The sequence below is a fragment of the Myceligenerans cantabricum genome (genome assembly GCF_054777735.1).
Genome location: NZ_BAAHAJ010000001.1, coordinates 171,373 through 282,704, shown reverse-complemented (window position 1 = coordinate 282,704; position 111,332 = coordinate 171,373). Strand labels below are relative to the sequence as shown.

Below are 111,332 nucleotides of genomic sequence, written 5' to 3'. Positions count from 1 at the left end.
GTCCGAGGCCGAGGGCGAGAAGGCATGAGTGCGGCGAAGCCGTTCCTGGCACCGATCGTCGTGGCCGCGGTGGCGCTCGCGGGACTGACCAGCTGCCAGGACACCGCGTTCCGCGAGCAGATCGAGGGCAAGCTCGCCGAGAGCTCGCGGGAGGCGCTCGACGGGGCCGACCTCGGCGCGGCCGACGTCAGCTTCACCGGCCGGGACGCGACGGTCGAGGCGAGCACCACCACGGTGGCGGCAGCGGCCGGGACCGTGGTCGAGGACGTCGACGGCGTCCGGGCGGTCACCGCCGTCGGGCCGGACGGCACGGTGGACCTCGACGCCGTCGCCGCCGGAGAGACGGACGACGACGGCACCGACGACACCACCGGCGAGGAGGGCGCGGACGACGACGGCACTGCCGACGACGACGCCGCGGGAGACGACGCCTCCAGAGACGACACCGGGTCCGGGACCGAGGACGCGGACGCCGACGAGGCGGACGACTCCGCCGGGGACGAGGACTCGGACGACGCGTCGCAGGAATCCGGCGCGGACGGCGACTCCGGCGACGCGAAGGACGGCTCGGACGGTGACTCGGGCAAGGACGACTCCGGCAAGGACGACTCCGTCGGCGAGCCCACCGAGAAGGAGCGGGACGACGCCCAGGACGACCTGGTCGAGATCCCGAACATCACCTTCGTCACGGAAAGCGCGACGCTGACCAAGGAGGGCCGGAAGGTCGTGCGGCAGGCGGCCGAGGTGCTGGACGAGCACCCGGACGTGCAGGTCCGGATCGAGGGCCACACGGACTCCCGGGGTGCGGCGGACGAGAACCTGAGGCTGAGCAAGCACCGGGCGATCACGGTGCGCGACCGGCTGGTCGACCTCGGGGTCGACAAGGACCGGCTCTCCTTCAAGGGCTACGGCGAGTCCGACCCGCTGGTCGCCCCCAGGACGTTCGCTGACCTGGAGAAGAACCGCCGCGTGGAGTTCGTGGTCCTGGACTGACCGCGCATTCCAGCCGCCGGGCCGGGGCCGGTCGCGGCGGCGGGGTGCGCTGAGACAGGACGCTCAGCGCACCCCGCCGCCGTGACGGGCCCCGCCGCGGCGTCAGGCCCAGCGGCCCAGGCGCTCGTTCAGCATCGCCACCGCCACCGGCCCCGCCGTCGAGGTGCGCATCACGTGCGGGCCCAGGCGGGCCGGCACGGCCCCGGCCTCGACCAGGGCGTCCACCTCGGCACCGGAGATCCCGCCCTCGGGGCCGACGACGACGAGCAGCTCCGCCGACACCCCGGGCGGCCCGTCGCCCTCCCCGGGGATCCGCACCTCGCGCAGCGGTGTCGTGGCCTCCTCGTGGAGCACGACCACCGCGCCCCCGGCGCCGGTCACGTCCCGCACGCGCGCGGCGAGCTGCTTCGTGGTGACCGGCTCGCAGACCTCCGGGACCCGTGCCCGCCGTGCCTGCTTCGTCGCCGCCCGCACGATGGCCACCCACTTGGCCTGCGACTTCGCCGCGCGGCTCCCGCGCCACACCACGATCGACCGCTCCGCCTGCCACGGCACGACGACGTCGACGCCGGTCTCCGTGGCCGCCTCGATCGCCTGCTCGTCCCGGTCCCCCTTGGCGAGCGCCTGGACGAGCGTGACGACGGGCGCGGGCGACCCCTCGGCCACGATGCCGGCGACCCGCAGGTGCACGACGTCGCCGCCGCCGACCGACTCGACGACGCCCTCCAGCCGCAGGCCTGCCCCGTCGACGACGTCGATGCGCTCACCCGGCCCGCGACGCTGCACGACGCCGGCGTGACGCCCCTCCGCGCCGTCGAGCACGAACAGCGACCCGACCTCGTACTCGCCGAGCGTCACACCCTCGGCGAGGAAGACCGGGGCGCTCATCGTGCACTCACCGGGCTCAGCGCCCGGACAGCTTGTCGCGGAGGCGGGAGAAGACGCCCGGGTGCGCGGCGGCGAGCCGCGGGTCGGGGCGCTCCTCGCCGCGCAGCGCCGAGAGCTGCCGCAGCAGGTCGGTCTGCTGGTCGGTGAGGCCGGTCGGAACCTGGACCTCGATGTGCACGTTGAGGTCGCCGCGCCCGCTGGTGTGCAGGTGCCCCACGCCGAGGCTCTTGAGCGTGACGATCTGGCCCGGCTGGGTGCCCGGGCGGATGTGGATCTCCTGCGCGCCGTCGAGCGTGTCCAGCGACAGCGTCGTACCGAGGGCAGCCGCCGTCATCGGGACGGGGAGGGTGCAGTGCAGGTCGTCGCCGCGGCGCACGAACGTCTCGTGCGGCTTCTCGCGGATCTCGACGTACAGGTCGCCCGCCGGGCCGCCGCCCGGACCGGTCTCGCCCTGCGCCGACAGCTTGATCCGCGTCCCCGTGTCCACGCCCGCCGGGACGTTCACCGTCACGGTGCGCCGGGAGCGCACGCGGCCCTCGCCGGAGCAGTCCGGGCAGGGCTCCGGGATGACCGTGCCGAAGCCGCCGCACGCGGAGCACGGCGCGGTCGTCATGACCTGGCCCAGGAACGAGCGGGCGACGCGCTGCACGGAGCCGCGCCCGTGGCAGGCGTCGCACGTACGGGACGAGGTCCCGGGGCGCGCGCCGTCGCCGGAGCAGGTGGTGCACACCACGGCCGTGTCGACCTGGAGCTCGCGCTTCACCCCGAACGTGGCCTCGGCCAGGTCGATGTCGAGCCGCACCAGCGAGTCGTTGCCGCGGCGGGCGCGCGGCACCGGGCCGCTCGGCTGCCCGCCGCCGAAGAACGTCTCGAAGATGTCCTGGAAACCGAAGCCCTGGCCGAAGCCGCCGCCGGCGCCCCCGCCGGGGGAGCTCGGGTCCACGCCCATGTCGTACTGCTGGCGCTTCTCCGGGTTGGAGAGCACCTCGTAGGCGCGCGCGACGTCCTTGAACTCCTCCTCACCCTCTGCCCCGGCGACATCGGGGTGCAGGGTTCGGGCGAGCTTGCGGTACGCCTTCTTGATCTGCTCGGGCGAGGCGTCCCGCGGGACGCCGAGGATCTCGTAGTAGTCGGTCACAGGTCTCTCTTCGCTCGCTCTGGGTCTGAAGGCAACGCAAGTGCGCGACGGCCGTGATGCACCCGGCTTCTCGGGTGCATCTGGTCGTCGGGCGGGCAGTTCGGTGGCCGGGCGCTCACGTGGGCAGCACCCGGGAGAGGTAGCGGGCCACCGCACGGACGGCGGCGATGGTGCCCGGATAGTCCATGCGCGTCGGGCCGATGGAGCTGAGCAGCGCGACCGGGTCGCCGTCGGACCCGTAGCCGGTGCTCACCACGGACGCGCGCGTGAGCCCTGCCAGCCGGTTCTCGTGGCCGATGCTCACGGCGACGTTCTCGTCCGAGGTCATCTCGGTCAGCAGCCCCAGGAGCACCACCTGCTCCTCGAGCGCCTCCAGCAGCGGGCTCAGGCCGTGGTCGAACCCCATGCCCGCGCGGGCCAGGTTCGCCTGGCCGGCCACGACGAGCCGCTCCTCGTGCTCCTCGTCGAGCGCGCTGCTGACGACCTCGCCGATCGCGGCGACGAGCGGCCGGTGCTCCGGGGCGACGGCGTCGGCCACCTCCCCGAAGGCCACGTCCATCTGGGTGAGCCGGCGACCCGCCGCGGCAGCGTTGAGCCGCGCGCGCAGCTCGCCGAGCACGGCCTCGTCGACGTCGTCCGGCACGTCGAGGAAACGCTGCTCGACGCGACCGTTGTCGGTGATGACGACGACGAGCAGCCGGTTCTCCCCGGTGGGCACGAGTTCGAGGTGGCGCAGCCCGGAACGCCGCAGCGACGGGTACTGCACGACGGCGACCTGCCCGGTGAGCTGCGCGATGAGCCGGCCCGAACGCCCGATGACGTCGTCCAGGTCGACCGCCTCGGACAGGAACTTCTCGATGGCCCGCTTCTGCGGCTGGGTCAGCGGCCGGGCCTCGGCGAGCTGGTCCACGAACAGCCGGTAGCCCTTGTCGGTGGGGATGCGGCCCGCCGACGTGTGCGGCTGGGCGATCAGCCCGGCGTCCTCCAGGGCGGCCATGTCGTTGCGTACGGTGGCGGGCGAGACCCCGAGCCGGTGCCGCTCCGTGAGCATGCGGGAGCCCACGGGCTCCTGCGTCTGCACATAGTCCTCCACGATGGCACGCAGCACGTCGAGCCGGCGCACGTCGCTCATGAGTCACCTCCACCCAGCACTCTCGCTCGTCGAGTGCCAATCCTACGCGGGGTGACCGACATCGACGAAGCCCGCCGCGCAGAGCGGACTCCGGAGCGCGCCGCGTCCGCCCGGAGCGCGCCGCCAGGAGCAGGCGTCAGGCCGCACCGGCACGCGCGAGACGCCGCGCCAGCGCGGCCTCCGTGATCTTCGCCGCACGCGCCACGTGCCGCCGCGCGTTGCTGCTCGCACCCGTGGCGTTCGCGAAGGCGTGCACGTGACCGGTGGCCACCTGCACGGAGGTCGGCACGCCGGCCTCGCGCAGCCGCTCGGCGTACGCGAGCCCCTCGTCCCGCAGCACGTCGAAGCCCGCGACCACGACGTGCGCGGGCGCCACCCCGGACAGGTCCTCGGCGACCATCGGCGAGACGCGCGGGTCCTGAGCCTGGCCGGAGTCGGTCAGGTAGCGCTCCAGGTACCAGTCGACGCGCCGGGCGGCGAGGCCGTAGCCGTCGAACGTCGCGGCCGAGGGGTAGCGGGTGGTCGCGTCCGTGGCCGGGTAGAGCATCAGCTGGAAGTCCGGTGCGCCGGTGCGCGCGCCCCGGGGGCCGTCGTCGTGCCGCGTCACGTTCGAGACGACCGCCGCGGCGTTGCCGCCGGCGCTGTCGCCGCCGACGGCGACCGGGAGGTCCACGAGCCCGGGCCGCCACCGGCGCGAGTTGGCGCGCACCCAGCGGAAGGCGGCGATCGCGTCGTCGACGCCCTCGGGGAACGGGTGCTCGGGCGCGAGGCCGTAACGCACCGACACGACCACGAGGTTGGCGTTCAGCGCCAGGAAACGGCACACCGGGTCGGCGGTGGCCAGGCCGCCGACCACCCAGCCGCCGCCGTGGTACCAGACGAGCACGCCGCCGGGCGGGACGTCGGGGTCCGCCTGGTACACCCGCAGGGCGATGCGATGGCGGGGCCCGGGGATCGTGAAGTCCTCGACCCGGCCGACGGCGGGCCGGGCACCCATGACGCTGGCCTGACGTTTCACACGCGCGCGGGTCTGCCCGACGCCGTTGTCGGGCGTGGGCCGGAGCGCACCGAGGCGCTGCGCGAGCCGCACCTCGGGGTACAGGGTCTGGCCCTCCACGACGAGCGGCGCGCCCGTGATCCGGCGCAGCACGGTATCGGGCATGCGGCCGACGCCGAGCGCCGCGAGGTGCGCGGCACCCACCGCGAGTTTGACGAGCGAGCCTGCCATGTACAGAAGTTAACCGCCACGAGGCGGAACCGACGCGGCGAACGCGACGGCTCGCCCGGGAGACGTGTCGGCGCGCCTCGGCGGGGCGGGCCCTGTGACTCCCTACGATCGGCATCGTGCATCGAGACCGGTACGGAAGCGACGTTCTCAATCCCGAGTTCCCCGGCGCGCAGCGCGGGCGGCGCAAGCCCGAGACACGGCCCGTGGTCGCCGAGGCCGGGCTCGTCGTGGAGGACGTCGACACCGGGTGGGTCGGCGCCGTGGTGCGGGTCGAGAAGTCGGGCGGGATGCAGGTCGTCGTGCTGGAGGACCGGCGCGGGCGGACGCGGTCCTTCCCGCTCGGCCCGGGGTTCTGGGTCGAGGGACGACCGGTCGAGCTGACGGCGCCGGCAACGCGGCGGGCACCCCGGGCGCCGTCGCGCACGGCCTCCGGGTCCGTCGCAGTGCCCGGCTCCCCCGCGCGCGTGGCGCGGGGCTCGCGCATCTGGGTCGAGGGCAAGCACGACGCCGAGCTGGTGGAGCGCGTCTGGGGCGACGACCTGCGTGTCGAGGGCGTGGTGGTCGAGATGCTGGACGGCGTCGACAACCTGGCCGACCGGCTCGCGTCGTTCGGGCCCGACGAAGGTCGCCGGGTGGGCGTGCTCGTCGACCACCTCGTCCCCGGGTCGAAGGAACAGCGGCTCACCGACGAGGCGCTCCGCGGCGTCCGCCCGGGGACCGTGCTCGTGCTGGGGCATCCGTACGTCGACGTGTGGCAGGCGGTGCGGCCCGGGCGGGTCGGGCTGGAACGCTGGCCGGAGATCGACCGGGGCACCGAGTGGAAGCACGGCATCCTGCGGGCGCTGGGCTGGCCCTGCGAGTCGCAGGCGGACGTGGCGCGGGCCTGGCAGAAGATCCTCGGGACGGTGCGGGACTACCAGGACCTCGACCCTGCCCTGCTGGGCCGGGTCGAGGAGCTGATCGACTTCGTGACGGCCCCCGGGGCGGAGTGAGCGCGGACCGCCTGCACGGGGCGGAGCGTGCGGCACGGCACGCGCGAGCCGGAGTGCCCGGCAGGACGGCCTACGCGGGGCGAGCCCCCCGGGCAGGACGGCGCGGGGCATCATTACGGCAACGACACCGCGAAACTGGCGCCAAATGGCTCCGCAAGCCCTAGGCTGACCTTATGTCCGAGACGCCCCAGACTCCTGGCGCCGAGCCGAACCCCCAGCCGGGTTCGTCGCCGCAGCCGGAGCCCACTCCTCAGCCGAACTACAACGCCCAGCCCGACGCCGGCGCGCCCCAGCAGCCCGGCGGCCAGCAGCCCTACGCGGGCGCCCCGCAGCCCGGCCAGCAGCAGCCGCACCCGGGCCAGCCGGTCTACGGCCCGGTGCCGCTGCGCCCTGACGAGGAGCGCACCTGGGCGGTGCTGGCCCATGTCGGCGGCGTCATCCTGAGCTTCATCGCGCCGCTCGTCATCTGGCTCGTGTTCAAGGACCGCAGCCGCTTCGTCGACGCCGAGGCCAAGGAAGCCCTGAACTTCCAGATCACGCTGGTCATGTATGAGATCGCGGTCCTGATCATCTCGGCCGTGACGCTCGGGCTCGGCTCGATCCTTTACCTGGCGCTCATCGCAGCGCTCGTCTTCATGATCCTGGCCGCCGTCGAGACGTCGAAGGGGCGCCCGTACCGGTACCCGCTCAACGTCCGCCTGGTCAAGTAGTCCGGCGTTCCACCCTCGAGTGCACGGTATCGGCGGGGTCTGAGCAGTCAGACCCCGCCGATACCGTGCATCTTGCTTGTGACGACCCTTGCTCGTGACGGCCGGAGACCGGCGTCCGCCCCCCCCCCCGGGTCAGGCCATGACCGGGCCGCCGGCCAGGCGGCGGTAGGCGAACGACGTCGCGATGAGGGTCAGCGGGATCGTGATCAGCAGACCGAGGCCGCACAGGAGCGCGCCGACGATGTTGAGCCCGAGCAGGGCGAGCTCCAGCAGGAAGACGGACCCGAAGTTCCGGCCGACGAGCTTGAAGCTCGTGGTGAACGCCTCCCAGGCGCCCTGTCCCTTGTCGATCACGCCCTGGTAGGTGAAGACGGCGAAGACCGCCACCACCAGCAGGCCGACACCGCACAGCAGCAGGCCGACGAACTGTGCCAGCAGCAGGAGCAGCGCGGTCAGGACGACCATGCCCCAGCTCCGCAGCCGGAAGAGCTGGCCGAACGTCGGCTTCTCGCCCGAGACCTCGCGCAGCGCGGCGTTCGTCCCGAGGGCCTGGAGGATCCCGGTGACGACCGCACCGACCAGGCCGAGCAGCGACGAGAGGGCCGACACGTTCACACCGGCGCTCACCTCCGCCATGTTCGCCGGGTCCTGCGCCATCTCCTGGTAGCTGCTGATGTTGCCGGAGTTGAACAGCGCGTTCACCACGACCACCAGCAGCACGAACAAGATCCACAGCAGCGCGTTGCCCGTGAACCGGGACCACGCGAAGCCCAGCGCCTCACCCACGCGGAAGGTCCCCGCGGCAGCCGGGCCCGCGCCGCCGTACGCCGGGGGCGGTGCCCCGTGGGCACCCCCACCGGTGCCGCCGTAGGGCGGAGGCGCTCCGCCGCCGGGAGGGGGCGCGCCCGGAGGCGTCACGCCCGGCGGGGTCCCGGTCGGCGGTGGGCCACCGGACTCCCTCTCGGGCGGGTCGAAGGGGCCACGCGGTGTGTTCTCGCTCATGGGTCCGCCTCTCGCTCGATGCTGACGAGGTTGCGCGGGCAGACGGTGCCGTAGCGACACCGCCTGCCCGCGACCCCTTACGTCAGCAACTGTCACCCGCGTTTCCGCACCACGCGACCGGAATTCGCACCCTCTGGCACATTCTGGGCGCAAGTTCTGGTGGTGGGAGAGATGACCCTCCGTCACATGGCTGCCGGGGCCTGCTCCGCCTCGATCGGCTCGCCCTGCACGCGCCGGAACAGGTGCGCCCCGAAGATCACCGAGAACGGCGCGATCACCAGGAGTCCGAGACCGCACGTGCACGCCGCCGCGACCGTGTAGCCGACGACGACCAGGTACCCGAGCACGACGATCCCGAGGTTCGACGTCACGAGCCGGACGCTCGAGGAGATCGCCTGGATCGCGTTCATGTTCGCCGCCAGCACGAAGTACGGCGCGGCGACGAACAGCACGCTGACCACGATCTGGATGATCCCGCCGAGGAACGGGATCATGCCGATGATCTCGCTGACGACCCCCAGGACGACCGCGAGCAGCAGGATGCCTCCCCAGTTGCTCAGGGCGAAGAAGTCGCCGAACCCGATGCGCTGCTTCCTCGTGGAGGCCAGCGCGGCTGCGTAGAAGGTCATCCCCAGGACCTGCAGCACGATGCCGGACAGCACGCTGAGCGCGAGCGCCCCGGGCGACGTGCTCGCCTCGGTGAACCCGGCCTCCCACCGCTCGATCGCCGCCGGGTCACCACCCTGCGCCACCTCCGGCAGCTCGCTGAACGCCTGCGCGAACCAGGGGTTCATCACGCTGAAGACGATGCCGCCCACCACGGCGACCAGCAGCACCATCGCGATCCAGACGCCGGCGTTCCGGCCGAACGACCGCCATCCGAACGCGTGGGACCCGCCGATCGACGGCGGCGACCAGCCCCCCGACGGGCCCATCGGACCCGGCGGCATCGGCTGCTGGTACCCGTGCGGTGCGTACTGCCCGTACTGCGGCTGCCCGTACTGCGGCACGCCCGGCTGCGCGCTTCCCGGCTCCTGCCGGCCGTAGGGATCGCCCGGCTGCCCGCCGCCCGGCTGCCCGCCGCCGGGCTGCGGCGTCCCGTACGGATCCTGTGGTTCCTGTGCGGGCTGCTGCCCGTACGGGTCCTGGGGGTTCTGGCCGCCCGGACCCTGCACACCACCGTCGTTGCTCATCAATCCCTCTCCCGAACGCGATTGGTCGGCCTCAACCTAGCGGGGGTGGCCGACACTCCCAAGCACTTACCAGCGCCGTGACCGGATCGCGTCGAGGAATCGGCAGGATCGCGTCAGGCGGTCAGCTCGCGCACGACGGCGTCCGCGAGCAGCCGCCCGCGCAGGGTCAGTAGCGCGCGGGGTGCCGAGCCGCCGGCCCCGAGCGCCGCCTCGCCGTCGAGCAGCCCGCGGGCCACGAGACCGGCGACGGCACGCCGCCCCTCGGGCCGCAGCACGTCCAGGCCGAGGCCGCCGGCGAGCCGCACGCCGAGCATGACGCGCTCCAGGTAGGCCTCGCCCGCGCTCAGCAGCTCCCGGCCGGCACCCGGCGACCCGCCCGCCTCGAGCGCGGCCGCGTACCGCCGCGGGTGCTTCACGTTCCACCAGCGCACCCCGGCGGCGTCCTGCGCGGCCTCGTCGCCCGGCGCCGCCGCGACGTACGAGTGCGCCCCCGGCCCGATCCCCCACCAGTCGTGCCCGCGCCAGTAGGCGAGGTTGTGCCGGCAGGCGTCGGCGTCGGTCCGTGCCCAGTTCGACACCTCGTACCAGCGCAGCCCGTCCGCGGAGAGCAGCTCGTCCGCGAGCTCGTACTTGGCGGCCTGGTCGTCCTCGTCGGGCAGCGTGACCTGCCCGCGCCGCACCTGCGCCGCCATCTTCGTGCCCGGCTCCACCACGAGCGCGTACGCCGAGACGTGATCGACCCCGGTGGCGAGCACCGCCTCGAGCGACGCCCGCCAGTCCGCCGTCGTCTCCCCGGGCGTTCCATAGATGAGGTCCAGCGAGACGCGCAGACCCGCCTCCCGCGCCCACCGCACCACGTCGGGGATGCGCGCGGGGTCGTGGGTCCGCTCCAGCGTCGCCAGGACGCGCGGCACCGCGGACTGCATCCCGAACGACACCCGCGTGAACCCTGCCCGGGCCAGCCTTTCCAGGGACGACGGCGTCACGCTGTCCGGGTTCGCCTCGGTGGTGACCTCCGCGCCGGGTTCCAGCCCCCAGGCGTCCCGGACGCCGTCGAGCATCCGCGCGAGGTCGTCCGCGGACAGCATCGTGGGCGTCCCGCCCCCGAAGAACACGGTCGAGACGGGCCGCTCCGGCAGCCCGGCGTCCGCCAGCACCTTCGCGGCGAGGCTCACCTCGCGCAGCGCGGTGTCGGCGTACGCGACCTGGGACGCCCCGCCGCCGAGCTCGGCGGCGGTGTACGTGTTGAAGTCGCAGTAGCCGCACCGCACCGAGCAGAACGGGACGTGCAGGTAGACGCCGAACGGCCGCCCGGCGGCGGCCCCGGCACCGGCCCGCGCCGGGCGCACCCAGGCGGGCAGCGCGCCGTCGGCGGGCACGGGCACACCGTCGGGCAGGTCAGGCACGCCGGCGGCCCTCCGGCGCGTCCCCGGCCGGCGGGCACGGACGAGACGTGCGGGTCACTTCTTCTTGTCCTTGCCCGCCGACGGGTCGGACGAGAGCGCCGCGATGAAGGCGTCCTTCGGGACCTCGACGGACCCGATGTTCTTCATGCGCTTCTTGCCCTCCTTCTGCTTCTCCAGCAGCTTGCGCTTGCGGCTGATGTCACCGCCGTAGCACTTGGCGAGCACGTCCTTGCGCATCGCGCGCACCGTCTCGCGCGCGATGACCCGGGCGCCGATCGCGGCCTGGACCGGCACCTCGAACTGCTGCCTCGGGATGATCTCCTTGAGCTTCGCCGTCATGAGGACGCCGTAGTCGTAGGCCTTGTCACGGTGCACGATGGCACTGAACGCGTCCACCTGGTCGCCCTGCAGCAGGATGTCGACCTTGACGAGGTGGGCCGCCTGGTCGCCCGAGGTCTCGTAGTCGAGCGACGCGTAGCCGCGCGTACGGGACTTGAGCTGGTCGAAGAAGTCGAACACGATCTCGGCGAGCGGGAGCGTGTAGCGCAGCTCGACACGGTCCTCGGACAGGTAGTCCATGCCCTGCATCTGGCCGCGGCGCTCGGTGCACAGCCCCATGACGGTGCCGACGTACTCGCTCGGCGTGAGGACGGTCGCCTTCACCATCGGCTCGCGGACCTCACCGATCTTCCCCGTGGGGAACTCGGACGGGTTGGTCACCTTCACCTCCTCGCCGTCCTCCATCGTCACGTCGTAGATGACGTTCGGGGCCGTCGAGATGAGGTCGAGGTCGAACTCACGCTCCAGCCGCTCGCGCACGATCTCCAGGTGCAGCAGGCCGAGGAAGCCGACGCGGAACCCAAAGCCGAGCGCCACGGACGTCTCCGGCTCGTAGTTCAGGGCGGCGTCGTTGAGCTTGAGCTTGTCCAGGGCCTCGCGCAGCGCCGGGTAGTCCGACCCGTCGATCGGGTAGAGACCGGAGAACACCATGGGCTTCGGATCGTCGTACCCGGCGAGCGCCTGCCCGGCCGGCTTGTGCGCGTTCGTGACCGTGTCCCCGACCTTGGACTGCCGCACGTCCTTCACGCCCGTGATCAGGTAGCCCACCTCGCCGACGCCGAGCCCCTTGGTCGCGGTGGCGTCCGGCGAGTGCACGCCGATCTCCAGCAGCTCGTGCTGGGCGCGCGTCGACATCATCACGATGCGCTCGCGCGGGTTGAGGTCGCCGTCGATGACGCGCACGTAGGTGACGACGCCGCGATACGTGTCGTAGACCGAGTCGAAGATCATGGCGCGCGCGGGAGCCCCGGCGTCGCCTGTCGGGGAGGGGACCGTCGCGACGATGCGGTCCAGCAGCGCCTCGACCCCCGCACCGGTCTTCCCGCTGACCCTCAGCACGTCCTCCGGTTCGCCGCCCACGAGGTGCGCCAGCTCCTCCGCGTACTTCTCCGGCTGCGCGGCGGGCAGGTCGATCTTGTTCAGGACCGGGATGATCTCCAGCTCGTTCTCCATGGCCAGGTACAGGTTGGCCAGGGTCTGCGCCTCGATGCCCTGGGCGGCGTCGACCAGGAGCACGGCGCCCTCGCAGGCGGCGAGGCTGCGGGAGACCTCGTACGTGAAGTCGACGTGGCCCGGGGTGTCGATCATGTGCAGCGCGTGCGGCGTCTCCTTCCCGTCCTCGTCGACCACGGCCCACGGCATGCGGACCGCCTGCGACTTGATGGTGATGCCGCGCTCGCGCTCGATGTCCATCCGGTCCAGGTACTGCGCCCGCATGTCCCGCGGCTGCACCACCCCGGTGAGCTGCAGCATGCGGTCGGCGAGCGTGGACTTGCCGTGGTCGATGTGCGCGATGATGCAGAAGTTGCGGATCAGCTCGGGCGACGTGGCATTCGGCTGGATGCGCGCGACGGCGGGCTCGGTGGGGATCGGGGGCAAGGCGGGTTGCTCCTGGGCTGTCGTGGGCGGCGCGTCAAGGTCTGTCGACGACGGCGGGCGTGGCGGCCTGGGCGGTCACGTGCCGTCGGGTGCATTGTCCCACGGACGCCCGTGGACCTCCGGGGACCGTGTCGGTCACCGGCGCTACCTTGGCGCCATGACCACAGCCGGCATCCAGGACCCTCCGGGCCCGCACCCGGGCGGCCTCGACCATCTGACCCTGCTCGAGCCGCTGCAGAGCGCCTTCCACACGTCCATCGGCGACGTCGACCCGACCGCCCCCGTACCCGCCTGCGGCGACTGGACGGTCCGCGAGCTCGTCGAGCACCTCGCCCACATCCACCGCTGGGCCGCCGCGCAGGCCCGCCTCGAACGCGCGGCCCGGCCGGGCGACGCCCCCGAGCTGGCGCCGCACTACGCGGCCGGAGCCGCCGAGCTCCGGGAGACCTTCGCCGCCCTCCCCGCCGACGCGACGGCGCGCGTGCTCTCGCACCCGCAGCCGCTCGGCCCGGGTCCGGTGTCCTTCTGGCACCGGCGGCAGGTGCACGAGACCCTGGTCCACCTGCACGACCTGCGCGCGGCCGCCGCCGGGAGCGCACGGCTCGGCCTGGTCGCGGACGTCCCGCCCGAGGTCTGGGCCGACACCGTGGACGAGGTGGTCACCGTGTTCCTGCCGCGCCAGGTCGGGCTCGGCCGGATGCGGCCACCGACCCTCCGCGTCCTGCTCGAGGCCGACGACGCACCGGGCGCCCGGTCCTGGGTGCTCGGCTCCCCCGACCGGGACCGCGCGGAGGAGATCCGCCCCGACCTGACGGTGGGAGGCTCGGCCCAGGCGCTCGCCCTGCTGCTGTGGCGCCGGCTCACGCCGGAGGAGGCGGGTGTCACGGTGCGCGGGGAGCACCGGGACCTGGCCGCAGCGCTCGCGGAGCCGATCGTGCCGTGATCCACGGCCCGCTCATATAGCACCGGTATCGGGGTTCCGCCACCCAAGTGAAGATGAAATACTCGCAGGTAGGTGCCCATTTCCCCCGGATCCCGGCAAGATGGGCACGGCCCGGCGCCGTGTCGGGTTCAGCACCCGTCCCGACTGCCGGAGCGCCGACATGCCCCAACCCGTGAGGCTCGCAGAGCTGACCGATCTCACGCCCATCACCCAGACCACGACGGCCCGCGACCCCCACGCGGTGTACCGGGGTCTGCGGGACCGATGGGGCTCCGTCGCACCCGTCGACCTGGAGCCGGGAGTCCCGGCGTGGCTCGTGCTCGACCACGCCGACATCGTCCGCATCGCGCGGGACGACAAGCTCTTCTCCCGCCGCAGCGAGAACTGGAACGGCCACCGCCGCGGTCTGCTGGCCACCGGGTCGAGGCTGCCGCCGATGATCCCGGCCGCGGAGCGGTTCTCCTCCCACTTCCAGGACGGCGCCGAGCGGGCCCGGCTCCGCGCACCGATCGACGACGTCTTCAACGACCTCGACGAGCCGGCGCTCGGGGCGATGCTCCGGCGCACGTGCAACCAGCTCATCGACGAGTTCGCCGAGGACGGCAAGGCCGACGTCGTCGCCCAGTACAGCAGCGTGCTCCCGCTGCTGGCCGTCGGCCAGCTCTTCGGGTTCGACTTCCGGACGGGCCGCCGCGTCGCCCACCTGGCGCGCGAGGTGATGAGCCCGATGGGCAGCAACACCGACGTGCTCCCCGAGCTGGAGGGCATCCTGTCGGAGCACATCGGCTCCCGGTACGCGAAGCCCACCGGTGACCTCACCAGCAGGCTCGTCCAGCACGAGGCGTTCACCGACCCGATCGAGGTGGCGCACTCCCTGATCACCGTCCTCGCGGGAGCGAACGGGCCGCTGGAGTCCTGGGTGACCTCTACCCTGCTCAGCCTCCTCACCGACCAGCGGACGCCCGGCATGGTCGGCAGCGGGTACTTCGGCGTGGACCAGGCGATGGAGGAGACGCTGTGGCGCAGCTCGCCGAGCGCCAACCTGCCACCGCTGATCGCCACCCAGGACTTCGTGCTCGGCGACAAGTACGTGGAGCGCGGCGACGCCCTGGTCCTCGCCGTCAGCGCGGCGAGCCACGAGATCGCGCGGCAGAGCGAGGACGCCTGGGACCGCGCCGAGAACCGCAGCCAGCTCGCGTTCGGCAACGGCCCGCACCGCTGCCCGGCGCCCCGGCTCTCGCGGATCGTCACCCGGAACGCCGTGGACACGCTGCTCAAGCGCCTCGACGTGCGTCTCGCGATCGAGGTCGAGGAGATCGAGTGGTTCGCGTCCCCCTGGGAGCGCCGCCCGATGCGCCTCCCGGTCACGTTCACGCCGCCGATCGAGGTGCGCCGCCTGTGGAGCGATGCCGGGCTGCCCCACTCCCCGGCTCCCCTGCGCACCTGACGGCTCAGCCCTCCGGACGGCCGGACCGGGAGCCCGGGATGCCGAGTTCACCCGGTCCGGTACCGTCCCACGGGTGACTTTCTCATCAAGGAACCCCTACCCGGGCGACTACGAGGGCGACGTCCACCCGGTCTACAACCCCGAGCTCGACGGCGATCCGGACCCCGGCGAGGTCGTCTGGACCTGGGTCCCGTACGAGGAGGACCACACGCGGGGCAAGGACCGCCCCGTGCTCCTGGTCGGCGTGGACGGGCACTACCTCCTCGGTCTGCAGCTCACCAGCAAGGACCACGACCGGGACGCCCTGCAGGAGGTTCGCGCCGGCCGGATCTGGATGGACATCGGCACCGGCAACTGGGACCGCGAGGGCCGCGACTCCGAGGTCCGGATCAACCGCGTCGTGCGGATCGACCCGGACGACGTGCGCCGTGAGGGCGACATCCTCGCCGAGGACGTCTTCGACGAGGTCGTCAAGTACATGGACCGCGCGCTCGACCTCACCTGACCGGGCCCCGCGCGACAGGGTCCGGGTACTCTTCCCCGCGTGAGTGAGAACCGGTGGATGAGACTGCTCGGTGAGATCGCCCGGGGAGTCCTGCAGGCATTCCTGTCCGACGGCGACCGCGAGCGCCGGTCCGCCAAGCCCTCGGGGCCGAAGCCCGGTCCGCCGCCCGGGGGTGGCCGGGCCGCGGCGTGGTCGGCGGGCAGCGGCTCGTACCCGGGTGACTTCACCGGCACGGTGCGGCCCTCCTACTCCCCCGACCTGGACGGTGAGCCGGATCCGGGCGAGGTCGTGTGGACCTGGGTCCCGTACGAGGAGGATCACGGCCAGGGCAAGGACCGGCCGGTGCTGCTCGTCGGCCGGGACGGGAAGTGGCTCCTGGGGCTGCAGCTCACGAGCAAGGACCACGTGCAGGACGGTGTGCAGGACGGCCGGGGCGGCCGGCGGTACATGGATATCGGCACGGGCGCGTGGGACGGCCAGGGCCGCCCGAGCGAGGTGCGGCTCGACCGGGTCATCCGGGTCGACGCCGGTGCCGTGCGCCGTGAGGGCGCCGTGCTCGGCAGGACGCTCTTCGACAAGGTGACCGCGGAGCTCTGAGCGCGGGCCGCACGCCGGGCCGCCGCTCCGGCCGCCCTGCCGGGCCTCGGCAGCAGCCCGCCCGGCCGCGCTACGGCTGCACGGACACGACGACGAACGCCGCCAGCAGCACTAGGTGCACCACGCCCTGCAAGGTCTTGGCGTGCCCCTGCACGACGCTGAGGATCGCGACGACGACCGACACCGCGAAGAGCACGACCTGCGTCTCGTTGAGCCCGAGCCACAGCTCGCCCGGGAGCCAGACCATGGCGACGGCGATCACCGGGATGGTCAGGCCGATGGACGCCATGGCCGAGCCGTAGGCGAGGTTCAGGCTGGTCTGCATCCGGTCGCTGGCGGCGTTGCGGACGGCGGCGATCGACTCGGGCGCGAGCACGAGCAGCGCGATCACCACGCCGACCACCGTGTACGGCAGCCCGGCGGCCTCGACGGCGTGCTCGATCGTGGGCGACAGCAGCTTCGCCAGCCCGACCACGGCGACGAGGGACGCCACGAGCAGCGCGAGGCTGAGCAGGGTGTCGCGGTCGGACGGCAGGGCGGCGTGGTCGCCGTCCTCCTCGTCGAGGATGCCGGTGGCGCGTCCGTACTGGTCGGACGTGACCGGCAGGAAGAAGGACCGGTGCCGCACGGTCTGCGTGAAGACGAACGCCCCGTAGAGCACGAGCGACGCGACGGCGGCGAAGCCGAGCTGGAACGGTGTGTACTCGCCGCCGGGCGCGGACGACGTGTAGCTCGGCAGGATGAGGGTCACGGTCGCGAGGGCCACCACGGTGCCGAGGGCCGATCCCGCGCCGGACGCGTTGAAGCTCACGAGATGGTGCTTCGCTGCGCCGACCAGCATCGACAGGCCGACGATCCCGTTGAACGTGATCATCACGGCGGCGAACACGGTGTCGCGGGCGTAGGTGCTCGCGCCGTCGCCGCCGCTCGACATCAGCATGATGATCAGGCCGACCTCGATCACGGTCACCGCGACGGCGAGGATCAGCGAGCCGTACGGCTCGCCCACCCGGTGCGCCACGACCTCGGCGTGGTGCACGGCGGCGAGCACCGACCCCACGAGCGCGGCGGCGATCGCGACGAGCGCGACCACGTGTTCGTGGTACGCCCATGTCGCGGCGAGCAGCACCACCGAGACGATCGGGACCGCGACGGTCCATTGCCAGGGCCCTCGTGCGCTCGCGGTGGTCACGCGTCGATCCTAAGAGGTCGCCGGGGCGCACGAGGGCCCCGCGGCGCTCCTGGTGGAGTGACGTTCGCCGTGGGCTCAGCCCAGGTACGCCCGCACGACGGCCTCGTCCTCCAGGAGCTCTCCCGCCGGCCCGGACCGGACGACCTCGCCGCCCGCGAGCACGTGGCCGTGGTCCGCGGCGGCGAGCGCGCGGCGCGCGTTCTGCTCCACGAGCAGCACCGCCGTGCCCTCGTCGCGGATCTCGGCGATGACGCGGAACACCTCGTCGACGATCTTCGGCGCGAGCCCCATCGACGGCTCGTCGAGCAGCACGAGCCGCGGCTGCGCGACGAGCGCCCGCCCGATCGCGAGCATCTGCTGCTCGCCGCCGGACAGCGACCCGGCGGGCAGGTCGCGCCGCTGCGCCAGCACCCCGAACCGCTCGTACACCTCGCCGATCCGGCCGGGTCCGGCGTGCCACCCGGCGAGGCGCAGGTTCTCGTCGACGGTGAGCGTCGCGAGCACCTGCCGCCCTTCCGGCACCTGCACGAGCCCGGCCTTGACCAGCCGGTGCGCGGGCCAGCGCGTCACGTCGCGCCCGTCGTAGGTGACGGTACCGCCCGACGCGCGCACCACGCCCGAGATCGCGTTGATCACCGAGCTCTTGCCCGCGCCGTTCGCGCCGACCAGCGTGACGAGGCCGCCGTCGGGCACGTCGAGCGACAGCCCGCGCACCGCGTGCACGCGTCCGTACCGCACGTCCAGGTCCCGGACCGTGAGCATCAGTCCGCCTCCGTCCCGAGGTAGGCCGTCACGACGTCGGGGTGGTCGCGCACGTGCGCGGGCTCGCCGGCGGCGATGACGGCTCCGAAGTCCAGCACCGTGACCCGGTCGCAGGTGCGCATCACGAGGCCGACGTCGTGCTCGATGAGCAGGACCGTCAGCCCGCCGGCGGCGAGCGAGGTGATGAGGTCGCCGAGCGCGGCGGCCTCGACGCGGTTCATCCCGGCGGCGGGCTCGTCGAGGATCAGCAGGGCCGGGTCGGCGGCCAGTGCGCGCGCGACCTCGACGCGCCGCTGGTCGCCGTAGGACAGCTGCCCGGCGGCGAGGCCCGCCTTGTCCGCGATGCCGACGCGTTCCAGGCAGGCGGTCGCGTGCACGACGGCGGCGCGCTCGTCCCGCCGCGCCGACGGCAGCCAGACCAGCCGGCGCAGGGAGGTGCCCCGCGTGACCAGGTGCGCTCCGGCGAGCACGTTGTCCAGCACGGACAGCCGCCCGAACAGCTTGGCGTGCTGGAACGTCCGGGCCACGCCGGCGGCCGCGACGCGGTGCACAGGGGTGCGGGCAGGATCCGTGCCGAGCACCTCGACCGTGCCGCCCGACGGCGGGACCAGCCCGCTGAGGATGTTCACGCAGGTGGTCTTCCCCGCGCCGTTGGGCCCGATCAGCCCGACGACCTCCCCGGCCCGCAGCTCCAGGTCCACGCCCCGCAGGGCGTGCACGCCGCCGTAGTCCTTGGCGACGCCGGTCAGGCGGGCGACGGTGTCCCCGGCCGCGACCCGGGCACGACGCCGGTCCCGGTGGGCCGTCGCCGCCCGCGCGCCCGCACCGCCGTCGTCGGACAGGACACCCGCGGAACCGCGCGGGAGCGGGCGCGTGCCGCGGCCTGCGGGCACGAGGCCGGCCAGGCCTGCGGGCCGGAACAGGATGACCGCAAGCAGCAGCAGGCTCGCCAGGAACGGCCGGATCCAGCCGGCGTCGAGCCCGGCGGCCCGCTGGATCTCCGGGACCAGGGTGAGGAACGCACCGCCGAGCACCGGCCCGAACCACACCGTGGAGCCGCCGACCACCGCCATGACGAGACCGTCGATGGCCGCGGAGAAGTCGAACAGGCCGGGGTCGATGAAACGCATCGTGTACGCGACGAGCGCGCCGTGCGCGCCCGCGACCCCGCCTGCCGTGACGAACGCGCCCAGGCGGTGCGCGCCGACGTCGATGCCCGTCGCGCGGGCGGCGAGCTCGTCCTCGCGGATCGCGGCCAGCGCCCGCCCGTAGCGGCTCGGTCCCTGCCGCCAGAACAGGTACGCGACGACGGCAAGCAGCGCCCACGCGACGCCGGGGGTGACGAGCCTCGGCACGCTCATGCCCTGCGCGCCACCCGTCCACTCCGCGTTGACCAGCAGGATGCGCACCGCCTCGGCGAACCCGAGGGTCGCGATGGCGAGGAACACGCCGCGCAGCCGCATGGTCGGCAGGCCGAGCAACGCCGCGGCGGCCGCCCCGACGACGACCCCGGCCCCCAGGGCCACGGCGAGCGTGACGGCGTCACCGACGTCGGCGGGGTCGGGGGCCAGGACCGCCGAGGCGTAGGCGGCGAGCGCGGCGAAGCCGGCCTGACCGAGGCTGAGCTGCCCGGCCACGAGCACCGCGTAGAACGAGAACGCGAAGATGCCCGCCAGGGCGACGAAGACGAGGGTGGAGTCGGTGAGCATCAGACCTCCCGCAGGCGCCGGGAGCCGAAGATGCCCTGCGGGCGCAGGATCAGCAGCCCGAAGAGCAGCGCGAACGCGACCAGGTCGCGCCACGAGGACCCGATGTACTGGACGGCGAGCACCTCGGCGACCCCGAGCAGCAGCCCGCCCACGAGCGCGCCGGGCAGCGACCCCATGCCTCCCACGATGATCACCGCGAGCCCCTTGAGCTCGATGGCCGCCCCCATGCCGAGCTGCGCGCTGTTCACGTTCATCGCGAACAGCGCGCCGGCCACCGCGCCGAGGGCGGCGGAGATCGCGAACGTCGTCGCCGTGACCCGGTCCACGTCCACGCCGAGCACGCGGGCGGCGGTCGGGTTCTCCGCCACGGCCCGCATGGCGCGGCCGAGCCGCGACCGCGCGACGAGCCACGTGAGCGCGACCATGAGCACCACCGACACGACGAGGATCACCGCCTGCAGCACCGTGAACCGGGCGCCGAACAGCTCGAGCTGCGCGTCGGGGAACGTGCCGGCGGGGAATCGCCGGGTGTCGGGCCCGTAGCGCCACTGCAGCAGCGCGACGATCATGCCGCCGAGCGCGATCGACGAGATGAGCCCGGCGAAGTGGGCATCGGCACGCCCCTTGAGCGGGCGGAACGCGACGCGCTCCACGACCAGCCCGAGGACGCCGCCGACGACGGCGACCGCCGGCAGGGCCGCCCACCAGGGCAGCCCTGCCACCTCGACGAGCTCGATCCCGATGAACGCCGACGCCGCGAACACCGACGGGTGCGCGAGGTTCAGCCGGTCCAGGATCCCGAACACGAGCGTGAACCCGATCGCGAAGAGGGCATAGATCGACCCGATGAACAGGCCGTTGAGGAGCTGTTGCACGATATCGGCCGTCTCTGTCGCGGCTGCTCAGTCGAGGGCGACGAACTGGCCGTCGGACACGACCTGCACGACGGCCTCGTGCTCCGCGTCCCGGTCCTCGTTGATGGTGAGGGAACCGAGCACGGTGTCGAGCCCGTCGATGGTGCCGAGGCCCTCCTTGATCGACTCCGGGTCGCCCGAGCACTCGGCCCGCACGGCGGCGTCGACGGTCATGAGGCCGGTGTACGCCTGGGCGGCGAACTGGTCCGGGGCCTTGCCGTACTCCTCCTCGTAGGCGGCGAGGAACTCGGTGTTGAGGTCGTTCTGCGTCGACCCGGAGTTCCACGCGGCGCCGACGACGACGCCCTCGGCGGCCTCCCCGGCATCGGCCATGAGCTGCGGGTTGTTGAAGCCGTTGCCCCCGACGACCGGTACGGTCAGGCCCGTCTCGCGCGCCTGCGTGACGAGCGGGATGGCCGCCTCGATGAGCGCGGAGACGATGATCGCGTCCGGCTCCGCCTGCGCCGCCTCGGTGAGCAGCGGACGGAAGTCGGTGTCCGAGACCGAGAACGTCAGGGTCTTCGTGATCTCCACGCCCTCGTCCTCGAGCGCCTGGACGAACACGTCGTACCCCGACTCGGTGAACGCGTCGTCGTCGCTGTACATGACGACGACCTCCTGCACGTCCTCGGACTCCACGGCGGCCGCGACGGTCTGCGGGATGACCTGGCCCTCGGTGAGCGAGACGCGGTGGATGTAGTCGCCCTGCGCGGTGATGCCGTCCGCAGTGTTCGAGATCGCGACCACCGGGACGCCCTCCTCCTGGGCGACGGGCTGGGCCTGGAAGGCACCGTTGGACAGCGTGGGGCCGATGATCGCGGACACGCCGTCGTTCACGAACGACTCGAAGACGGTGATGCCCTGGCGCTCGTCGGTCTGGTCGTCCTCGATCGTGAGGTCGTAGGTGACACCGCCCTGCTCCTGGAGGTGCTGCGCGGCGAGCTCGAGGCCGTTGCTCTGCGACTCGCCGTAGCTCCCGGCGTCGCCCGTCAGGGAGAGCGCCGCGCCCACGGGGACCGGGTCGGCGATCGTGCAGTCGTCGCCCGACCCCTCGCCCTGCAGGCTGCCGCCGCCCCCTGAGCCGTCCGAGCCGCAGGCGCTCAGGCCGAGCAGCGCGGCCATCGCCAGGGACAGGGGTGCAGTACGTCGCATCAAGAGCCTCCGGACTTCTTCGTACGTCACTGACGATGCCGGTCCAGCATCGGACATTCCTGGCAGAAACCCTAGTGGCAGAAATGTCACATGCGCTGTGGTTTTGTCAGAGCACGAAGCCCGCGCGCGTCTGGTAATGTTGAGGGCTGCGTGTCCGCCCAGGTCGGCGGGCACCGCCGCAGTTCCTCTCCACGGGTTCCCCACCCCAGTCCCGGAGCTGCGGCCGCTCTCTACGACCTATCCGCTCGCCGTCCGGCGAACACACCAGGAAGTTCACCAGTGGCAAACATCAAGTCTGCGATCAAGCGCAACAAGACGAACGAGAAGGCCCGGCTGCGCAACCGCGCCGTCAAGTCGGAGCTCAAGACGCACGTGCGCAAGGTGCGCCAGGCCGTCGCCGCCGGCGACAAGGAGGCCGCCGTCACCGCGCTGCGCACCGCGTCGCGGAAGCTCGACAAGGCCGTCTCGAAGGGCGTCATCCACGAGAACCAGGCCGCGAACCGCAAGTCGGCCATCGCGAAGTCGGTCGAGGCGCTCTGATCGAGCCTCTGCGCTGATCGGTACCGAGAGGCGCCACCACCCGGACGGGTGGTGGCGCCTCTGGCTCGCGCGCTGCCTGTTCATCACGGACGCGCTGGGGCGGACTGTCGCCCGGCTCAGATCACGAGGGCGGCCTGGTGGTCCCGGGAGGGACGATCTCGCAGACGGTGCCCGCGGCGGGGAGGACGCCGTCGATCAGGGCGGCGTCCACCGCGGTGTCGATGCACGGGCCGCTGGTGCGGTAGGAGGTGTGGCCCACGCCCTCCCGGGTGAGCAGGACGGCGTCGTCCAGGCGCTCGGCCATGGCCTGTGCCCAGTGGTACGGAGACACGTTGTCGACGCGGCCGCCGACCACCAGGACCGGCGGAGCGCCGGTGCCGGTGAGCGGGTCCGTGAGACGGTCCTCGTTCCGGACCGGCCACAGGGCGCAGTCGAGCGCGCTGTAGGCGGCACGGCTTCCGAGACGCTCGCCGCGCCGGGCGATCTCACGCGCCGCCGCACGATGCTCCGCGAGGTCGGTCAGCGCCGGCCAGTCGACACAGCGGACCGCGGTATGGGGCTCCTGGAGCGTCGCGTACGGGGCGCCGAACGGTGCGACCGTGACCTTCGAGACCACGAAGTGGAGCAGCGTGCCGTCACCCTGCTGCGCGGCGAGCAGGCCCGCGGTGAGCGTGGGCCAGAGCGCCCGTGCGCCCGCGGCGGCCCGAACGGCCTCCAGCGCCATAGCACCGTCGAGGGTTCCGCCCGGCGTCAGCCCCTCGGCGGGCGGAACCTGCAGCGGCTCGTCCTCGAGCTGGGCGATCAAGGCGTCGAAGGCGGCCTCGGGATCGCCGTCGCCGAAGGGGCACGCCTCCACACCCTCGGCGCGACACGTCTCGAACCACACGTCGAGCGTCTGCTCGTTGGAGCGGGCGACGTCGTCGAGGAGCCGCAGCGGGTCGTCCTGCCACAGCTCGGTGTCGACGGGGCCGTCGATCACCATCTGGCGGACACGGTCCGGGAACATCGTGGCGTACATGGGACCGACCACCGTGCCGTAGGAGGCGCCGTAGAAGGTGATCTGCTCCTCGCCGAGCGCGGTGCGGACCTGGTCCAGGTCGCGGGCGACGTTGTCGGTGGACAGGCTCGCCAGGTACCGAGGGCTCTGGTGCGCCAGGCAGCCCGAGGTGAACCTGGCGGCGTCGGCGAGCAGCCGCTCGAACGGCTTGCCGCCCGGGCGGGACGGGTCGAGGTCGGCGGCCGCCGCCTCGGCGCGCTGCTCGTCGGTGAGGCAGCGGACGGCCCCCGACTCACCGACACCCCGCGGGTCCATGCCGACGACGTCGAAGCGGGCCACGACGTCGGGCGAGAACGGGCTGGCGTCGCTACCGGGGTCGATGGCGCCGACCGTCTCGGTGGCCGGTACGCCCGGGCCGCCCGGGTTGATGAACAGGCTGCCGATGCGGCGGTCCGGGTCGGTGGCGCGGTGGCGCGTGACGGCGAGCGAGATCTGCTCGCCGTGGGGCTCGGTGTACTCCAGCGGCACCTCGACCGTGGCGCAGTCCAGGCGGGGCCCGCACTCGCTCCAGTCGACAGGAGCGGGATCCGGCGCCGCCACGGACCGGCCGGGTTCGGGCGCGGCCGGTAGCGCCGCACCGGCTTGGCCCGCACACCCGGTCAGCGCGAGGGCGACGGCGGCCAGCACCGTGGCGGTCCGTCGGGACGCCGGCGGAAGGTTCTGTCGTGTTGCTCGAGGCATGGAAAAGACGCTATGCGCAGCACTGACGTGCCGCATCGGCCGATCGGTCCGGGTCTGACGACCAAAGTCGGAGTGCGCCGACCTATGCCGGGCGCTCCGGGTGATCGAGCCCGGCTTCCTGGACGAGCAGGGCCACCTGCACCCGGTTGTTGAGATCGAGCTTGGTGAGGATGGCCGACACGTGGGTCTTGACGGTGGTCAGGCCGAGGTGCTGCCGCGCCGCGATCTCGGCGTTGGAACGCCCCGTCCCGATCTCGACCGCGACGGCCCGCTCCCGCTCGGCGAGCAGGCCGAGGCGCCGGCGGGCGCCGGCACGGCGGGCGTCCTGCTCCGAGTCCGTGACCCGGGCGATGAGCCGGCGGGTCACGTCGGGCGAGAGCACGGGACGCCCCTCGGCCGCGTGGCGGATCGCGGCGACGAGCTCGTCGGGCGGGGTGTCCTTGAGGAGGAACCCCGCCGCTCCGGCCCGCAGGGCGCGCAGGACATGGGCGTCGGTGTCGAACGTCGTGAGGACCATGACCTGCGGGGCCGGCGACCGGCCCCGCAGCATCTCGGTCGCGGTGAGCCCGTCGGTGCCTGGCATCCGGATGTCCATCAGCACGACGTCCGGGTGGTGGCGCCGGGCCAGCTCCACCGCTTCCGCGCCGTCGCTCGCGTCGGCCACCACCCGGAGGTCGGGGGCACCGCTGAGCATCATCCTCAGGCCGAACCGGACGACCGGGTCGTCGTCGGCGACCAGCACGTCGATGGCCGACCGGTCGTCGGCCGGAAGACCATCGGCGGCCGTGGTGTCGGGAGTCATGGCTTCGGGAGTCATGGCTTCGGCGGGAGCGGCGGCGTCGGCGGGGGCGGCGGCGCCCCGTACGGCGGGCGGGGGATCAGTCACAGCGGCCACGGTAGACGCATGCGGACCCGCCAGCCGCCCGAGCCGCTCGGGCCGTGCTCGAGCCGTCCGTCGGCGAGCCGGGCGCGCTCCGCCAGCCCGCGCAGCCCTTCCCCCGCTTCGCCGGGCAGGGACGGCGGGGACGGCAGGGACGTCGGGGCCTCGTTGACCACCTCGGCGGTCACGTCGTCACCGGGAGAACCCGCGATCCGCACGACGACCGGCGCGCCCGGAGCGTGCTTGCGCGCGTTGGTCAGGCACTCCTGCACCAGACGGTAGAGCGTGCGGTCCTGGATCTCGGGCAGGTGCCGGTCACCGGCGGTCACCCCCGCCTCGTCCCGCAGCTCGACCGGCGTCCCCGCCTGGCGCGCCTCGTCGATCAGCTCCAGCACGTCCACGACGCCCGGCACCGGCAGCTCGCCGACGGGAGCCCGCAGCACCCCGATCACCTCGCGCAGGTCCTGCAGGGCACGGTGCGCGTTCTCGCGGACCACCTCGGCGGCGCGCGTCCTGTCGCCGGCGGGCGCGTCACGGGAGTAGGCCAGAGCGCCCGCGTGCACGCTGAGCAGGGACAGCCGGTGCCCGAGGACATCGTGCATCTCGCGCGCGAGGGCCGCACGGGTCTCGTGCTCGAAACGCTCGGCCCGCAGCCGAGCCTCGACCTCGGCCGCCGCCGCCCGCTCCCGCAAGGAGGCGACCAGCGCCCGGCGATGGCGCACGGACAGCCCCCACGCCACGACGGCGGCGTGCCCGAGACCGATGATGGTGAACACCGTGACCGGCGGGACCGTCGGCTCGGGCCACAGGAGCTGGTAGGTACCGAGCGCCGCCAGGCTGACCGCGCACACCCCCGCCGTGGCGCGGGTCGAACGATGTGCGGCCACGGTGAACAAGGCGACGATCGCCGCCCCGCCGATCGTCTCCGAGAACGAGCTCGACACGGCCAGGAGCACGCCGAGCACCACGGGGAACCGGCGACGCCACCACAGCGCGAGGCAGCCGAGCACCCCCACGACCCGGTCCACGGACAGGACCTCGGCAGGCAGCGGCTCCGCCTCGTTCGACTGGAGGATCACCGCGACCAGCCCCAGCGCGACGGCCACCCCGATCGACGCGCCGTCGGCCGCGCGGCCTCTCATCACGCTCCGGCCCGTCTGCCGCCCGGTGCTCCTCGATCCGCTCATCGTCCCGACCCTAGGCGGTGCCCGGGTGATTCGCGGAGCCTGGGGACGGTGGCGGCGCGGCACGCCGCTCCGGTGTGGCGACGCCCTTCGTCCCGTCCGCGCGGGCCCATGTGACCTGGACGATCACGCCGGTCGAGTGAAATACATTTTTACTACATTCTGCGTCAAACAGTAGAAAGTAGTTAAAATAGGGTCTCAGCTCGGAGTCTTACCAAAGGAGGTCACTCCGATGCCTCAGATCCATCGCACCGCGGCCGCCGTGATCTGTGCCGTAGCGGTCACGACCGCCATCGGACTGTCCGGCTGCGCCGGCCCCGCGACGACGACCGGCTCGGCCGGCTCGCAGAGCCCGACGATGTCGGGGAGCCCGACCTCGTCACAGAGCCCGGAAGCCACACCGAGCCCGTCGACGCCGGAACCGGTCACGACGGTCAAGAAGTTCGCGAAGAAGGAGGCGATCCCCTTCCAGAAGGTCACGACGAAGGACCCGAACCTCGACAAGGGAACGAAGAAGGTCACGACTCAGGGCGTCAAGGGGGTTCTCACCAAGATGATGCGCGTCACCTACGTCGACGGCGAGAGGACCGACCGGACGCTCGTCAAGAAGGTCGTCACCAGGAAGCCGGTCGATCAGGTCACGACGGTCGGAACCCGCACACCACCCCCGCCGCCACCACCTCCCGCGCCCGCCGAGCCCGAGCCGTCGAGCTGCGACCCGAACTACTCGGGCTGCGTACCGGTCGCCTCGGACGTCGACTGCGCGGGCGGGAGCGGCGACGGTCCCGCGTACGCCAGCGGTCCGGTCCGGGTGACCGGGGCGGACATCTACGGGCTGGACAGCGACGGGGACGGAGTGGGCTGCGAATGAGCCGCGGGCCGGTCCGGGAGCACCTCCCGGACCGGCCCGTGGGCCCTCGTCCTCGTCAGGACGTGACGGCGCTCTTGGCGGACGCGAGGCGTGTCGCCTCGGTGAACTCCTCGCGGATCGCCTCGGACGGCGCCGGGGTGACCAGGCTGACGACGAGCGCGACGAGCGCGCCCAGGACGAAGCCGGGGACGATCTCGTAGAGCGTGTCGGCCAGCGGGGACCTGCCCCAGGCGAAGGCGACCCCGGCGCCGACGACCATGCCCGCCAGCGCGCCCCAGCGGGTGAGGCGCCGCCAGTAGAGGCTCAGGATCACGATCGGGCCGAACGCCGCGCCGAAGCCGGCCCAGGCGAAGCCGACCAGGTCCAGGATGGTGTCCGTGCGGTCGAAGGCGATGAGCCCGGCGATCACCGCCACCAGCAGGACGCCGAGACGCCCGAGCATCACCTGGACGCGAGCGGTCATCTCCTTGCCCGCGATCTTGACGAGGTCCTCCACCAGGGCGGACGAGGAGACGATCAGCTGCGACGAGATCGTCGACATGATCGCCGCGAGGACCGCGGCCAGGACGAGGCCCGCGACCACCGGGTGGAACAGGACCTGCGACAGGTACAGGAACACCGTCTCCGGGTTCTCCAGCGTCGCACCGCGCACGTTGACGTAGGCGACGCCGATCAGGCCGGTGGCGATCGCGCCGATCGTGGTGACGATCATCCAGCTGATGCCGATGCGCCGGCCGGCGACGGCGTCCTGCGGGGAGCGGATCGCCATGAAGCGCACGATGATGTGCGGCTGGCCGAAGTAGCCCAGGCCCCACGCGGCGGCCGAGACGACTCCCGTCACGGACGCGCCGGCGAGGAACGACAGGTGGTCGACCGCGCCGCTGGTCTCCGCCGCGAGGATGCCCTCCTGGACCGGCTCCCAGCCCCCGAGGTCGAAGAAGGCGACGATCGGCACCGCCACGAGGGCGAGCAGCATCAGGCTCCCCTGCGCGACATCGGTCCAGGTGGCGCCGAGGAAACCACCGAACAGCGTGTAGGCGAGCGTCACCCCGCCGACGACCCAGATGCCGGTCGTGTAGTCGAACCCGAAGGAGCCCTCGAAGAAGGTCCCGCCGGCCACCAGCCCGGAGGAGACGTAGAAGGTGAAGAACACGAGGATGATGACGCCGGAGGCGACGCGCAGCAGGCGCGAGGTGTCGTGCAGGCGGTTCTCGAAGTAGCTGGGGATGGTGATCGAGTTGCGCGCCGTCTCCGTGTAGGCGCGCAGGCGGGGCGCGACGAACTTCCAGTTGAGCCAGGCGCCGATCGTCAGGCCGATCGCGATCCAGGACTCGACGAGCCCGCTCACGTAGATGGCGCCGGGCAGCCCCATCAGGAGCCAGCCGGACATGTCAGACGCGCCGGCGCTGAGCGCGGCGACGCCCGGGCTCAGCCGCCGGCCGCCCAGCATGTAGTCGTCGAGGTCGTCGGTGCGGCGGAAGGCTGCGTAGCCGATACCCAGCATCACAGCGAGGTACGCGACGATCGCGATCGTCTTCCAGACATCGGGGGACATGGAGTTGCTCCAGCTTCATTGCGGAATGTCTCTCGGGCGTGCTCGCCGCTCACGCCCGGCGTGCTGGGTCGCAGGTGCCGGACGGCAGGCGCGAGTCACTGTGAGAGATCATTCATGGTTCGCCGGTCCGAGTATTGTCCGGATCACCCGCGGCGAGCCTGGGTTATGGCCAAAACCGCCTTCTCGACCGCGTACACCGGGTCGCGGGTCGCGCCCTTGACGTCGGCGTCGGCCTGCGCGACGGCGGTGATCGCGGCGGCCAGACCCTCGGGCGTCCAGCGGCGCAGGTCCTTCTGGGCGCGGTCCACCTGCCAGGGCGCCATGCCGAGCTCACGGGCGGAGATCCCGCCCCCGCGCATGGCGGCGACCTTCGCGAGGTTCCGCAGGCGGACCGCCAGGGCGGCGACGACCGGCACCGGGTCGAGCCCGGTCGCCAGCGCGTGGCGCAGCAGCGAGACGGCGCCACCGGCGTCGCCGGCCACGGCGGCGTCGGCCACGCGGAAGCCGGTCGCCTCGACCCGGCCCCCGTAGTACCGGTCGACGGTCGCCTCCGTGATCGTGCCCGTCGTGTCCGCGATGAGCTGGGAGCAGGCGGACGCCAGCTCGCGCAGGTCGTTCCCGAGACCGTCGACGAGCGCCCGCACCGCGTCGGCGTCGGCCCGGCGCCGGGCAGCCTTGAACTCCCCCATGGCGAACGACGCCTTCTCCCCGTCCCGGGTGATCGGGTCGCAGGCCATGACCGGCGCTCCGGACTTGGTCATCGCGTCGAGCATCTTCTTGCCGCGCTGCCCGCCGCCGTGCACGACGACGACCGTGGTCTCCTCGTCCGGCCGCGCGACGTACGCGACAAGATCGCTCATCAGATCTTCCGTGCCGGACTCCGCGCTGCGCACGACGACGATCTTCTCCTCCCCGAACAGCGAGGGGCTGGCCGCCACGGTGAGCTGCCCCGCCGTGTAGGTGGCGCCCTCGAGCTCCACCTTGTCCACCTCCGGGTCGCGCTCGCGCGCGAGGCGGACGACGCCGTCGACGGCGCGCTCCGTCAGCAGCGGCTCGGCCCCGCGGACCAGGACGACCGGGGCGAGCGCGGGCTCGTCCCACGCACGGCCGGGTGTCTTGGCGGTCGAACGGGAACCGGTCCTGCGGCGGGTAGCTGGAGGCACGAGGCAAACTGTAGTTCGCGACACCGACATCGCCCCCTCGCTCCGCCGCGTCAGGTGAAGATGATCTGGCCGGCCGCGAGATCGTAGAGCTCGCCGACGGTGATGACGTCCTTCACCTGCTCGACGAAGTCCTCCCCGGCGAAGCCGAAGAGGTCCATCACCAGTTCCTTGGTCATGCGCCCGGTCCCGAGCCGGCGCCGTACGCGGCACAGGGACGTCGGTCCCGTTCGCACCGGAGCGGGGTCCGGCACGCCAGCGGGACCAACAGCCCTGTCCGAGGAGGCCATCCGGCCCTGTCGAGCACTCCGCCCGGGTGGTCTCCTGGGTGATGAGCGACCGCCTCACCCGCGGCGGCGCCGGAATCTTCGGATGCTTGCCGAAGGCTCGGATGGCAGTCGCAGAAGAGGAGACAGGACATGACCGTCGTCGACGCACGGGTCGAGCACATACTGGCAGCGGCCGGCAACGCTCCGAGCGTGTACAACACCCAGCCGTGGCAGGTCGAGGTCTCGGGCAGCAGCCTCTCGATCCGCGCCGACCGCTCACGCCAGCTGCAGCACTCCGACCCACGAGGCCGGGAGATGCTGATCAGCTGCGGGGCGTTCCTGTTCAACGCCCGGGCAGCCGCGCGCCGCGAATCGCTGGACGCTGCCGTGAGAGTGCTGCCCGACCCGGACGACGACCTGCTCCTGGCAGTCCTCGAGCTCGAGCCGGGCGGCCTGCCCAGCGCCGACGAGCTCGAGCTGTCCGTCGCGATCGGGCGGCGCGCGACCTCACGAGTCCCGTTCGACGACCAGCCGCTCTCCACGGACGTCCTGTCGGCCCTCCAGAAGGCCGCTCGCGAAGAGGGGGCGGAGGTGCGGCCGATCCAGCCCTCGGAGCCCGCACGCGAGGACGTGACCCGGCTCATGCGCCGGGCCGAGGCGCTCGCGGCGGAGGACCCTGTGGCCCGAGCCGAGGAGGCGGCCTGGACCGCCACGGATCCCGGCCGCGACGACGGCATCCCCCAGGACTTCCTCGGCCCCGGCAGCACGGACGGGCGGGCACCGGTACGGCGATTCCTCGCCCCGGCGGGCACCGCGGCCTTCGAGCAGCGATCGACGATGGCGATGCTCTCGACGCCCGGCGACGAGGCCCGTGACTGGATCGCGGCCGGCCAGGCGCTGGAGCACCTGCTGCTCGTCGCCGCGTCCTACTTCGTGCAGGCATCGTTCGCGACCACCGTCCTGGAGAACCCGACGACACGTCACGACCTGCGCCAGGCCCTGTCGCTCGACGCGGCACCGCAGATGCTCATGCGCCTGGGGTACGGCTCGACGCCGAGACACACTCCCCGTCGTCGCGACCACGAGGGCTGAACGACCGTCTTGTGGCGTCTCGCCAGGTGAGGTAGCCGCCGTCGAGGTTGACCACGTCGTACCCCAGCTGGGTGAGCAGCCGGGCCGCGGTGTGGCCGCGCTGGCCGACCTGGCAGTGCACGACGACCGGCATCGCGGCCGGGATCTCGACGTGGGCGCGGCCGCGGAGCTCGTCGAGCGGAATGTTCCGTGCCCGGCACCGCGTCCCGTCGGCGACCGTCTCGACCGTGCCGAGGGCGTGCTCGGCGGGGGTGCGCACGTCCACGAGGGTCGCTCCGCGGCGCACCAGGCCGTCGAGCTCGTGCCACTGGACGGAGCGGGTGTCGCCGGTGCGGAGGTTGTCAGCGACGTAGCCGAGCATGTTGACCGGGTCCTTGGCCGATCCGTAGGCGGGCGCGTAGGCGAGCTCGAGGTCCGCGAGCTCCGAGGCGGTCAGCCCGCCCGCGACGGCGGTGGCGAGCACGTCGATGCGTTTGTCGACGCCGTCGTGGCCCACCGCCTGGGCGCCGAGGATCAGGTCCGTGTCCGGGTCGACGAGCAGCTTGAGCGCCAACGGCCTCGCCCCCGGGTAGTAGCCGGCGTGCTGGCTCGGGTGCGTGTGGATGGCGCGGTAGGGCCGCCCCTCGGCCCTCAGCCGCTTCTCGTTGCGCCCCACGGACGCCGCCGTCAGGCCGAACACGCCGACCACGGAGGTCCCGACCGACGGACGCATGCCGGTCCGGCCGAGGATCACGTCCGCGACGTGCCGCCCGTGCCGGTTGGCGAGATTCGCCAACGGGATCAGCGTCGGTGGCTCGCCGGGCTCGTCGCTGCCGGTACCAGCGAGGGCGTCTCGCTTGGTCGCCGCGTCACCTACGGCGAAGACGTCGGGGACCGAGGTGCGCAGGTCCTGGTCCACGAGGATGCCGCCGTGCGGACCCAGGTCGGCGCCGACCAGAGCAGCGAGCTCCGTGTCGGGGCGTACGCCGACGGCGGCGACCACGACGTCCGCGGCGATCTCGTCGACGTCGGCACCCGCAGCGTCGGCCAGCATCGCTGTCGTCGGTGTGAGGGCGGTGACCTGGGTGGATGTCCGGACATCCACGCCGTGGGCCTCCAGCTCGTCACGCACCCGCACCGCCAGCTCCGGGTCCAGCGGCGCGATCACCTGGTCGGCCAGCTCGACGACCGTGACGTCGAGGCCGCGGCGAACGAGGTTCTCGGCCACCTCCAGACCGACGAGTCCACCACCGATGACGACGGCGCTGCGCGCGGGTGCGGCACCGTCGAGCGCGGCGACGAGACGGTCGGCGTCGGCGACGTCGCGCAGCACGAGCGCGCGCTCGATGCCCGGCACCGGCGGGACGACCGGACGGGCGCCGGGGCTCAGGACGAGGCGGTCGTACGATTCGACGCTGTCGTCGCCGGTCGCGAGATCGCGCACCGTCAGCTTGCGGGCTGCGGCATCGACGCCGGTCACCCGGTGCCGCACGCGCACGTCGAGGCGGAATCGCGACCACAGCGACTCGGGCGTCTGGAGCAGCAGCTTGTCACGGTCCTGGATCACTCCGCCCGCGTAGTACGGCAGTCCGCAGTTCGCGTAAGAGACGTGGTCGCCTGCCTCGAGGACGACGATCTCGGCGTCCTCCGCGAGACGGCGCAGCCGGGTGGCCGCGGACATGCCCGCAGCCACCCCTCCGACGATGACGATCTTCATGTGGCTCCTCCTCGGTTTGACGCCAACAATACCCCGGGGGGTATTGTTGCGTCGACCCGAGCGAAGGAGATGACCGTGTGTCGAGCTGTGACCTGCAAGACCTGTCGCAAGACGACGTGGGCCGGTTGCGGCCGGCACGTCGACCAGGTGATGGCGGGAGTGCCTCGCCGTGACCAGTGCCCTGGCCACACCGCGGAGCCCGCCAAGGGCTCGTTCCTGTCCCGCCTCTTCGGGCGCTGAGCGGAGGATCGAGCATGGAGCTCGACCCGAACGAGATGAAGGCGGTCTCGAACCGGCTCAAGCATGCCCAGGGGCAGCTCGCTGCCGTCGTGCGCACTCGAGAGAAGCTCTTCCTGTCCCTCGCGTAGCCCGAGGTCCAGCGGGTGTCCTGCGTCGACGGAACCGGTCGCCGTCGTCGCAGCGCAGCCCCCGCGTACGGGCTCGGGGCTCTGGGTCAGCACCCGCCGACCGCCACGGTGTCGTCACGGACCACGAGCGCGAACGTGCCGCACTCGTCGGTACGGAGCACGGCCGCGCCGACCCGCGAGTACAGGTCGAGTGCCGTGCCGGTCGGATGGCCGTACTCGTTGTCACCGCCCACGGAGACCACCGCCACGGCCGGGCTCAGCCGCTCGGCGAGCTCCCGTGACTGGACCCGGGACCCGTGGTGGGCGACCTTCACGACGTCGACGTCCGCGATCCCCCGCCGCCGCGTCTCGGCCAGCACCGCGTCCTGGCCGGCGTCCTCCAGGTCGCCGAGCAGCACGACGTCGAGCCCGCCGGCCCGCACGAGGAGCGTGACGCTGGCATCGTTCGCGCCGGCGCCCGCCACCTCCGCACGGAACGTCTCGGCACCGGAGGTCTCCACGCCGGACGTCCCGACGCCGGACGTCCCGACGCCGGAGGTACCGACGCGGGGCGTCCCCACGCCACTGTCTCCCGCCGGCCCGGGCACCGTCCCGGGGAGCCCGGCGAGCAGCACGTCCCAGGTTGCGTCCCCCGCCGTCCCGCGCTCACCCGTCACGGGACTCCGCACCGCGACCCCGGCCGACGCGAGCTCGCCCAGAGTCCGTGTCGCGCCGGCCGCGGGATCCGCGAGCGGGGAGACGAGCGCGGAGTCCACGTCGCGCCCGTCAAGCACCGCCGCGAGACCGCCCACGTGGTCGGCGTGGAAGTGGCTGAGCACCAGCAGATCCACCCGTGTGATGCCGAGCCTGTCGAGGCAGCGCCCCGCCGCGTCACCGTCGGGCCCGACGTCCACCACGATCGCCGACGACGGTCCCGTGCGGACCACCACCCCGTCGCCCTGGCCCACGTCGCACGCGACGACCACCCAGTCGGACGGCAGCGCGGCGCGTGCGACCACGCGCGGCACCGCGAGCGCCACCGCACCGATCGCGACGCACAGGATCACCGCCCCGGCCAGGAGCCGCGGCCCGCCGCGGGGCACGTCGCGGTGCAGGTCGTCACTGCGTGCGCGCCCTCGGGGTGCCGGCGCGCCACGCACGGCCCTACCCGCCCTGCGAGCCATCGACCGTGCCGACCGTCGCCAGTGGTCGGGCCACCCGTCCGGGTGCCAGGCCAGGACGAGGGCGAGCGCGGCCGCCGTCGCCCCGGCGAGCAGGGCGGCTCCTGCGGGACCGCCGGGCCACGGCACGACACCGCCCGGCACGGCCGCACCATGGAGTGCCACCTGCGCGATCCACCAGGTGGCGCCGCCGGCGGCCCAGGCGACGAGGTGTGCTGCCGCCGCCCACCAGGGCGCGAGGACGGTCGCGGCGAGGCCGAGCACCGTCGCGGGGACCAGCGCGGGTGCTGCCAGCAGGTTGGCGGGAACGGACACGAAGGACACCACCGGGTCCAGGAGGATGAGGACGGGACCGCACGCGGCCTGCGCGGCGAGCGGCACAGCCAGGGCGAAGGCGAACCCTCTCCCGCTCCACGGCGCGATCCGTGCCACGAGCGGCGGCACGAGGAGCACCAGACCGGCGGTCGCCGCGGCCGACAGGGCGAACCCGAACGAGCGCGACAGCCACGGGTCGGCCACGAGCAGCCCGATCACCGTCGCCGCGAGCGCCGGCACGGACTGCGCCGGCCGCCCGAGCAGGATCCCGGCCACGCCGAACCCTGCCATGACGGCGGCCCGCAGGACGCTCGGCTCCGGCCGCACCAGCGCGACGAACGCGGTCCCGGCGACGGCCAGGATCGCGACCCGCACCCAGCGGGGCGCGCCGATCGTCCCGGCGAGCCCGGTGAGCAGGGCGATCACGATCGCGAAGTGTCCGCCTGAGACGGCCGTGATGTGCGTGAGGCCGGTGACGCGCATGGCTTCGGTCAGCTCGTCGGACAACCGGGTGGTGTCGCCGATGGCAGCACCGGGCACGAGCCCGCGGGCCTGCGGCGCGAGGCCGTCGGTCACGGCCATGAGGGCGTCCCGGTGCCGGTCGAGGAGCCGGAGCGGGGCGGGCGGGGAGCGTTGCACCGTCATGACGTCAGCGGTCAGCCGCGCCGACTCCGGCGTCCCTGGTTCCGCAGGCCGCAGCCTGCCGCGGACCGAGACGGCCGCACCGTATCGCGGGGCGGCGCCGGCACGCCCGGCCGGCACGGGCGTCCATGTCACCATGACGCGAGCCCGGGTGCCCGTCGTGACTGCTCGTGAGGTCACCTCCCGGGCGTCGAGGAGGAAGCGGACCGGGCCGGCCGGCCGGCCGCCGCCCGCGACGGCCGTTCCCCCTCCCCACGGGACCGGCTTCGGTTGCGAGGCCACGGCGCCGGTGAGCTCGGCGGTGAAGCCGCCACGCGCGAGATCCTCGACCGGCGCCGCCCGCGCGGTCCGCACGGCGCCGGTCGCGACGACGGCGAGGGAGCAGGCGGTGGCGAGCGCGACGTGGGCGACGGCGCCCTGCACGACCCCGCGGCGTACCGCGCCCCGGCGGTCCGCCGGGGCGCGCAGCGCGGCCGACACGAGCGCTCCGCCCACCGTCACGGCAGCCAGCACCGTCACGGCAGCCAGGCACCAGCCCGCCGCCGCGAGAGCCGGCACGCCGACGTCTCCGGTAGCGGCCCACGCGGCCAGCCACGCGATCAGGGCGGCGGGAGCGAGGCGCAGGTCCACGCCCCTCATACGTGCACCTCCGGGCGGATCCCTTCCAGCACGGCCGGCCCGATGCCGGGGACGTCGTCGAGCTCGTCGACCGAGGCGAAGGGACCGTTGGCGGTGCGCCACTCGATGATCGCCCGGGCGAGTGCCGGCCCGATCCCGGACAGCGTCTCGAGCGCCGCGGGGTCCGCGGTGTTCACGTCCACCTCTCCGGTCCCGGGGGCGGCGCCGGCCGGGTCGCCGGGCTCGGGCACGCTCATCGCCGCGGGTTCCTCGGGTGTCTCTCCCGGTCGTGGTACGTGGATCTGCTCGCCGTCGCTGACGGGCCGTGCGAGGTTCACGCCGGACAGGTCGGCCTCGCTCGTCGGCCCGCCCGCTGCCTCGACCGCGTCGGCGATGCGCGCACCGCCCGGCAGCTCGACCAGGCCGGGTTTCCGCACGGCGCCCACGACGTGGGCGACGACGTCACCGCTCAGAGCGCTCGCCGACCCGGTCGCTCCGCCTCCGGCCCCTGCCGCGTCCGGGACCGGGACGCCCGCGCCTCCGCCGACCGCCGCCCGTTTTCCGCCGGGTCCGGCCCCGCCCGCCGCGCTCGTGCCGCTCTCCGGGCCGACGGCGGCGTCGCCGCCCTCCCCTGCGCCGAGCCCGCCGGCCCTGCCGTCCCCGGGCTCGCCGGCCGCGGTGATCGGGCGGACGCCACCCCCGCTCAGCGTGTCCCACCCGAGCGCGACCGCGCCGGCCACGCAGGCCAGCAGCAGGACGGCGACCAGGGCCACCAGCCCGGGCCGCGCCCCGAGGGCCCAGCGCCGCCCGGGGCCGTCGTCGTCCATCCCGACGGGGTGTCCGTGGGCGGCCGCGTACGCGGCGGCGACCCTGTGCGCGGACCGTCGCTGCCGGAGCCGGTCCACGAGGTCGTCGGCGGTATCGGGCACCGCCGGCACCACGTCCGTGTCTGTTCTCATGCGCCGACGCTAGGCAGGCACGAGGCTCTCGCGGACGCCGCCCGGCGCTGTCTGTGCACAAGTCCGGTGATCCACAGCCCTCGGTCGGTATCTCTTCCGCAGGGCCGCGGTGGGAGGGTCCACGTCGGGGAGGAGCCTCAGGAGTCCCTTCGGCTGGGCGAGCGACCCGCCGGCCGCGTCGACAGAATGACGGTGCGCGCACCGATGAGTACTGCGCCGCGTCGTCGTCAGCATCATCGAACCGGTGCCTGCCCGCCGGCACGACCCAGAGGAGACCGCACGATGCCCGAGAAGAAGACCTTCACCCTGGAAGCGCCCGGCGCCGTCCTCACCTACGACGTGCGCGAGCCGGCGACCCCGTCCGACGCTCCCCCGCTCGTCGTGATCGGCCTGCCGATGGGCGCCGGCGGCTTCGACAGCCTCGTGGACCACCTCGCCGACCGCACCGTGGTCACGTACGACCCTCGCGGCGTGGAGCGCAGCACCCGTGAGCCCGGCAGCGGCACGGAGGCGGCGGACCATACCGGCGACGTGCTCCGCGTGATCGAGGCGGTGGCAGGCGGCACGCCGGTCGATCTCCTGGGGTCCAGCGGTGGTGCCGTCATCGCGCTCGAGCTGGCCGCCGCCCACCCGGACCTGCTGCGTACCGTCGTGGCGCACGAGCCCCCGCTGCCGGTGCTCCTCCCGGACCGTGACGTCGTCGCCGCCGCCATGCAGGACATCCACGACACCTACCTGGCCAAGGGCTCGGGCCACGCGATGGCAGGGTTCATCGCCCTCGTCATGGAGAGCGGGGAGCTGACGCCCGAATATCTCGGACGTCCCGCACCCGACCCTGCCGCGTTCGATCTCCCGGCCGACGACGACGGCACCCGGGACGACGTGATGTTCTCGTCGAGCATGGTGTGGATGCCGCGCCACGAGCCCGACTGGGACGCGCTCGACCGGCCGGGCCCGCGCCTGGTCATCGGCGTCGGCGCGGACACCGGTGAGGAGATCACCGGGCGCACCTCCCGCAGCATCGCGCAGCGCCTCGGCCAGGAGGCGACCGTCTTCCCGGGCGGCCACAACGGCTTCATGGGCGGCGAGTACGGACAGCCGGCCGGCGATCCGCCCGGCTTCGCGGCAACCCTCCGGGAGGTCCTCGGCGCCTGAGCGCCGTTGCGGCCGGCGGTGACCAAGGCCGGCGGCGGCCGCCGTCAGTGCTCGTGGTCCCCGAGGTCGGCGACGACGACGGCGAGCGTCCCGGGGCCGACGTGAACCCCGATGACCGCGCTCATGTCCGAGATCTCCACCTCGACCCGGGTCCGGGTGCGCAGCCGTCCGGCCAGGGTGCGGGCCCGGTCCGGCGCGCCGAAGTGCTGCACTCCGACGACGGGCCGCGTGGCGCCCTCGACGGACTGGCCGGCCAGGTCGAGCAGCCGTTCCATCCCGGCCGCACGGGTGCGGACGCGCTGGGCGAGCTCGATCCGGCCGTCGCGCATCGTCAGGATCGGGCGCACGCCGAGCACGGTCCCCAGCGCCGCCACGGGGCCGGACAGCCGCCCGCCGCGACGCAGGTGCTCCAGGGTGTCGACCACGAACACCGAGGCCGAGGAGTCCGCCACCTCGCGCGCCCGCGCCGCGACGTGCGCGGCATCGCACCCGGCCGCGGCGCACTCCGCCGCGGCGCGCGCGGCGAACCCGAGACCGGGGCCGACGGTCCGGGAGTCGACGACCCGCACGGCGAGCGGCGACCGCGCCGCGGCCGCGCTCGCCGCACCGACCGTGCCGGACAGCTCGCCCGACAGGTGCAGGGAGACGATCGCGCGGGCGCCGTCGTCGGCGAGCTCACGGTAGGTCCGGGCGAAACGGTCCGGCGACGGCTGGGACGTGGTGACCTGGGTGTCGTCGTCGAGCATCCGGACGACATCCCCGGCGGTGACGTCGACACCCTCGTCGTAGGACTCCCGATCGGTCACCACGCGCAGCGGGACGACCCGCGGACCGGGCTCGGCCGTCCCCACCGGCAGGCACGACGTCGAGTCGGTGACGACCCGGACCGCCTGGCGCGGGCGCGCCCCCTGGCCGCGAGGGCGGGACGGACGTCCCCCGGTGCGCGTCTCGGGGTGTCGGCGAAAGAATGGCATGGCCGAGCGATTCTACCGGCCCGAGTCCCGGGCCCGGGATCGTGCGGGGCCCGGGAGACCGTCGGGCGCCCGCCCGCCCGCCCGGCCGGCCCACCGCGCACCGCGGGACCCGGTACGGTCACGCGAGCGCGGTCCCGGCCGGGGAGCCCCGGCCAGGACCGCGTCATCAGCCACCGGTCACAGCATCCCGCGGCGGGCCGCACCGGCGAGGTGCTGCGGCACCCGCACCGAGCGACCGTCCGGTGTGGTGACGGCGACCAGTACCGGCAGCGTCGCCTTCCACTGCGAGCGCCGCGACCGTGTCCGGGAGCGCGACATCTTCCGCTTCGGAACCGCCATCAGGCACGCCCCTCCGCCGTCGCGCCGCCGCCCGCGACACCGTCGCGGGCGGCGTCTCCCGCCGCGGCGCCTCCCGCCGTGCTCCGCGTCCCGTACCGCTGCCGGAACCGCTCCACGCGCCCGGCCGTGTCGACGACACGGGAGCTCCCCGTCCAGAACGGGTGGCTGGCACTGGAGACCTCGACGTCGACGAGCGGATACGTGCGACCGTCCTCCCACTCGATCGTCGTGCGCGGCCGGCCCGGGCCGGCCGCTGTCTGCCCGGCCAGCGTGGACCGCGTCAGGAACACGAAGCCCGCGCTCCGGTCACGGAACACCACCGGCCCGTACTCGGGGTGGATACCCTGCTTCATCGTCAGCCCTCTCCGTGGTCCTCGTCCTCGTCACCGTGACCTGCTTCGTCCTCATGACCGTCCTCGTGGTCGTGCTCGTCCTCGTCCTCGTCCTCGTGGTCGTGCTCGTGACCCTCGTGCGCGTCGTGCTCCTCGGCCTGGCCGAGCACGCCCGCGATCTCGTTCGGCGTCACGCCCAGGTCGGCCGACAGCCACACCTCCCCGGTCTGGACGTCCACCGCGTGGATCTCGTCGTGCTCCGGGTCGGTCACGTACACGGACCCGTCCAGCGCGAGGATCGCGGGGCGCGGGTCCTGCCACTCGATCGGCTCCTCCCAGGCGTCGATCACGTCGATCGAGTCGGTGACCGCGCCCGAGTCGGGGTCGATCACGTGCACGCTCCCGTCGGTCCCGAGCACGAGCGCCTCGCCGTCGTCCCCGCGCGCCAGCGACCGGAACGTGTACGACGACGGCAGGTCCACCAGCGTGAGGTCGCCCGACCGGGTGTCGATCAGCGAGACACGCTCGGGCCGCTCCAGCTCGGCGTCGGCGTCGACCTTGTAGTCGCCGAGCACCACCGGCGACGCCTCGGTCCCGGCCTGGTTCCCGATGCGACCGTAGGAGCCGGGCGCGTCGACCGTGGTGATCTCGCCGTCGCGCACCAGCAGCGCGCCGTTCTCGCAGCCGAGCACCACCGCCTCGTCGGCGGCGACGGCCTCACCGTGCACGCCGGGGCAGCCGTCGGCGGCGGCGATCTCCTTGCCGTCGGCGTCGAGCACACGGATGCCGTCGCGCTCGTCCTCGGTGCCCTCGGAGACGACGAGCGAGGCGTCGGACAGCTCGACCGCGACCCCGTGGTGCGGCGCGGGCAGGGTCTCCTCCCGGTCGGCGGCGCCCTCAGCCACCTCGTCCGAGTCGAGGACGGAGACCTGCCCGGTGCCGTCGTCGAACAGCGCCGTCCGTCCCTCGTGGACGACGACGTGGCCCGGCTCCTCGGCCGGGTAGGTCACGTCCAGGAGCGCCGGGTCCGACGTCCGGTAGTGCGCGTGCTCGCCGTGCGCCTCGGCCCACGTGCCCAGGTCCAGGACCTGGAAGCCGCCCGTGGTGGAGACCATGAGGTGCTGCTCGTCGCCGGCCGGGTTGAGCCGGTTGAAGCCGTCGAGCTCGATGTCGCCGACCTCCTCGAGCGTGAGCGCGTCGAGCACCTTGATGCCGCCGTCGTAGGTGACCGCGAGACGTGCGGTGCGCGACTGCGCCTCGGTCGCCTCGCGGCTCTCCGAGGGTGCGGCAGACGGTGTCGCCGCCTCCCCGGCCTGGGTCCCGGTCGAGGCGCACGCGCCCAGGAGCGCGAGCGGGAGCGTGGCGGCGAGTGCCGCGACGGACCTCCGGGAAGGGGTACGGGTCAGGGGGCTCATCGGGACTCCTTGAAATCGACGTGGCGGCGGGCGACCGGGTCGTACTTGCGCAGCACGAGCCGGTCCGGGTCGTTGCGCCGGTTCTTCCGGGTGACATAGGTGAAGCCGGTCCCCGCACTGGAGACCATGCGGATGACGGGGCGCAGGTCGGCGCGCTTCGTGGCCATCAGCCCTGCCTCGCCTTCCAGCGCGGGTTGCGCTTGTTGATCACGAACGTCCTGCCACGGCGGCGGACCACCTTCGCGCCGGGCTTGTCCTTCAGCGAGCGCAGTGAGGCGCGCACCTTCATGTCGGTTCTCCTTCGTCTTCTCGGTCGTTCACCAGCTGGACTTCGTGACTCCCGGGAGCTCGCCGCGGTGGGCCAGCTCGCGCACCCGGATGCGGGACAGCCCGAACTTGCGCAGGTATCCGCGCGGCCGGCCGTCGGCGGCGTCACGGTTGCGCAGGCGGGTGGCGCTGGCGTCGCGAGGCTGGCGGCGCAGCTCGGCCGCGGCCTCGGCCACCTCCTGGGCGGACGAGCGCGGGGACGCGATCACCCGCTTGAGCTCCGTGCGACGTCCGGCGTACCGCGCGACGACGGCGCGGCGCCGCGCGTCGGCGGCGATCTTCGACGTCTTGGCCATCAGACCTTCTCCCCCCGGGCGAGGATCCCCGCCACGACGACGTCGATCCCGCGCCGGTCGATCGTCTTGATGCCCTTCGCGCTCACGCGGAGCGTGACGTGCCGCCCGAGCGACGGCACCCAGTAGCGCTTCTTCTGGATGTTCGGGTTCCAGCGGCGCTTGCTGCGCCGGTGGGAGTGCGACACCGAGTTCCCGAACCCGGGCTTGGTGCCGAGCACCTGACAGACGGCTGACATGGCTTCCTCTCCTCGCGCGCCGGACGAGCCCGGCCGAGCAGCGGTCGAGCCATCCGGCCCGAGCGCTTCTGACAATCATTCTCAAACTCGGGGTACAGTACCCCCGTTGAGAACGGTTATCAAATGTGCGGCCGGCGACCGGCCCGCCGCACGCCCACCACAAGGAGGCCCGCATGCCCCGTCACCGCCCCGCCGACCAGCGCGTCCCGATCAGCGTGCTCGCGTCCGTCGATCCCGTCCTGCGCGACTCCGCGGTGCTCGGGCTCGTCGTCGACTCACCCGGGACGGTCGCCCTGCGGCACGACATCCTCGCCGGCGAGGGCATGATCCGGCGGGTGGTGGTCGACGCGTCCGGCGTCGTCGAACAGGTGCTCGTGCCGCTCGAGCACGCCTGCCTGTCGTGCGCGGTCCGGGAGGACGCGCTGCCGACGCTCGCGGCCCTGACCGAGGACGGGCGCTGGTCCGACGTCGTCCTGGCGCTCCCCGTGAGCGCCGAGTCGCTGCCGGTCACCCGCGCCCTCGCCGCCGAGACCACGCACGGAGGCCTGCTCGCCGGCGCCCGCATCGCGACGGCCGCGACCGTCGCCGACGTCGAGACGTTCGAGCACGACCTGCTGGCCGACGACCTCGTCGCCGCGCGCGGCATCGCCCTGACCCCCGACGACGAACGCTCCGTCGGTGAGGCCCTCGCCGCGCAGGTGGAGCACGCCGACCTGGTCGTCGTCGCCGGCGAGGCCACGGCCGCGCCCACCGGGTCCGGGCTCATGGACCGGATCCGCGCCGAGGACTCGGACCGTGTCGAGGGCGTGCACGGCGTGACGGCCGCCCAGCTGGCCGCGCGCCGGCACGACCCGGTCCGCGGCGAGCACCGGAGCAACCCGCTCGGCGCGCGCCGCACCACCCGGCCCGGCCGGACCGCGGGCGACCGGAGCTGGACCCTCGAGCTGCGCTCCGACCGCCCGTTCCACCCCGAGCGCCTGCTGGACCGCATCGAGGACCTCGGCGCGGGACGGATGCGCAGCCGGGGCGTCTTCCACGTGGTGGACCGTCCGCTGTCCGCCTGCCTGTGGGACGGTGCGGGCGGCCAGCTTTTCCTGGGCGACCTCGGCCCGTGGGACGAGGCGGCGGCGTCGGCCGCGCCGCACACGCGGATCGTCGTCGTCGGATCGGCCGACGACGAGCCGGACGCGGCCCAGGACGCCCGCCACGGCCTGGTCGACGCCTTCCACGACGCCCTGGCCCGCCCCGACGAGCTCGCGGACCACGGCCTCTCCTGGCTGGGCCGCGAAGACGTCCTCTCCCCCTGGCTGGGCTCCCGCTCCTGACCACCCCGCCGACCGACGACAACCGGCACACACCACCGACACCCGTGCCCCCCATGACGAGCCACCGCCCGACCGACCCCCCGCGTGATCGGTCCGTCGGTGAGTGATCGGCAGTTCAAAGTGCCGATCACTCACCGACGGACCGATCGCGCGACGCTTCCGGGCCGGGCTGCCGCCGCCCGCAGGCCGACCCGCGGGCGGCCGGCCGTTCCGGTGGGCCGGAGGGCGGGGGTGTGACAGCATATGGGCGCATGAGAATCATTCTGATGTGGGGCGGGTGGGCATGACCGTCCTCATGGTCGAGAGCTGGCTCCAGTCCACCGGCCTCGTGCTCCCTGCGCTCCTGGCCCGCCGCGGCCTCGACTACGTCCTCCTGACCCGTGACCCGTCGCTCTACACGCTGCCGGACGGCTCCCCGCACCCCGTCCTGGCGGGCGCCGCGGAGGTGGTGACCGTCGAGACCAACGACGACGCCGCCACGGTGGCCGCAGCCCGCGAGGTCGCCGCACGCCACGCCACCAGACCGGACACCACCGCACCAGACGCACCCGGCCAGGACGTGCCCCGCCAGGGAGTCGACGCCGTGCTCACGACGTGCGACTACTACCTGCCCACCGTGGCCGCCGTCGCCGGCGCGCTCGGGCTCCCGGGCGCGTCCGCCGACGCGATGCGCACGGCCACGCGCAAGCACCTCGTACGCCGTGCCCTCGCGGCAGCCGGCGTCCCCGACGTGCCGCACGCCGTCGCCGCCACCTGGGCCGATGCCCGCAAGGCCGCCGCCGACCTGGGATACCCGCTGGTCGTGAAGCCCGTCGACCTGAACTCCGGGACCGGGGTGCGGCGGGTCCACGACGAGGCGGAGCTCGCCGTCGCGTTCCAGGCGGCGACGGCGCCGGAGCGCAACTCCCGCGGGCAGCGCCTGGAGCGGCTCGCACTCGTCGAGCGCGTCCTCGAGGGCCCGGAGGTCAGCGTCGAGGCGATCACCCGGGACGGCGTCACCGAGGTCGTCGGGATCACCGCGAAGTCGGTGGCCGACGTCGGCGGAGCCTACATCGAGACCGGCCATCTCTTCCCCGCGCCTCTCGGCGACCACGCCCGCGACGCCGTCGGACGGCACGTCGCCGCCGTGCTCGACGCCGTGGGCTACACCCACGGCGTGAGCCACACCGAGGTGCGGCTCACCGCCGCCGGGCCGCGCGTGGTGGAGCTGAACCCGCGCCAGGGCGGCGGCTTCATCTTCGACCTGGTGGAGCTGGTGACCGGGCTGAACCCGCTGGACGCGGTGGTGGACCTCGCACTCGGTACCGCGCCCGTACCGCGCGGCCGCCCGCGCGCCGCGAGCGCCGCCGTCGCGTTCCTCCTGGCCGGGGCCGACGGCGAGCTGCGTGCCGCTCCGGACGCCGCGAGCCTGCACGGCGACCCGCGTGTCGTCGCCCACGGCCTCCCCGCCGCGGGCCCCGTCGTGCGGCCGGCGGACAACAACGACCGGCTGGGCCACGTCCTGACCGCCGACCCGCGCGGCGGTTCCGCGAAGCTCTGGGCGGACGAGATCGTCGGGTCCCTGCGCCTCGGCTGACCGCTCACCGTCCGCCGTCGACGGCCCCCGCCGAGCCGCTGCGCTCAGCGGTGGGCGTCGGCCGGGTCGAGCACGTCGGCCGCGGGCAGGCCGGCGGGTTCCGGCTCGGCGGCCGGAGGCGGGACCGCGAGGACGGCGATCGCGGTCGTGATCGGGATGGCCAGGACCAGGCCGATCGAGCCGACCAGCGTGCGGACCACCTCCTCGGCGATCTCGCCCGAGGTCAGCGCCAGCACCGGGGACTGGTCCACCAGCGACACCATCATGAGCAGCGGCAGCGCCGCGCCCACGTAGGCGAACGCGATCGTGTAGACGGTGGAGGCGATGTGGTCGCGCCCGATCCGCATCGCGCGGGCGAACAGGACGCCGCGCGACGCGCCGGGCGCGACCTCGCGCAGCTCCCACACGGCCGACGCCTGGGTGATCGTCACGTCGTTGAGCACGCCCATCCCGGCGAGCACGAGCCCGCACAGCGCGACGCCGCGCAGGTCCGTCAGCGGCGCTTCCGACAGGAGGAACTGGGCGTCGTGGTCGGCGGCGCCGAGGTATGTCGCGCCCGCCGCCCACACCCCGATCCCCGCGGTCAGCGCCAGCCCGACGAGGGTCCCGAGCAGCGCCGCCGACGTCCGCGCGCTGAAGCCGTGGGCCAGGTACAGCGTCACGAACATCACCAGCGACGCCGTCACCAGCGCCACCCCCAGCGCGGCCTCGCCCGTGAGCAGCGCGGGCATGGTGAAGCCGAGGAGCACGACGAACGCGATCCCGAGCCCGGCGAGCGCCGCCAGCCCGCGCCACCGGGCCACTGCCAGCACGACCAGGGCGTACGCGGCGGCCAGCCAGCCGACGGGCACCTTGCGCTGGTGGTCCTTGAAGACCAGCGGGTCGGGGGCCATCGGCGAGACCGTCGAGATGTCGACGGCCACGATCCGGTCGCCCGCGGACAGGGGCACCGACGGCCCCGGCGAGGCCATGGTGGTCTCCGTGCCGTCCGCGAGGCGGACCCGGACGCTCTGACCGCCGGCCGGTGCGTCGAGCACGGCCGCGTCGAGGGTTGTCGCCCCCTCGACGACGGCGGGCACCCGGTCGGGGACCGACCCGCCGTCGGGCCACAGGAGGAGCATCCCGGCGAGCGTGGCGAGCAGCGCCGGGATCAGCGCCGCGGCGAGGAGCCCCCGGGTGCGGGCCGACGACGGCGCGACCGGGCCGCCGTGCGAGTGGGACGTGGGATCCAGTGCGGGCTGCGCCATGGCGGCATGCTGACACGTCCCGCGCCCCCTGGCACGCAGGCGGCCCGGCCGGGCGACGGGCGATCCGGCCGGGCCGGGCTCAGGCCGGGACGATGTTGACCAGCTTCGGAGCGCGGACGATGACCTTGCGCACGCCGGCGCCGTCCAGGAAGCGGACCACGTTCGGCTCCGCCAGCGCCGCGGCCTCGAGGTCCGCCTCGGAGACGTCCGGGGCCACCTCCATCTTGGCGCGGACCTTGCCCTTGACCTGGACCACGCAGGTCACGGTCTCGGCCACCAGGTACGCCTCGTCCGCCTCCGGGAACGGCTCGTGCGCCAGGGACGCGGTGTGCCCCAGCCGCTCCCACAGCTCCTCGGCGATGTGCGGCGCGACCGGCGCCGTCATCAGGACCAGCGGCTCGATCGCGGCACGCGGCACCCGGTCCAGCCCGGTCAGGTGGTTGTTCAGCGTGATCAGCTTCGCGATCGCCGTGTTGGGGCGCATCGCCTCCATCTCGGTGCGCACGTCCGCGACGGCGCGGTGCAGCACGCGCAGGGTGGCGTCGTCGGGGGCGTCGTCGGACACCGTGACCTCGCCGGTCTCCTCCGAGATCACGTTGCGCCACAGCCGCTGCAGGAACCGCTGCGAGCCGACGACGTCACGCGTCTGCCACGGCCGCGACTGGTCCAGCGGGCCCATCGACATCTCGTACAGGCGGAACGTGTCCGCGCCGTAGGCCTCGTACATGTCGTCCGGCGAGACGACGTTCTTCAGCGACTTGCCGATCTTGCCGTACTCCCGCCTCACGGGCTGCCCCTGCCAGGTGAACCCGGACTGCTCGTCGCCCTCGACCTCCTCGGCGGGCACGTACGCGCCGCGCGAGTCGGTGTAGGCGTACGCCTGGATGTAGCCCTGGTTGAACAGCCTCCCGAACGGCTCCAGCGACGACACGTGGCCCAGGTCGAACAGCACCTTGTGCCAGAACCGCGCGTACAACAGGTGCAGCACGGCGTGCTCCACGCCGCCCACGTACAGGTCGACGCCGCCCGCCGGGCCCGACGTCGCGTTGTGCCGCGGCCCCAGCCAGTACTTCTCCAGCGTGGGGTCGACGGCGTGCTCGGTGTCGGCCGGGTCCAGGTAGCGCAGGTAGTACCAGCACGAGCCCGCCCAGTTCGGCATGGTGTTCGTGTCACGCCGGTACCGCCGCGGGCCGTCGCCCAGGTCCAGGGTCACGTGCACCCAGTCCTCGTTGCGGCCCAGCGGCGCCTCCGGCTCGGAGTGCACGTCGTCGGGCTCGAAGGTGCGCGGCGCGTAGTCGGGCACGTCCGGCAGGTCGACGGGCAGCTGGGCGTCCGGGACGGCGACCGGCCGGTCGTCCTCGTCCCACACGACGGGGAACGGCTCGCCCCAGTACCGCTGCCGGGAGAACAGCCAGTCGTTCAGCCGGTACGTGGTGGTCCCCTGCCCGACGCCGTTCTCGCCCAGCCAGGCGATGATCCTGGCCTTGGCCTCCTCGACGCCCAGGCCGTCCAGGCTCACGGAGGAGCTGGAGGAGTTGATCGCCCGGCCGGGACCCGTGTAGGCGGAGTCGATGTCCTCGGGCAGGCCGCCCTCGGGCTCGACCGTGTAGATCACCGGCAGGTCGTAGGCGCGGGCGAACTCGAAGTCGCGCTCGTCACCGCCGGGGACCGCCATGATCGCGCCGGTGCCGTAGCCCATCAGGACGTAGTCCGCCGTGAAGACGGGGATCGTCGTCCCGGTCACCGGGTTGATCGCCAGGTGGCCGGTGAACACGCCCGTCTTCTTGCCGGCGTCGGCCTGGCGCTCGACGGCGCTCTTGCCCGACGCCTCCTTGCGGTACGCGGCCACCGCCTCCACGGGGCTGACGTTCCCGCCCGTCCAGCTGCTCTTCGTGCCGTCCGGCCAGTCGGCCGGGACCTCGTCCAGCAGGGGGTGCTCGGGGGCGACCACCATGAACGTCGCGCCGAACAGCGTGTCCGGGCGGGTGGTGAAGACCTCGACCTCACCGCCGGCGCCGGCGGCGTCGGAGTCCGAGGTGCCGACGACGTCGAACCGCACGCGCGCGCCGTGCGAGCGGCCGATCCAGTTGCGCTGCATCGCCTTGACCTTGTCCGGCCAGTCGATCAGCTCCAGGTCGTCCGTCAGGCGGTCCGCGTACGCGGTGATGCGCATCTTCCACTGGCGCAGGTTCTTGGTGAACACCGGCAGGTTGCCCCGCTCGGACCTGCCCTCCGAGGTGACCTCCTCGTTCGCCAGGACGGTACCCAGGCCCGGGCACCAGTTCACCGGCGAGGAGTCGACGTAGGCCAGGCGCTGGGCGTCGACGACGTCGCGCCGCTCGGCCTCGCTCAGCCCGGCCCAGACGGCACCGCCGGCGTTGTCGCCGTCGTACCCGGGCACCGGGCGGGTGCCGGCGGCCAGCTCGGCGCGCAGCTCGGGGATGCGCCGCGCCCGGCCCGTGCCGGTGCCGCCCGGGGCGGGCTCGGCCTCGGCGTCGTACCAGGAGTCGAAGATCTGCAGGAAGATCCACTGCGTCCAGCGCACGTACCCGGGGTCGATCGTGGCGAAGGAGCGGCGCTGGTCGTGCGCCAGCCCGGCGCGGCGCAGCTGTCGCCGGTAGGTGACCATGTTCCGCTCGGTGACCAGGCGCGGGTGCTCGCCCGTCTGGACGGCGAACTGCTCGGCCGGCAGGCCGAACGCGTCGAAGCCCATCGTGTGCAGCACGTTGTCGCCGCACATGCGCCGGAACCGGCCGGCCACGTCGGTGGCGATGAAGCCCAGCGGGTGACCCACGTGCAGACCGGCTCCCGACGGGTACGGGAACATGTCCATGATGAAGTAGGGGCTGCCTGCGGCGGTGCCCTCCGGCCCTCCGAGCGCGCCGTCCGGGTTCGCGGCGTGGAACGTGCCGCGCTCCTCCCACCGGTCCTGCCAGCGCAGCTCGATCTCCTGCGCGAGGGCCGGGGTGTACCGGAATCGGGGCCCTTCGGGCGTGCTTGTGGTGGGGTCAGCGTCGGGGGTCGTCACCTGCGGGATTCTACCGACCGGCCGGGGCGTGGAAGGGATCGTGTCGGTCATGGGTCGCTGCTCCGTCTGCGTGATCGGGTTCCGGGCACGAAAAAGCCCCCATGCTCCGAGGAGCAGCAGGGGCGGCCGCACCGGGTGTGCCCGATCGAGGGGCTGAGCCGGTACGGCTACGCAAGCAGCGAGCGGATGGACCTCATCGCTCCATCATGCCACGGACGCTCCGCGGCCAGGCACCCGCGGCCAGGCACCTCGCGCGGACACCGCGGGACGTCAGAAGGAGCGCACCAGGTCCTCGCCCACGGCGAGGAGCAGCCAGCCCACCGCGACGACGTAGCCGATGACCAGGATGATCGTGCGGTTGCCGACGAGAGCGTCCCGCAGGCCGTCCGCCACCGGCAGGTCGCCGGTCTGCACGCCGCGCACGACCTGGTACCACAGCAGCGGCCACATGACCGTCCACACGACCATGCAGTACGGGCACAGCGCCACGATCGAGTAGAAGCTCGTGTACATCAGGAAGAAGACGAGGGCCTGCCCCAGCACGGTCCCGGCCAGCAGCGACGTCCAGTACCACCGCGGCAGCCGCGCACCGGTCAGCAGGAAGACGCCGGTGGTGATCACCACGGGGAAGGCTGCGACACCGAGGTAGGGGTTCGGGAAGCCGAGCAGCGCGCCCTGCCAGGAGTCCATCGCCGCGCTGCAGGTGACGAAGAGGTTGAGCGTGCACGACGCCGCGCGGTCCGGCTCGACGAACGCCAGGTACTTCTCCCAGGCCAGCCCGAACGACGCGGCGAACCCGACGGCACCGAGCACGACCAGGAGCAGTGCCACGGTCCGATCGCCGAGCGGCCTCGGCCGCAGTGCGACCACGATGTCGTCGTCGGAGACCTCGCTGCTGCTGCTGTCCGACGACGCGACGGTCGCCCCGCTCTGCTCGCTCACGTCCGCAACATACCGCCGAACCCTGGGGCCCCGCTGAGAATCAGGCGTGCTCGACCCAGACGCGGGAAGCCACCAGGAGACCGAGGTCGGCCGACGTGCCGCCGGCGTCGTCGGCCGCCTCCGTGACAGGCGTCCACTCCACGTGGAGGGTTCCCGCGAACTCCCGGCGCGCCGCCACCGCCACGCGGGCGTCGAGGCCGAGCCCGATCTCGTCGAGGTACCGCAGCGCCTGCGGGTCGGCGTCGGAGATCCGTACGACGACGCCGGACTCCCCCGCCCGCATGTCGGACATCGGCACCGCCTGAGGCCGTACCACGGTGCCGTCGGCGGCGGGGATCGGGTCGCCGTGCGGGTCGCGCCCCGGGCGCCCGAGGCGCACGTCGAGCCGCTCGACCAGGAGGTCGCTGACGGCGTGCTCGAGGACCTCGGCCTCGTCGTGCACCTCGTCCCAGCCGTATCCCAGCTCGTTGACCAGGAACGTCTCCAGCAGCCGGTGGCGCCGCACCATCTGCAGCGCGAGCCGGCGCCCGGAGTCGGTCAGCTCGACCGCGCCGTACGGCGCGTGGTCGAGCAGACCCTGGTCCCGCAGCCGCCGGACGGTCTCGGACACCGTCGACGCCCCGACGCCGAGCCGGTCGGCGAGCTGCTTGGACGTGACCTTCTTCGCCGACCACTCCTGCGCCGACCACACCGCCTTGAGGTAGTCCTGCGCCACGGGCGTCAGCTCGGCGGGCACGGTCGGCGGGGAGGACGAGTTCACACGTCCGAGCCTATCGGGGGCTCAGCGCGGCTCACCGGGGCGTGCCGGTTCCGTGCCCGGGAGCGGCCACGCCGGGGGCATGGGCTCCCACTCGCCCACGACGACCGACTGGTCGGTGTCGACGGTGATCTCCCGGAGCTGCGTGAACGACCGCGAGACGGTGTCGAACCGCAGCACCGTCATCGCCGTCGGGTACTGCAGCGGTCCCACCGACAGCTTCCCGAGGCTGGCACCGCCCGTCGTGCTGTTCACGTACCGCAGGCCGTAGCCGATCGCGTCCGGTCCGATGCGCTTGTGCATGTGCCCGCTGAGCTGGAACGGGACGCAGCCGGACCGCAGCCCGGCGTCGCCGACGGCCGGCGTGTGCACCAGGAGGAGGTCGATCCTGTCGCCGTCGTCGCGCGCCGCGCAGGCCACGTCGCGCAGGCGCTCGCCCGCCTCGGCGGGCGTCTCCTCGCGCACGGCGGTGCTCCCGCCGCCGATGCGGGTCTCCAGCGGGTCCCGGTCGCCGAGGATGCGCAGCCCGGCCGCCTCGACGACGCTCCCGTCGAGCACCGTCTCGCCCTGCGAGCGCTCGGCGCGGGACGTGAGCACCGAGTCGTGGTTCCCGTCGGCGACGACGAGCGGCACGTCGTCGGGGACCGCCGTCGCGAACGAGTCGACACAGACGTTCTCGACGTCGGTCCCGTTGATCGTCGTGTCTCCCGCGTTGAGCACGAGGCCCGCCCCGGACCGTGCCACGGCGGTGCGCAGCAGCGGCGTCATGCCCGTGTTGCAGTGCAGGTCGGCGACGAGCAGGACGGTGAGCGTGTCCGGCGGCGGCTCCGGGGTGGCACCCGGCGCCGGCTCGGCCGCGCCGTCGGACCCGCCAGAACCCACGTCGGGTCCGCCGGCCGCACCGCCGGAGTCGGTGTCGCCCCCGGTGGCGGGCGCCGTCCGGGCGATCTCGCGGGCGTCGGCCTCGTCCCACGCCACCTCGAGGTGCTCCCGGGCGGTCTGGTAGTAGCCCGAGTTGTTCTGGTAGAGCCCGGCGAGCTGCCCGGAGTACGTGTCGATGACGCGGGCGAGGCGGCCGGTGAGCCGGGCCCCCTCGAGCGCGGTGCCCGCGAACACCGTCGAGGCCTGGGTGGGCTCGGCGGGCCGGCGCGTGGCGACGCTCCCGGTGGACGTCACCCACACCAGGACCACGAGGCCCGCCGCACCCACGATCCGCCAGGTGTGCGGCGCCAGGCTGGCGACGAGCTCGCCGCGGCGCCGGGCCCCGAGAGCGACCCGGACGGCCATGAAGACGAGCAGGACCAGCACGAACGCACCGGCGGCCCGGAGCGCCGCGTCCTCGATCAGCGCCCGGGACGCGGTGTCGATCGTCTGCTCCGGCGAGTCGAAGAACTGCAGGTAGGAGTCGAGGTCGCCACTCATCGCGGCGAGCGTGCGGGGCGCGTCGACGGCGGTCAGGTCGGCGGGGATCTCCTGCACGGTGACGGACACGCCGAGGCCGAGCGGCAGCGGGGAGGACGACACGATGCGTCCCAGCGGGCCGAGGTCGATCACCAGGTCCGAGTCGCTCGTGACCTCGTACAGCGCCTGGTGCGGGCCGAGGCTCAGCTCGGCACGTGCCGTCACCGCGCCGAACCCGGCACAGACGAGCAGCGCGGCGAGGGCGGCGAGCGTCCACCGTGCCCAGCGCGGTGGCGGATGTTCCTGATCGTGCATCGCCCTCAACCCTATGCCGAACCAGCACCCCCTCCGCACCGCACCACCCCGGCACCGGGCAGAGGCTGTGCGACCTGGTCAGCCCGTACGGCGTTCCTTCGCCGCGTCGACGCTCCTCCGGAGCGCCTCCATGAGGTCGATGACCTTGCCGCCCTCCCCTTCCGCGGCGGCCTCGCCGAACGTCGCCTCGGCGTCGACGACGTCGCCCTGCTCGATCTTCGCGTCGATGAGGGCACGCAGCTGGGCCTGGTAGTCGTCGGTGTAGTCGTCGGGGGCGAAGTCGGACTCGAAGCTGGTCACGAGCTGGGCCGACATGGCCAGCTCCTGGTCCGTGACGGCAGCCGGCTCGTCGAGGGAGCCGAACGACGGCTCGCGGACCTCGTCGGCCCACAGCAGGGTCTGCAGGACGAGCACCTCGTCCCGCACACGCAGCGCGGCGAGCCGGGTGCGCTGCCGCAGCGCGAACTTCACGATCGCCGTCCGCTCGGTCTCCTCGAGCGTGCGGCGCAGCAGCACGTAGGCCTTCGTGGACGTGGAGTCCGGCTCCAGGTAGTAGGTCTTGTCGAGCATGATCGGGTCGATCTGGTCGCTCGGCACGAACTCGACGACGCCGATCTCCCGGTTCTTCTCGGCCGGCAGGGTCGCCAGGTCGTCACGGGTGATGACGACCTTGCGCTCGCCGTCCTCGTAGGCGCGGTCGATGTGCTCGTACGGCACGACCTCGCCGTCCAGCTCGCAGACGCGGCGGTAGCGGATGCGCCCGCCGTCGGCGTCGTGCACCTGGTGCAGGGGCACGTCGTGCCCCTCGGTCGCGCTGTACAGCTTGACCGGGACGTTGACCAGACCGAACGTGACCGCGCCCTTCCAGATCGCACGCATACACCGATGGTGCGCCTGTCCGGGCGCGCACGCCAGGCAACGCCGCGGTTCCGCGGCTCAGAGCCCCCGGGAGTCCAGGTGTGCCGCGAGCTCCGCGTTGGTCGGCTCGACCAGGTGGGAGCCGTCCGGGAAGACGATGACCGGGATGGTCTTGCGTCCGCAGATGTCCTCGGCCTCGCAGGCGCGCCCGGGATCGCACTCGAGATCGACGTAGTCGAAGTCGACCCGGCGGATGTCGAGCACGGCCTTGGACCGGCGGCAGTCACGGCACCATTTCGCCCCGTACATCGTGAGGCGGTCCGGCCGGCGGTGCGCGATGTCCGCGACAAGAACGGAGAGGCGTTCTGACAAGTTCACGGGCGACGAGCCTAGACCCCGGACAGCCACCACGAGGTAAAGGTCAGGCAACGATCACGGTGTGTCGAGATGTGAATCTCGTCGCAGGTGCGGACCATGAGGACATGGCCCTGTCTTCCGGGATGGACGCGCCCTCCGGCGACACCACCGTCACCGTCGACGGGCGCCGCCTGCGCCTGTCCAACCTGGACAAGGTGCTGTACCCGGTCACGGGCACCACGAAGGGCGAGGTGGTGCAGTACCTCGCCCGCCTCGCGCCCGCCATGCTCCCGCACGTCACGCGCCGCCCGGCGACCCGCAAGCGCTGGCCCGACGGCATCGACGGCCAGACGTTCTTCCAGAAGAACTCCGCCCCGGGCACGCCGTCCTGGGTGGCACGCCACGCGATCCGGCACAAGAACTCCGTCAACGACTACGTGCTGGTGGACGACGTCGCCACCCTCGTCTGGCTCGGGCAGACCGCCACCCTGGAGATCCACACCCCGCAGTGGCGCGTCGGCCGCACCGGCACCGCGCTGCCCCCGGACCGCCTCGTCCTCGACCTGGACCCCGGCCCCGGCGCAGGGCTCGCCGAGTGCGCCCAGGTCGCCCGCTGGGCACGCGAGATCCTCACCGGGATGGGCCTCGACCCGCTCCCGGTGACCAGCGGCTCCCAGGGCATCCACCTGTACGCCGCCCTCGACCGGTGGGGGCTGCCCGACGACGGCGCCCGGGCGGGCGCGACCAGGCCGCCGACGTCCGACGACGTCGCCGCCGTGGCCCGGGAGCTCGCCCGGCACCTCGAGGCCGAGCACCCCGACCTCGTGGTCAGCGACATGAAGAAGTCCCTGCGCACCGGAAAGGTCCTGGTCGACTGGTCGCAGAACAACGGCGCCAAGACCACCGTCGCGCCCTACTCCCCGCGCGGCCGCGAGCACCCCTGGGCCGCCGCACCCCGCACCTGGGCAGAGCTCGACGACCCCGGCCTGCGGCAGCTCGACATCCACGAGGTGGCCGCACGCGTGACCGCGGACGGCGACCTGCTCGCGCCGCTGCTGCGCGGCCACCAGGCGATGCTCGAACCGACGGCGGAGCGCATGGCCGCCTGGGGGCGCCTCGCGGAGTACCGCGCGAAGCGGGACCGGGGCCGGACGCCGGAGCCGTTCGGCGACGCGGGCCCGCGGCCGGGGCCGCCGTCGTACGTGATCCAGCAGCACCACGCCTCCCGCCTGCACTGGGACTTCCGGCTGGAGCACGACGGCGTGCTGGTCTCCTGGGCGTTGCCGCGTGGCGAGCCGACCGACCCGGGCCGCAACCACCTGGCCGTGCAGACCGAGGACCACCCGCTGGACTACGGGACGTTCGAGGGCACGATCCCGCGCGGCGAGTACGGCGCGGGCGACGTCACGGTCTGGGACTCCGGGACGTACGACCTGGAGAAGTGGCGCGACGACGAGGTGATCGCCGTGCTGCGCAGCGAGCGCCGCGGCATCCGGCGGCTGGCTCTGATCCGCACGGGCGGCCGCGGGTCGGGCGACGCCAACCAGTGGCTGATCCACCGCACGAAGGCCCAGCCGGCCGGGGCTTGCGTCCCCGACCCCGCCGACGAGGCCCGCACGGGCGACCCGGAGGCCGGCGCCGCCACCCGGCCCGCCGCGCACGAGCAGGCCACGCCCCTGAGCCTGCGCCCCATGCTCGCCACCACGGCCGGCGCACGCGAGCTGCCCGGCCTCGGTCCGGGCGACTGGGCCTTCGAGATGAAGTGGGACGGGTTCCGCGTGCTCGCGCACGTCCTGGCCCCGGACGACGTCCGGCTGGTCAGCCGCGCCGGGCTCGACATGACCGCGACCTTCCCGGAGCTGCGGGCGCTCGCGGACGCCGTGCCGGCGGAGCACCTGCCCGTGGTGCTGGACGGCGAGATCGTCGCCGTCGACGCCGACGGGCGTCCGAGCTTCCGCCGGTTGCAGCAGCGCGCCAACCTCGACAAGGTGCGGGACGTCGAACGGGCGCGGCGCCGGGTCGGGGTCGAGGTGTTCCTGTTCGACGTGCTGCGGGTGGCCGGCCGGGACCTGACGGACGAGCCGTGGTCGGCACGGCGGGCGAAGCTGGAGCGGATCGTGGCGGCGGGACCGCTGGTCCACGTGCCGCCGGTGCTGGACGTCGGCGGTGCCGTCGCACTGAGCACGTCACGCGACCTGCGGCTGGAGGGCGTGGTCGCGAAGCGCCGCGCGTCTCGGTACGCGCCGGGCCGGCGGTCGCGCGAGTGGCGCAAGGTGAAGCACGTCGAGTCGCAGGAGGTGGTGGTGGTCGGCTGGCGCCCGATGCATGCGGACACCCGCCGGCCGGACCCGCGCACCGTGGGCGCGCTACTGCTCGCCGTCCCGGAATCCCTGCCCGGCGGTCCTGCCCGCCTCCGCTTCGCGGGCCGGGTGGGCACGGGCTTCACCGAGAGGGAGCGACGCGAGATCGCCCGGCGGCTCGGCGAGATCGGCACCGCGGCCCCCGCGGTCGCGGACGTGCCGCGCCCGGACGCGCTCACCGCCCGCTGGTGCGAACCGGTCCTGGTGGGCGAGGTCGACCACGCGGGCCGGACCGAGGACGGCCGTCTGCGCCATCCCGTCTGGCGCGGCTGGCGCCCCGACCGCAGCCCGGACGACATCTCCGGCTGACCCGGACGGCTCAGCCGGCCGCGACCTTGCCGTGCCGCCAGTAGCCCACGAAGTCCACGTGGGCCCGGGGCATCCCGCGCTCGTTCACCAGGTGCCGACGAGTGCCCGTGGCCAGCGCCGACTCCCCGACCGCGAACGCGTAGCCGACACCGTCCGGCAGCGCGGCCGCGCGCACGGCCGCCAGCGCGGCCGCGCCCGGGACGGCGTCGTGGTGGGCGGGCGCGCCCGTCGTCGTCCCCGGGAGCTCGTCGCGCACCACCCACCGCACCTCGAGACCCGGCGGGACGCGGAAGTCCTGCCGGTCGGCGGCGGTGGGCACCTCCACGACCGCGAGGCCGCGCGTGCCCGCCGGGAGCGACTGGCAGACGCCGGCGACGGCCGGCAGGCCGGACTCCTCGGCGACGAGCAGGACCCAGTCGTGGTCGTGCCGGGGGTTGTAGCCGACGCCCTGGTCCAGGATCCCGACGCGGTCGCCCGTGCGGCACGCGGTGGCGAACGCCGCGCCGGGGCCGGTGCTGCCGTCGTCGGCCCCGTGGACCACGAAGTCGACGTCGATCTCGTCGAGGTCTTCCCGCCGGGCACGGACCGTGTAGCTCCGCACGTGCGGCCGCCGCGACCGGGGTGTGACGAGATACTGCGCGTACCACCAGCTCGACGACGCGGTCGGCAGCTTCAGGTTGTCCTGTCCGGGTCGCGGCAGGAACAGCCGGAACCACTGGTCGTAGCCCTGCGACGTGAGCCGGCCGACCCCCTCGCCGCCCAGCGTCACGCGCATCAGGTGCGGAGAGACCCGCTTGGTCGTGATGACGTCCGCCATGACGACCTCGGGGTCGACAGCCCGTCGTCCGTTGTAACCAGCCATGGAAGCAAGGTTAGGCGAACCTAAGTCCGTTGAACAACCCCCGGCGCGGCGAGACGCCCGGAGCAGGCCGGGCTCAGCCGATCTCGGCCTCGCTGCGCAGGATGCAGAACTCGTTCCCCTCCGGGTCTGCCATGACCACCCATCCCGTCCCGGGCCCGTCGATGCCCCGGTGGTCCTCGACCTTCGTCGCGCCGAGCCGCAGCAGGCGGTTGTACTCGGCGTTCCGCTCACCCGTCTTGGGCCGCAGGTCGAAGTGGAGCCGGTTCTTGACCGTCTTCCCCTCGGGCACCTTGATGAACACCACGGGCAGACGCTTCCCCTTCGGGTCCTCGATGTAGCACTCCTCGTGGTCCGGCTCGTTGGGGTCGTCCGCGTCCTCGACGTAGCCGAGCACCTCCTTCCACCACTCGGACAGGGGGTAGGGGTCACGGCAGTCGACGGAGACATGGGAGATGAAGGCAACCATGGCCTGACTCTCCCATCGATCTGCCCGGGCCGTGAAAATGGCGGCACGCACACGGCTGCGGGCCCGAGCGATGAGTTTCGGCGCGCGGCTCCGTCGGTAGGGGTGTACTCACGAAGCAGCCACCGACTCCCAGGAGCAGAACGATGTCCATCAAGCAGATCTACGTGAACCTTCCCGTCGCCGACGTCCCGGCCAGCACCGCCTTCTACGAAGCCCTCGGATTCACGAAGAACCCGGACTTCAGCGACGAGACCACCAGCTGCATGATCATCGGCGAGAACATCTTCGCCATGATCGCGACCACGGAGAAGCTCCAGGGCTTCACCAAGAACAAGATCGCCACCGACGGCGTCCGCGTCATCAACGCGATCGGCGCCGAGTCGCGCGAGGAGGTCGACCGCGTCGCCGGCGCCGCCCTGGCCGCCGGCGGCACCGAGCCGAACGACGCCCAGGACTACGGCTGGATGTACAACCGCGCGTTCACCGACCTCGACGGCCACCACTGGGAGGTCGCCTACATGGACGAGGCAGCCATGGCCGAGGCCTTCGCGAACGAGTCCGCCGGGGCCTGAGCGGCGCCTCAGCGCCGCGGCGACGGCCAGGGAGCCAGGTCCGGAAGGGGGACGTCCGCGCCACCACGTGTCGCGCGGACCTCACCCGCCGGCACCCGGCCGGCGAGCCAGGCGACGACGTCGACCGGGGAGCCCGAGACGACGGTCTCCGACGGCGACGGCACGGAGGACGAAGACCTGGGCTCGTCACGGCCCTCGTCGCCACCGGACAGCGCCACACCCTCCGGGAGCCGCATCCCCAGGAAGTCCCGCAGGTGGGCCCGGAGCTCCGCGTCCCACGTGTCGAGGCCGAGGCCCACGCGCGCATCGACCGCATGGATGCGCGCCTCGCGCCACCAGGCCAGCAGGCAGCCCGCCACCGGCCCCTCGCGGTACGACGTCGGAGCCTCCCACAGCGGCGAACCCGGCTCCGGCCACGCGGCCACCAGTCGCTCCCGGGCGGCGGCCAGCGCGGCGACGTGCTCCGCGACCGTACGGGTGGACCTCGCCTCGATGTCGGCGTTGCGCCCCTCGGGCCCGCCGTCGTACGGCGGGATGCGCTCGCCGCGGGCCGCGTACTCGGCCTGCCGGGCGAGCGCCTGAGCCACGCCGTCCACGTGCGCGAGGACGTGGCCGCGGGTCCAGTCGGGCAGCTCGGACGGCTCGGCGAGGGCGCCGTCAGGCAGGGACCGAACGGCGTCGACCAGCGCGTCGAGCGCGGCGAACGAGTCCGCGCGGGCGTACTCGATCAGGGTGGCGCCGGGCAGGGTGGCTGTCGTCATGGGTACTCCTGTGTCGTGGTGCTGGGCGGATCGGTGGAGCCGGTCGAGGCGGGCCGTGGTGCCGGCGGGGCAGGACGCTGCCGTCGGGAGGAGCGGCGTCACGGCCAGAGCAGGCCCGTCGACCAGCCGTCCTCGGTCTCGCGGTACAGGAGGCGGGTGTGGGCACCGCCGCCGTCGGGCGCCTGCCAGAACTCGACCTCCGTCGGCGCCACGACGTAGGACGTCCAGGACGGTGCCACGAGCGACGGGTCCGCGGTGACGGTGCGCAGCGCGTCCGCGAACGCTGCGCCGTACTCCGCGAGCGAGCCCAGCGGCTCGCTCTGCCGGTTCACCAGGCCCGCGGCCCGCGACGGCGCAGGCCGGGCGAGGTAGTCGGCACGGCTCACCTCCGGCTCGGCCGCGGTGGCGGTACCCGTCACCCTGACCTGGCGACCGAGCGCCGGCCACAGGAACGTCATCGCCGCGTGCGGGTTCGCCTCCAGGTCCCGGCCCTTCGGCCCCGACGACTGCGAGGCGAACCACCAGCCGCCGTCCGTCACGTCCTTGAGGATCACGGTGCGCGCGTGGACGCTCCCGGCGGCGTCGGCGGTCGACAGGACGACGGCGTGCGGGGCGAGGACACCCGCGGCGACCACCTCGTCGAGCCACGTCACGAACAGCGCGTGCGGCGTGGCGGGCACCGCGTCGGGGTCGAGCTCCGGCAGCCCCTGGCGAGGGAACGTGGTCAGGGCCCGGAGGCGCTCGCGAAGGGTCATGCGATCGCTCCTGGGTGTCCTGGGTCTCGGGGGACGACCGGCGCTGCGACGGGGGCCGGCGCGGCCAGCAGCGTGACGAACCCTCGCACCGCCGCACTCATCGCCTCGGGGTCCTCGGTCGCGCGGGCGAGCACGTACCCGCCCTGGACGATCGCGACCGCGGCGTGCGCGCGGTCCCGGGCGGCGGGGCCGGGCAGGCCCAGCTCGGCGAAGGCGGCGGTGACCTCGTCGAGGAGGTCCGTGAAGTAGCGGCCGACGACGGCGTGCAGGTCGCCGTCGTCCATCACCGCCTGATCGCTGGTGAGCCGGCCGACCTTGCACCCGGCGAGGGCGTCGCGCGGCCGGACCAGGTAGGCGCTGATCCGGTCGAGGACGGGACCCTCGGCGCCCAGCTCGGCCCGGGCCTGCTCGACGGCGTCCGCCGTGGTGGCGGCGAGGGCCGCCTGCGAGAGGTCGTGCTTGGTGGGGAAGTGGTGGTAGAAGCTGCCCTGCCCGACGCCGCTCGCGGACATCACCTGCCGCGGGCTGGTCGCCGCGACCCCCTGGCGCGCGAACAGCTCCTGGGCGGCGGCGACGAGCCGGGATCGCGCGGATCCCGGGGGCGACGTTCGAGCAGGCACGCCCTGACCATACCTACCTCCAGGTATGGAAGCAACGGTCCGGGACTCGCACCGTCCCCGCCGGCGTCTCAGAGGAGCGTCAGGACGCCCAGCACGCCGACCGCCAGACCGAGCGCCAGCGACACCGCGATCAGCACCGCGTGCACGGCGAGGAACCTGGTGGGGCGGCCGGCGTCGTCGCGGGAGCGGGGGTCCGCAGCGATGCGCTGCCAGAACCGGGGCCAGATGAGCAGGTTCCACAGCGCGGTGAGGACGAGGACGACGGACCAGGCGACAGGAAGGTTCACGCAGGCAAGTATCGCCCCGCGCCCCGGCCGGCCGCGGCCGCCGGCCCGGCCCGGCACGTCCTGTCGTCCCTGTCGGTGTCCCCGGGTAGTGTCGCGGCCATGGCTCTCACCGTGCGCCGCGTCACCTACGGAGACCAGGCCGAGTACCAGCGCCTCGGTTCCGAGGCGTTCGGCGGCGGGCCGCGCCCGGTCCCGCCCCGCCAGGACTGGGAGTCGTCGGCGAACCGCGAGTGGGGCGTGTTCGACGACGGCGGTCTCGCCTCCCGGCTGCGTGTGTACGGGTTCACCTCGTGGTTCCACGGCGGGCGCGTCCCGACCGCCGGGATCGCGGGCGTCGCCGTCGAGCCAGAGCGTCGCGGCCATGGGCTCGTCGGCGCGATGTTCGACGCCGTCCTCGAGGAGGCCCACGAGCGCGGCGACGCGATCTCCACGCTGTTCCCGAGCGCGCCCGGCATCTACCGCCGGCTCGGCTACGAGGTGATCGGCTCCTTCGACGACGTCGACGTCCCGCTGGACCGGGTCGCGCGCACGCCCCCGCCGTCAGGCGTGCTGACGCGGCGCGCCACCACCGCGGACGTCGAGGCGATCACCGCCGTGCACGCCGCGTGGGCCGCCGGGCAGAACGGCCCGATCACCCGCGCCGAGGAACCGTTCTGGACTCCCCCGCAGAAGTACGTCGACGACTACACGGGCATCACGCTCGCCGTGGAGGACGGCGCCGTCGCCGGCTTCGCGAGCTGGACCCGCGGCGCGGGCGACAGGCCCGGGAGCACCGTGATGGAGGTCGACGACCTGATCGCGCTGACACCGGACGCGGCACGGGCCCTGTGGCGCACGCTCGGCACCTTCTCGACGGTGGTCGGGACGGCCCGGGTGGCGACGTCCGGGAGCGGGGCGAGCCTCGACCCGGCGTGGCTCGTGCTGCCGGACCTGAACGTGCGGCGGGTCACGGAGCACCCGTACATGCTCCGGGTCCTGGACGTGGAGCGGGCGCTGGAGGGGGCCTGGCTCGCGCCGGTGGCCGGCCCGGTGCCGTTCGCGGTGACCGACCCCCCGGCAGGCGCGGCCCGGCACGGCGCGCGGGCGAGCCTGTCGGGCGCATGGACCATCGAGGTCTCCGCCGGTGCGGCCCACCTCGAGCGGGACCGGGCCGACGTGGCCGGCGCGCACCACGACCGTCCGGTGCTCACGGCGAACGGGCTGGCGCTCCTGTACGCGGGGGCGCAGTCGGCGCGCAACCTGCGCCTCGCGGGCCACCTGGACGGCCCGGAGACCTGGGACACGGCCCTGACGGCGATGTTCGCCGGGCGCCAGGTCCACGTACGAGACTACTTCTGACGCGCATGTCCGCCCGCACCTTCCGGCTCATCACCACCTGGCACGTGCCCGCACCGGCGGACCGCGTGTGGGAGGTCCTCGCCGACCCGGCATTCAGCTGGCCGGACTGGTGGCCGGGTCTCCGGGCGGAGGCGACCGGCGTCATCGCCGGGCCCGACGGTTTCGGCGGCTCCGGTTCGTGGGTTCGCCTGCGCGTGCGGAGCCCGATCGGCGGCGCGCTGCACTTCCGGCTGGACATGGTGTCGGTCCGCCCGCCCGGCCCCGGCCGGCCCGGGCGCGCGAGGCTACGGGTGCAGGGCGGCCTGCGTGGCGGGGCGTCGGTGCTGGTGTCGCCGCAGCCGGGCGGGCACTCCAGGGTTCGGCTCACCTGGGTGGTCACCCCGGCGAACGGCTGGCCGGCACTGGTCGCGCGGACCGTCCCGGCCCTGTGCGAGTGGGCGCACGCCCGGGTGATGCGCTCAGGAGAACGCGGCCTGGTCCGGCACGTGGGCGGCGTCGTGAGCGATGTCACCGGTTGATCCCTGTGACCTGCGCCACCAACTTTGTTCCAGTCTTCACAAGCGTCCTATCGTGGGGTGCGTGAATCTCCCGCGCACCCATGAGAAGCCCCTCGCGACCGACGTCGACGTCGCGCTCATCGGCGGCGGCATCATGAGCGCCACGCTCGGCGCTCTGCTGTCCGTCCTGGAGCCGAGCTGGCGGGTCGGCATCTACGAGCGGCTCGAAGACGTCGCCCAGGAATCGTCGAACCCGTGGAACAACGCGGGCACCGGCCACGCCGCACTCTGCGAGCTGAACTACACGCCGGAGCGCAAGGACGGCTCGATCGACATCTCCAAGGCCGTCAAGATCAACGAGCAGTTCCAGACCTCGCGCGAGTTCTGGAACCACCTGCTCACGGCCGGGCTGATGGAGGGGACGGACTTCATCAACGTCACGCCCCACATGACGTTCGTGCGTGGCGAGAAGAACGTCGACTACCTCCGGCGCCGCTGGGAGACCCTCCGCGAGCACCCGCTCTTCGAGGACCTGGAGTTCTCCGACGACCCGGCCGTCATCGCGGAGTGGGCCCCGCTGCTGACGCGCGACCGCGACGCGGACGAGCCGATCGCCGCCACGCGCGCCGCGGCCGGGACGGACGTCGACTTCGGCGCCCTCACCCGCAAGCTGATCGGCCTGGCGACGGACCGCAGCGCCGACCTGCACACGAACCATGAGGTCACCGGCCTGAAGAAGCAGCGCGACGGCCGCTGGCGCATCGCGCTGCGGGACCGTGGCTGGAACGCCGGGACCCGCAGCCGGACGGTGACGGCGCGCTTCGTGTTCGTCGGCGCGGGTGGGGGCGCGCTGCCGCTGCTGCAGGCGGCCGGCATCAAGGAGGTCCGCGGCTACGGCGGCTTCCCGATCTCGGGCGAGTTCCTGCGCAGCGCCCGTCCCGGCGTCGTCGGCGAGCACGACGCCAAGGTGTACGGCAAGGCCGAGGTCGGCGCGCCGCCGATGTCCGTGCCGCATCTCGACACCCGTGTGGTGGACGGCAAGAGCTACCTGATGTTCGGCCCGTACGCCGGGTTCTCCCCCAAGTACCTCAAGAGGGGCAAGTACCTGGGGCTGATCACCAGCCTGCGGGCGCACAACCTGTTCTCGATGCTGGGCGCCGGCCTGAAGAACCTCGACCTGACGCGGTACCTCGTGAGCCAGGTCGCCGCCGCGCCGGAGACGAAGTTCCACGAGCTGCAGAAGTTCATGCCCGCCGCGAAGCCCGGCGACTGGGAGACGATCACCGCCGGGCAGCGCGTCCAGGTCATCAAGTGGGTCAAGGGCAAGGGCGGCGTGCTGGAGTTCGGCACCGAGGTCATCGCCGCCGAGGACGGCTCGATCGCCGGCCTGCTCGGCGCCTCGCCGGGCGCGTCCACCGCGGTCGCCGCGATGCTCGGCGTCCTCGAGCGCTGCTTCGCCGACCGCTACGAGGACTGGAAACCGCAGCTCGCGACGATGATGCCCTCCCTGGGCGGCACCGCCGCCCCGATCGCGGACGACGCCGCCGCGCTCACGCACACGGAACGAATCCCCACCCGCTAACCCCACCCCTGCCGCCCCTCCCCCTCCCCCTCCCCCTCTCCCACCCCCTCCCCTCCCCTCCCCTCCCGACCGACCGACCGCTGCCAGGTAGGGGTGAGTGCTCGGGTAGGGGCCAGGGGACGGCCCCCTGGCCCCTACCCGAGCACTCGCCCCTACCTCGTGGGGCCACTCACCCCTACGTCGTGGGGCGGAGGGTCGGTGATGTGGTGCGGATGCGGGCCAGCAGTCGGGCAGGGTCGGCGAGGTCTTTCCATGTGACGCGGAGGATGGTCCAGCCGGCCTCGACGAGGGCGTCGTGCCGCTCCTTCTCGGCCATGAGGATCGCGGTCGGGTCACCGAACGCTCCCGAGTACTTGATCGCGCCGTCGAACTCGAGGCCGACCTTGAGATCAGGCCACCCCACGTCGACCCATCGCGGGCCCGCCCAGGTGTCGACCCGGATCGCGACCTCAGGAACGGGCAAGCCTTGCTCCACCAGGATCCAGCGCAGGCGAGACTCACCCAGGGACTCCACACGGCCGTCGCAGACGCCGAGTATGGCGCGGGCTTGCCGGGACCCTCTCCGCCGGGTCTGCATGATCTCGTCCACACGACCACGATCCGCTCCGGCGCCGAGCAGCGAGTCGACGACGACGGCCGCCTGCTGTGGTTTCAGCCAGCACGCGCAGTCGACGATCGTCCGTTCCCTCGACGTCACCGACAAGCCACCCACCACCTCGCGGTCCCGTTCCGGGAGCCGCGGCCTGTGGCGGATCAACCAATCGCCCCGCCTGGTCGCCTCCGGATGGAGCTGAATGACGTGCACCTGCTTGTCGAGGCGCCAGGTCCATGCACCCCACAGCAGGGCCGCACTGGTGTGGCTGAACCAGAATGACGTGGTCAACCGTTGTTCCGTCGCGGCGATCCGTGTCATGACTTCGTGCTCGACGGCGATCGCCCCCGAGGCCTCCGCGGGAACCGTGGCCGCGACCACGCCGCGCCGTACACGCCGGAGCGATCCGGCGTCCAGCCGCTGGTCGATCTCGCTCCGGTTCGCACGCCGGCTGGGCAGGACGTCCGGAGGCCTGCGCGGCCGGACCTGAACCGGCTTGCGTCTGATGTCTTCGCTCACGATCAACGACCTTGCACCATCCCCCCACCCCCCGCCCTCCCGACAGCCCCCCTGTGGACAACGTCCCCCACCCCCCACCGCCACTCAGTCAGGTAGGGGTGAGTGTTCAGGTAGGGCGCAGGGCGCGCTCCCCCGGCCCCTACCTGAACACTCACCCCTACCCGACCGGTGGATGTAGCACCGTCGACGGAGTTCTCCGGCGGGCGTCGAGCGGTGCTCAGGCAGGCAGCCCCCGCTCCCCCGCCCGCACCGTGATGATGCCGGCGAGGATCAGCACTCCACCAGCAAGCTGCACCGGCGCCGGTTCCTGGCCCAGCAGCAGCCAGGCCGCCAGCACCGCGAACATCACCTCGGTCAGCCCGACGAACGACGCCAGCCGCGCGCCCAGCCTGCGGCTCGCCGCGATGCCGGCCGTATAGGCGACGGCGGCGGTGACGACACCCAGCGCGAGCACCGGGACCCACCACGGGATCGTGAAGCCCTGAAACCGCACGGACTCGGTCGCCATCCGCAGCGGCACGATCCCGGCGAGACCTGCGACCAGCAGGGACACGCCGCCCGCCAGCAGCCCGCCGGAGGCCAGGGCGACGGGCGGCAGCCCTGTGGGCCGCGCCGACATCAGGAAGTAGCCCGCCGCACCCACCATCGCGCCGAGCGCCCAGAGCACTCCGGGCACGCTGATGCCGCCGCCGCTCGCGAGGTCCAGCACGAGGACGAGACCGCCCAGCGCGACGACCCCGCCGACGCACGTGAGCAGACCGGGCCGCCGCCCGTGCCGCGCCCACATCCAGCCGACGACGGCGACGGGCGCCATGAACTCGATGAGCAGCGCCACGCCGACGTCCAGGTACGACACCGCGTAGAAGAACGTGAGCTGCGTGCCCGCGACTGCCACCAGACCGTAGACCAGGAGCGACCAGGCGTTCGCCCGCAGCAGGGACCACCGGCCACGCAGGGCCAGGACGGCCGGGAGCGCGAGCACCGCACCACCGATGAGCACGCGGACGGTGACGGCGGCGCCCGCCGTCCAGCCGGCGTCGAGCAGACCGCGGGCGAACGGGCCGGACAGGGAGAAGGTCGCCGCGGCGAGGAGGGCGAAGGCGATGCCGGCCGTCGCCCGCGCACCGGGGAGCGGGCCGGCCGGGTCCGACGACGCCGCCCCCGGGACCGTCGTCGGCCCGGCGGGCGGCGCACCCACGCCCAGGTCCGCACCGTCCGGGCCGACCGTCCCGGCCACGCCGTCGTCCGGGGCATCCGGGAGCACCGTGTCATGAGCCATATCCGTCATGACTCATGACCGTAGGGCCATGCGAGGTAATATGTCAACATGCTTTTCGAGCATGACACCGAACCGAACCTGCGGGCCGCCGTCGCCCTCGTGAACTCGGCCGAGCCGCCGCTCACCCTGGAGACCGTCACCGACCTGGACGCCTTCTACACGGCGCACGGCTACACGGTCCGGCACGACGGCGACGCGGCCGAGCTCGCCGGCGTCCAGGCGCTGCGCCCCCGCCTGCGCGCGCTCCTCACCGCGGACCGTGACACGGCCGCGGGCCTGGCCAACCGCGTGCTCGCCGACGTCTCGGCCGTCCCCCGCCTCGTCCGGCACGGAGACACCGACTGGCACCTCCACTCCGTGCCCGACGACGCCCCGTTCGCCGAGCACATCGCGGCGGAGACCGCGCTGGCCGTCACCGACCTGATCCGCTCCGACGAGATGTCACGCCTGTCGGTCTGCGCGGACCCGACCTGCGAGGGGCTGGTGCTCGACCTCTCGCGCAACCGCTCGCGCAGGTTCTGCAGCACCCGGTGCAGCAACCGCGCGGCGGTCGCCGCCTACCGCGACCGCCGGCGCGCCTGAGTACCCTGCACCACATGACGCTGCGCATCGCCATGTGGTCCGGCCCTCGCAACCTCTCCACGGCGATGATGCGGAGCTTCGGGAACCGGGCGGACACGTCCGTCGTCGACGAGCCGCTGTACGCGGCCTACCTCGACACCACCGGGATCGCCCACCCCGACGCGGCGGAGATCATCGCGTCCCAGTCTCCCGACCCGGCGACGGTGCTGCGCGAGCTCACGGCCGGCGCCGTCTCCACGCCGGTCCACTACCAGAAGCACATGACGCACCACATCCTGCCGAGCACCCCGCGCGAGCCGCTGGCCCTCCTGACCCACGCGTTCCTCGTCCGCGACCCCGAGCGGGTGCTGGTCTCCTACGCGAAGGTGCGGGCGGAGCCCACCCTGGAGGACCTCGGGCTGCCGCAGCAGGTCGAGCTGTACGAGCGGTTCGGCGGGCCCGTCGTCGACGCCGCCGACGTGCTGCGCGACCCCCGCACCACGCTCACCGCGCTGTGCGGCGCGCTCGGCCTGGGGCTCGACGACGCGATGCTGTCCTGGCCGCCGGGACCCCGCGCGCAGGACGGCGTCTGGGCGAAGCACTGGTACGCGGGCGTCGAGGCGTCCACCGGCTTCGCGGCGGAGTCGCCGGGCACCGGCGACCCGCTCCCGGACCGTCTCCGACCCCTGCTCGAACGCTGCCTGCCGTACTACGAGCGGCTCGCGCCGTACGCCCTGCGACCGTGACACCCCACGCTCGGCACCGAGGCCCGCCGGTCCCCCACCAGGAGAGGAATCACCATGCTGCAGACCTTCGACGAGCGCAACCGTGACCTGCAGGTCTGGATCAACGGCAGGCTCACCCACCGTGACGAGGCGCGGGTCAGCCCGTTCGACTCCCTGGTCCAGGGCGGGGACGGCGTCTGGGAGGGGCTACGCCTGCACGACGGCCGCATCTTCGGGCTGACGGAGCACCTCGCGCGGCTGCGGCGCTCGGCCAAGGCGCTCGCGTTCACCGAGATCCCGTCCGACGAGGTGATCATCGCCGCCGTCCGCGAGACCCTCGCCGCCAACGACATGCGCGACGACGTGCACGTCCGCCTCACGCTCGGCCGCGGCGAGAAGATCACGTCCGGCATGGACCCCCGGCTCAACCAGGCCGGGCCGACGCTCATCGTGCTCGCGGAGTTCAAGCCGCCCGTGTACGACGCCGGCGGCATCACCCTGGTGACGTCGTCCGTGCGGCGGCACCGCGCCGACTCCCTGGACCCGAAGATCCACCACAACAACCTGCTCACGTCGATCCTCGCGAAGATCGAGGCGAACGTGGCCGGCGCCGACGACGCGCTCATGCTGGACGACGCCGGCTACCTCGCCGAGACCAACGCCACCCACGTCTTCCACGTGGCCGACGGCGTCCTGCGCACCTCCACCACCCGGGCCTGCCCGGAGGGCATCACCCGCGAGACGGTGCTCGGCCTGGCCGCCGAGGTCGGCATCCCCGCGGCGGTCGGCGACTTCTCCCTGACGGACCTGTACACCGCGGACGAGGCGTTCGTGACGGGCACGATGGGCGGCCTCGCACCGGTGCTGTCGGTGGACGGCCGCCCGATCGGGACGGGCGAGACGGCGGCCGGACCGGGCAGGACGACGGACACCGGGCCGGCTTCCGGCCCCGGCCCGGTCACTGCCCGGCTGACGTCGGCGTACGCCGGCCTGACGGCGACGTCAGGCACCCGGGTGTGCTGACCGCTGCGGCTCGATCGCCGGCGACACACCACACCGGCACGGGCCCGGCGCCCCTACCCCGCGCGCGCGATCGCCGGGAGGACCACCTGGTCCCAGCCCTGTGCGAACCTCGGCCGGAAGAAGCCCAGGTGGCCGACCCGCTCGGCGCCCATCTCGGCGGGCGTGACCTCGCGGTGGGTCAGCTCCGCACCGGAGTACCACTTCTCCATGGCCTCCGTGGTCTCCCGCCTCACGAGCTCGTCGTCGGTCATGTGCAGGGACACGATGGGCAGCTCGACCCTCGCGTACGCGTCGGCGGCATGCGGCACCTCGCCCAGGAGGTACTCGGGGTGCAGCGCCCAGCGCATCCACTGGCGCATCACCCCGGCGGGTGCGTTGCCCATGAACCGCACGCGCTTGCCGGGGTAGTAGCCGTTCATCCGGATCACCGCGGGCAGCAGCACCCGGAACGCGAACGGGGCCGCCCACGCCATGCGGGACCGGCTGATCTCGGCGTGCGGGTTCCCGCCGGCCACGAACAGCGCGCGGTCCACCACCTCGTGCCTCCCGAGGCCCAGGATCTGGCTGCCGAGGCTGTGCCCCACGTAGGTCACCGGGGCGCCGTCGGCGCGTTGCGCGGCCCAGCCGACGACGTCGGCCGCGTCCTGCGCCCAGGCCAGCAGGTCGGCGTCGACCTCGCGCAGGTGGCGTCCGCCCGAGGAGCCGGCGAAGCCCCGGTAGTCGAACGTGACGGCCCGGACCCCGTGCCCCGCGAGCCAGCCGCCGAAGGCCGCGTAGAACGACGCGGGCGTGGCGAACGCCGGCGCGATCACGGCGACCCCGCGCGGCTCCCCGGCGGGCTCGAACGTGCTCACGGCGAGCTCGTGCCCGTCCTGGGCGCGGACGGTCCGGCGGACGGGCTCGGGACGCGCGTGCTCGGTCACGCGGACAGGCTACCGCGAACCTAGAACGCCGAGTACCGCGTAAACCGGCTGACCGGACGGCAGGCCGATCCACAGCGACACACTCGGTCGACAGCCGCCACCGCCGATGAAGCGGAAACAAGGCCAGGAACGCTGACGGGCGCCAGGATCCCGGCCTTGGCCTTCTTCAGCGTGAGCTCTAGGCCTCGGCTCGTCGCGGCGCTCGCCGGGATCTGCGCCTCACAGCGCCTTGATGATCTCCTCCACCCGGTCCTTGGCGTCACCGAAGAGCATCTCCGTGTTGTCCTTGAAGAACAGCGGGTTCTGCACCCCGGCGTAGCCCGTGGCCATGGACCGCTTGAAGACGACGACGTCGCGCGCGTGCCACACCTCCAGCACGGGCATCCCCGCGATCGGGGAGGCCGGGTCCTCCTGGGCGGCGGGGTTCACGGTGTCGTTGGCGCCGATCACGAGCACGACGTCGGTCTCGCCGAAGTCCCCGTTGATCTCGTCCATGCCCTCGACGACGTCGTACGGCACCTTGGCCTCGGCGAGCAGCACGTTCATGTGCCCGGGCAGGCGCCCGGCCACCGGGTGGATCGCGAACCGCACCCGCACACCGCGCTCGGCCAGCTTCGCCGCGAGGTCCGCCACCGGGTACTGCGCCTTGGCCACGGCCATGCCGTACCCGGGAGCGATGATCACGGACCGCGCCCCGACGAGCTGTGCCGCGACCGCACCCGCCGAGGTCTCACGGTGCGTGCCCGCCGGGCCGTCGGCGGCCGCCGCGCCGGGCGCCGTGCCGAACCCGCCGAGGATCACCGACACGAACGACCGGTTCATCGCCCGGCACATGATGTAGCTGAGGATCGCCCCGGAGGACCCGACCAGCGCGCCCGTGATGATCAGCAGGTCGTTGCCGAGCATGAACCCGGCGGCCGCGGCCGCCCACCCGGAGTAGGAGTTCAGCATCGAGACGACCACGGGCATGTCGCCCCCGCCGATCGCCGCGACCAGGTGCCAGCCCAGCGCCAGGGCGAGGACCGTCATGAGCAGCAGCGGCGCCACGGCCGTCCCGCCGCCCACCGGCCCGACCGCGGCCAGGTACCAGGCCAGCAGCACCCCGCACGCCACGACGACGCCGAGGTTGAGCCAGTTCCGCGCGGGCAGCGTCACCGGCGCGGACCGGAGCCTGCCCGACAGCTTGCCGAACGCGACGAGCGACCCGGTGAGCGTCACGGCCCCGATCAGCACGCCGAGGTAGATCTCCACGGCGTGCACGGTCTCGGCGCCGGGCGCAGCGGCGTCACCGCCGGACGCGCCCTCCCCGGGCCCGAACGACGTGAGGAAGGACCCGAACCCCACCAGCACCGCCGCGAGCCCCACGAAGGAGTGCAGCAGCGCGATGAGCTCGGGCATCTGCGTCATCTCGACGCTCCGCGCGCGCCAGGTCCCCACGGTCGCGCCCACCAGCAGCACGAGCAGGATCAGCGCCGCGGTGACACCGACGGGCCGCTCGGAGCGCACGAGCGCGAGCGCGATCGTCGCACCGAGCGCGAGCGCCATGCCGACCATGCCGAGGTTGACGCCGCGCTTCGCGCTCTCCTGCCGGGAGAGTCCCGCCAGGGACAGGATGAACAGGACGGCCGCCACCACGGAGGCGCCCTGGACGAGTCCGGTGATCGTCATCGCGCGCTCCCCTCGGTGGTGCCGGCGGCGGGCACGTCGTCGGCCCTCCGGAACATGCGCAGCATCCGGCGCGTGACGAGGAAACCGCCGAACACGTTGATGCTCGCCACCGCCGCGGCGATCGTCGCCAGCACGGTCACCAGCAACGACGACGACCCGATCTGCAGCAGCGCGCCGACCAGGATGATCCCGGAGACGGCGTTCGTCTGGCTCATGAGCGGCGTGTGCAGGGCGTGCGTGACGGACCGGATCACGTAGAAGCCCACGACGACCGCGAGCGCCAGCACCGTGAAGTGCCCGACGGTCTCGTCCGGCGACACGGCGACCGCGAGCCCGCCGAGCACGGCGCCGGTGACGGCCAGCGCCCCGGTGAGCCAGGCGGGCCGGCGTCGCGCCGTGTCGTTCCCCGTACCGGGCGTGGTCTCCGCGGCCTGCGGTGCGGCGGGGGCGGCGCCGGCCGCACTGACCTGCACGGCGGGCGGCGGCCAGAGCACCTCGCCGTCGCGGGCGACGGTCATGCCGCGCTGCACGACGTCGTCCAGGTCGAGCCGGGACTCGCCGTCCTTGCCGGGTGTCAGCAGGGTGAGCAGGTTGGAGACGGCGGTGCCGTACAGCTCGGAGGTGTGGCGCGGCATGCGCGCGGGCAGGTCGGTGTACCCGAGGACGACGACGCCGTTGCCGCTCACGACCCGTTCGCCGGGGACGGTGAGCTCGCAGTTGCCCCCTCCGGGCGCGGCGAGGTCGACGACGACCGAGCCGGGGCGCATGGCCGCGACCGCCTCGGCGGTGAGCGTGGTCGGCGCGGTGCCGCGCACGAGCGCGGTGGTGATGACGACGTCGGCCGCGGCGGCCTCCCGCGTGTACAGGCGCAGGGCGGCGGCGAGCTGCTCCTCGGTGAGGGGCGCGGCGTAGCCGTCGGCGCTGACCTGCTGCTGGGCCTCGGGTTCGGAGACGAACTCGGCGCCCATCGACTCGATCTGCTCGGCCACCTCGGGCCGGACGTCGAACGCCCGCACACGGGCGCCGAGGGAGGTCGCGGCGCCGAGGGCGGCGAGCCCGGCGACGCCGGCCCCGATCACGAAGACGGTGGCGGGCCGGGTGCTGCCGGCCGCGGTGACCTGGCCGCCGAACATGCCGGAGTACTCGGCGGCGGCCTCCACGACGGCCCGGTAGCCGGCGACGTTGGACAGGACGGAGAGCACGTCGAGGGACTGCGCCCGGGAGATGCGGGGCACGGCGTCGAGGGCCAGCGCCGTGATCCCGCGGTCTGCGAGCGTGCGGACCCGGTCGGGGTGGGCGGCGGGGGCGAGCCGGGACACGAGGGTCGCGCCGGGTCGCATCCGCTGCGCGACGTCGTCGGGCACGACGGTGCAGACCACCACGTCCGAGCTCCACGCGACGTCCGGGTCCGGCACGACGAGCGCGCCGGCGGCGCGGTAGTCGTCGTCGAGCAGGCCCGCGGCCGTGCCGGCGCCCTGGGTGAGGACGACGTCGTACCCGAGGGCGAGCAGGTTCTCGGTGGTCGACGGCGTCGCGGCGACCAGCGGCCCCGCGTCGTCGGGGATCCCGATCTGCATCTGGCTACCTTCCTTCTTCTTCGTCGGCCCGGCGGGGAACGGGGAAGGTCACCGGAAGCCGCGCGGGGTGGCGGAGCCACGGCGTCGGTGCCCACCTGAGGTCGGCGGGGTCGCCGTCGAACGTCAGGTGCAGCTGCCGGACCAGGGTGTCGACGGCGATGCGGGCGATCATCCGCGCGAGACGCGGCGCCGGGCAGGCGTGCGGGCCCGCACCGAAGGAGAGGTGGGCGCGGTTGCCGACCTCCGCCCACGGGTCGTCGGTCTGGATGGCCGGGTCGTGGTTGGCCGCGTGCACGGACGTCACCACGGCCTCGCCCCGCTCGATGAGCTTGTCGCCGAGCACGACCTCGCGGGTGGCGTACCGCGGCACCATGTTCGGGTTGGGCGTGGAGCGCCACAGGACCTCGTCCAGGGCGTCGTCGATGTTGAGCCGGCCGCCGCGCAGACGTTCGGAGAAGCGCTGGTCGGTCAGGACGAGCGTGAGAGTCTGCGCCACCCACGGCAGCAGGGTGGTGCTCGCGGTCGACGTGACCGCGATGAGCGTCTGCGCCCGTTCGGCGTCGGTCTCGAACGCCGGGTGCCGGGCGAGGACGCCCGCGATGTCCCGGGAGGACCGCTCTCGGCTGGTGGCGAGGTGCCCGCGGACGATCTGCTGGAGCTCCCGGGTCAGCTGCCGTGCGTCGGCGCCCTTCTCGAAGATGGCGCGGGTGATCTCCTGCAGCCGCTGCGCGTCCTCGGGGTCGTATCCCGCCAGCTCGGACATCACGAGGAAGGGCACGGCGGCCGCGTACTCGCCGACCAGGTCGGCACGGCCGCGCGACTCGAACCGGTCGATCAGCATCGAGCAGAGTCGCCGGGTGACGACGGCGGTGCGGATCTCGTCGACCTGCTCCAGCGCGTCGTCGATCGGGGCGCGCAGCCGGAGGTGCTCGGGGCCGTCGTGGTTGATCGCGGTGGGCTGCGGCACGCGGGACATCAGCAGGTGCAGCCCGGACTGCATGCCCAGCAGCTCCTCGTCGTGGCCGCGCCAGGTGGACGGGTCCTTGACGAAGGTGCGGTCGTCGCGCAGGACGGCGACCGCCTCGGCGTGGCCGAGCACGAGCCAGGCGGGGACCCCTGGTTCGAGGTCGACGGGTGCCACGGAGCCCCAGCGTTCCCGCAGCCCGGTGTACACCTCCGCCTGGTCGTGGCCCGCGGTGGTCTCGGCGAGGAGCGTGCGGTCGTGCACCTCACGGAGCCGGACCAGCTCTTCGATCGGGTTCCGCGCCGCGGCCACGCTCGGCAGGTCGATCGCCCCGCCCGGCGACCGGCGGGCGGGCGGCGGCGAGCCCGGTCGGCTCTGCGGGTCCTGCGAGCTCTGCGGGTCCGGTCGGCTCTGCGAATCCTGCGGGTTCGGGCGACTCGGCGGGTTCGACGGGTGCTGGGTCTGCTCCGGCGACACGCGCCGGTGTGACTGTTCCGTCATGATCTCCCCCTCGGTCCACGTCCAGGTATGGGTTCGGTCACGGTGTGCTGTGCGGTCACGGTGTGCTCCGCTCTCGGCAGGCAGAGCGTCAGGGTGCGGTGGTGGGCGGTCACGGTGACGGGCAGCGGGCCCACCCGCTCGCCGTCGGCGTACATGATCAGGTCGTCGTCGGTCTCGACGCGCACGGAGGCGGCGCGCAGCGCCCGGACGCCCGGGCGGCTCAGGTGCTCGCCGCGCTTGATGGGCTTGTCGAGGCCGATCAGGCCGAGGCGTCCCACGGCCTCGACGAGCGTGATGTCCAGGAGCCCGTCGGCCGGGTCGGCGTCGGGGAGGATCGGGCGGCCGCCGCCGTAGTAGCGCGTGTTGCCGATCGCGAGCAGGTGGCCGGCGACCACGGACGGCTCGCCGTCGTCGGCGGCGAGCGTGTAGCGGTGCGTGCGCAGCCCGAGAACCTCGAGGTAGGTGCCGAGCGTGTACCGCGCGGCGCCCTGGGGGCGGCGCATGCGGTTGATGCGCTCGTTGGCGCGCGAGTCGAACCCGGCGCAGGCGATCGTCGCGAAGGGGGTGACCGTCCCGGCGTCGTCGGTGATGGTGCCGGTGTCGACCGGGCGACGGTCGCCGTCGAGCACGACGTCGGCCGCACCGTGCGGGTCGGTGGGGATGCCGTGCGCGCGGGCGAGGTCGTTCCCCGTGCCCCCGCCGGCGACGGCGAGCGGCACACCGGTGCCGAGCAGGGACGGCAGCGCGCAGGCGACGGTCCCGTCCCCGCCGCTGACCACGAGCACGTCGGGGCCGGCGGCGACCGCCTCGCGGGCGAGGCTCGCGGTCTCCGCGGACGTCGCGCCCTGGTAGGTACGGACCGTGGCGCCGCGCTCCTCGAGACGGCGGACCACCGCACCGGCATGGCCCGTCCCCGCACCGCGGCGCGAGGCGGGATTGACGAGCACTCCGACGTGCCCGCTGCTGCCGTCCATACTGCTTCCTTCCAGGTACACCTGGTCTTGTGATGGTCCGCACAAGAATCTTTGAGGATGCTAGCGGACGAACGACAAGAATCCGGTCAACGGCAGCCTACGATCCGGACTCGATGTCGATCACGGCCGTGGCCGGTACAGCATCCTCCGCAGCCGGAGCACCCAGCGGGCCTGCACGACGATCGGCGGCCCGGCGCGCAGCACCGCCGTCGACACGGCCAGCGCCAGGAGGCCGAGCACCCAGCCGCCGGGGACGTCGCTGAGCCAGTGGTAGTCGACCCGCGCCATGACCCATCCGGAGCTGAGCGCGACGACGGCGGAGGCCGTCATCCACGGCACGAACCACCGGGGCCGGGGCCACAGGCCGCGCTCACCGATCAGCAGGATCCCCGCCATCGCCCACGTGTACGTGGCGTTCGCGGCGTGCCCCGACGGCCACGCCCGCCCGCCGCCGTGCAGCACGTCCATCCCGGTGTGCGGCATGGTCCGGCCCAGTCCGAACTTGATCGAGTAGCCGACGACGGCGATCACCGCCAGCCCTGCGAGCACCGCGACGAGGGGACGCCAGTCCCGCTCGCGCAACGCCAGCCAGCCGGCGACGAGACCGAGGACCGGGAGGGTGAAGATGCGCTCACCGGTGACGCTGGCGAAGCCGTCCAGCAGCTCCTTCTCCATGCCGGTGGGGAAGTGGGCCTCGGCCCAGAGATGGAAGGTCCAGTCGGGCGCGACGAACGGCCCCGACACGGCGACCTGCCACGCTCCCAGCGCGAGCAGCACGGCCGACACGCCCCCGAGCCAGGCCACGCCCGCCGAAACACGCTTCACGCGCCCGATCCTACGTTCTCCCCGGATCGCCGAGCGCACCGTCTCGGCGGCTTCCGGGCGCCGGGACCCCGCCGATGCCGTGCGCTCGGCGGGCGGGTCGCCGGGCCTCAGGGGACGAGCGTGCCCGGGTTCATGACGGCGGCGGGGTCCAGCTCCCGCTTGACGGCGCGGAGGACACGGAGACCGTGCTCCCCGATCTCCTGCTCCAGCCACGGCGCATGGTCCGTCCCGACGCCGTGGTGGTGGGAGATCGTCCCGCCCGCGGCCATGATCGCGTCGTTCGTGCGCGCCTTGACCGGTTCCCAGGCCAGGTCGCCGACCGGGCCCGCGACGACCGTGAAGTACAGCGACGCGCCCGTGGGGTACACGTGCGACACGTGGCACAGGACCCGGTGACGCACCCCGGCCGCGTCGAACCCCGCGGCCAGGGCCTCGACGACCGCGGCCCGCAGCGTGCTCAGGCCGGACCAGGTGGTGGCGGTCTCCAGGGTCTCGGCGAACACCCCGTGCTCCAGGAGCGTGTCGCGCAGGTACGGGGCGCCGAACCGGCCGTGGTCCCAGGACTCCGCCAGACGGGCGGGCGCCGTCCTCCCGCCGGCCGCGGTCAGCACGGCGGCCGTCGCGTCCCGCCGCGCCCGGGCCGGGCCCGCCGGCCCCTCGTGCAGCACGACGGCGGTGCACCCCTTGCTCAGCGCCTTGCCGATGCTCCCCACCTGCGCGAGCGACACCGCGGTCTCCGCCTCGTCCGACAGCCGGATCACCGTCGGCCCCGTGCCCTGCTGCACCACCTGCCGCAGGGCGTCCGTACCGGTAGGGAAGTCGGGGAACGTGAAGGCGTCGAACAGCCGCTCGGCCGGAGCCTCGTGCACGCGCAGCCGCACCTGCGTGATCACCCCGAGCACGCCCTCCGACCCGAGGAACAGCCGCACCAGGTCCGGACCCGCCGCCGATCCCGGCGCCCGCCCCAGGTCCAGCGTCCCGGTCGGGGTGACCACGCGCAGCCCCGTGACCATGGCGTCGAACCGCCCGTGACCGGCCGAGCTCTGGCCCGAGGAGCGCGTCGCCGCGAACCCGCCGAGCGACGCGAACTCGAAGCTCTGCGGGAAGTGCCCCAGCTCGAACCCGTGCTCCGCGAGCGCCGCCTCGGCCGCGGGCGCCCGCGTGCCGGCCCGGAACGTCGCCTCGCCGGACACCTCGTCGAGCCGTTCCAGGCCCGCGAGCCTCCGCAGGTCGAGGCTGACCACGCCCCGGTGGTCCCCGGCGTCGGGCCGCAGCCCTCCGGTGACGGCGGTCCCGCCGCCGAACGGGACGACGGCGAGCCCTCGCTCGCCCGCGACCCGCAGCACGGCGGCGACCTCGGCCTCGGCGCCCGGCAGCACCACGGCGCCGGGCGCCGCCTGCCGGCGCGCCCTGCGGCGCAGGAGGTCCGGCGTGGACTTCCCGCCGGCGTGCAGCAGGCGTGCCTCGTGGTCGGTGCGGACGTGCTCGGTGCCCACGGCGTCCGCGAGCGCCCGCACGTCCTCGGGGTCGAGCGCGGGGGTGGTGAGCTCGACGTCGGCGGGCGCGAGCCGCGGGGCGCGCCGGGGCCGGCGCCCCAGCACAGCGGTGAGCAGGAGCGTGATCCCGCCGGGCAGCTTCTCGGCAGCCTTGGCGGGGTCGCCCCAGCCGTCCCAGCGCATGTCGAGGATGTCGCTCTGCTCGCTCATGGATTACAGTGTTACACATCATGTCAGTTCGTAACGCAAGCCTGCCGGGGCGGGTCACCGGCGGTCTCCTGGAGGAGGCGCCCGACCCGGTCGGGGCACGCCTCCTGGACGCCGCGGGGCGCATCGTCGCCGGCCGCGGACTGCGGGGCCTGACCATCGCCGAGGTCGCGCGCGAAGCCGGGGTCAGCCGTCCCACGGTGTACCGGCGCTTCGGGTCGTCCGACGACGTCGTGCGAGCCCTCCTCGGGCAGCGCGCCCAGGTGCTGGTGGCACGGGTGGGGCGGCACGGCCCCGCCCCCGACCGCGGCGGGATCGTGCGCGGCGTGCTGGAGTTCGGCGACCTGTTCCGCGCCGACCCTGTGTTCCGGCGCCTGCTGCAGCGCGAGCCCGAGGTGTTCACCCGCTACACGTTGCAGCGCATCGGGCGGTCGCAGCGCGTCATCCACGAGTGGATCGCCGCCGCGCTCGGCGCGGCACAGGCCGGCGGGACCGTCCGCGCGGGCGACACGCACGACATGGGGCTGATGGTCCTGATCATCTCCCAGGGCGCGCTGCTCTCCGGCCCGACCGTCGCCGACCTCGTCGACGACGAGGCGTGGCGTGCCGAGCTGGCGCACGTCCTCGACGCCTACCTCCACCCGTGACCCGCCCCGGCCCGACCGCCCTGCACGCGGCACGACGCGCCCGTGAGCTGGACGAGCTCTCCTCGGCACCGGTCGACGTGCTCGTGGTGGGCGGGGGCGTGACCGGTGCGGGTGTCGCGCTGGACGCCGCGTCGCGGGGCCTGTCGGTGGCCCTCGTGGAGGCCCACGACCTGGCCTGGGGCACGTCGCGGTTCAGCTCGAAGCTGGTGCACGGCGGGCTGCGCTACCTCGCGACGGGCGACGTCGGCGTCGCCCGGGAGAGCGCCCGCGAGCGTCACCTGCTGATGACGCGGACCGCACCGCACCTGGTGCGCCCGCTCGGCCAGCTCGTCCCGGTGCTCCCCGCGGTGTCCGCCCGGCAGGTGGCGACGTCGGCGATCGGTATGTCGCTGGGTGACCTGCTGCGGCGGGGCGCCGGGACGCCGTCGTCGGCCCTGCCGTCCTGGCGGTGCACGAGCGCCGGCGAGGCGCTCCGCCTCGCTCCCGCCCTGGCGTCGGACGGTCTGCGCGGCGGGATCCTCGGTCACGACGGACAGCTCGTGGACGACGCGCGGCTCGTCGTGGCGCTCGCGCGCACGGCGGCGGGGCGGGGTGCGCGGATCCTGACCCGGGTGCGGGCCGATCGCGTCGGGCCCGGCGGCGCCGACCTGACCTGCACCCTGACCGGCGCGAGCCTGGGTGTGCGGGCCCGTGCGGTGATCAACGCGACCGGGGTCTGGGCGGGGACGGTCGACCCGTCGGTACGCCTGCGGCCGAGCCGGGGCACGCACGTGGTGGTCCCGGCGCAGCGGCTGGGGAACCCGGTGGCAGGGCTGATGGTCCCCCTGCCGGGGTCGATCAGCCGGTTCGTGTTCGCGCTGCCGCAGGAGCACGGGCGCGTGTCCGTCGGGCTGACGGACGAGGAGGCGCCCGGGCCCGTGCCCGACGTCGCCGAGCCCTCGGCGGGCGAGGTCGGGTTCCTGCTGTCGGCGGTCTCGCGGGCGCTGGAGGTGCCGCTCACCCGGGACGACGTCGTCGGCGCGTACGCGGGCCTGCGCCCCCTGGTCGACGCCGGCGACGACGGCCGCCGCTCCGCGGACGTCTCCCGGCGGCACCTGGTGCGGGTGTCGGAGGGCACGGGCGCGGTCAACGTGCTGGGCGGCAAGCTCACCACGTACCGCCGGATGGCGCAGGACGCGGTCGACCTGGCGGTCGCCCGTGCGGGCCTGGTGGCCGGTCCGTGCCGGACGCCCGCGCTGCCGCTGGTGGGCGCAGGGCCGGAGTCTTCCGCGGGAGAGGCGGCGGCCAGGGACGGGATGGACCGGCGGCTGCGGGCCGGGATCGTGTCGCGGCACGGGGCCGAGGCCGGGCGGGTGGTCCGGGAGGCGCGCGTCGGTTCGGCGACGGCCGGGCTGGACGACCGCGGCACCGCCGGGCACGTGCGCATCGCGCGCGCCGAGATCGAGTGGGCGGTCACCCACGAGGGCGCCCTGGACGCCGACGACGTCCTCGACCGGCGCACCAGGATCGGCCTGGTCCCGGCGGACCGCGCGGCCCTGGCGGCGGAGATCACGGAGATCGTCGAGGAGGCGGCCACCCTGCGCTGACGGCCGCCGTGCCCCGCCCTGTCCTGCCGGCGGCAGCAGCGGGGAACGGCCGGGCGGCCCGGCGCTCAGTCCCCGCGCAGGAGGTGGCGGTTCGGGTCCCGGGCGGCGTCGGCCAGGTCGGGGACCTGGATGACCGTGCGGCCCGCGCGCCGCAGGGTCTCGGCGCCGCGGCCTTCCACGAACAGGGCCGGCTCCGACCACGCGAACACGATCCGCGGGATCCCTACGGCCAGGATGTGCTCGGTGCAGGTCACCGCGCGGGACGCCCGCTTCCCGCAGGGTTCGAGCGACGTGTAGATCGTCGCGGCGCGCAGCCGGGGCCGGTCGTCGCCGCGGACGTCCGCGAGGGCCGCCTCCTCGGCGTGCTCGGTCAGGTCGTGGCGGCGCGACCAGCCGCGACCGAGCTCGGTGCCGTCGTCGGCGACGATGATCGCCCCGACGCTGAACGCCGTGCGCGACGGCGGGCACCGCTCCGCCAGCGCGATCGCCTCGAGCAGGAGCTCGCGATCGGCGGACGTGACCACCTCCGTGCCGCTCATCGCCCGATACCGGGTCCAGGTACGGGCGCGTAGCGGAGCAGGACGAGGTCCCCCATGGCCCGGGCCTCCAGGAGCGTCATCGGGCGCGCGGGATCCTGCGGGAAAGCCCCTGCCCCGGTGAACCGCGGGGCGGCGTCGTCCCCGACGAAGAACGGCGCGAGCACGAGGTGCAGCTCGTCGACCAGGCCCGCGGTGAGGAACATCGTGTGGATCCGGCCGCCGCCCTCGACCATGAGCCGCTCGACGCCGCGGGCGGCGAGGTCGGCCAGGATCGTGTCCGGGGCGACGCCCGGCCCGGCGGGGACGACGTCGGCCAGCGTCCCGAGACGGGCGCGCACGGCGCCCGCCGCGGCGTCGGTGGTGTAGACGACCCGGCCGGCGTCGCCCGTGAAGAACCGTGCCCGCGGGTCGAGGGGGGCGCCGCCCGCGGTGACCGTGACCTTGAGCGGCGTCGCCGGACGCGATCCGGCGACCCGCTCGGCGCGCCGGCTCGGGGAGCGGACCTCGAGGCGCGGGTCGTCCGCGCGGACCGTCCCGGCCCCGACGAGGATGGCGTCCATCTGCGCGCGGACGCCGTCGACGCGGTCGAGGTCCGCGGCGTCCGAGAGCAGGAGCCGTTCGGTACCGGCATCGTCGATGTGCCCGTCGAGGGACGCCGCGACCGAGAGGAGCACGTGCGGGCGGGGGGCCATGGCACCAGTTTCGCAGGCCGTGCCCGGCGGAAGGAACGTCGGCGGGCGGTGGCGAACCGTCGCGCGCCGGTGGCCTGCGAACATCACGGCGCCATAACCATTTCCCAGGCCTTGTGAATCTCTCGTGCGACCCGGGCACAACCCGGTACGGGTGGGTGAATTCGACCATAAGATCGCTGCGATGTTGCGAATCCAGGGGGCTCAGGGGATGCCGTACCCGAACGCGTCAGGCCGGGATCTATCGGACGTCGGCGCGTTCACCGTCCCGGGCCGTGCGCGCCTCGGGCCGGAGCCAGGGAGCACCCGTGCCGCGCTGGCCGCGGTCGTCGGGCGCGTGCGCGCCGACCTCCACGCGGCCCGGAGCAGCAGCGAGACGCAGCCGTGGATCGGCCCGGCGACCGTCGGGGGCGTCCTGGCCCTCGTCTTCGCGTGGATGGTGCTCCAGGTGATCACGGCCGGCCCGCTCGTCGCGTGGGACTGGGTCGTGCGCGAGTTCGTCTACGCCCACCGCGCCCAGGGCCGCACGGCGACGTTCCTCGAGGTCCAGGCGTTCTTCACCGGCGAACGCTGGGCGACCGTCCCGGTGGTGATGGGCACCGGCGCGCTCGTGGCCTACCGGCAGGGCTGGCTGCGTCCCCTCTACGCCGTGATGGCCGGGCTCGCGACGATCGCGGCGATCGGCTATCCGGTGAAGTTCGGCCTGGGCCGCTCCAGCCCGGTCACCGGGACCGACCTGCTGCACGCCGGCGGGCAGGCCTTCCCCTCCGGGCACGCCGCCAACACGGCGTTCACCGCGACGATGGTGGTGTTCCTGCTGTACGGGTCCGCCGGGCTGCGCCCCGACCCGCGCCGCGTCCGCCGGGGCGCGGTCGTCGTGGCCGGGCTGCTCGCCGTGAGCGGCACCCTCGTCGCCTGGATGGGCTACCACTGGCTCAGCGACATCCCGGCCGGCTGGCTCATGGGGTTCGTCGCCGCGTGCGTGTCGCTCACGGTGCTGCACTGGCCCCGCCGGTCCGCCGACGCCGACGCCGACGCCGAGACCGACGTCGACGCCGCGACCGCCACGCCGGCGGACCCGACGCCGGCGACCGGCGGCCCCGCCGAGACCACCGGCCCGGCCGACACCGCACCCCGGCCCACGCCCACGGTGGGTGGTCGGCACGTGCCGACCACCCACCGTACGGCCGGCCACCCGGTCCGCGCGGGACACCCGGACCACCCCGCGCGCCCCGACCCGACCCGCCCGGCCGCACCGTCGCCCGCCGCCAGACCCCCGCACGCCTCCCGCCACTCGTCGTCGCTCGGACCGCACCGGCTGCGCCGATAGGCCCTCGCGAGCCGTCCACGCGGGCGGCGCGCCCCCGGCCCCGCCCCCGCGCGCCGCTCAGGACCCGGAGGCACCGCCCACCGAGCCGACCGTCGTCTCCTTGCCGACGGCGGTGGTGAGGTACACCTCGAACCCGTCGGGAATCTCCCCGTGCAACGCCTGGAGCAGGGAGCCTCCGGAGGGCAGGGCGCCCGGCGCCTGCACCGTGACGTTCACCTTGCCGAGCGAGACGGCCACCCCCGTCACCGCCGCCGTCGGGGTGTCCGCGAGCCACTCCTCGGCCGCGGTCCGCACCCCGTCCTCCCACGCGTGGACCACGTAGATCGCGACGGTGTTGGCCACCAGCGGCAGCGCGACCAGGACCGCCAGGACCGTGAGGGTCGCACGAGCCCGCGGGGTCGACCCCACCACACCCGTCTCCTCCAGGGACTCTCCGGCGTAGCCCAGGGCGGTGAACACCAGGGTCCCGGTGAGCACCATCGCGACGAGGTTCGACAGGAACAGGAACAGGGCGCCGAACGCCATCGCCCACTCCGTGAGCCCCACGCACACGCCGACGACGGCGAGCGGCGGCACCAGCGAGATCGCGATCGCCACACCGGGGAGCACGGCCGACAGGTCACGGCGCGCCTGGGCGATCGCCCCCGCGAACCCGGTCGCGACGGCCGCGATCATGTCGTACATCCCGGGCGACGTCCTGCCCGTGATCTGCGTGTTCGTCACCGCGTCGAACGACCCGAACGGGAACAGCGCGAACAGCGCGCCGACCCCGACCACCAGGAGCGACCCGAGCACCGTCACGATCAGCGACCGGCCGATCCGGCGCTTCACGAGCCCCAGCGCGATCCCCATGATCGGCCGGGACAGCGGCGCGATGATCATCGCGCCGATCACCGTCGCGGTCGAGTCCGACAGGACGCCGGCCGTCGCGATGACCCCCGACAGCACGAGCATGGACCAGAACCCCGACGCGTTCGCCCGCACGTCCCCCGCGGACAGGTCGAGCTCCTCGGTCAGCTCGTCGAGCGTGCGCCGCTGAGACTCCGGGATGACCGCCGACCGCAGTTCGGACCACATGGTCCCGAGTATCGGTCCGGATCACAGGAACCGCCCGGCGTCCGCCCCACCACCTCCCTCAGGCAGCCTCCGAGAGCAGGTCACGCAGCGCCGCCCGGAACGTGGCCCGCGCCTGCCGCGGGTCCCCCAGATAACCACCGACCATCGCCCCGTCGCGCAGCGCCATCCAGCGCCGGCCCGCCTCCTCGGGAGCCGGGTGCCCCGCACCCCGCAGCGCCTCGGACACCACCCCGACCAGCCAGTCCCGGTGGGCGCGGACCGCCCGCCGCACCGGACTGCCCGGATCCGGGTACTCCGCGGCCGCGTTGATGAACGCGCAGCCCCGGAAGCCCGGCGCGCACAACGTCTCCCCCACCAGGTCCGTCACCTGCGTGAGCCACGCCCCCGCGTCCCCCGACGGCAGCTCCGCGGCACGCTCCCGCAGGGCCGCGTCGGTCGCCTCGATGTACGCGACCACCAGGGCCTCCTTGCCCGCGAAGTGCCGGTAGAACGTCGCCCGCGTGACCGACGCCTCCGCCACCACCCGCTCCACCCCCACCCCGCGGACGCCGTCCGCGTAGAACAGCTCGGAGGCCGTGCGGAGCAGGCGCTCGCGGGCGGCGGAGCGCCTCCCCACCGTGACGGTGGGTGCGCCTTGTCCCTCGGTCGTCATGACTCAACGGTAGCCCCCGCGCCTTGACAGGGACCGCCTCGACGGGGTGTAGTTGCCCAACCGGTAGAACGACCGTTCTTTCTACTACTGATGGAGGACCTCATGTCCGTGCTCTACACCGCTTCCGCCACCGCCGTCGGGGAAGGCCGCGACGGCCACGCCACGACGTCGGACGGCCTGCTCGACGTCGACCTCGCCACCCCGAAGGAGCTCGGTGGCAACGGCGGCAAGACCAACCCGGAGCAGCTCTTCGCGGCCGGCTGGGCGGCCTGCTTCCACAGCGCGCTCAAGCGGGTGGCCCAGCAGGAGAAGACGGCGATCAGCGACACCTCGGTCACCGCCGAGGTCGGCATCGGCCCGAACGCTGACGGCGGGTTCGGCCTGGAGGCCGTCCTCACGGTGGAGATCGGCGGCGTCGACACGCCGACCGCCGAGCGCCTCGCCGCCGCGGCCCACCAGGTCTGCCCCTACTCCAACGCCACCCGCGGCAACGTCCCGACCGACCTGAAGGTCGTCACGGCCTGAGCCCGCGGCCGCAGCCGCTCTCCGAGACGGCCTGCGGCCTCGGCCGACCAGGCCGTCCTGCCGGGTGGGAGCGCACTCACCCCGCAGGACGGCGTGGTCACGCCCGCAGGCGGACGGCGGTCAGCCGTAGGTGGTGATGGCCAGCTCCTTGACGGAGAGCCAGACCTGGCGGCCCGGCGCGAGGGAGAGGTCTCGGGTGGATGCCGGCGTGACGTCGGCGAGGAGGTCGTGCTCGCCGTGGACCTGCAGGCGGATCGCGTCACCGTGCGGCGCCACGCCGCGGACCGTGCCGGGCCAGTGGTGGCGTGCCGAGTCGTCGGGCTCGTGCAGCGAGACCGTCACGGCCGACGGCGGGAACGCCCGGAAGCGGTCGCCGTCGCGGATCACGTTGAGGCCCACCAGCCGGGCGACGTGCGCCGTGCGGGGCCGTGCGGCGACCTCCTGCGGGGAACCGGACTGCACCAGGCGGCCGCCGTCGAGCACCGCGACCCGCGTGGCGAGCGTGAGGGCGTCCAGCGCGTCGTGGGTGACCAGGACCGTGATGCCGCCGTACGCCGCGAGATGGTGGGCGAGCTCGATCCGCAGCGCGGCCGCGACGCCGACGTCGAGCCCCGCGAAGGGCTCGTCGAGCAGCAGCAGGACGGGGTCGCTCGCGAGCGCCCGGGCGATCGCGACCCGCTGCGCCTGCCCGCCGGACAGTTCGCCTGGCCGGCGCCCCGCCAGCTCACCGACGCCGAGGCGGCCGAGCCAGTCGCGGGCGGCGTCCCGCGCCCTCTCGGCCGGGACGCCGCGCGTGCGTGGCCCGAACGCCACGTTCTCCAGCGCGCTGAGGTGCGGGAAGAGTCGCCGGTCCTGGAAGACCACCCCCACGTGCCGGTCCTGCGGCGGTAGCGCCGACAGGTCGGAACCGCCGAGGCGCACGGATCCCCCGGCGGGCTGCAGGCCCGCGAGCGCCTGCACGAGCGTGGTCTTCCCCGCCCCGTTGGGGCCGACGACGGCGACGACGTCGCCGGCCGCGGCGACGAGCTCGGCGTCGAGCCGCCCGGGAACCGACAGGCGGGCGGAGAGCCCGGTCATGCCGTCACCAGCCAGCGGTCGCGGAGCGCGACCAGGACGCCGACGGACACGATCAGCATGACGAGGCTGAGCGCGAGGACGGCGTCGGTGTCGGACTGCCGCTCGACGTAGATCAGGATCGGCATCGTCTGCGTGGTGCCGGGGTAGTTGCCGTTGAAGGTGATGGTCGCGCCGAACTCGCCGAGCGAGCGCGCCCAGCCGAGGACGAGGGCGGCGGCGACGCCGGGCAGCGCGAGGGGCACGGTGACACGGCGGAAGGTGAGCCAGCGCCCGGCGCCGAGGGTGGCGGCCGCCGCGTCGTACGCGGAGCCCGCTGCGCGCAGGCTCCCCTCCGTGCTGATCACGACGAACGGCAGCGCGACGAAGACGTGCGCGAGCACGACGCCCCACGTCGTGTACGGGAACGCGAACCCGGTGAGGTCGAGCAGGGGCGCACCGAGGAGGCCGGAGCGGCCGAACGCGGTGCGCAGGGCGATGCCGGCGACGACGGGCGGCAGCACCATCGGCACGATGACCAGGGACCGCACCAGCCTGCGGCCCGGGAAGTCGACCCGCGCGAGCACCCAGGCGAGCGGCAGGCCGAGCACCAGGCAGATCGCGATCGCGGCGGTCGACGTCGTGACCGAGAGCCACAACGCTTCCCGCACGACCGGCGACCCGAGCGCGGCGACCAGGCTCGCCGGGTCCGTGGCGAGGACCGTCGTCACGAGCGGGATCACGAGCAGCAGGACCGCGAGAGCCGCCGGGACCACGAGCACGAGCGGGGCGCGGCCCAGAGGGTCCCGCGGCCGGCGCCGGGCGCCGGCCTCGCGCGGCCCGTGCCCGGCACCTCCAGCGGCCCCGCGCCCGGGGCCGGGGCCGGGCACGGACGAGCTCGCCGTCGTCCCCGTCATGGCCCGGAGAACCCTGCCTCGGTGAGCACCTCCTGGCCCTCCGGGCCGGTCACGAAGTCGATCCACTCCGCGGCGAGCCCGGCGTCGCCGGGCTGGTCCAGTGCGGCGATCAGGTAGGAGTTCTTGTCGCGCTCCGCCCCGGGGACAGGGACGGCGGTGACGGCGTCCCCCGCGGCGACGGCGTCGGTGGCGTAGACGAGCGCGGCGTCCGCCTCGCCCGCGACCACCTTGTCGAGGGTGGCGCGCACGTCCTCCTCCAGGCTCGCGGGCTCCGCCGTGATCCCGTGACCGTCGAGCACGGCCCGCGCGACCTTCCCGCACGGGGCCTGGTCCGCGCAGCGCACCCAGGTGGTGCCGACCAGGTCGCCGAGCGACCCGATGCCCGCCGGGTTGTCCGGCGGCGTGGCGATGACCAGGACGTTCGTCGCGAAGACAGTGGGGTCGACGGCGGCACCGGCGTCGGTCGCGATCCGCAGGGAGTCCTCGTCGGCGGTGGCGAGCACGTCGCCGGGCGCGCCGTCCGCGGCCTGCTCGGCGAGGTCGGTGCTGGAGCCGAACGAGAGCTCGACGTCGACGCCGTCGTGCTCGGCCTCGAACCGTGCACCGAGCTCGGTGAACACGTCGGTGAGGGACGCGGCGGCGAGCACCTGGACCGTGTCGTCACCGCTCCCTCCGGCACACCCGGCGAGCCCCACGACGAGGAGCCCCGTGGCCCCCGCCCGGATCCCGCCGCGCCGCTGCCTCCGGCGACCCGCCGGGCGCAGGCTCGTCCGCCGGGCTGCCGGGCCCGTCATCGGGGCCGCTCCACCACGACGTTGGTGGCCTTGACCGAGGCGATGGCCCGGACACCCGGGCGGAGACCCAGCTCGGCCGCCGCCTCGGCGCTCATCAGGGAGACCATCCGGTAGGGGCCGCAGACCATGTCGATCTGCGCCATCACCGTGTCCTGGGTGACCCGGGTGACGAGCCCGGTCATCCGGTTGCGGGCGCTGACCGAACCGCCACGGGTGCGCTCGTGCTCGCGCGCGTCCACGAGAGACGCCGCGAGCTCGGCCAGGTCGGCGCCGGGGATCACGGTGCGCCCGCCCCGGGTCCCGCCGGCCACGCGGCCGGCGTCGACCCAGCGGCGCATCGTGTCATCGCTGACGCCCAGCAGCTCGGCGGCTTCCGCAATTCGGTAGTCCATGGGGCCATTCTGCCGCACCTGCGGATCTCAGGCCATAATTGCTCCGCGCCTGCGCCTCATGGTGCGGAAGCCGCCATGCCGTGACCGTGCCCGTCATGGAAACGAGCGCACGGCCCGCACAAGGGGCGCCGCCCGAGACCTCCCCGACGAGCCGGGCCCGCTGCCCGCCCGGCCCGCTCAGAGACCGCGCGGGGAGGGACGACCGCGCGGGGAGGGACGACCGCGAGGTAGGGACGAGTGCTCAGGTAGGTGCCAGGGGGCGCTCCCCACGCCCCTACCTGAGCACCCACCCCTACCTCGCTACGCCTTACCCGCGCGATCTCTCACCGGACCGGGCGCCTCACTCCCCGTCCTGGGTGAGGGGGACGGCCAGGAGCCGGTCGTCGTCCGGTCCGGGGTCGCCCCGGCCGTCCGTGTTGTTCGTGAGGAACCACAGGTCGCCGTCGGGCGAGAGGGTGACGTCGCGGAGACGGCCGTACTCGCCCGCGTAGTACTCCGTGGACTCGGCCGGCGTCGCGACCGGTACCGCGCGGAGCACCGAACCCCGCAGGTTCGCGACGAAGATCGTGTCTCCCGCGATCCCGATGCCGCTCGGGCTGGCGTCCGCGGTGCTCCACTGCTGCACGGGGTCGACGTACTGGTCGTCGCCCCCGATGCCCTCGACGACCGGCCACCCGTAGTTGCCGCCCGGCGTGATGACGTTCAGCTCGTCCCAGGTGTTCTGCCCGAACTCGGACGCGAACATCGTGCCGTCGTCGGCCCAGTCGATGCCCTGCGGGTTGCGGTGCCCGTAGCTGTAGACCAGCGAGCCGTCGAACGGGTTGTCGTCGGGCACGGCGCCGTCGGGCGTCAGGCGCAGGATCTTCCCGGCGAGGCTGTCGAGGTCCTGCGCCGCGTCGCCGGTCCCGGCATCGCCCGCGGTGGCATAGAGCATGCCGTCCGGGCCGAACGCGATGCGGCCGCCGTTGTGGAAGCCGGCCGCCGGGATCCCGTCGAGGACCGTCTCCGCGTCCCCGAGCCCGAGCGACCCGGGCTCGCCGGCGAGCTCGAACCGCTGGATCCGGTTGCCGTCGGCGGCGGTGGAGTACGCGTAGAGGAAGCCGTCGTCGACCGCGAGGCCGAGCAGGCCGCCCTCCCCGCCGTGGCTCACGCCGCCGATCGTACCGACGACGCGCGTGCTCCCGTCGTCGAGCACCTCGAGGACGTCGCCGCTGTCCCGCCCGCTGACGAGCGCCGTGCCGCCGTGCAGCGCGACCGACCACGGGGCCGCGAGGTCGCTCGCCACCGGCCGCGGCTCGCCGACCGGCTCCACGGCGGCCCCGATCTCCGAGGACGGCGCGCTGGTGGACGTCGTGGACTCTCCGGCACCGGACGCCTTGACCGACGACGGCGCGTCCGACGACGACACGCCCACCCCGCACCCGACGATCGCGAGACAGGTGGCAGCGGTCATGGTGAGGGCCTTCATCGTTCTCCTCATTCCCCGAGTCTGACGGACGGCCGGCTCGCGCCCCACCTCCCCGTCGCTGGGTGCGCAGGTCGCGGCCGCGGCCGGCGAGCCCAGACAACCAGAATTTTTCACCCGGTGACAGGTGGTTAACCGTTCAGGTCCGCGGCGGAGCGGCCCCGGCGGCCCCTCTCGGCCGGCCGCGGCGCGCGAGGCCGGCCGAACGCCCTGGTGCCGGGCGCGCGAGGCAGGGATGATCGGACCGACCGATGGCGGAGGTACACGATGCGGCACGCCCAGGGAACACGTCATGGCACGGCGACCAGGAAGGTGACCAGGATGGTGATGTCGGCCGGAGCCGCCGCCGGGCTCACGCTCGCGAGCCTCACGACCGCCCACGCCGGCGGTACGCCGGGGCCCGGGCACCACGGACCGGTGCCCGTCGTCTACGACTCGGACATGGACTTCGACGACGCCTCGACGCTCGCCTACCTGTGCCGGGCCCACCGGAGCGGCCTCGTCGACCTGCGCGCGGTCACCGTGGTGAACAACGGGATCGGCACGCCCGGACGGACCCTCACCCATGCCCGCGAGATCCTGGCGGGCTGCGGGCTCGGGGACGTGCCCGTCGCGGAGGGCACCGACAGGTGGGTCAACCAGCCGCCGCCGGAGGCCCGGGAGACGATCGAGACGATCCTCACCGGCGCCCTGGACGACGCCGACGTCCCCCACGAGCCCGCGCCCGTCGCCGCGCCCGAGCTGATCGCGGCCACCGTCGCCAGGTCGCGGCACCCGGTGACCGTGTTCGCCACGGGACCTCTGAGCAACGTCTCGGCCGCCCTCGACCGCATGAGCGCGCACACCGTCCGGCACCGCCTGGGTGGCGTGGTCGCGATGGCGGGCGCCGTGGACGTCGGGGGCAACCTGTTCGGGTCCACGACCGAAGGCTTCGACAACACCCAGGAGGTCAACGCCTGGATCGACCCGTCCGCCACGCGGCACGTGGTCGACGGCGTGCCGGACGGCCGCCTCCGCCTCGTCCCCCTGGACGCCACCGACCACGTACCGTTCACCGACGAGTTCGTCACCCGCCTGGGCACCGAGGGCCGGACCTACGAGGCGGGCCTCGTGCACTCGATCGTCACCCAGCCCGCCGTCGTGGACCTCATGGAGCTCGGCGCGGTGTACTGGTGGGACGCACTGGCGGCGGTCTCCCTGGTCACCGGCGAGGGTGTGGAGTACGCGACGCGCCCGCTCGACGTCGTGGTGAGCGGTCCGTCGTCGGGCCGGACCGTCGACGCGCCGGGCGGTTCCCCCCAGCGCGCGGGCCTCTCGGCCGACAAGGCCGTGTTCGAAGATCTCTTCCTGGCGGGGCTCAACGGAGTCAGGACGACAGGAACGTCCTGATGGCGCGCTGCTCGGCCATGACGCGCGACCCGTAGCGGGGGACCGACAGTCCCTGGATCGGCGTGCGACCGGTTCGTAGCATCGAGAACGGCGGGCCTGCCCGGCCCGCCCACCGGCTCCGTACCGCAAGGGAACACTCGTCATGGATCTTGGACTGCACTACTTCACCTTCACGCACCCCGAGTGGGAGACCACCCTGGCCGACCGGCTCACCGAGACCGCGCAGATCGCCGACCAGGGCGGGGTGAACCTGTTCTCGGTGATGGACCACTGGTTCCAGATGCTGCAGGCGGGCGGGCCGTACGAGCCGATGCTCGAGGGGTACACCACGCTGGGCTACCTCGCGGGCGTCACCGAGAACGTGCGCCTGAGCCTGCTCGTCACCGGCGTCACCTACCGCCACCCCGGCCTGCTGGCCAAGACGGTCTCCACCCTGGACGTGCTCTCCCGCGGGCGCGCCGTGCTGGGGCTCGGGGCGGCCTGGTACGACCGCGAGCACGCGGGCCTGGGCGTGCCGTTCCCGCCGACCGCGGAACGGTTCGAGCGCCTCGAGGAGACGCTGCGGATCTGCCGCCAGATGTGGTCCGACGACGACGGCGCCTTCGACGGCGAGCACTACCGGCTGGCCGAGACGATCAACCTCCCTCAGCCGTCGCGCGGCACCGTACCGGTCATGATCGGCGGGGGCGGCGAGCGCAAGACGCTGCGCCTGGTGGCCCAGTACGGGCAGGCCTGCAACCTCTTCGGCGCCCCGGGCGAGGAGGGGCGGGAGACGGTCCGGCACAAGCTGGAGGTGCTGCGCGCGCACTGCGAGCGCCTCGGCACCGACTACGACGCCATCGAGAAGACGATGCTCTACCAGGGTGACGCCGTCGGCGACGTGGACGGATTCCTCTCCGAGATGGAGAGGTACCGGGCGCTCGGCATCAGCCTGGTGGCCCTCATGCCGACGCCGTACGAGAACCCGGTCCCGTGGGCCACCCGGCTCACCGAGAACGTGGTGCCCCGCCTCCAGCAGATCTGAGCGGGACGGCGATCCTGGACCCCCTGTCCCTGCTGCGCACCACCACGACCCAGGTCACCGGGAGGCTCAACCGCGCGCTCGGGTTCGACACGGTGCACGCCCAGGGAGAGGCCGTTCCAGGATGACCGCCGCCGCGTGATGCCGGGGAGCCGTGCCCTCACCCGCAGCCGACTGCCCGGCAGGCCCTCAAGGCCGCCGACGACGCCGGGAGCCCGGCCGATGATCGGACTCCCGTTGAACGCCCCCCGATATGAACGATGACGCGAGACATCTATGAACGATGTCCCGCGTCATCACAGAGTGGAGCTGAGGGGACTCGAACCCCTGACCCCCTGCATGCCATGCAGGTGCGCTACCAGCTGCGCCACAGCCCCGACACCCACCACGTCCTGGCAGGCTCGGTAAGTTTACGCAGCGCCGGGGCCACCAGCCAAATCGAGAGCAGCACCGGATCGGGTGGGCCTCGTCACTCCGGGTGCACGCCCGGGCATCCCGCGTGTGCACCCAGGCATCGTCCGGGGTTCACCCGCCGAGCGGACACCGTTCACCGGGTCCTGGTTCTGTCGTCCGGGGCGTGCGTCGCGCTCCTGCCCTTCCGACCTGCCGGCCGACCCCGGCGCGTCGTCGCGCCGACCGGAGGACCGATGCACCTGCCGAAGCCCAGGCCCGTCCGTGCCCGAACGCTGACGAGCGCGGACGGCACGTCGCCGGGTCCGTGGATGTCCGCCCGGGCCGAGGTCCCCCTCCGCGTACCCTCCACCGGTGGCCAGAACTGGAACGGCGTGATGCGGCTCGCGCGGTGCGGGGCCGCACCGGCGTCGCAGGGTCGGGCATAGGTTGCTGCAGGCCGCCCGGACCCTCGTCCCGGCCCGCGCACCGGCTCCGGACCTGGCGCGTGGGCTGATGCTCCTCTCCATCGCGCTCGCGCACTCGTGCCTGCTGCTGTACGCGGTCGACGGCGTGCGTCTGCCCGGACTCGGCGACCGCCTGACGGTGTTCTTCGAGGACCTGCTCGTGAACCATCGTGCCCGGCCGATGTTCGTCCTGCTGTTCGGCTACGGCCTCGCCCAGCTGGCGCTGCGCCGCCGGGACCGGGGTGACGGCTGGGGCACCGTGCGGCGCCTGGTCCGACGTCGTGGCACCTGGCTCCTCGTCCTGGGCCTGCTGCACGTCGCGCTGCTGTTCTACGACGTCCTGACCATGTACGGGATCGCGAGCCTGGTCCTGGCCGAGGCGCTGACCTGGTCCGACACTCGGCTGCTCCAGACGGTCCAGCTCTCCCTGATCGGCGTGGCGGTGGCGTTCGCGGTGTACGGGGTCCTGTCCGCGACCGAGGGCTTCAGCCTGGCGATCGGCCCGGACGCCCCGATCTTCGCGCCGGTCGAGCGGATCGGTGAGTGGCTGCGGATGGCAGCGTTCATGACCTGGCAGGTGCTGCCCGGCGTGCTCCTCGGCATCTGGGCGGCGCGGCGGCGGATCCTTGAGGAGCCGCACCGTCACCAGGTGCTGCTGGGGCAGGTCGCCGTCGTCGGGCTCGGGGCCTCGGTGCTGGGTGGCGTGCCGTTCGCACTGATGGACTCCGGGTTCTGGACGGGGCCGACGGCGGTCGTAGCCGGGTGCGCGGCCGTGGTGCACGGGGTCACGGGGTACGCGGGCGGTGTCGGGGCCGCCGCTCTGGTCGGGCTGGTGGCGCTGCGGGTACCCGTCCCCGCGCACCCTGTCGTGGTGGCGATCCAGGCCCTGGGACAGCGGTCGCTGACGTTCTACCTGTTCCAGTCGGTCGCGTTCGTGGCGCTGATGGCGCCGTTCGCGCTCGGGCTGGGGGGCGAGGTCCGGTACGTCGGTGCGGCCGGGATCGCGCTCGGGACGTGGGTGGTCTCCCTGGCAGGCGCGTACTGGCTGCACCGGGCGGGCCACCGGGGACCGGCGGAGGACCTCCTGCGTCGCCTCAGCCGCACCCGACCGGCACCCCGCAGCAGGGTCAGCACGGAGCGCGGGCGGGCCGACCCGGGGGCACGCGGACGCCGGGCGGCCGGCGGGTCGTACGGACCCCGCGAGAGCGGGTCACACGCGGAGGGCTTTTCGATTTGGCTGGTGGCCCCGGCGCTGCGTAAACTTACCGAGCCTGCCAGGACGTGGTGGGTGTCGGGGCTGTGGCGCAGCTGGTAGCGCACCTGCATGGCATGCAGGGGGTCAGGGGTTCGAGTCCCCTCAGCTCCACTCAGTTCCACTCGACGGTAGACGGCGCGTGCCCTGTTCGGGCCGCGCCGTCTTGTCATGTCTCGTGGGGCGCAGTCCCGCCGCCCGCTCGGGGCTAGCGCAGCAACGTGACGCCGCCCTGGGCGAGCAGCCCGAAGGCCACGCCCCACAGCACGATCGAGAGGCACTGCCAGGCGATCACGGCGTTGCGGGACGCACCGAAGGACACCATCGCGCCCGAGGTGATCTGGCTCGGGAGAATCGTCTGCCCGAGCAGGCTCACGCCTGGAACGCCGAACCGGTCGAACGCCCGCCTGAGCTTCTGGCGGCGCGGTGACACCTCCGGCTCGTCCCGGTTCTGCAGGACGCGATCGCGCGCGGCGTGGCCGAGCAGGACGACGAGCACCATGGAGATCACGTTCCCCACGACCGCCGCGACGATCGCCGCCGCCGGCGGCACGCCGACCAGGACTCCGATCACCGAGCCACCGTAGCTCTCCACGAACGGGATCGCGCTGACGGCCGTGACTCCGAGCCACTGCGCCCACACGGGCAGGCCTTCGACGAACGCGACGAGGGATTCGAACACGGGGTGCCTCCAAAGATGGATCGGGGATGACGGCGACACCGGGAAAGCACGCCTGACATGTCAAGCATGCTTTCCATTCCGCGACCATGTCAAGTAGGCTTTCCACTCGTGGAGAGTCGTGTGCGTGCCCTGCGGACCGAACGGGCCCTGTCGCAGCAAGGCCTCGCCGAGGTGATGGGGGTGTCCCGGCAGACGATCAACGCGATCGAGACCGGCCGCTACGACCCGTCGCTGCGCCTCGCCGTGCACCTCGCTCGCTACTTCGACCGGCCCGTGGAGGAGATCTTCGATGTGGACACGTAAGCGGCTGCGGATGTCCTGGTGGAACGCCCTGATGACGTTCGTCCTGCTCGTCGTCGCCGCCGCGCTCACCGTCGCGGGGCAATGGTTCCCGGCCGTCGCCTCGCTGGTCGCGGCCGTGGCGATCGCCGCGACCGCCGTGTACGCCCGCTCCGGGCGCGCGAGTGATGTCACGCGCCTCAACGCCCTGGAGGTGGTCGACGAGCGCGACCGCTCGATGACGGCGTTCGCGCTCGCCGTCGTCGGGGTCGCCGGCCTGCTGTTCTCGATGGCCACGTTCCTCGCCGCCACCGCCCTGCTCGAACCGTCCCACCCCATGTTCTGGGTCGCGTGGGGCCAGGTCCTCGGGATGACCGCCGTCTGGATCGTGGCGAACCTGGTCGCCGTCCGCCGGATCTGACGGCGGGCGCCACCGGACGGTCCACCTCGCTCCGGGACACCGTCCGGGGCTGGCCCAGCTCCCGGACGAGATCGTCAGCGGGGTTCGGCGGCAGCCGCCTCGGCGCGGATCCCGTTGATCAGGAGCCGCAGCCCGTACTCGAACTGCTCCTCGGAGCCGACGACGAACATCTCCTCGCCGGGAGGCTGATCGGGGAGGCCGCTGATCGCCTGGCCGACCTGCTCCCAGCGTGCGTCCCGGTGGCCGGCCCGCACGCTCATCGCCAGCGCCGCCGCGAGATAGGCGACCAGCGCCTGCGAGGACCGCACGACGTCGGCCGGCGCCAGGCCCGCCTCGGTCAGCGCGGCGAGCAGTCCCGCACCGAGCCGCCCGCCGTTCTCGCCGAGCGGCGGCCGGGCGGCGACGTGCGCGGCGATGCCCGGGTGCCGTAGCGCCGCAGCGCGGATCGCGACCGTGATCGCGCGCAGGCGTTCGGCCCAGGACGTCGCCGGGCCGGGGTCCCGTGCGTCGGCGAGCGCGGCGTCGGCGACGGCGTCCAGCAGCGCCTCGCGATGCGCGAAGTGCCGGTACAGCGCCATCGGGTCGCAGCCGAGCTCCGCCGCGATCCGCCGCATGGACATCGCGTCGGCACCCTCGCGATCGCCGAGCCGCAGCGCCGCCGCCGTGATCACCGCGGGCGTGAGGCGCCCGGACCTGACCATGTGAACCCTTCGTCCGAGAGACCGCCCAGTCTACGACGTAGACGTCGGCGGGCCTCGGGTCTACGGTGTAGACATCAGTTCGCCGAGAGGAGACCGGAATGCGCAGCATCACGGCCGGCAGGGTGGCGGCGCTCACCCTGAGCGGCGGCACGTTCGCCTTCCTGTTCATCAACGACTCGTGGCACCCGGACAACCTGTTCCTGGTTCCCGACCTCGTCCTGTGCGCGGTCCTGGCGGCCGCCGCGCTGCTGCCGTCGCGCCGGGCGCGGCCCGCGCTGCTGTTCGCGTTCGGGCTCACCGCAGGCGTGCTCATGACCTCGGTGTCGTCCTCCGCGGTCGACGGGCGGATCAGCGCCGCGAGCCTGCTCGGGGCCGTGGGCGCGGTGACCTTCGCCGCGCTGCTGGCCCGGGCACGGCCGGCGGCCACGGCACCGTCGGTCGGCACGACATGACCGGTACCGGGACCGCCCTACGCGGGACCGCCCGCGACGAACTCCTCGATCAGGTCCGTGATCTCGTCCGGCCGTTCCAGGTTCGGCAGGTGGCCCGCCCAGCCGAGCTGGACGTGGCGGGCGTCCGCGACGTTCCGCACCACATGGTTCGCGACCGCACGGAAGTGGTCCAGGTCCTGGCCGCCGGAGACGACGAGCGTGCGGGCGGTGATGCGCGCCAGGTCGGCGTCGGGGCCGGGCTGCTGGTTGACGGCGTCGCCGGCGTCGAGCTGGACCTGGAAGGCGTGACGCTGCATGGTGCGCACCAGCTCGCGGGCGTTGTCGCCGGCCTCGGGACCCACCCAGGTGACGACGTTCAGCTCCGTGGCACCCTCGATGTCGTCCGCCGACAGCAGCGCGTCCTCGCGCCGTGCGAAACGCTCCAGGGAGCGTGACGCCGGCAGCGGGTAGGCGGGGTTGAGCAGCACGAGCCGGTCGACCAGGCCGGGCCACCCGGAGGCGACCTGGAGCGCCACGTGGCCGCCGGCCGACGCCCCGACCACGGTGACCGGCGTCTCCAGCGTGTCGAGGAGCCGCTTCACGTCGTCCGCGTCGCTGTACGGCTCGCTGTCGAGCGGCGTCTCGCCGTAACCGCGCAGGTCGCACGTGGTGACGCGGTAGTGCTCGGCGAGCGCGGCGACCTGCGGCCCCCACATCCGGGAGTCGGCCACGCCCGCGTGGACCAGCAGGACGTCCGGCCCGGAACCTGTCGTGGCGTGGCTGAGTCGCACGTGCCGACCCTCGTCGTGACGCCGTCGCTTCAGCCAGCGCATAGATTCCGCTCCAGGTGGTAGGTGCCGTCAGGTTCCCGGCGTCGTCCCCGGGCGGCCACCGGGCAGCAGCCGGTGCAGTGCCGTCGAGAGCTCGACCGACTCGCCGTCCTTGCCGCCCGCGCCGAGCACGAGCGGCGGCCGCTTCGGGTCCGGGCGCACGCCGCGGACCCGGTCCAGCAGCGACAGCGGCGCGGTCAGGACGTAGAAGGCGCCGTCGTCGGACACCGCCGCCGTCCGGTCCGCGCGCAGGTACCAGCCGCGCAGCGGCGTGCGGGCGCTCCCCCGCCCACCGTATCCGAGCACCACGAGCGGCTCCGGTTCGAGACCCGCGTCGCGGGCCGCGGCGACGAACTCCGCGAGCATCGCCTCGGCACGCGCGTGCTCGGCGTCCAGCCGCGCCTGCAGGCGCTCGGCCTGCAGGCGCGCGGCCTCGGTGCGCTGCTCGGCCCAGGATCGGCTCACGGTCTTCCCTCCATGACGACCGGCACGGCGACCGGCCCGGTCTGCTTGCTCCACCCGTCCGCGCGGGTCCTGCCCGGCCCCGCCCGCCGGGCGACGACTCTCGAAACGTATAACCCCCTCATCCACCAGGGCAAGCGCCGCTAGCGTCCACCAGAAGACGCACCGCACGAGGTGGCGACGACGCCCGACGGACGACGACGCCCGACGAACAGGGGACGAACACATGCGAACCGGAATCCGGGAACGACGCCGACGCCTGCTGGGAGTATCGGCCGCCGTCGCGTCCGTGCTCGCCGCCGGAGTCGTGCTGACGTCGACGACGGGCACGGCCCAGGCGGCGGCGTGCGATTCGGCCGGGTACACCGTCGTGAACAGCTGGGACGGCGGGCACCAGGCCGCCGTCTCCATCACGGCCGGCAGCGAGGCGATCGACGGGTGGACGCTCGAGTTCGAGCTCCCCGAGGGCACGGCGGTCTCCAGCGCGTGGAACGCGGACGTGAGCCAGTCCGGCACGACGGTCACCGCGTCCGACCTCGGCTGGAACGCGGTGGTCCCCGCCGGGTCGACCATCGACGCGTTCGGCGCGGTGGTCTCCGCCGGCGCCGGCTTCGAAGCACCGACCGTGTTCCGTGTCGACGGTGTGCTCTGCGGGGACGACGGTGACCCGGAACCGACACCGGACCCGTCCGACCCGTCACCCACGTGCCCGGCCCGGACCCTGGACGACGACTGCGGCGAACCGACCCCCACGCCGACGGCCGACCCGGCGGAGTGCGCGTCCGGCGCGACCTGCGACGGCTTCGAGGACCAGACCGCCCCGGAGCCCGGCGGGGACTGGACGGTCGGCGCGGAGAACTGCACCGGGGACGGGACCGCGACCGTCGACACGGGCGTCGCCCACAGCGGGACGACGTCGATCCGGGTCGACGGCGGGGCCGGGTACTGCAACCACGTGTTCCTCGGGCGCGACCTGCCCGACGACGCCGAGTGGTTCCGCGTCTTCCTGCGCCACACCACCGAGCAGCCGCAGACGCACACCACGATGATCGCTCTGAACGACGCCGCCGACAACGGCTCCGACCTGCGGGTGGGCGGCCAGAACGGCGCCCTGCAGTGGAACCGCGAGTCCGACGACGCGACGCTGCCGGAGCAGAGCCCGGCCGGGGTCGCGCTGAGCTGGCCGCTGCCGGTGGACACCTGGACGTGCCTGGAGTTCCAGGTCGCCGGGGGAAACCTGAGCACGTGGGTCGACGGGGAGCCGGTGGAAGGCCTGGTCGTCGACGGCGAGCCGACACCGGACGTCGACTCGCAGTGGCTGCGCCGCGCGGACTGGAACCCGTCGCTCACGGACCTGCGCCTGGGCTGGGAGAGCTACGGCGCCGACGCGGACACGCTCTGGTACGACGACGTGGCGTTCGGCCAGGAGCGCATCGGCTGCTGAGCACCGGGCGGGCGGCCCCCCGCGCGCGCGGTGCCGGAACCGCTGGTCCGGCACCGCGCCCGCAGGCCCGCCCGGCTCACTCCCCCGAGACGCCGGGTTCCAGGTTCCAGTCCGGGCCCGCCAGCCAGTGGTCCAGCGGGTAGCCCGCACCGACGTTGTGCGAGACGAGCCGCCACGCCGGGTGCCCCTGCGGGCCGGAGGCACGCAGGTGCGACCAGTGCACGTTGTGCAGGCCGCTGATCCCCCGCCACTCGACAGGGTCCTGGTCGAGCAGGGTGGTGAGCGTCAGCGTGATCGCGGCGCCGTGCGAGACCACGACCAGGGTGTCGTCGTGCTCCAGCGCGGCCGCGTGCTCCAGCACGGCGGCGGACATCCGCTCGGCGACCTGCCGGCGCGACTCCGCGCCCGCGCGCACCGGCTCGGCGCCGGCGCGCCACTCCGCGTGCTCGGCGGGCCAGCGCTCGGCGATCTCCTCGCTGCTCAGACCCTCCCACTCGCCGAAGGCCCGCTCCCGCAGACGGACGTCCGGCTCGACGTCGGCGCCGATCAGGCTCGCGTACGCAGTCGCCGTGTCGAAGGCCCGGCAGAGGTCGCTCGCGACGACCTTCGTCGCCGTGTGCGACGACGCCAGCACGTTCGCCCCCTGCTCCGCCTGCCAGCGGCCGACGTCGTCCAGCGGGATGTCGATCTGGCCCTGCAACCGTTTGCTGTGGTTGTACTCGGTACGGCCGTGACGCAGCAGGACGACGGTGCCCGCCGTCACTGCCGAGGCCCGGGGTCGAGGTGGATGGCCACGTCCCTGTCCGGGCCCCCGAACTCTCCGGTGTCACCGCCGCCCCGGGCGTCCTCGGGCAGCTCGATTGCCGGGCAGTCCTTCCAGAGCCGCTCGAGCGCGTAGTACACGCGGTCCTCGGCGTGCTGCACGTGGACGACGACGTCGCCGAAGTCCAGCAGCGCCCACCGCGCCTCCGAGACGCCCTCGCGGCGGATCGCCTTCGAGCCCGCCTGGTACATGGCCTCCTCGACGGCGTCGACGATCGCCGACACCTGGCGCTCGTTCGTCCCCGACGCGATGAGGAAGATGTCCGTGAGCACGAGGTGCTCGCTCACGTCGAGGGCGATGATCTCCTGCGCCTTGCGGTCGCTCGCGGCCCGGGCCGCCAGGACGGCGAGCTCGCGCGCACGGTCGGTCGCCGTCATGCGCGTCCCGCCCCGGGAAGCAACGCCGTCACCGTGCGCGCGGCCTCCTCCAGCGTGTCCGTGCTGTCACCCTCCAGGACGAGCTTCCAGATCAGCAGACCGAGCACGAACGCGACCACGACGAGGATGACGTAGTGCAGCCAGGTGTAGGAGGGACCGGGGTCGTCCTGTTCCATGTCCTCCCACTCGTCCTCCGTCCGGCGTCCGCCACGGACGGCCTGGGGACGCCCCCCACCGACCATCGTGTCGAACCTCTGGTCGGGACCACCCGGGCCGGCCGGACCGGGACCACCCGGACCCGGTGGGGGGCCGGGGGGGCCACCCTGCGGGCCGCCGGCGGGCGGGAACGGGGACGCCGACGGCGCGCCGGGACCACCCGGGCCGGGACCTGCCGGAGAGGCGCTCCGCCCCCACGGAGCGCCGCCCGGAGCCACCTGCGTGGCGTCGGGCCGCGGCGGGTTGGCGCCGCGGTCGCCGAAGGGCGAGCCGGGGCCGGCGGGAGGTGCGCTCTGACCACCGGGACCGCTGGGAGAGGCCTGGTCGGGACGGCCGCCACGCGGCGGCGGTGCTCCCCACGGGGACGAGGCCTGCGTGGGCTGACCAGGGCCGCCTCCGGCGGGAACACCGGGACCCGGCGGTGCCGCGGGCGGCGGGCCGCCCTGCGACGGGGATCCGAAGGGACCCTGCGGTCCGCTCGGCCTGCCGCCCGGCGCGCCGCCGGGAGCTGCCGGCGCGGCACCGCGGCCGGGGAACGGCGTCGGAGGACCGCCGGCAGGAGGACCGCCCGCAGGAGCGCCACCTGCAGGAGCGCCACCTGCGGGGGCGCCGCCGCGCGGGGGCGGGAACGCGGAGGGTGCGGCTGGACCACCCGATCCGCCGCCCTGCTGCTGGACCGGCGTGAGCCGGCCGGTCGCGTCGACACCGCGGGTACCGGACGCCTGCGGCGGCCGTGCGACCGGGGGCTGGGACGGTGGGAAACCACCGGGTTGCGACGCGGGGGCCGCGCCGCCGCCTTGCGGCTGGCCGCCCGGGGCCTGGGCGCCACCCTCCGCGGCCGCCCGTGCCGCCGCCTCACGTTCGCGGATCTCGCGCCGCGTCAGAGGCCGACCATTGTTGTCACTCATCCTGAAGACCTCGATACAGTCCGTGCTTCGCGATGTACTGGACCACGCCGTCCGGCACCAGGTACCAGACCGGCAACCCGGCACCCGCACGCCGACGGCAGTCGGACGACGAGATAGCGAGCGCTGGTACTTCCAACCTCGTCACCCCGTCCGTGGGCAGGCCCTCCACCGTCAGATGGTGTCCCGGACGCGTGACCGCGACGAAGTGTGCCATGTCCCACAGCTTCTCGGCATCCTTCCATGTCAGGATCTGCTGGATGGCGTCTGCGCCGGTGATGAAGAAAAGGTCGGTGTCCGGCCGCTCGAGCCGCAGGTCCCGCAGGGTGTCCACCGTGTAGGTGAGGCCTGGACGGTCGACATCGACCCGGCTCACCGTGAACCGCGGGTTGGACGCCGTGGCGATCACCGTCATGAGATAACGGTGCTCGGCCTCGGTGACCTGCTGGTGGCCCTTGAGCGACGGCCGGCCGGTGGGGACGAAGACGACCTCGTCGAGGCCGAGCCGTGCGGCGGCCTCGCTCGCCGCCACGAGGTGGCCGTGGTGGACGGGATCGAACGTCCCACCCATCACGCCGAGACGAGGCCGCTGAGCAGACACTGACGACGATCCGCGGTCTCAGTGACCGGCGTCGTCGTGGGAGACGTACACCTCGGCGTGCCGGTTGTTCACGTTGCGGAAGGCGAAGGTGAACAGCAGGCCGGCGATGAGCGTGCCGAAGGCGATCAGGCCGAACGCGATCGCGGGCATGGGCAGCTCGCTGGCGTGCTCGGTGGTGGTCTCGGCGATCTGAACCGCGGTGTGCAGCACGGATATCCTCCTGGTGGTTCGTGCTCAGGTGCGCCCTAGTCTCTCACGCCGGGCTCGCGGCCCCGCACCCGAGGGGTGTGATGGCCGGGGAAGATCCTGCGGAGAATCACGGCTTGACGTGCCCGTCTCCCTGGACGATCCACTTGGTGGTGGTGAGCTCGGTGAGCCCCATGGGCCCCCGGGCGTGGAGCTTCTGGGTGGAGATCCCGATCTCGGCGCCGAGGCCCAGCTCGCCGCCGTCGGTGAAGCGTGTCGAGGCGTTGACCATGACCGCGGCGGAGTCGACCTCGGCGACGAACCGCTCGGAGGCGGCCAGGTCACGGGTCACGATCGCCTCGGTGTGCCCGGAGGACCAGGTGCGGATGTGCTCGATCGCCTCGTCCAGGGAGTCCACCACCCGCACGCCCAGCTCCAGGGCCAGGTACTCCGTCGCCCAGTCCTCGTCCGTCGCGGGGACCGCCGTGGCGCCCTCCGGCGCATGCTCCATCGCGCGCGGGTCGCCGTGCAGCACGACGCCGGCGTCGGCCAGCGCGGCCAGGGCCGCCGGCAGGAACGCGGGGGCCGCGTCGGCGTGCACCAGCAGCGTCTCCGCCGCGTTGCACACCCCGACCCGCTGCGTCTTGGCGTTCATCGTGATGTCCACGGCCATCCGGACGTCCGCCGTGGCGTCGACGTACACGTGCACGTTCCCCACGCCGGTCTCGATCACGGGCACGGACGACTCCGCGACCACGGTCCGGATCAGGTCGGCACCGCCGCGCGGGATCAGGACGTCGACCAGGCCACGGGCGCGCATCAGCGCGCGGGCGCCGTCCCGGCCGTGCGCGTCGATGGTCTGCACGAGGTCCGCCGGGAGGCCCGAACGCTCCAGGGCGGCACGCAGCACGTCCACGACCACCCGGTTCGACGACGCCGCTGCCGACCCGCCGCGCAGCACCGCCGCGTTGCCGGACTTGAGGGCGAGCACCGCCGCATCGACCGTCACGTTCGGGCGAGCCTCGTAGATCATCCCCACGACGCCCATCGGCACCCGGAGCTGCCGCAGCCGCAGCCCGTTCGGCAGGGTCTGGCCGCGCACGACCTCCCCGACCGGGTCCGGCAGGCCTGCCACCTCACGGACGGCGTCGGCGACCGCACCGATCTTCTCCGGGCTCAGCACCAGCCGGTCGAGCAGGCCCGGCGACATGCCGTTCCCCCTGCCCCGCTCCATGTCCTGCGCGTTCGCCGCCACGATCCGGCCGGCCTCCGCGACGAGGTCGTCCGCGATCGCGCCCAGCGCCGCGTCCTTGGTGGCACGGTTCGCCGTGGCCAGCGCCCGCGAGGCCACCTTCGCCCGCCGCGCGATCTCCCGGACCGCGACCGCGACGTCGTCGTCCGACGACGGCGCCGGCTCGACCACGGCCGCGCCGGAAGCGGACTGGGTGTCAGGTGCGAGGCTCGTCATACCCTGAGCCTACGACCCGTCACGGACACCCGTCAGGGGTGATCCACACCCTGAGCACCGCCGGACGTCCGGCGGCCCGGCGGGCTCGTCACGTCGCCCCGCTGTCCTCCAGCACCAGGTCGTCACGATGCACCACCTCGCGGTCGTAGCCCTCGCCGAGCTCCTCGCGCAGGGCGTGCGTCGTGCGGCCGAGCAGGGCGGGGAGGTCGGCGGAGCCGAACGCGACGAGTCCGCGTGCGACGACGGCGCCGTCGGGCCCCACGAGCTCGACGGGGTCGCCCGCGTCGAACGCGCCCTCGGCCTTCGTGACCCCGGCGGGCAGCAGGGAGGCGCGGCCGCCGCGGACCGCGCGCACCGCGCCGTCGTCCAGGTGGATGCGGCCCTCCGTGCCGGCGGCGTGCGCGATCCACAGCCGGCGCGCCGTCGTCCGACGGCCCGTGGCCGCGAAGAAGGTGCCGGTGTCCGCACCGGCCAGCGCGGCCGCGGCCTCGGCGGCCCGGGTGAGGACGACGGGGATCCCGTCGCCGGTGGCGATGCGGACCGACTGGAGCTTCGTGACCATCCCGCCCGTGCCGACGGCGCTCCCCCGGGTCGTCACCTCGACGCCGGCGACCTCGGACAGGTCCGTGACGTGCGGGATACGGCGGGTGCCGGGGCGCGTCGGCGGACCGTCGTACAGCCCGTCGACGTCGGTCAGCAGCACGAGCGCGTCCGCCCGCACGAGGTGCGCGGCGAGGGCGGCGAGCCGGTCGTTGTCGCCGAACTTCAGCTCGGCGGTGGTCACGGCGTCGTTCTCGTTGATGATCGGGACGACGCCGAGCGCGAGCAGCTTCTCCATCGAGCGCTGCGCGTTGGCGTAGCGCGAGCGGCGCACCGTGTCCTCGGCCGTGAGCAGCACCTGCCCGACCGGCAGGCCGTGACCGGCGAACGCCTCGGTGTACCGGGCGACGAGCTGCCCCTGCCCCACCGAGGCCGCGGCCTGCATCGTGGCGAGGTCGCGCGGGCGGGCGGACAGGCCCAGCGGGCCGAGCCCGGCGGCGACCGCGCCGGACGTGACGAGGACGACCTGGCCCGCCCGTCGCCCCGAGCCCGCCGCCACGCCGGACACGTGCGCCGCGAGGACGTCGACCAGCGCACGGAGCGCCGCCACGTCGAGGTGCCCGTCCGGACCCGTCAGCGAGGACGAACCGATCTTGACGACGAGACGGCGCGCGGCGGGCAGCGCGGCACGGGAGGAGACGGGAGCCACGCCCCCATCATCCCCGGCGGCCCCGCCCCGACGCGCGCTGATTTCGCCAGGCGGGATCCCGGCAGGGCGACTCAGTCCTCGTCCGGGTCCGTCCAGATGCCCGACTCGCGTTCCGTCCACAGCTCGCGGCGAGCCTCCGCCTTCGCGTCCATGCGCTCGGTGAAGTCGCGGCGCTTCTCCGCGCGGGTCGGGCGCGCGGACTCGTCCAGCCGCAGGTCGGTACCGCGCGCACCGAGCAGCTCGGCGCCCGTCTGGAGCGTCGGTTCCCAGTCGAAGACGACGGCGTTGGTGGGATCGCCGATCCGCACCTCGTCGCCCGCCACCGCACCGCTCTTGAACAGCCGGTCCTCGACGCCGAGGCGCTCCAGCCGGTCCGCGAGGAAACCGACCGCCTCGTCGTTGTTGAAGTCCGTCTGCTTGACCCAGCGCTCCGGCTTCGAGCCGCGCACCTCGAACCAGTAGTCGCGCTCGCCGCCCTTGCGGGTCACGGTGAAGCCCGCGGCATCGACCGGCCGGGGGCGCAGCACGATGCGCTCCGGCTCCGGCTGGGGTGCCGCGGCGCGCGCCTCCTCGACGATCTGGGCGAGTGCGAACGTCAGCGGGCGCAGCCCCTCGTGGGACGCGGTCGAGATCTCGAAGACCCGCAGGCCACGGGCCTCCAGGTCGGGCCGGACCATCTCGGCGAGGTCCCGCGCGTCGGGCACGTCGATCTTGTTCAGCACCACGAGCCGGGGACGCTCGGTGAGCGGCAGCCGGCCGCCCTCGATCCCGAGGTCGCCCGCGTACGCGGCGAGCTCGGCCTCCAGGGCGTCGAGATCGCTGACCGGGTCACGCTGCGTCTCCAGGGTCGCGCAGTCCAGCACGTGCACGATCACGGCCGTGCGCTCGATGTGCCGCAGGAACTCCAGGCCCAGGCCCTTGCCCTCGCTGGCCCCGGGGATCAGGCCGGGAACGTCCGCGACCGTGTAGCGGGACTCCCCCGCCTGCACGACGCCGAGGTTCGGCACGAGGGTGGTGAACGGGTAGTCGGCGATCTTGGGCCGCGCCGCCGAGATCGCGGCGATCAGGGAGGACTTGCCGGCGCTCGGGTAGCCCACCAGGGCGACGTCGGCGATGGTCTTCAGCTCGAGGACGACCTCCGCCTCGTCGCCCGGCTCCCCGAGCAGCGCGAACCCCGGCGCCTTGCGCTTGGGCGACGCCAGCGCCCGGTTGCCCAGACCGCCCCGGCCACCCTGTGCGACGACGTACTCGGCACCGGTCCCGACCATGTCCGCCAGCACGGTGCCCGCGCGGTCCTTGACGACCGTCCCGTCGGGGACGCCCAGGATCAGGTCGCCGCCGTTGGCGCCGTCGCGGTCGTCGCCCATGCCCTGGGAGCCGTTGGTGCCGCGGCGGTGCGGCGAGTGGTGGTACTCGAGCAGCGTGGGGGTCTGCCCGTCGACGACCAGCTTCACGGAACCGCCGTCGCCGCCGTTGCCCCCGTCGGGCCCGGCGAGGGGCTTGAACTTCTCGCGGCGGATCGACGCGACGCCGTGCCCGCCGTCACCGCCTGCGGCGTGCAGGACGACGCGATCGACAAAGCTGGCCATGGACCGATCCTCTCAAGACTTCATGGGCCCGGCGTCCCGTCGAGGCGGGACATCCGGAAGGTGCGGCGCCGCCTCGACGCGCTCGACGCGCCGCGGCGGTGCCGACCCGGCGGGACGCACCGCCGCGGCGGGCGGGCGCCCGGCCGCGGTGCGTAGGTACGGCGAGAGGGGCGTGCCCTGCCGGGCACGCCCCTCTCGCGGGAGCCGGGGTCAGGCCTCGGCGGGCTCGACGATGTCGATGACCTTGCGGCCGCGGCGGCTGCCGAACTGCACGGCGCCGGCGGCGAGCGCGAACAGCGTGTCGTCCTTGCCACGGCCGACGTTCTCGCCGGGGTGGAAGTGGGTGCCGCGCTGGCGCACGATGATCTCGCCCGCGTTCACGACCTGGCCGCCGAAGCGCTTCACGCCGAGACGCTGCGCGTTGGAGTCACGCCCGTTGCGCGAGGAGCTCGCGCCCTTCTTGTGTGCCATCTCTGCTGACCTCTTTCGGGGAGTTGCGGAAAGTACAGCCGCCGGGTCCGAGCCCGGCGGAAGCTCACTTGATGTCGGTGACCTTGAGGCGGGTCAGCGGCTGGCGGTGACCCTGGCGCTTCCGGTAACCGGTCTTGTTCTTGTACTTGAGGATCGTGATCTTCGGGCCCTTCTCGTCCCGCACGACCTCCGCGGTGACCTTGACCTCGGCCAGCTTGGCCCGGTCGGTGGTCACCTTCTCCCCGTCGACCAGCAGCAGGGCGGGCAGCTCCACCGTCTCGCCCGGTGCACCCGGGACACGGTCCATCACCACGATGGAACCGACGGAAACCTTCTCCTGCCGGCCACCGGCCTTGACGATCGCGTAAACCACGTTGAACTCTTCTCCTCGTCTTGGCGTGCGCACGACGTCGATCACCGGCTTTGCTGTAACTCTCACCGCCGCGGCGGTCGAGTGCGGTGCGCCATGGGCACGCGGGACAGGTGCGCAGAGCACGCACCGACGTCCAAGATTACGGGATGCTCTCGCGCCGTTCAAACCGCGCCGCCTGTGAGATGGCCGACGACGGCGAGCGCGGACGACGGAGCCAGCGAGGACGGCCCGCGACGGCCTGCGCAGGACAGGCCGGGGAAAGTGGCCCGCGCGCACGATGTGCCGCCTACCCTGAGGGGTATGGCCCATGACGCCGTCGCGCGCGCCATCCACGCCGTGCCGCGCACCGGATTCCTCCCGAGCAACCAGCGCACGTTCGCGAGCGCCGACCACCCGCTGCCCATCGGCCACGGCCAGACGTCCTCGCAGCCCCGGACGGTCGCCGACATGCTGCGCCTCCTGCGTGTCCCGCGCGGCGCGCGCGTGCTCGACGTCGGCTCCGGGTCCGGCTGGACCACCGCTCTCCTCGCCCACCTCTCGGGGCCGCACGGCGAGGTGCTCGGTGTCGAACGGCATCCCGCGCTGGCCGAGTGGGGTGCGGCGAACGTCGCGGCGACCGGGATGGGGTGGGCGCGGGTGGAGGCCGCGGAACCCGGCACGCTCGGCTCGCCGCGGGCGGGCGGCTGGGACCGGATCCTCGTGTCGGCCGCCGCAGCCCGGCTGCCCGACGAGCTGGTGCACCAGCTCTCCGCCGGCGGGCTCATGGTGATCCCGGTGCGCGGCCGGATGCTGCTCGTGGAGCAGCGGACCGCCGGCAGCCTCCGCGTGACCGAGCACGGCGGGTACCGCTTCGTGCCCCTGGTGGAGGACTGAACCCACCTCAAGGAGGTCAAGTCTTTTCCGCGCTGACACATCCTCCTCGTCAAGATGTTGCCAGCGGTGCCGTAGTCTCGCCGTATCCGAAGTCTTCGGGCGTCTGCCCCCCATCGTCGGCTGGGAAGTCGAACCTAGCCCGCGAGGTGCGCATGTCCGTCGCTGCCCCCGTCACGTCCACCTACTCCGCGCTCGCGCGGACCGTTCGGGAGACGGGCCTGCTGCACCGCACGCACGCCTACTACCTGTGGACCCTGGGAGCACTGACGGCCGCCCTGGGCGGCATCGTCACCGGATTCGTCCTGCTGGGCGACTCCTGGTTCCAGCTCCTCATGGCGGGCGCTCTCGGTCTGGTGCTCACGCAGTTCGCGTTCGTGGCGCACGAGGCCTCGCACCGGCAGGTGCTGAGCTCCGGCCGCGCCAACGACCGCCTCGGCCGCACCCTCGCGAACGCCGTGGTCGGCATCAGTTACTCGTGGTGGATGGTGAAGCACACCCGGCACCACGCGAACCCGAACCAGCGGGGCAAGGACCCGGACATCGCGAACGACGTCATCGCCTTCACCGAGGAGGGCGTCCGGCAGAATCGCGGGCTGAACGCGCTGATCAACCGCTACCAGGGCTGGCTGTTCTTCCCGCTGCTCACGCTGGAGGGCCTGAACCTGCACGTGACGGCGATCCGGTCGCTGCTGAAGGCTCCCGGCACGAGCGGCGCGGGGCTCGCCCGGTCCCGCGGCGCGCGGGCCCGAGAGCTCGTGACCATCGTCGTGCGCCTGACCCTGTACGTGGGTGTCCTGTTCTGGGCGCTGCCGGTCGGCCTCGCGTTCGCCTTCCTCGGGGTGCAGCTCGCCGTTTTCGGCGTGTACATGGGCGCCTCGTTCGCGCCGAACCACAAGGGCATGCCGCTCATCCCCGAGAACAGCCGGCTCGACTTCCTGTCGAAGCAGGTCCTGACCTCGCGCAACATCCGTGGTGGCTGGTGGATGACGATCCTGATGGGCGGCCTGAACTTCCAGATCGAGCACCACCTGTTCCCGAGCATGCCGCGCCCGCACCTGGCGCGGGCGCGCGAGATCGTGCGGGAGCACTGCGGCACGCTCGACATCCCGTACACGGAGACCAGCCTGCTGCAGTCGTACGCGATCATCATCGACTACCTGAACCGCGTCGGCCTGCACGCACGCGACCCGTTCGACTGCCCGATGTTCCACCAGCTCCGCAAGATGTAGCGCACCGCCCGTCCCCCGCCGGCGCCGCTCGTGCCGCGGCACCGACCGGCGACCGGAGCCGGCGACGGCGCGGGTCGAGGCGGGCCCGGCACCGTCGTCGGGCACCTCAGCCCATCGTCTTCTGGCCGTCGAGCGTCTCGCGGACGATGTCTGCGTGCCCGGCGTGCTGTGCCGTCTCCGTGGCGATGTGCATCAGCGCCCGCCGGTGGGACCAGGTGGCGCCCGGCTCGAACCACGGCGCCTCCGGGAGCAGGTGGTCCGCGTCCAGGTCGACGGTCCGGACCAGCTCGTCGGTCGCCGCGGCCGTCTCCTCGTAGGCCGCCAGCACCTCCGCGAGGGTCTCGTGCTGGAGCAGCCGGAACTCCCGCTCCCGCTGGGCGAAGAAGTCCTCGGTCATGACTTCCGGGCCGACGGCAGCGGCCTCACCGGTGCGGATGAAGTCCGCCCAGCCCTTCTCGACCTGGGTCACGTGCTTGATCAGGCCGCCGATGCACAGCGTGCTCGCCGTCGGTGTCTCCCGGGCCTGGTCGTCACTGAGCCCCTGTGCGGTGTACCGCAGGAACCCCCGGTGGTTGCCCAGGACCTCCAGCAGGTCGGTGCGCTCACGGGACAGGGTGCTAGTGCCGGTGGTGGTCATACGTCGCTCCGCCTCGATCGATCGGGTGTGCCCTTCGCACGCGCCAGTCTGCCGCGACTGTCTGACATCGAGAGGTGTCCGGCGTCGAGGACGCCCGAGAACGACAGAGGGGCCGCCGTCCCTGGTGGACGGCGGCCCCTCCCGGAGATCACAGGCCGAGCACGCGGGCCCAGAATCCCTTCTTGCGCTGGTTCTCAGGCGACCTGGTCGCCAGCTCCTTTGGGCGGTTCGGGCGCCCGCTCGTCGTCGTCCTGCCCGACCTCGTCCGTGGTGGCGTCGGTACCGCGATCCTCGGCGGACCCGGCGGACTCGGCCGACCGGTCCGGCAGCACGATCGCGTCGAGCGACGCGGACGGCGTCGCCTGGGTCCGCTCGCCGGCGACGCTCTTCGGCTCGGGCAGGCTGAGCTCGACCTTCGGCTCCGGCCTGGCCTCCGCCTCCGGTGCGTCGTCCGCGCCGGCGTCCCCGGCCGGGCCGACGTCCGGGGCGACATCCGCCTCGCCCTTCGTGTCCTCGTCCTCGTGCGCGTGCTGCGCCGCGGCCGCGATGGTCGCCAGCCTGGCCTTGACGTCCTCGCGCTCCTCGGAGCTCTCCTCGGGGAGCACCGTCGCGCCCTGCGCGGCCGGACCCGAGCTCTTCGCCGGGGACGGGGTCTCGGCACCGCCGCCCGACTTGCCGCCCCGCTTGCGGCGCTTGCGCCCGCTCCCGGAACCGCCGTCGGACTGCTCGCCGCCGGACGGGCCGCGCTCGATCGGGTGGTCGTGCACCACGAAACCGCGCCCGTGGCAGTGCTCGCACGTCTCGCTGAACGCCTCGACGAGCCCCTGCCCGACGCGCTTGCGCGTCATCTGGACCAGGCCCAACGAGGTCACCTCGGCCACCTGGTGCT

112 protein-coding genes, 2 tRNA genes and 1 pseudogene (2 of these 115 only partly in view) are annotated in these 111,332 nt (G+C 73.6%); 37 read left to right on the top strand and 78 right to left on the bottom strand.

Features of this window, described 5'->3' with window-relative positions; genetic code table 11:
• Both ACYU96_RS01360 and ACYU96_RS01355 read left to right on the top strand, forming a co-directional pair.
• Positions 1-28, top strand: the 3' end of a protein-coding gene (locus ACYU96_RS01360) for a helix-hairpin-helix domain-containing protein (protein WP_460748334.1). The gene continues 1,349 nt to the left of window position 1, outside the view; 28 of the gene's 1,377 nt are visible here — the last part of the coding sequence; its start codon lies off the left edge, out of view; the stop codon is at positions 26-28.
• Positions 25-993 carry an OmpA family protein gene (locus ACYU96_RS01355; protein WP_460748331.1) on the top strand — a complete coding sequence of 323 codons (969 nt, stop codon included), beginning with the start codon at positions 25-27 and terminating at the stop codon, positions 991-993. The genes ACYU96_RS01360 and ACYU96_RS01355 overlap by 4 nt, the downstream gene beginning before the upstream one ends.
• Before the next feature lie 102 nt (positions 994-1,095).
• Here the strand turns inward: ACYU96_RS01355 and ACYU96_RS01350 are convergent, their stop codons facing one another.
• The 4 genes from ACYU96_RS01350 to ACYU96_RS01335 form a co-directional block, all read right to left on the bottom strand.
• Positions 1,096-1,881 (bottom strand): 16S rRNA (uracil(1498)-N(3))-methyltransferase, encoded by a 786-nt coding sequence (locus tag ACYU96_RS01350; protein ID WP_460748330.1) that lies wholly within the window; start codon positions 1,879-1,881, stop codon positions 1,096-1,098.
• A gap of 16 nt (positions 1,882-1,897) precedes the next feature.
• Positions 1,898-3,019 (bottom strand): molecular chaperone DnaJ, encoded by a 1,122-nt coding sequence (gene dnaJ, locus ACYU96_RS01345; RefSeq protein ID WP_460748328.1) that lies wholly within the window; start codon positions 3,017-3,019, stop codon positions 1,898-1,900.
• 115 nt (positions 3,020-3,134) lie between these two features.
• Entirely contained in the window at positions 3,135-4,151 is a 1,017-nt protein-coding gene (gene hrcA / locus ACYU96_RS01340; protein ID WP_460748327.1) for a heat-inducible transcriptional repressor HrcA, read from the bottom strand.
• A gap of 136 nt (positions 4,152-4,287) precedes the next feature.
• Entirely contained in the window at positions 4,288-5,379 is a 1,092-nt protein-coding gene (locus ACYU96_RS01335) for an alpha/beta hydrolase (protein WP_460748326.1), read from the bottom strand.
• A 116-nt stretch (positions 5,380-5,495) separates the two neighbouring features.
• Here ACYU96_RS01335 and ACYU96_RS01330 point away from each other — a divergent pair, with 116 nt between their 5' ends.
• Together ACYU96_RS01330 and ACYU96_RS01325 are read left to right on the top strand one after the other, a co-directional pair.
• Positions 5,496-6,371, top strand: a complete 876-nt coding sequence (locus ACYU96_RS01330) for a DUF3097 domain-containing protein (RefSeq protein WP_460748323.1) — start codon at positions 5,496-5,498, stop codon at positions 6,369-6,371.
• 173 nt (positions 6,372-6,544) lie between these two features.
• Positions 6,545-7,081, top strand: a complete 537-nt coding sequence (locus ACYU96_RS01325; RefSeq protein ID WP_460748320.1) for a DUF4870 domain-containing protein — start codon at positions 6,545-6,547, stop codon at positions 7,079-7,081.
• Positions 7,082-7,213: 132 nt separating this feature from the next.
• Here ACYU96_RS01325 and ACYU96_RS01320 read toward each other — a convergent pair whose 3' ends face one another.
• From ACYU96_RS01320 to lepA, 4 genes are all read right to left on the bottom strand, one after another.
• Complete coding sequence (locus tag ACYU96_RS01320; RefSeq protein ID WP_460748318.1) at positions 7,214-8,083, bottom strand: hypothetical protein; 870 nt, start codon at positions 8,081-8,083, stop codon at positions 7,214-7,216.
• Between the two features lie 182 nt (positions 8,084-8,265).
• Positions 8,266-9,276 carry a hypothetical protein gene (locus tag ACYU96_RS01315; RefSeq protein WP_460748316.1) on the bottom strand — a complete coding sequence of 337 codons (1,011 nt, stop codon included), beginning with the start codon at positions 9,274-9,276 and terminating at the stop codon, positions 8,266-8,268.
• A gap of 113 nt (positions 9,277-9,389) precedes the next feature.
• Positions 9,390-10,682 (bottom strand): radical SAM family heme chaperone HemW, encoded by a 1,293-nt coding sequence (hemW, locus tag ACYU96_RS01310; protein WP_460748314.1) that lies wholly within the window; start codon positions 10,680-10,682, stop codon positions 9,390-9,392.
• A 54-nt stretch (positions 10,683-10,736) separates the two neighbouring features.
• Complete coding sequence (gene lepA, locus ACYU96_RS01305; RefSeq protein ID WP_460748313.1) at positions 10,737-12,620, bottom strand: translation elongation factor 4; 1,884 nt, start codon at positions 12,618-12,620, stop codon at positions 10,737-10,739.
• A gap of 157 nt (positions 12,621-12,777) precedes the next feature.
• Here lepA and ACYU96_RS01300 point away from each other — a divergent pair, with 157 nt between their 5' ends.
• The 4 genes from ACYU96_RS01300 to ACYU96_RS01285 all read left to right on the top strand — a co-directional run bounded on the left by ACYU96_RS01300 (position 12,778) and on the right by ACYU96_RS01285 (position 16,112).
• The gene (locus ACYU96_RS01300) at positions 12,778-13,563 is read left to right on the top strand and encodes a maleylpyruvate isomerase N-terminal domain-containing protein (protein WP_460748311.1); all 786 of its coding nucleotides are present in this window, start codon (positions 12,778-12,780) and stop codon (positions 13,561-13,563) included.
• 160 nt (positions 13,564-13,723) lie between these two features.
• Complete coding sequence (locus ACYU96_RS01295) at positions 13,724-15,010, top strand: cytochrome P450 family protein (RefSeq protein WP_460748309.1); 1,287 nt, start codon at positions 13,724-13,726, stop codon at positions 15,008-15,010.
• A gap of 73 nt (positions 15,011-15,083) precedes the next feature.
• Positions 15,084-15,515, top strand: a complete 432-nt coding sequence (locus tag ACYU96_RS01290) for a type II toxin-antitoxin system PemK/MazF family toxin (RefSeq protein ID WP_460748307.1) — start codon at positions 15,084-15,086, stop codon at positions 15,513-15,515.
• A gap of 39 nt (positions 15,516-15,554) precedes the next feature.
• Positions 15,555-16,112, top strand: coding sequence for a type II toxin-antitoxin system PemK/MazF family toxin (locus tag ACYU96_RS01285; protein ID WP_460748305.1), 558 nt, complete (start codon positions 15,555-15,557; stop codon positions 16,110-16,112).
• Positions 16,113-16,182: 70 nt separating this feature from the next.
• Here ACYU96_RS01285 and ACYU96_RS01280 read toward each other — a convergent pair whose 3' ends face one another.
• From ACYU96_RS01280 to ACYU96_RS01260, 5 genes are all read right to left on the bottom strand, one after another.
• On the bottom strand, positions 16,183-17,304 hold the full coding sequence (locus tag ACYU96_RS01280; protein WP_460748304.1) for a calcium:cation antiporter: 1,122 nt from the start codon (positions 17,302-17,304) through the stop codon (positions 16,183-16,185).
• Positions 17,305-17,379: 75 nt separating this feature from the next.
• Positions 17,380-18,066 (bottom strand): ABC transporter ATP-binding protein, encoded by a 687-nt coding sequence (locus ACYU96_RS01275; protein WP_460748302.1) that lies wholly within the window; start codon positions 18,064-18,066, stop codon positions 17,380-17,382.
• A complete protein-coding gene (locus tag ACYU96_RS01270; protein ID WP_460748301.1) occupies positions 18,066-19,775 on the bottom strand; it encodes a branched-chain amino acid ABC transporter ATP-binding protein/permease in 1,710 nt (569 codons plus the stop codon). The genes ACYU96_RS01275 and ACYU96_RS01270 overlap by 1 nt, the downstream gene beginning before the upstream one ends.
• Positions 19,775-20,650: a branched-chain amino acid ABC transporter permease gene (locus ACYU96_RS01265; protein ID WP_460748299.1), complete on the bottom strand. Its 876-nt coding sequence runs from the start codon at positions 20,648-20,650 to the stop codon at positions 19,775-19,777. The genes ACYU96_RS01270 and ACYU96_RS01265 overlap by 1 nt, the downstream gene beginning before the upstream one ends.
• Before the next feature lie 27 nt (positions 20,651-20,677).
• Positions 20,678-21,841, bottom strand: a complete 1,164-nt coding sequence (locus ACYU96_RS01260; protein ID WP_460748298.1) for an ABC transporter substrate-binding protein — start codon at positions 21,839-21,841, stop codon at positions 20,678-20,680.
• Positions 21,842-22,120: 279 nt separating this feature from the next.
• On the opposite strand from ACYU96_RS01260, the gene rpsT reads away from it, so the two are divergent.
• Positions 22,121-22,381 (top strand): 30S ribosomal protein S20, encoded by a 261-nt coding sequence (gene rpsT / locus ACYU96_RS01255; protein ID WP_460748296.1) that lies wholly within the window; start codon positions 22,121-22,123, stop codon positions 22,379-22,381.
• Between the two features lie 121 nt (positions 22,382-22,502).
• On the opposite strand, the gene ACYU96_RS01250 is transcribed toward rpsT, so the two are convergent.
• The 3 genes from ACYU96_RS01250 to ACYU96_RS01240 all read right to left on the bottom strand — a co-directional run bounded on the left by ACYU96_RS01250 (position 22,503) and on the right by ACYU96_RS01240 (position 26,186).
• A complete protein-coding gene (locus ACYU96_RS01250; protein WP_460748294.1) occupies positions 22,503-24,119 on the bottom strand; it encodes an alpha/beta hydrolase in 1,617 nt (538 codons plus the stop codon).
• 82 nt (positions 24,120-24,201) lie between these two features.
• A complete protein-coding gene (locus ACYU96_RS01245; RefSeq protein ID WP_460748292.1) occupies positions 24,202-25,005 on the bottom strand; it encodes a response regulator transcription factor in 804 nt (267 codons plus the stop codon).
• Positions 25,002-26,186 carry a sensor histidine kinase gene (locus ACYU96_RS01240; RefSeq protein ID WP_460748290.1) on the bottom strand — a complete coding sequence of 395 codons (1,185 nt, stop codon included), beginning with the start codon at positions 26,184-26,186 and terminating at the stop codon, positions 25,002-25,004. Before ACYU96_RS01240 ends, ACYU96_RS01245 begins: the two co-directional genes overlap by 4 nt.
• Before the next feature lie 229 nt (positions 26,187-26,415).
• Here ACYU96_RS01240 and ACYU96_RS01235 point away from each other — a divergent pair, with 229 nt between their 5' ends.
• Entirely contained in the window at positions 26,416-27,054 is a 639-nt protein-coding gene (locus ACYU96_RS01235; protein WP_460748288.1) for a G5 domain-containing protein, read from the top strand.
• Positions 27,055-27,109: 55 nt separating this feature from the next.
• Here the strand turns inward: ACYU96_RS01235 and putP are convergent, their stop codons facing one another.
• From putP to ACYU96_RS01220, 3 genes are all read right to left on the bottom strand, one after another.
• A complete protein-coding gene (gene putP, locus ACYU96_RS01230; protein ID WP_460748286.1) occupies positions 27,110-28,609 on the bottom strand; it encodes a sodium/proline symporter PutP in 1,500 nt (499 codons plus the stop codon).
• A 143-nt stretch (positions 28,610-28,752) separates the two neighbouring features.
• Positions 28,753-29,772, bottom strand: coding sequence for a DNA polymerase III subunit delta (gene holA / locus ACYU96_RS01225; RefSeq protein WP_460748283.1), 1,020 nt, complete (start codon positions 29,770-29,772; stop codon positions 28,753-28,755).
• A 50-nt stretch (positions 29,773-29,822) separates the two neighbouring features.
• A complete protein-coding gene (locus ACYU96_RS01220) occupies positions 29,823-29,948 on the bottom strand; it encodes a hypothetical protein (protein ID WP_460748281.1) in 126 nt (41 codons plus the stop codon).
• 240 nt (positions 29,949-30,188) lie between these two features.
• On the opposite strand from ACYU96_RS01220, the gene ACYU96_RS01215 reads away from it, so the two are divergent.
• Entirely contained in the window at positions 30,189-31,130 is a 942-nt protein-coding gene (locus ACYU96_RS01215) for an Acg family FMN-binding oxidoreductase (protein WP_460748279.1), read from the top strand.
• On the opposite strand, the gene ACYU96_RS01210 is transcribed toward ACYU96_RS01215, so the two are convergent.
• A complete protein-coding gene (locus ACYU96_RS01210; RefSeq protein ID WP_460748277.1) occupies positions 31,066-32,826 on the bottom strand; it encodes an FAD-dependent oxidoreductase in 1,761 nt (586 codons plus the stop codon). The two genes, ACYU96_RS01215 and ACYU96_RS01210, sit on opposite strands and share 65 nt — an antisense overlap.
• Positions 32,827-33,080: 254 nt before the next feature.
• On the opposite strand from ACYU96_RS01210, the pseudogene ACYU96_RS01205 reads away from it, so the two are divergent.
• Positions 33,081-33,173, top strand: a pseudogene (locus ACYU96_RS01205) (cytoplasmic protein); the annotation flags it as partial.
• A gap of 107 nt (positions 33,174-33,280) precedes the next feature.
• Here ACYU96_RS01205 and ACYU96_RS01200 read toward each other — a convergent pair.
• Positions 33,281-35,950, bottom strand: a complete 2,670-nt coding sequence (locus tag ACYU96_RS01200; protein ID WP_460748276.1) for a ComEC/Rec2 family competence protein — start codon at positions 35,948-35,950, stop codon at positions 33,281-33,283.
• On the bottom strand, positions 35,947-36,888 hold the full coding sequence (locus tag ACYU96_RS01195; RefSeq protein WP_460748274.1) for a helix-hairpin-helix domain-containing protein: 942 nt from the start codon (positions 36,886-36,888) through the stop codon (positions 35,947-35,949). Before ACYU96_RS01195 ends, ACYU96_RS01200 begins: the two co-directional genes overlap by 4 nt.
• A gap of 282 nt (positions 36,889-37,170) precedes the next feature.
• Between ACYU96_RS01195 and ACYU96_RS01190 the strand changes: the two genes are divergently transcribed.
• Entirely contained in the window at positions 37,171-38,043 is an 873-nt protein-coding gene (locus ACYU96_RS01190; protein ID WP_460748272.1) for an alpha/beta fold hydrolase, read from the top strand.
• Between the two features lie 44 nt (positions 38,044-38,087).
• On the opposite strand, the gene ACYU96_RS01185 is transcribed toward ACYU96_RS01190, so the two are convergent.
• The 8 genes from ACYU96_RS01185 to rpmB all read right to left on the bottom strand — a co-directional run bounded on the left by ACYU96_RS01185 (position 38,088) and on the right by rpmB (position 41,962).
• Positions 38,088-39,017 (bottom strand): DegV family protein, encoded by a 930-nt coding sequence (locus ACYU96_RS01185; protein ID WP_460748270.1) that lies wholly within the window; start codon positions 39,015-39,017, stop codon positions 38,088-38,090.
• A gap of 177 nt (positions 39,018-39,194) precedes the next feature.
• Positions 39,195-39,356, bottom strand: coding sequence for a 50S ribosomal protein L32 (rpmF, locus tag ACYU96_RS01180; RefSeq protein WP_460748269.1), 162 nt, complete (start codon positions 39,354-39,356; stop codon positions 39,195-39,197).
• Entirely contained in the window at positions 39,356-39,709 is a 354-nt protein-coding gene (locus ACYU96_RS01175; protein ID WP_460748267.1) for a type B 50S ribosomal protein L31, read from the bottom strand. Before ACYU96_RS01175 ends, rpmF begins: the two co-directional genes overlap by 1 nt.
• A 2-nt stretch (positions 39,710-39,711) precedes the next feature.
• The gene (aztD, locus tag ACYU96_RS01170) at positions 39,712-41,103 is read right to left on the bottom strand and encodes a zinc metallochaperone AztD (protein ID WP_460748265.1); all 1,392 of its coding nucleotides are present in this window, start codon (positions 41,101-41,103) and stop codon (positions 39,712-39,714) included.
• Positions 41,100-41,270 carry a 50S ribosomal protein L33 gene (gene rpmG, locus ACYU96_RS01165; protein WP_460748263.1) on the bottom strand — a complete coding sequence of 57 codons (171 nt, stop codon included), beginning with the start codon at positions 41,268-41,270 and terminating at the stop codon, positions 41,100-41,102. Before rpmG ends, aztD begins: the two co-directional genes overlap by 4 nt.
• Positions 41,270-41,392 carry a type B 50S ribosomal protein L36 gene (gene ykgO / locus ACYU96_RS01160; protein ID WP_460748261.1) on the bottom strand — a complete coding sequence of 41 codons (123 nt, stop codon included), beginning with the start codon at positions 41,390-41,392 and terminating at the stop codon, positions 41,270-41,272. Before ykgO ends, rpmG begins: the two co-directional genes overlap by 1 nt.
• 28 nt (positions 41,393-41,420) lie before the next feature.
• Positions 41,421-41,726: a 30S ribosomal protein S14 gene (rpsN, locus tag ACYU96_RS01155; RefSeq protein WP_460748259.1), complete on the bottom strand. Its 306-nt coding sequence runs from the start codon at positions 41,724-41,726 to the stop codon at positions 41,421-41,423.
• Positions 41,726-41,962, bottom strand: a complete 237-nt coding sequence (gene rpmB, locus ACYU96_RS01150; RefSeq protein ID WP_460748258.1) for a 50S ribosomal protein L28 — start codon at positions 41,960-41,962, stop codon at positions 41,726-41,728. The genes rpsN and rpmB overlap by 1 nt, the downstream gene beginning before the upstream one ends.
• 173 nt (positions 41,963-42,135) lie before the next feature.
• Between rpmB and ACYU96_RS01145 the strand changes: the two genes are divergently transcribed.
• Both ACYU96_RS01145 and ACYU96_RS01140 read left to right on the top strand, forming a co-directional pair.
• Positions 42,136-43,287 (top strand): GTP-binding protein, encoded by a 1,152-nt coding sequence (locus ACYU96_RS01145; RefSeq protein WP_460748256.1) that lies wholly within the window; start codon positions 42,136-42,138, stop codon positions 43,285-43,287.
• 283 nt (positions 43,288-43,570) lie between these two features.
• Entirely contained in the window at positions 43,571-44,863 is a 1,293-nt protein-coding gene (locus ACYU96_RS01140) for an ATP-grasp domain-containing protein (protein WP_460748254.1), read from the top strand.
• 44 nt (positions 44,864-44,907) lie between these two features.
• Here ACYU96_RS01140 and ACYU96_RS01135 read toward each other — a convergent pair whose 3' ends face one another.
• From ACYU96_RS01135 to ACYU96_RS01105, 7 genes are all read right to left on the bottom strand, one after another.
• Positions 44,908-46,110, bottom strand: a complete 1,203-nt coding sequence (locus ACYU96_RS01135; protein WP_460748252.1) for a YibE/F family protein — start codon at positions 46,108-46,110, stop codon at positions 44,908-44,910.
• Positions 46,111-46,189: 79 nt separating this feature from the next.
• A complete protein-coding gene (leuS, locus tag ACYU96_RS01130) occupies positions 46,190-49,138 on the bottom strand; it encodes a leucine--tRNA ligase (RefSeq protein WP_460748250.1) in 2,949 nt (982 codons plus the stop codon).
• Between the two features lie 270 nt (positions 49,139-49,408).
• Positions 49,409-50,080, bottom strand: coding sequence for a vitamin K epoxide reductase family protein (locus ACYU96_RS01125; RefSeq protein WP_460748249.1), 672 nt, complete (start codon positions 50,078-50,080; stop codon positions 49,409-49,411).
• 40 nt (positions 50,081-50,120) lie between these two features.
• Entirely contained in the window at positions 50,121-50,840 is a 720-nt protein-coding gene (locus ACYU96_RS01120) for a metal-dependent transcriptional regulator (protein ID WP_460748247.1), read from the bottom strand.
• A 21-nt stretch (positions 50,841-50,861) separates the two neighbouring features.
• Positions 50,862-52,553 carry a metallophosphoesterase family protein gene (locus ACYU96_RS01115; protein WP_460748245.1) on the bottom strand — a complete coding sequence of 564 codons (1,692 nt, stop codon included), beginning with the start codon at positions 52,551-52,553 and terminating at the stop codon, positions 50,862-50,864.
• A 78-nt stretch (positions 52,554-52,631) separates the two neighbouring features.
• Positions 52,632-53,432, bottom strand: a complete 801-nt coding sequence (gene ku / locus ACYU96_RS01110; protein WP_460748243.1) for a non-homologous end joining protein Ku — start codon at positions 53,430-53,432, stop codon at positions 52,632-52,634.
• A gap of 57 nt (positions 53,433-53,489) precedes the next feature.
• Positions 53,490-53,789 carry a glutaredoxin family protein gene (locus ACYU96_RS01105; RefSeq protein WP_460748242.1) on the bottom strand — a complete coding sequence of 100 codons (300 nt, stop codon included), beginning with the start codon at positions 53,787-53,789 and terminating at the stop codon, positions 53,490-53,492.
• Between the two features lie 104 nt (positions 53,790-53,893).
• Here ACYU96_RS01105 and ACYU96_RS01100 point away from each other — a divergent pair, with 104 nt between their 5' ends.
• Positions 53,894-56,437: an ATP-dependent DNA ligase gene (locus tag ACYU96_RS01100; RefSeq protein ID WP_460748240.1), complete on the top strand. Its 2,544-nt coding sequence runs from the start codon at positions 53,894-53,896 to the stop codon at positions 56,435-56,437.
• Between the two features lie 10 nt (positions 56,438-56,447).
• On the opposite strand, the gene ACYU96_RS01095 is transcribed toward ACYU96_RS01100, so the two are convergent.
• Both ACYU96_RS01095 and ACYU96_RS01090 read right to left on the bottom strand, forming a co-directional pair.
• Entirely contained in the window at positions 56,448-57,299 is an 852-nt protein-coding gene (locus tag ACYU96_RS01095; RefSeq protein WP_460748238.1) for a siderophore-interacting protein, read from the bottom strand.
• A gap of 73 nt (positions 57,300-57,372) precedes the next feature.
• Positions 57,373-57,765, bottom strand: a complete 393-nt coding sequence (locus ACYU96_RS01090) for a VOC family protein (protein ID WP_460748237.1) — start codon at positions 57,763-57,765, stop codon at positions 57,373-57,375.
• A gap of 143 nt (positions 57,766-57,908) precedes the next feature.
• Between ACYU96_RS01090 and ACYU96_RS01085 the strand changes: the two genes are divergently transcribed.
• Positions 57,909-58,337, top strand: a complete 429-nt coding sequence (locus ACYU96_RS01085) for a VOC family protein (RefSeq protein WP_460748235.1) — start codon at positions 57,909-57,911, stop codon at positions 58,335-58,337.
• Between the two features lie 8 nt (positions 58,338-58,345).
• Here ACYU96_RS01085 and ACYU96_RS01080 read toward each other — a convergent pair whose 3' ends face one another.
• The 4 genes from ACYU96_RS01080 to ACYU96_RS01065 form a co-directional block, all read right to left on the bottom strand.
• Positions 58,346-59,098, bottom strand: a complete 753-nt coding sequence (locus ACYU96_RS01080) for a maleylpyruvate isomerase family mycothiol-dependent enzyme (protein WP_460748234.1) — start codon at positions 59,096-59,098, stop codon at positions 58,346-58,348.
• A gap of 98 nt (positions 59,099-59,196) precedes the next feature.
• Positions 59,197-59,853 (bottom strand): pyridoxine/pyridoxamine 5'-phosphate oxidase, encoded by a 657-nt coding sequence (locus ACYU96_RS01075; RefSeq protein WP_460748232.1) that lies wholly within the window; start codon positions 59,851-59,853, stop codon positions 59,197-59,199.
• Positions 59,850-60,473, bottom strand: coding sequence for a TetR/AcrR family transcriptional regulator (locus ACYU96_RS01070; RefSeq protein ID WP_460748230.1), 624 nt, complete (start codon positions 60,471-60,473; stop codon positions 59,850-59,852). Before ACYU96_RS01070 ends, ACYU96_RS01075 begins: the two co-directional genes overlap by 4 nt.
• Before the next feature lie 68 nt (positions 60,474-60,541).
• Complete coding sequence (locus ACYU96_RS01065) at positions 60,542-60,760, bottom strand: SCO4848 family membrane protein (protein ID WP_460748228.1); 219 nt, start codon at positions 60,758-60,760, stop codon at positions 60,542-60,544.
• Between the two features lie 99 nt (positions 60,761-60,859).
• On the opposite strand from ACYU96_RS01065, the gene ACYU96_RS01060 reads away from it, so the two are divergent.
• From ACYU96_RS01060 to mqo, 3 genes are all read left to right on the top strand, one after another.
• The gene (locus ACYU96_RS01060; RefSeq protein ID WP_460748226.1) at positions 60,860-62,098 is read left to right on the top strand and encodes a GNAT family N-acetyltransferase; all 1,239 of its coding nucleotides are present in this window, start codon (positions 60,860-60,862) and stop codon (positions 62,096-62,098) included.
• A gap of 5 nt (positions 62,099-62,103) precedes the next feature.
• Entirely contained in the window at positions 62,104-62,616 is a 513-nt protein-coding gene (locus tag ACYU96_RS01055) for an SRPBCC family protein (RefSeq protein ID WP_460748224.1), read from the top strand.
• 61 nt (positions 62,617-62,677) lie between these two features.
• Entirely contained in the window at positions 62,678-64,177 is a 1,500-nt protein-coding gene (gene mqo / locus ACYU96_RS01050) for a malate dehydrogenase (quinone) (protein ID WP_460748222.1), read from the top strand.
• A 175-nt stretch (positions 64,178-64,352) separates the two neighbouring features.
• On the opposite strand, the gene ACYU96_RS01045 is transcribed toward mqo, so the two are convergent.
• Together ACYU96_RS01045 and ACYU96_RS01040 are read right to left on the bottom strand one after the other, a co-directional pair.
• Positions 64,353-65,150, bottom strand: a complete 798-nt coding sequence (locus tag ACYU96_RS01045) for a hypothetical protein (RefSeq protein ID WP_460748221.1) — start codon at positions 65,148-65,150, stop codon at positions 64,353-64,355.
• A 355-nt stretch (positions 65,151-65,505) separates the two neighbouring features.
• A complete protein-coding gene (locus tag ACYU96_RS01040) occupies positions 65,506-66,576 on the bottom strand; it encodes an EamA family transporter (RefSeq protein ID WP_460748218.1) in 1,071 nt (356 codons plus the stop codon).
• A 39-nt stretch (positions 66,577-66,615) separates the two neighbouring features.
• Between ACYU96_RS01040 and ACYU96_RS01035 the strand changes: the two genes are divergently transcribed.
• Genes ACYU96_RS01035 through ACYU96_RS01025 form a run of 3 tightly spaced genes read left to right on the top strand, consistent with a single transcriptional unit; the run spans position 66,616 to position 68,876 of the window.
• Positions 66,616-67,149, top strand: coding sequence for a CGNR zinc finger domain-containing protein (locus tag ACYU96_RS01035; protein WP_460748215.1), 534 nt, complete (start codon positions 66,616-66,618; stop codon positions 67,147-67,149).
• Positions 67,150-67,163: 14 nt separating this feature from the next.
• Complete coding sequence (locus ACYU96_RS01030; RefSeq protein ID WP_460748213.1) at positions 67,164-67,874, top strand: sulfotransferase-like domain-containing protein; 711 nt, start codon at positions 67,164-67,166, stop codon at positions 67,872-67,874.
• A gap of 54 nt (positions 67,875-67,928) precedes the next feature.
• Positions 67,929-68,876 (top strand): aminotransferase class IV, encoded by a 948-nt coding sequence (locus ACYU96_RS01025; RefSeq protein WP_460748210.1) that lies wholly within the window; start codon positions 67,929-67,931, stop codon positions 68,874-68,876.
• 53 nt (positions 68,877-68,929) lie between these two features.
• Here ACYU96_RS01025 and ACYU96_RS01020 read toward each other — a convergent pair whose 3' ends face one another.
• The 7 genes from ACYU96_RS01020 to ACYU96_RS00990 form a co-directional block, all read right to left on the bottom strand.
• Entirely contained in the window at positions 68,930-69,799 is an 870-nt protein-coding gene (locus ACYU96_RS01020; protein ID WP_460748209.1) for an alpha/beta hydrolase family protein, read from the bottom strand.
• Positions 69,800-70,018: 219 nt separating this feature from the next.
• Complete coding sequence (gene pntB, locus ACYU96_RS01015; RefSeq protein WP_460748207.1) at positions 70,019-71,467, bottom strand: Re/Si-specific NAD(P)(+) transhydrogenase subunit beta; 1,449 nt, start codon at positions 71,465-71,467, stop codon at positions 70,019-70,021.
• Positions 71,464-73,044: a Re/Si-specific NAD(P)(+) transhydrogenase subunit alpha gene (locus ACYU96_RS01010; protein ID WP_460748206.1), complete on the bottom strand. Its 1,581-nt coding sequence runs from the start codon at positions 73,042-73,044 to the stop codon at positions 71,464-71,466. The genes pntB and ACYU96_RS01010 overlap by 4 nt, the downstream gene beginning before the upstream one ends.
• Positions 73,045-73,048: 4 nt before the next feature.
• Positions 73,049-74,509, bottom strand: coding sequence for a cytochrome P450 (locus ACYU96_RS01005; RefSeq protein WP_460748204.1), 1,461 nt, complete (start codon positions 74,507-74,509; stop codon positions 73,049-73,051).
• Positions 74,506-75,483: a diacylglycerol/lipid kinase family protein gene (locus tag ACYU96_RS01000; protein WP_460748202.1), complete on the bottom strand. Its 978-nt coding sequence runs from the start codon at positions 75,481-75,483 to the stop codon at positions 74,506-74,508. The genes ACYU96_RS01005 and ACYU96_RS01000 overlap by 4 nt, the downstream gene beginning before the upstream one ends.
• Positions 75,484-75,603: 120 nt before the next feature.
• Complete coding sequence (locus tag ACYU96_RS00995; RefSeq protein ID WP_460748200.1) at positions 75,604-76,308, bottom strand: phosphatase PAP2 family protein; 705 nt, start codon at positions 76,306-76,308, stop codon at positions 75,604-75,606.
• A gap of 107 nt (positions 76,309-76,415) precedes the next feature.
• Positions 76,416-78,014, bottom strand: a complete 1,599-nt coding sequence (locus tag ACYU96_RS00990) for an FAD-binding oxidoreductase (protein ID WP_460748199.1) — start codon at positions 78,012-78,014, stop codon at positions 76,416-76,418.
• 20 nt (positions 78,015-78,034) lie between these two features.
• Here ACYU96_RS00990 and ACYU96_RS00985 point away from each other — a divergent pair, with 20 nt between their 5' ends.
• Together ACYU96_RS00985 and ACYU96_RS00980 are read left to right on the top strand one after the other, a co-directional pair.
• Positions 78,035-78,658, top strand: coding sequence for a TetR/AcrR family transcriptional regulator (locus ACYU96_RS00985; RefSeq protein WP_460748197.1), 624 nt, complete (start codon positions 78,035-78,037; stop codon positions 78,656-78,658).
• Positions 78,655-80,244, top strand: coding sequence for a glycerol-3-phosphate dehydrogenase/oxidase (locus ACYU96_RS00980; protein ID WP_460748196.1), 1,590 nt, complete (start codon positions 78,655-78,657; stop codon positions 80,242-80,244). The genes ACYU96_RS00985 and ACYU96_RS00980 overlap by 4 nt, the downstream gene beginning before the upstream one ends.
• A gap of 65 nt (positions 80,245-80,309) precedes the next feature.
• Here ACYU96_RS00980 and ACYU96_RS00975 read toward each other — a convergent pair whose 3' ends face one another.
• Positions 80,310-80,783 (bottom strand): cytidine/deoxycytidylate deaminase family protein, encoded by a 474-nt coding sequence (locus tag ACYU96_RS00975; RefSeq protein WP_460748194.1) that lies wholly within the window; start codon positions 80,781-80,783, stop codon positions 80,310-80,312.
• Positions 80,780-81,475 carry a RibD family protein gene (locus tag ACYU96_RS00970; RefSeq protein ID WP_460748192.1) on the bottom strand — a complete coding sequence of 232 codons (696 nt, stop codon included), beginning with the start codon at positions 81,473-81,475 and terminating at the stop codon, positions 80,780-80,782. The genes ACYU96_RS00975 and ACYU96_RS00970 overlap by 4 nt, the downstream gene beginning before the upstream one ends.
• Positions 81,476-81,656: 181 nt before the next feature.
• Here ACYU96_RS00970 and ACYU96_RS00965 point away from each other — a divergent pair, with 181 nt between their 5' ends.
• The gene (locus tag ACYU96_RS00965) at positions 81,657-82,802 is read left to right on the top strand and encodes a phosphatase PAP2 family protein (protein ID WP_460748191.1); all 1,146 of its coding nucleotides are present in this window, start codon (positions 81,657-81,659) and stop codon (positions 82,800-82,802) included.
• A gap of 57 nt (positions 82,803-82,859) precedes the next feature.
• Here the strand turns inward: ACYU96_RS00965 and ACYU96_RS00960 are convergent, their stop codons facing one another.
• On the bottom strand, positions 82,860-83,879 hold the full coding sequence (locus ACYU96_RS00960) for a DUF389 domain-containing protein (RefSeq protein WP_460748189.1): 1,020 nt from the start codon (positions 83,877-83,879) through the stop codon (positions 82,860-82,862).
• A gap of 58 nt (positions 83,880-83,937) precedes the next feature.
• A complete protein-coding gene (locus tag ACYU96_RS00955; RefSeq protein WP_460748188.1) occupies positions 83,938-84,531 on the bottom strand; it encodes a TetR/AcrR family transcriptional regulator in 594 nt (197 codons plus the stop codon).
• A 102-nt stretch (positions 84,532-84,633) separates the two neighbouring features.
• On the opposite strand from ACYU96_RS00955, the gene ACYU96_RS00950 reads away from it, so the two are divergent.
• Positions 84,634-85,056, top strand: coding sequence for an organic hydroperoxide resistance protein (locus ACYU96_RS00950; RefSeq protein ID WP_460748186.1), 423 nt, complete (start codon positions 84,634-84,636; stop codon positions 85,054-85,056).
• A 120-nt stretch (positions 85,057-85,176) separates the two neighbouring features.
• Here the strand turns inward: ACYU96_RS00950 and ACYU96_RS00945 are convergent, their stop codons facing one another.
• From ACYU96_RS00945 to ACYU96_RS00925, 5 genes are all read right to left on the bottom strand, one after another.
• Complete coding sequence (locus ACYU96_RS00945; RefSeq protein WP_460748185.1) at positions 85,177-86,133, bottom strand: ABC transporter ATP-binding protein; 957 nt, start codon at positions 86,131-86,133, stop codon at positions 85,177-85,179.
• Entirely contained in the window at positions 86,130-87,026 is an 897-nt protein-coding gene (locus tag ACYU96_RS00940; protein WP_460748183.1) for an ABC transporter permease, read from the bottom strand. The genes ACYU96_RS00945 and ACYU96_RS00940 overlap by 4 nt, the downstream gene beginning before the upstream one ends.
• Positions 87,023-87,820, bottom strand: a complete 798-nt coding sequence (gene modA, locus ACYU96_RS00935) for a molybdate ABC transporter substrate-binding protein (protein WP_460748180.1) — start codon at positions 87,818-87,820, stop codon at positions 87,023-87,025. Before modA ends, ACYU96_RS00940 begins: the two co-directional genes overlap by 4 nt.
• Entirely contained in the window at positions 87,817-88,212 is a 396-nt protein-coding gene (locus ACYU96_RS00930; RefSeq protein WP_460748178.1) for a TOBE domain-containing protein, read from the bottom strand. The genes modA and ACYU96_RS00930 overlap by 4 nt, the downstream gene beginning before the upstream one ends.
• Before the next feature lie 340 nt (positions 88,213-88,552).
• On the bottom strand, positions 88,553-89,692 hold the full coding sequence (locus ACYU96_RS00925) for a PQQ-dependent sugar dehydrogenase (protein WP_460748176.1): 1,140 nt from the start codon (positions 89,690-89,692) through the stop codon (positions 88,553-88,555).
• A 306-nt stretch (positions 89,693-89,998) separates the two neighbouring features.
• On the opposite strand from ACYU96_RS00925, the gene ACYU96_RS00920 reads away from it, so the two are divergent.
• The gene (locus ACYU96_RS00920; protein WP_460748174.1) at positions 89,999-91,066 is read left to right on the top strand and encodes a nucleoside hydrolase; all 1,068 of its coding nucleotides are present in this window, start codon (positions 89,999-90,001) and stop codon (positions 91,064-91,066) included.
• Positions 91,067-91,208: 142 nt separating this feature from the next.
• The gene (locus tag ACYU96_RS00915) at positions 91,209-92,090 is read left to right on the top strand and encodes an LLM class F420-dependent oxidoreductase (protein WP_460748172.1); all 882 of its coding nucleotides are present in this window, start codon (positions 91,209-91,211) and stop codon (positions 92,088-92,090) included.
• 301 nt (positions 92,091-92,391) lie between these two features.
• On the opposite strand, the gene ACYU96_RS00910 is transcribed toward ACYU96_RS00915, so the two are convergent.
• Positions 92,392-92,464, bottom strand: a tRNA-Ala gene (locus ACYU96_RS00910).
• A gap of 529 nt (positions 92,465-92,993) precedes the next feature.
• Between ACYU96_RS00910 and ACYU96_RS00905 the strand changes: the two genes are divergently transcribed.
• The gene (locus ACYU96_RS00905; protein WP_460748170.1) at positions 92,994-94,259 is read left to right on the top strand and encodes a DUF418 domain-containing protein; all 1,266 of its coding nucleotides are present in this window, start codon (positions 92,994-92,996) and stop codon (positions 94,257-94,259) included.
• Positions 94,238-94,310 (top strand) — tRNA-Ala (locus ACYU96_RS00900). The genes ACYU96_RS00905 and ACYU96_RS00900 overlap by 22 nt, the downstream gene beginning before the upstream one ends.
• 94 nt (positions 94,311-94,404) lie before the next feature.
• Here ACYU96_RS00900 and ACYU96_RS00895 read toward each other — a convergent pair.
• Positions 94,405-94,878 carry a hypothetical protein gene (locus ACYU96_RS00895; protein ID WP_460748168.1) on the bottom strand — a complete coding sequence of 158 codons (474 nt, stop codon included), beginning with the start codon at positions 94,876-94,878 and terminating at the stop codon, positions 94,405-94,407.
• 108 nt (positions 94,879-94,986) lie between these two features.
• On the opposite strand from ACYU96_RS00895, the gene ACYU96_RS00890 reads away from it, so the two are divergent.
• Together ACYU96_RS00890 and ACYU96_RS00885 are read left to right on the top strand one after the other, a co-directional pair.
• Positions 94,987-95,181 carry a helix-turn-helix transcriptional regulator gene (locus tag ACYU96_RS00890; protein ID WP_460748166.1) on the top strand — a complete coding sequence of 65 codons (195 nt, stop codon included), beginning with the start codon at positions 94,987-94,989 and terminating at the stop codon, positions 95,179-95,181.
• Positions 95,168-95,578 (top strand): hypothetical protein, encoded by a 411-nt coding sequence (locus ACYU96_RS00885; RefSeq protein WP_460748165.1) that lies wholly within the window; start codon positions 95,168-95,170, stop codon positions 95,576-95,578. Before ACYU96_RS00890 ends, ACYU96_RS00885 begins: the two co-directional genes overlap by 14 nt.
• A gap of 74 nt (positions 95,579-95,652) precedes the next feature.
• Here ACYU96_RS00885 and ACYU96_RS00880 read toward each other — a convergent pair whose 3' ends face one another.
• Positions 95,653-96,279, bottom strand: a complete 627-nt coding sequence (locus ACYU96_RS00880; protein WP_460748163.1) for a TetR/AcrR family transcriptional regulator — start codon at positions 96,277-96,279, stop codon at positions 95,653-95,655.
• Between the two features lie 98 nt (positions 96,280-96,377).
• Between ACYU96_RS00880 and ACYU96_RS00875 the strand changes: the two genes are divergently transcribed.
• Complete coding sequence (locus tag ACYU96_RS00875; RefSeq protein ID WP_460748162.1) at positions 96,378-96,731, top strand: hypothetical protein; 354 nt, start codon at positions 96,378-96,380, stop codon at positions 96,729-96,731.
• Between the two features lie 17 nt (positions 96,732-96,748).
• On the opposite strand, the gene ACYU96_RS00870 is transcribed toward ACYU96_RS00875, so the two are convergent.
• Both ACYU96_RS00870 and ACYU96_RS00865 read right to left on the bottom strand, forming a co-directional pair.
• Positions 96,749-97,501 (bottom strand): alpha/beta fold hydrolase, encoded by a 753-nt coding sequence (locus ACYU96_RS00870; protein WP_460748160.1) that lies wholly within the window; start codon positions 97,499-97,501, stop codon positions 96,749-96,751.
• Between the two features lie 69 nt (positions 97,502-97,570).
• The gene (locus tag ACYU96_RS00865; RefSeq protein ID WP_460748159.1) at positions 97,571-98,005 is read right to left on the bottom strand and encodes a hypothetical protein; all 435 of its coding nucleotides are present in this window, start codon (positions 98,003-98,005) and stop codon (positions 97,571-97,573) included.
• Between the two features lie 223 nt (positions 98,006-98,228).
• Here ACYU96_RS00865 and ACYU96_RS00860 point away from each other — a divergent pair, with 223 nt between their 5' ends.
• Positions 98,229-99,446: a cellulose binding domain-containing protein gene (locus tag ACYU96_RS00860; protein ID WP_460748158.1), complete on the top strand. Its 1,218-nt coding sequence runs from the start codon at positions 98,229-98,231 to the stop codon at positions 99,444-99,446.
• Positions 99,447-99,522: 76 nt separating this feature from the next.
• On the opposite strand, the gene ACYU96_RS00855 is transcribed toward ACYU96_RS00860, so the two are convergent.
• The 10 genes from ACYU96_RS00855 to rplU all read right to left on the bottom strand — a co-directional run bounded on the left by ACYU96_RS00855 (position 99,523) and on the right by rplU (position 107,704).
• Entirely contained in the window at positions 99,523-100,209 is a 687-nt protein-coding gene (locus ACYU96_RS00855) for a histidine phosphatase family protein (protein ID WP_460748155.1), read from the bottom strand.
• Positions 100,206-100,646 carry a ribosome silencing factor gene (gene rsfS / locus ACYU96_RS00850; RefSeq protein WP_460748154.1) on the bottom strand — a complete coding sequence of 147 codons (441 nt, stop codon included), beginning with the start codon at positions 100,644-100,646 and terminating at the stop codon, positions 100,206-100,208. Before rsfS ends, ACYU96_RS00855 begins: the two co-directional genes overlap by 4 nt.
• On the bottom strand, positions 100,643-100,822 hold the full coding sequence (locus ACYU96_RS00845) for a hypothetical protein (protein ID WP_460748153.1): 180 nt from the start codon (positions 100,820-100,822) through the stop codon (positions 100,643-100,645). The genes rsfS and ACYU96_RS00845 overlap by 4 nt, the downstream gene beginning before the upstream one ends.
• 940 nt (positions 100,823-101,762) lie before the next feature.
• A complete protein-coding gene (gene nadD, locus ACYU96_RS00840) occupies positions 101,763-102,368 on the bottom strand; it encodes a nicotinate-nucleotide adenylyltransferase (RefSeq protein ID WP_460748151.1) in 606 nt (201 codons plus the stop codon).
• A gap of 18 nt (positions 102,369-102,386) precedes the next feature.
• Positions 102,387-102,578 carry a hypothetical protein gene (locus ACYU96_RS00835; RefSeq protein WP_460748150.1) on the bottom strand — a complete coding sequence of 64 codons (192 nt, stop codon included), beginning with the start codon at positions 102,576-102,578 and terminating at the stop codon, positions 102,387-102,389.
• A gap of 106 nt (positions 102,579-102,684) precedes the next feature.
• Positions 102,685-104,022, bottom strand: coding sequence for a glutamate-5-semialdehyde dehydrogenase (locus ACYU96_RS00830; RefSeq protein WP_460748148.1), 1,338 nt, complete (start codon positions 104,020-104,022; stop codon positions 102,685-102,687).
• Positions 104,023-104,110: 88 nt separating this feature from the next.
• The gene (gene proB, locus ACYU96_RS00825) at positions 104,111-105,271 is read right to left on the bottom strand and encodes a glutamate 5-kinase (RefSeq protein WP_460748147.1); all 1,161 of its coding nucleotides are present in this window, start codon (positions 105,269-105,271) and stop codon (positions 104,111-104,113) included.
• A 71-nt stretch (positions 105,272-105,342) separates the two neighbouring features.
• On the bottom strand, positions 105,343-106,860 hold the full coding sequence (gene obgE, locus ACYU96_RS00820) for a GTPase ObgE (RefSeq protein WP_460748145.1): 1,518 nt from the start codon (positions 106,858-106,860) through the stop codon (positions 105,343-105,345).
• A gap of 210 nt (positions 106,861-107,070) precedes the next feature.
• On the bottom strand, positions 107,071-107,331 hold the full coding sequence (gene rpmA, locus ACYU96_RS00815) for a 50S ribosomal protein L27 (RefSeq protein ID WP_460748143.1): 261 nt from the start codon (positions 107,329-107,331) through the stop codon (positions 107,071-107,073).
• A 64-nt stretch (positions 107,332-107,395) separates the two neighbouring features.
• Positions 107,396-107,704, bottom strand: a complete 309-nt coding sequence (gene rplU, locus ACYU96_RS00810; RefSeq protein ID WP_460748433.1) for a 50S ribosomal protein L21 — start codon at positions 107,702-107,704, stop codon at positions 107,396-107,398.
• A gap of 300 nt (positions 107,705-108,004) precedes the next feature.
• On the opposite strand from rplU, the gene ACYU96_RS00805 reads away from it, so the two are divergent.
• Together ACYU96_RS00805 and ACYU96_RS00800 are read left to right on the top strand one after the other, a co-directional pair.
• On the top strand, positions 108,005-108,577 hold the full coding sequence (locus ACYU96_RS00805) for a protein-L-isoaspartate O-methyltransferase family protein (RefSeq protein WP_460748141.1): 573 nt from the start codon (positions 108,005-108,007) through the stop codon (positions 108,575-108,577).
• A gap of 152 nt (positions 108,578-108,729) precedes the next feature.
• Entirely contained in the window at positions 108,730-109,806 is a 1,077-nt protein-coding gene (locus tag ACYU96_RS00800; protein WP_460748139.1) for a fatty acid desaturase family protein, read from the top strand.
• 106 nt (positions 109,807-109,912) lie between these two features.
• Here ACYU96_RS00800 and ACYU96_RS00795 read toward each other — a convergent pair whose 3' ends face one another.
• Together ACYU96_RS00795 and ACYU96_RS00790 are read right to left on the bottom strand one after the other, a co-directional pair.
• The gene (locus ACYU96_RS00795; RefSeq protein WP_460748138.1) at positions 109,913-110,443 is read right to left on the bottom strand and encodes a DinB family protein; all 531 of its coding nucleotides are present in this window, start codon (positions 110,441-110,443) and stop codon (positions 109,913-109,915) included.
• Between the two features lie 194 nt (positions 110,444-110,637).
• Positions 110,638-111,332: the end of an Rne/Rng family ribonuclease gene (locus ACYU96_RS00790; protein ID WP_460748430.1), read on the bottom strand. It continues 2,584 nt past the right edge of the window; the window shows 695 of its 3,279 coding nt (coding positions 2,585-3,279); the start codon falls outside the window, past its right edge; the stop codon is at positions 110,638-110,640.

Coding starts and splice junctions, on each gene's coding strand:
- ACYU96_RS01355 (WP_460748331.1), top strand. CDS start 25: ATGAGTGCGGCGAAGCCGTTCCTGGCACCGATCGTCGTGGCCGCGGTG.
- ACYU96_RS01350 (WP_460748330.1), bottom strand. CDS start 1,881: ATGAGCGCCCCGGTCTTCCTCGCCGAGGGTGTGACGCTCGGCGAGTAC.
- hrcA (WP_460748327.1), bottom strand. CDS start 4,151: ATGAGCGACGTGCGCCGGCTCGACGTGCTGCGTGCCATCGTGGAGGAC.
- ACYU96_RS01335 (WP_460748326.1), bottom strand. CDS start 5,379: ATGGCAGGCTCGCTCGTCAAACTCGCGGTGGGTGCCGCGCACCTCGCG.
- ACYU96_RS01325 (WP_460748320.1), top strand. CDS start 6,545: ATGTCCGAGACGCCCCAGACTCCTGGCGCCGAGCCGAACCCCCAGCCG.
- ACYU96_RS01320 (WP_460748318.1), bottom strand. CDS start 8,083: ATGAGCGAGAACACACCGCGTGGCCCCTTCGACCCGCCCGAGAGGGAG.
- ACYU96_RS01315 (WP_460748316.1), bottom strand. CDS start 9,276: ATGAGCAACGACGGTGGTGTGCAGGGTCCGGGCGGCCAGAACCCCCAG.
- ACYU96_RS01300 (WP_460748311.1), top strand. CDS start 12,778: ATGACCACAGCCGGCATCCAGGACCCTCCGGGCCCGCACCCGGGCGGC.
- ACYU96_RS01295 (WP_460748309.1), top strand. CDS start 13,724: ATGCCCCAACCCGTGAGGCTCGCAGAGCTGACCGATCTCACGCCCATC.
- ACYU96_RS01275 (WP_460748302.1), bottom strand. CDS start 18,066: ATGCTCACGGTCCGGGACCTGGACGTGCGGTACGGACGCGTGCACGCG.
- ACYU96_RS01270 (WP_460748301.1), bottom strand. CDS start 19,775: ATGCTCACCGACTCCACCCTCGTCTTCGTCGCCCTGGCGGGCATCTTC.
- ACYU96_RS01260 (WP_460748298.1), bottom strand. CDS start 21,841: ATGCGACGTACTGCACCCCTGTCCCTGGCGATGGCCGCGCTGCTCGGC.
- ACYU96_RS01250 (WP_460748294.1), bottom strand. CDS start 24,119: ATGCCTCGAGCAACACGACAGAACCTTCCGCCGGCGTCCCGACGGACC.
- ACYU96_RS01240 (WP_460748290.1), bottom strand. CDS start 26,186: ATGAGCGGATCGAGGAGCACCGGGCGGCAGACGGGCCGGAGCGTGATG.
- ACYU96_RS01235 (WP_460748288.1), top strand. CDS start 26,416: ATGCCTCAGATCCATCGCACCGCGGCCGCCGTGATCTGTGCCGTAGCG.
- putP (WP_460748286.1), bottom strand. CDS start 28,609: ATGTCCCCCGATGTCTGGAAGACGATCGCGATCGTCGCGTACCTCGCT.
- ACYU96_RS01220 (WP_460748281.1), bottom strand. CDS start 29,948: ATGACCAAGGAACTGGTGATGGACCTCTTCGGCTTCGCCGGGGAGGAC.
- ACYU96_RS01215 (WP_460748279.1), top strand. CDS start 30,189: ATGACCGTCGTCGACGCACGGGTCGAGCACATACTGGCAGCGGCCGGC.
- ACYU96_RS01210 (WP_460748277.1), bottom strand. CDS start 32,826: ATGAAGATCGTCATCGTCGGAGGGGTGGCTGCGGGCATGTCCGCGGCC.
- ACYU96_RS01200 (WP_460748276.1), bottom strand. CDS start 35,950: ATGAGGGGCGTGGACCTGCGCCTCGCTCCCGCCGCCCTGATCGCGTGG.
- ACYU96_RS01195 (WP_460748274.1), bottom strand. CDS start 36,888: ATGAGAACAGACACGGACGTGGTGCCGGCGGTGCCCGATACCGCCGAC.
- ACYU96_RS01190 (WP_460748272.1), top strand. CDS start 37,171: ATGCCCGAGAAGAAGACCTTCACCCTGGAAGCGCCCGGCGCCGTCCTC.
- ACYU96_RS01185 (WP_460748270.1), bottom strand. CDS start 39,017: ATGCCATTCTTTCGCCGACACCCCGAGACGCGCACCGGGGGACGTCCG.
- rpmF (WP_460748269.1), bottom strand. CDS start 39,356: ATGGCGGTTCCGAAGCGGAAGATGTCGCGCTCCCGGACACGGTCGCGG.
- ACYU96_RS01175 (WP_460748267.1), bottom strand. CDS start 39,709: ATGAAGCAGGGTATCCACCCCGAGTACGGGCCGGTGGTGTTCCGTGAC.
- aztD (WP_460748265.1), bottom strand. CDS start 41,103: ATGAGCCCCCTGACCCGTACCCCTTCCCGGAGGTCCGTCGCGGCACTC.
- rpmG (WP_460748263.1), bottom strand. CDS start 41,270: ATGGCCACGAAGCGCGCCGACCTGCGCCCCGTCATCCGCATGGTCTCC.
- ykgO (WP_460748261.1), bottom strand. CDS start 41,392: ATGAAGGTGCGCGCCTCACTGCGCTCGCTGAAGGACAAGCCCGGCGCG.
- rpsN (WP_460748259.1), bottom strand. CDS start 41,726: ATGGCCAAGACGTCGAAGATCGCCGCCGACGCGCGGCGCCGCGCCGTC.
- rpmB (WP_460748258.1), bottom strand. CDS start 41,962: ATGTCAGCCGTCTGTCAGGTGCTCGGCACCAAGCCCGGGTTCGGGAAC.
- ACYU96_RS01145 (WP_460748256.1), top strand. CDS start 42,136: ATGCCCCGTCACCGCCCCGCCGACCAGCGCGTCCCGATCAGCGTGCTC.
- ACYU96_RS01140 (WP_460748254.1), top strand. CDS start 43,571: ATGACCGTCCTCATGGTCGAGAGCTGGCTCCAGTCCACCGGCCTCGTG.
- ACYU96_RS01135 (WP_460748252.1), bottom strand. CDS start 46,110: ATGGCGCAGCCCGCACTGGATCCCACGTCCCACTCGCACGGCGGCCCG.
- ACYU96_RS01115 (WP_460748245.1), bottom strand. CDS start 52,553: ATGCACGATCAGGAACATCCGCCACCGCGCTGGGCACGGTGGACGCTC.
- ku (WP_460748243.1), bottom strand. CDS start 53,432: ATGCGTGCGATCTGGAAGGGCGCGGTCACGTTCGGTCTGGTCAACGTC.
- ACYU96_RS01100 (WP_460748240.1), top strand. CDS start 53,894: ATGGCCCTGTCTTCCGGGATGGACGCGCCCTCCGGCGACACCACCGTC.
- ACYU96_RS01095 (WP_460748238.1), bottom strand. CDS start 57,299: ATGGCTGGTTACAACGGACGACGGGCTGTCGACCCCGAGGTCGTCATG.
- ACYU96_RS01090 (WP_460748237.1), bottom strand. CDS start 57,765: ATGGTTGCCTTCATCTCCCATGTCTCCGTCGACTGCCGTGACCCCTAC.
- ACYU96_RS01085 (WP_460748235.1), top strand. CDS start 57,909: ATGTCCATCAAGCAGATCTACGTGAACCTTCCCGTCGCCGACGTCCCG.
- ACYU96_RS01080 (WP_460748234.1), bottom strand. CDS start 59,098: ATGACGACAGCCACCCTGCCCGGCGCCACCCTGATCGAGTACGCCCGC.
- ACYU96_RS01075 (WP_460748232.1), bottom strand. CDS start 59,853: ATGACCCTTCGCGAGCGCCTCCGGGCCCTGACCACGTTCCCTCGCCAG.
- ACYU96_RS01060 (WP_460748226.1), top strand. CDS start 60,860: ATGGCTCTCACCGTGCGCCGCGTCACCTACGGAGACCAGGCCGAGTAC.
- ACYU96_RS01055 (WP_460748224.1), top strand. CDS start 62,104: ATGTCCGCCCGCACCTTCCGGCTCATCACCACCTGGCACGTGCCCGCA.
- ACYU96_RS01040 (WP_460748218.1), bottom strand. CDS start 66,576: ATGACGGATATGGCTCATGACACGGTGCTCCCGGATGCCCCGGACGAC.
- ACYU96_RS01035 (WP_460748215.1), top strand. CDS start 66,616: ATGCTTTTCGAGCATGACACCGAACCGAACCTGCGGGCCGCCGTCGCC.
- ACYU96_RS01030 (WP_460748213.1), top strand. CDS start 67,164: ATGACGCTGCGCATCGCCATGTGGTCCGGCCCTCGCAACCTCTCCACG.
- ACYU96_RS01025 (WP_460748210.1), top strand. CDS start 67,929: ATGCTGCAGACCTTCGACGAGCGCAACCGTGACCTGCAGGTCTGGATC.
- pntB (WP_460748207.1), bottom strand. CDS start 71,467: ATGACGATCACCGGACTCGTCCAGGGCGCCTCCGTGGTGGCGGCCGTC.
- ACYU96_RS01010 (WP_460748206.1), bottom strand. CDS start 73,044: ATGCAGATCGGGATCCCCGACGACGCGGGGCCGCTGGTCGCCGCGACG.
- ACYU96_RS01005 (WP_460748204.1), bottom strand. CDS start 74,509: ATGACGGAACAGTCACACCGGCGCGTGTCGCCGGAGCAGACCCAGCAC.
- ACYU96_RS01000 (WP_460748202.1), bottom strand. CDS start 75,483: ATGGACGGCAGCAGCGGGCACGTCGGAGTGCTCGTCAATCCCGCCTCG.
- ACYU96_RS00990 (WP_460748199.1), bottom strand. CDS start 78,014: ATGAGCGAGCAGAGCGACATCCTCGACATGCGCTGGGACGGCTGGGGC.
- ACYU96_RS00985 (WP_460748197.1), top strand. CDS start 78,035: ATGTCAGTTCGTAACGCAAGCCTGCCGGGGCGGGTCACCGGCGGTCTC.
- ACYU96_RS00975 (WP_460748194.1), bottom strand. CDS start 80,783: ATGAGCGGCACGGAGGTGGTCACGTCCGCCGATCGCGAGCTCCTGCTC.
- ACYU96_RS00970 (WP_460748192.1), bottom strand. CDS start 81,475: ATGGCCCCCCGCCCGCACGTGCTCCTCTCGGTCGCGGCGTCCCTCGAC.
- ACYU96_RS00965 (WP_460748191.1), top strand. CDS start 81,657: ATGTTGCGAATCCAGGGGGCTCAGGGGATGCCGTACCCGAACGCGTCA.
- ACYU96_RS00960 (WP_460748189.1), bottom strand. CDS start 83,879: ATGTGGTCCGAACTGCGGTCGGCGGTCATCCCGGAGTCTCAGCGGCGC.
- ACYU96_RS00955 (WP_460748188.1), bottom strand. CDS start 84,531: ATGACGACCGAGGGACAAGGCGCACCCACCGTCACGGTGGGGAGGCGC.
- ACYU96_RS00950 (WP_460748186.1), top strand. CDS start 84,634: ATGTCCGTGCTCTACACCGCTTCCGCCACCGCCGTCGGGGAAGGCCGC.
- ACYU96_RS00945 (WP_460748185.1), bottom strand. CDS start 86,133: ATGACCGGGCTCTCCGCCCGCCTGTCGGTTCCCGGGCGGCTCGACGCC.
- ACYU96_RS00940 (WP_460748183.1), bottom strand. CDS start 87,026: ATGACGGGGACGACGGCGAGCTCGTCCGTGCCCGGCCCCGGCCCCGGG.
- modA (WP_460748180.1), bottom strand. CDS start 87,820: ATGACGGGCCCGGCAGCCCGGCGGACGAGCCTGCGCCCGGCGGGTCGC.
- ACYU96_RS00930 (WP_460748178.1), bottom strand. CDS start 88,212: ATGGACTACCGAATTGCGGAAGCCGCCGAGCTGCTGGGCGTCAGCGAT.
- ACYU96_RS00925 (WP_460748176.1), bottom strand. CDS start 89,692: ATGAGGAGAACGATGAAGGCCCTCACCATGACCGCTGCCACCTGTCTC.
- ACYU96_RS00920 (WP_460748174.1), top strand. CDS start 89,999: ATGGTGATGTCGGCCGGAGCCGCCGCCGGGCTCACGCTCGCGAGCCTC.
- ACYU96_RS00915 (WP_460748172.1), top strand. CDS start 91,209: ATGGATCTTGGACTGCACTACTTCACCTTCACGCACCCCGAGTGGGAG.
- ACYU96_RS00905 (WP_460748170.1), top strand. CDS start 92,994: ATGCTCCTCTCCATCGCGCTCGCGCACTCGTGCCTGCTGCTGTACGCG.
- ACYU96_RS00885 (WP_460748165.1), top strand. CDS start 95,168: ATGTGGACACGTAAGCGGCTGCGGATGTCCTGGTGGAACGCCCTGATG.
- ACYU96_RS00880 (WP_460748163.1), bottom strand. CDS start 96,279: ATGGTCAGGTCCGGGCGCCTCACGCCCGCGGTGATCACGGCGGCGGCG.
- ACYU96_RS00875 (WP_460748162.1), top strand. CDS start 96,378: ATGCGCAGCATCACGGCCGGCAGGGTGGCGGCGCTCACCCTGAGCGGC.
- ACYU96_RS00860 (WP_460748158.1), top strand. CDS start 98,229: ATGCGAACCGGAATCCGGGAACGACGCCGACGCCTGCTGGGAGTATCG.
- rsfS (WP_460748154.1), bottom strand. CDS start 100,646: ATGACGGCGACCGACCGTGCGCGCGAGCTCGCCGTCCTGGCGGCCCGG.
- ACYU96_RS00845 (WP_460748153.1), bottom strand. CDS start 100,822: ATGGAACAGGACGACCCCGGTCCCTCCTACACCTGGCTGCACTACGTC.
- ACYU96_RS00830 (WP_460748148.1), bottom strand. CDS start 104,022: ATGACGAGCCTCGCACCTGACACCCAGTCCGCTTCCGGCGCGGCCGTG.
- obgE (WP_460748145.1), bottom strand. CDS start 106,860: ATGGCCAGCTTTGTCGATCGCGTCGTCCTGCACGCCGCAGGCGGTGAC.
- rpmA (WP_460748143.1), bottom strand. CDS start 107,331: ATGGCACACAAGAAGGGCGCGAGCTCCTCGCGCAACGGGCGTGACTCC.
- ACYU96_RS00805 (WP_460748141.1), top strand. CDS start 108,005: ATGGCCCATGACGCCGTCGCGCGCGCCATCCACGCCGTGCCGCGCACC.
- ACYU96_RS00800 (WP_460748139.1), top strand. CDS start 108,730: ATGTCCGTCGCTGCCCCCGTCACGTCCACCTACTCCGCGCTCGCGCGG.
- ACYU96_RS00795 (WP_460748138.1), bottom strand. CDS start 110,443: ATGACCACCACCGGCACTAGCACCCTGTCCCGTGAGCGCACCGACCTG.